Origin of the sequence: Anabaena sp. CCY 9613 (assembly GCF_963920895.1) — a bacterium.
Taxonomy (GTDB): Bacteria; Cyanobacteriota; Cyanobacteriia; order Cyanobacteriales; family Nostocaceae; genus Cyanocohniella.
Genome location: NZ_CAWUDE010000001.1, coordinates 1 through 115,343, shown reverse-complemented (window position 1 = coordinate 115,343; position 115,343 = coordinate 1). Strand labels below are relative to the sequence as shown.

Below are 115,343 nucleotides of genomic sequence, written 5' to 3'. Positions count from 1 at the left end.
TATTATACTTAATTTTTTGAAAATGTACGGTATTTTGTGTAAAATTTATCTTAAAAATAGAACTCATTTTAATTTCGGAAATATACATATGGTGGGCTTTTCACAGAATATCTGGGTTTTGGTGGACAAGGACTAACCTACATTACCGGAATTTTTCACGTATCATGGGAAATTAATATACTTAACCTAAATTAGATATATCCACGGAGTAATAGTTTCTTGAAGTGAATGATCTTACTCAGGACTTAAGACTAGAGAAAGAGCTAGTTGATAGAGTTGACGCCGGGGAACAGAGGTGATTTTTGCTAATTGACGGCTAGCTTGCGATCGCGATATTCCTTGACTCATGAGTTGTAGTAATTCGGCTTTCAGTTGTGCCTCCGAAAGTTGGAGTTGGCTGGCGGGAGTTCCGGCCACAACTAGGGTATATTCGCCTTGGGGTTCACGTTGATTATAATGAGCGATCGCCTCAGCAATGTTTCCCCGCCAAAATTCTTCGTACAATTTAGTTAACTCTCGTGCCATGACTATTTGGCGATCGCTTCCCCAAACTGTGGCTAAGTCTTGTAAAGTATCTCGCAAGCGGTGCGGTGATTCATAGAAAATTAAGGTGCGAGATTCTGTCTCAAGGGATTCTAAGTATTCCCGCCGTTTTTGTCCTTTGGCTGGGAGAAAGCCTTCAAATACAAACTTGTCTGTGGGTAAGCCTGCTGCACTTAAGGCTGTGACTGCGGCACTCGCACCAGGAATAGGAACTACTCTAATTCCTGCGGCAATACAAGCTGTCACCAGTTCATAACCAGGATCAGAAATTCCCGGCATTCCCGCATCACTCACCAAAGCGATAGCCTGGCCGTTCCCCATCTGCTCTAATAATTCTGGGATGCGGCTAGTGCGATTGTGTTCGTGGTAACTTATTTGGGGTGTTTTAATTTGAAAATGTTGCAATAGTTTCCCTGTGTGGCGGGTGTCTTCTGCGGCAATAAGATTTACAGTTTGTAAAATTCGCACCGCCCGAAAGGTCATATCTTCCAGGTTGCCAATGGGTGTACCGACAACGTAAAGTGTTCCTGGTTGAGGATCAGTCTGCATGAGTGAGAAAATCAGCGCTCGTAACGGGTTAATAATGATCATACCTTCGCCAAAACGCCCTCACTTTAGAAGAGTAGGGCTGTACAAACAAAGGCTGACTCCGCAGCTTGAAAGAGGTGGGCTTTGCTTATGTAGCCCCAGACTTTCATGTGGGGCTTTTGAGAAATTGGCTAAGGTATTGTTATGACTAATCTCAAGTCTCCGCGTGGGTTGTTTGTGGGTTTAGTCACCTTAGATTTGATTTACCTCGCTGATTCTGCCCCTAGGAATAATCAGAAGATTGTTGCTGCTGACTATACTTTAGCAGCAGGTGGGCCAGCAACAAATGCGGCTGTAACTTTCAGTTATTTAGGTAATCAAGCGCAAGTTTTAGGTGTACTGGGTTCTCACCCAATGACGCAACTAATTCGGGGAGATTTGGCAAATTACCAAGTTGCCATCGCTGATTTGGCTCCTAATATGAGTACAGCACCGCCTGTTTCTTCGATTATTATCACTCAAGCTACGGGTGAACGGGCTATAGTGTCGATGAATGCTGTCAAAACTCAAGCTAGTAGTACATCCATCCCATCTGATATTTTAGAAAATACCGATATCCTCTTGATTGATGGACATCAAATGGCAGTGAGCCGTAGTCTAGCCGCAACCGCCAAAGCCCAAAATATCCCCATTGTGATTGATGGTGGCAGTTGGAAACCAGGTTTTGCAGAAATTTTGCCGTTTGTCGATTATGCTATTTGTTCAGCTAATTTTTATCCCCCCAATTGCCACACCCACGCAGACGTTTTTGCCTACTTAAGTGCATTTGACATTCCCCACATTGCCATTACCCACGGAGAAAAACCCATTGAATATTTAAGTTCCACGAAAATTGGCAGTGTAAATGTACCGGAGATTACGGCAGTTGATACACTAGGTGCTGGTGATATTTTTCACGGTGCTTTCTGCCATTACATTTTACAGGGAAGTTTTACAGATGCTCTGGCACAAGCAGCCAACATTGCTGCTGAGTCATGTCGATGTTTTGGTACACGTCGCTGGATAGAAGGGTGAATAGATGAAAGACTTACAAGAAATATTGGCGATCGCCCGTGAAGTGGGTTGGGGTGCATCAGATATACTGCGATCGTACTACCACGGCACTGCAAAAGACCCTGATTTAGCTGTGCAATATAAACAGAATGAACCTGTGACTGTTGCAGATATAGCTGTTAGCCAATACATTTTGGAAAAGTTACAAGCCGCTTTAGGGCATGAAGAGTTTGCCTATATCAGTGAAGAAACCTATCAATCACAACTCAGTAGAGAAACTGCCAAGTGGGTGTGGATTATTGACCCTTTAGATGGTACGCGAGATTTTATCGAAAAAACCGGGGAATATGCCATTCACATGGCTTTAGTCAAAGAAACACGTCCAGTTTTAGCCGTAGTCGCAGTCCCAGAGGCAGAAAAATTATACTTTGCCACTATAGGCGGCGGTACATTTGTCGAAACCCATCATGGATGTGTCCCCATACAACTATCTTCAACTAAACGCATTGAAGATTTAATCGTCGTTGCTAGTCGTTCTCACCGCAATGAATCTTTAAATTACTTATTAGAAAACTTACCTTGTGGCAATTACAAATCTGTTGGCAGTATAGGTTGTAAAATTGCCGCTATTGTTGAGCAACAAGCAGATATCTACGTTTCTTTTTCTGGCAAGTCGGCCCCTAAAGACTGGGATCTAGCAGCCCCAGAATTAATTCTCACAGAAGCTGGTGGTAAGTTTACCCACTTTGATGGCAGTTTGTTACAGTACAATACCGGAGATATCAATCAATGGGGTGGGTTACTTGCCAGTAATGGTCAGCATCACCAGATTCTCTGTGAGTCAGCAACAAGGTTATTAGCAAAGTTTGCTGGTGATAAATTGGGCAATTTGTAGTTGATATTTTTGCACAAAATCAATGTGTTAATTAGTACGTAATTTTAGTATTTATATTAAGTAGCGATCGCTTGTTAATACTCATTATATATTCATACATTTGATAGATGGGAAGACATATAAGCTTTGCTATTAAAAGCTGAAAAAACATACGCAAAAGTTTATTTTATAATCTAATTACGTATGAAGAAATATTTAAAGGGTATGTTATATTTGTGGATAGAAAGATTACGTTCGATTGAGTAACTCATTTTGGTTTCTAAAAAGCGTTTCTCCGAATTTAATCTCTACACTTCTCTAAATTCGGAGACATTTTATGTCAATTTATGTCGGTAACTTATCCTATCAGGTCACTGAAGAAGACCTGAAAAAGGCGTTTGCGGAATATGGAACAGTTAATCGTGTTCAGTTACCAACCGACCGGGAGACAGGACGTCCTCGTGGCTTTGCTTTCGTAGAGATGGAAACAGATGTACAAGAAACAGCCGCCATCGAAGCGCTTGATGGTGCTGAGTGGATGGGACGCGACTTAAAAGTGAACAAAGCCAAACCACGTGAGGAAAGAAGTTCGCCTCGTGGTGGTGGTAGCTGGGGCGGTAATGACCGCCGTGGTGGTGGTGGACGTTACTGAAGCCTGGATTAAAATTATTTAATGGACATAAAATTTACAGTGGGGGTAACTAATTGAGACAAACATAATTTATTGTCTTTGCGGAACTAAAAGCAATAAAGATGTATCTTCCTGTATACTCACAAGGTGTTGTGGATACCATTAGTCTCCAATTTCTGGCTCTGGATTATCAGGAAAATGTTACGAGTTTATCATCTTTTTATCGGTGCTATTTTATTAGTTTTCATGCCAGTGGGAGCAAAGTTTGTTCTCCCCCATTTTTCTAATGCGGTTGTAGACAAACCATCATCTGTGACAACGCCAACTCAAAACACTCCGCCTCAAAGCAATTCTGCACTGGGCGCCAACGCGACAACAGGAAATATTTGGCAGAAGGTTTTGGGTAGTACTCCTACTCCAGATGGTTGGGTAGTTGCTCCTTGTGAGGGAACAGCCCCTCTGCTGTGTGTCTCCTCCCAGGGAAAACTTTTGGGTACAGTGGAAATTGGCGTTTATCCAGTTAAAAATCATCCAGATTTCCAGAAAAATTTAATTTCTGCGGGTATTCCACTCGATACAAATGTGAATTACCAAAGTTCTGATTATCAAAAGCAACTATTAACAGCACTTAATATTTGGGTTGCAGACTTCAAGACAGCTTTAGCTAAAGACCGCCAGGTTACCTATAAAAATGACACTGTTTTCTCAGCACACCCACCACAACAGGCATCAGTTGGTAAGCTGACAGGAGTACGCTACGGCTTTGTCGGTATCAAGAAAGATGGTGCAGTAAAAGAGCAAAACATCGGTTATGTTGCCTTTGATGGTACTAATCTTTATGTAATTACTACAGCCTTTGACCCCGGTGCTGTCACAGGTAAGTTTGAGCGATTAGAAAATTTAGCAATTTTTCAACCTTACTTGTCGGCGATCGCAGCTGATTTGCAGTTGGCTGTAAAGTGATTATAGCAGTGGACTAACACGACTCATTTGGTACATAAAAAAGGGTGTCCTCGCCCGCCCAGAACAGGCAAGATGCCTGTTCCACATATTAATTGAGCTAAATTTCCGCTACAGCACGTTCAATTAAGCGACGTGCTAAAGTTTGTGTGCCTGTGTGTTCGTAATAATTTGTGGACATATCCAAGAACGCCGCTAGGTAGTCTAACTTATCATCAGCTAGTTGGACGAAACTTTGTAAATTGCCCACTACTTTTTGGGGAGTTAAGTTGTTGGTAGTGACTAACCCATTCATCCAACCTTTAACGGAGTCAAAGCTTTCGCCAATAAAGTTTAATTTACTACCAGCATTGTTTCCTGGTATGGCATCTTTGATACCTTGAAAAGTTGAATTTTGTTCCAACTCTTGGGGATTCATCTGATTGATTCCAGATAATGCCTTATCGATGAAGTTGGGCCCTAGGGGTATTAAACCGTCAACACAAACTAAAGCCACCATGCGAATCAGTGACTCACCACTATATTCTCTCAAAGACGCCACAAAATCGCCGATACTATCTCCAGGGATGCCGTTAATTTGGCAGAAAGCCACCAATTCTGTGACTAATTTCAAAGATAAATCAATAGTTTGAGCTTTGTCGGCCTTGGGAGTTAAGTTATTTAAAAAACCCAATAAAGGAATTTTTTCACCAACTTTGTTAGCCAATGCTGCTGCACCCAAAGCTTTATCTGTTCTGTCAACAGTTTGATAAAGCCACATAGCTCGTTGGTATCCTTGGGAACGATCATTGTAGAGATAAATCGCTCGTTCGCCAATCTGTTGAATTAAATCTTCGTCAGTTTCACCAGTAACAGTCTTAATAGTGTTGACAAAGCCGACCGTATTTTGCCATTGACCAGGAGCGACAAAATCGAGGGAGTTTAACATGGAAACAGTTAAACCACTGGTTGGCAATTCATCAACCAACTCAAAAATTGGTTTATTCACAGAAATCTCCTAATTGAGTTGTTTTAATTCAATTGAGCCAGACCATCAAGATTAAATTTCTCGATCCAGGCGGCGCGATCGCTTGCAGTAAATGAAGGATCACGAGACAATACCTTAACTTGGTAGCGATTATTTACCAGTACTGCGGTTTGAGTTTTGCCAATTTCCCGCGCTGGATAACCAGCAATTTTTTTGGTGCTATTGGAGTAGCTGGCTGCTGTTGTGGGTGTGCTAGCGGTATCAGAAATAGCTAGCATGGCTAAATCTTGACCATCTCTTTTTAACTTGGCTTCAGCAAAACCTTTTTTCTCTTGGGTAAATACTCGCTCGTAGCCGTCTCCAGTAGTAGGGAAAAATTTATTAAATTCTCCACCTTGAGTAGCAGTGTCAACAACTGCTTGACCTCTTTTTTGTTGAGTACTTTCTTGTTGAACCTGGTCAAAACGTCCAGTTTCTTGAGGAGTACAGGCTGTAGTTAGTAGTAGAACTGACAGCAATAAACTAACTAAAATTCTCCGCCCACGGGGGAAATTCATTTGTGGTTTTTCCTTACTTTTGCTGAAGTTGTGAAGTCATTACTCATTAGACAAGGGGATATGAGTCGGGATTAATTTCTTCCCTTATTTTCGCTGATTTTGATTTCCACTTGCTAGTTCATTTGTTCTAACAATTCTGAGATACTCCCTATTTTTACTCTATGGTAAGGCTTGCTTGAATAACTAACCAATCCTGATCTTGCTTTTTTATTACTTTTTCAGCAAGCCCTAAGTATCACTGAAATACTTATGTAATATAGGTTTTAGTCTCAGCATACAATTTTCCCATTTTGGCACAGTGATACCTTAAACAATTCTTTTAGCAAAAATGAATGGTTCTCACACAATTTTGGTGATGCCTATTAAGGCATGTAGCTTTGACTACATAACTAATAGTTGAGATGTTAAGCCTAACCTTAGTTTATACGGTTATTTGAGACATCCCTAACTTCATTCTTTAAATGACCATCTTCCATATAAATAATCCGATCAGCTATATCTAGAATGCGATTATCATGGGTAATTAATAAGACTGAAGAATTTTGATGTTTGACAAAATCTTTTAAAATTTCTACTACAGAATTGGTACTTTTTTTATCTAAAGAAGCTGTAGGTTCATCAGCAAGAATTAGCTGGGGTTGAGTTACTAAAGCTCTAGCAAATGCTACTCGTTGTTTTTGTCCTTCAGAAAGTTGCTCTGGATAATAATCAAGGCGTTGCTGTAAGCCGACTAACTCCAATATGGCGGCTGAACGAGAACGCATCTCTTTTTTAGAAAGATTCTTACATACTTCTAAGGTCATTTGGACATTTTGAGAAGCAGTTAAGAAGGGTACTAGATTATGCTTTTGGAAAACATAGCCAATTTTCCGACGTAAGTGTAATAAATTTTGATTACTTATCCGATAAAGTTCTTGTTCTAAAACTTTGATACTACCTTCTTGAACAGAGCGCAACCCTGCGATCAGGCTTAATAAAGTTGTTTTACCTGAGCCAGAGGGGCCAGTTAAAATTATAATTTCACCGCAATTAATTGATAAATTAACATCAAATAAAGCCTGTTTACGCAATGAACCTCTACCAAAGTAGTAGTTTAGATGTTGAATAGAAATAACAGAATTTTGATACATAAGTTTTTAGGTAAAATTTTATAATTTATAATTTATAATTTATCCAAATAACTCTGCTGGATCGGCAGAACGCAGTTTATTCATAGCTAATAAACTAGCAAGGGAACACATAATCATGGTCAATAATATGACTATTAATGCTCGATCAAAACTCATGTGCATTGGTAGGCGAGTGGCATTTTCAACAAAATTGTATATATATAAACAAAAACTAAATCCAGGGATATATCCAATTAATGACATGAAAACTGCTTGCTGTAAAACGACTTTGATTAAAAATGTATTTGCATATCCGATTGCTTTAAAAGTTGCGTAGATATATAAACTATCAGAAATTTGTGTATACAAAATTTGATAAACAATAATTCCCCCAAAAACACAACCAATTACTGTACCCATGTTAAAAATAAATCCAATGGGTGTAGACTGCGCTAAAACCTGTTTTTCTAGCTGCATAAATTCTGCTAGAGTCATTATTTTCACATCTGGGGAAAGAGTTTTAGAGACTTCTTTGATAATATTTTTGGCATCCACACCAGGTTGAAGTTTGATAGCTCCCATGTAAACTTTTTCTAACGGTTGATTTAAGAGTCGAGAAAAATTTAAATCACTGGTGATAATCAGACCATCAGCAGACATAACTCCCCCACCCAGAGAAAATAGTCCCCCTACTGTTGTTTGCTTATTTGATAGTTCTATCGGTAAACTTCCAGATTTGATGAAGCTATCAGCAATTAAACCATAATCAGGTCGAGAAAGACTATCGAATAATATTGTATTTTGTTTTTTCAGAATTTCCGTTTGCTGATTTACTTCTGGTAAATTGAATACAGGCTGATCAGGCACAAATGCACAAATAGCAATGGGTCTACTAATGAATGTTTCAGGATTTTTTAAATCACCAATACCAAAATAAAAAGGATTGACTGACGCTATATCATTAATTGCAGAAATATTATATAGATAACGTCTAGGAAATGGTTTCATTTCAAAAAACCGTTCAGTATCAGCATGAATCAAGACTAAATCTGCCTGTAATGTTTTATGGATAGTTACAGAATCTTCAAAAAGTCCATCTCTAAAGCCTAACTGAATAAACATTAATAATACAGCAAAAGTCACGCCAATTATTGTTACTAATAATCGAGTCTTGCGGTGAACTAATTGTAGCCAGGCAATGGGTGTTTTATAACTCATGATTATTTATTCTTGGCGATTTTATCTGAATCAGTTTCAATTCTGACATCCACTTGTAGATTGATGAAATTTGCAGCTTGAGCAATATCTTCATCTGCTAGGCGAATTTTAACTTCTACCACCCTAGAATCTAATGCTAAAACAGGGTCACTGCTGAGAATATTTCTTGAGCCGATTTGGTTACTAATTTGCTCTATTTTTCCTGTTAAAACACTAGCAAGAGCATTGCTAGAAATAGCAGCCTTTTGTCCAATTTTAAGTTTATTAATATCAGTTTCATAAACTTCGGCAATCACGAACATTTCTTGAGTTTGTCCTAGTTGTACTATGCCATTTTCGCTAATAGTTTCCCCAGGGAAAGAGTTGATTTTCAAAACCTTTCCATCTACAGGTGCTTTCACATAAGCTAAATCTAAATTTGCTTTTGCTTCCGCAACAGATACAAGTGCTGTTTCCAATTCGGCTTGAGCAACTTGTACATCCACAGGACGCACTTCTTTTAGCTGTGCTAACTCAGCTTGAGCTGCTTTAATTTGACTAGGAAATGACGATGAAATTTGATTCAGGTTGGCTTTGGCTTCATCAACTTGAGCTTGTAAAGTTTCTACTGCCAAGCGTTTACTATCATTAGTAACAGCAGAAATTGCTCCTTCTTCGTATAGTGATTGAAACCGTGAATATTCGGTTTGGGCATTTTTAAATTCTGCCTCTAAACGAGCAATCTGAGCTTTTTGAGTGTTGACAGATCCTTGAAATTGAGCTTGTAAATCTGCTATACGTGCTTGTTGAGCCGCAATTTCCCCTTGTTTAACAGTTCCGGCTCTGACTTGGTTAAGTTGGGCTTGGGCAACTTTAACATTCTGTTGGGCTTTTTCTACAGCTGTTCGTTGCTGGTTCAGGATATCCAGCACAGCAATCACTTGGCCGCGACTGACTTGTTCTCCTTGTTTAACTTGGAGTTGAGCCACCCTAGCCGTTTGCAGAATAGATGGCCCTGATAGTTGAATAATTTTATCCTTGGTTTGGATGCGTCCCAAAGCCACTACAACTTGATTGACAGGTTGTGTTTGGGGAACTGCGGGGATGGGATCACTCTGCTCGGTAGACTGAAAGCGAAAATTTGATTGAGTGGCTACGAAATAAAATGGTACACCAATAGCTGCTAATCCTAGAGGGATGATAACAGCCATTATCCAGGGAAATCTAGATTTGGTTTGTTTACGAAAAATATCCATTGGTCTAAAAATTTGGCTTGATTGGTGAATTTGTTTGTGTATGTGAGGAGTGGGTAAAATCTGGTGTGTTTTGCTTAAATCTCAGCTACAGCAGTAGTTTCATCTTCAACTGCATCAGGTAATTGATGTTCTACTAATCGCAGAGGACGATATTGATAAGCGATCGCAGTCACTAATACACTCAGTCCTCCCATGATGATGAACATCAACCCAATACCTCGTCCAGTACCGACTCCGATGATTTTACCGATACTGTCTGCTAACAAGCCGCCTTCACTCATTAATGGTTCAAAAACGTGGTCAGCTAATGGTCCAGCCACCACGTAAGCAAAAGGTAAAGATGCGTTTGCGATCGCACTAATTAAAGCAAAGATGCGTCCTTGGACATTCGGTGCAACTTTCTTTTGAAAAATTATTAAAGTGGAACTATTAATAACTGGTTGACCAAAGAAGAATAAGAACGCTATCACCGCCAACAGGGGGACTGATTTATGCAATCCAGCCGCCATAATACACAATCCCCCCAGCAACATAAAACCGAAAATACTGTTAATACGCTGCTGTGGCCCCTTGTAGGTACTCATGACTACACTACTGGTTAACATCCCCACACCACCAATAGTCAGAATTGAACCTAAAGCTGTGGGGGAAGCAAAAGATAGCACCAGGGGTGTGACTAATATCTGTACTACTCCCACCAGGAAGTTAGTAATAGCGAAGAAAACCAGTAACCCTACTAAACCTTGACGGTGCAGAATGTAAGTTAAGCCATAGGTAACTTCTTTCATTAAGGAAGGTTTTTCTGTCGATTGCGGATCAACAATTCCTTTAGGGAAACGGACTTGTAATAAAGTCACTAAAGCAAAAGTGAAAGTCACAAAGTCAATTAAAATAATTCCCTGTAGCTTGATAGTAGCTAATAATACACCAGCTAATAAAGGTGAAACTAATCGGGCTAAGGCATCTCCTAATTGCAACATTCCGTTAGCCCGACCGAGGTCTTGCTTAGGGACTAAAGTAGTAGTAGCTGCTGTATAAGCTGGCCATTGAAAGGCACTAAAACAGGAACTAACCGCAGTTGCAACATAAATATGCCATGTTGCCAGATGACCAAAAGTAAAAAGAAAAGCGATCGCTCCTGTAGAAAGACCAGCACCAACATCACTAATAATCATGATCCAGCGTCGCGGCCAACGGTCAACCAACGCCCCTGCTACAGGGGAAATTAAAATTGTCGGCAAGCTGGTAAACAGGGAAATCAAAGCAAACTGAGTTACAGAACCAGTTTCTTGGTATACCCATACACCTAAAGAGAAATTTGTCAAGCCTGAGCCGATCAAAGACACCATCTGTCCGAACCAGATGAGTGTAAAGACTCGCATTCCTATGTTTTTTTGATGTTGGGTAATCATGACATTGCTCCTCACTTGTTCACTAACCCCCTAAACTTGCTCAAAATAAGTTTTCAATTGTTCTGCTAATACCTGTACGTGAGGATTAACAATCATGGACAAATGATCACCCGGTATCCAATGCACATCAACATCTGTACTGGCAAAATCGCTCCAGCCCCAAGCTGCATCTTGAGGCAGCATATTTTCATCAATTTCGGCACTAGCCGCATCATCAGGATGCAATTCACTAGCTCGAAACAAAGCAATTTTGGTCGGATAAACCTCTGTTGGTAAATAACGGGCTTGTTTGTTGGCTTGGAACACTTGCACCAAACCGCGAACCTGGGTAACTCCGGTTTCCGGTGGTAACAAACCAACGGCTGTTAACTGGTCTTGGAAATAATGTAATTGTGCTTCTGGGTCGAGTGATTGTAATTCTGAGTAAGATACTAATAGTTGTTGACCACACAACCGCGAGATGATTTGAGATAGATAAACTAACCAAGTGGCGCTATCCCAATCAAAACGTTCTGGGAGAATACCGGGAAGAGGTGCAGGAGTATCGAAAATGACAACTACAGCGACTTGCTCACCTACTGCCAATAATTGCTGCGCCATCTCAAAAGCCACCTGACCACCAAAGGAATGTCCGCCCAAATAATAGGGGCCTTCCGGTTGCACAGTTTTGATTGCTTGGATGTAATCTTTAGCGATATCTTCAATCCGGGTATGGGGTTGTGATTCTCCATCCAAACCCAAGGCTTGCAGTCCGTAAAATGGTTGGTCTAAACCTAGATGACGCGCCAAATGGTAGAAATACAGGACATTACCACCAGCCCCAGGCACACAAAAGAAAGGTGGTTTAGTACCCTGGGGTTGAATTGCTACTAGAGGCGACCAAGGAGAAACTGCGGCATCTTGCCTTACAACATCAGCAATTTGGGCAATAGTGGGATGTTGGAACAACGTTGCTAAAGGCAGATTTTTACCCAACTGTTGCTGAATTTGAGCCATGAGGCGCACAGCCATTAAAGAATGTCCACCCAAATTAAAAAAGTTATCTTGCACTCCCACAGGACGGACATTTAAGATATCTTCCCAAATGTTGACTAATTGCAGTTCGATCGCATCACGGGGAGGTAAGTAACTATGGGAAACCTGGCGCAATGTATCTGGTGCGGGTAAAGCATGGCGGTTGAGTTTGCCGTTGGGGGTTAGAGGTAGAGCCTCCAACATGACAAAGGCAGAGGGTACCATGTAATCGGGTAAACTTTCGTGGAGATATTGCTGTAACTCGCTATCGTTGAGGGTGTGTCCTGGCTGGGGAACAATATAGGCAACCAAGCGGGGATTACCGGGTTCATCTTCACGGGCAATGACAGCTGACGATCGCACTTGGGGATATTGACTCAGCAGCGCCTCGATTTCTCCTAATTCAATGCGGAATCCCCGTATTTTTACTTGATGGTCAATTCTTCCCAAGTATTCAATGTTGCCATCTGGCAGAAACCGAGCTAAATCGCCAGTTTTATATAATTTACCGTTGCCAAAAGGATTGGGAATAAATTTTTCTTGGGTTAAGTCGGGACGATGCAGATAACCTTTAGCTAAACCCGCACCACCAATATGTAACTCACCACTTACGCCCAGGGGCACAGGTTGTAAATGCTGGTCGAGGATATACACTTGGGTATTAGCGATCGCTTGACCAATCGGCACAATTTGCTTGGCTGTTCCAGGCTGGCAAGTCCAGAATGTCGCATCAATACAAGTTTCTGTGGGGCCGTAAAGATTGATTAAATCTGCATTGAGATGGTTGAAAAAGCGCTCTTGCAGTTCCACCGATAACGCCTCACCACCACAAAATACTCGTTTTAGGGATGTACAATCCTGGATATTGTCGTTTTCTAACAGCATCCGCAGCAAAGTTGGTACAACCTGCAAAACTGTGATTTTTTGCTCAACAATAGTTTGAACAAGGTAATCACTGTCTTGATGTCCTCCTGGTTGCGCCATTACCAATTGCGCCCCCACTAGCAAAGGTGCATAAAATTCCCACACAGAAGCATCAAAACTAAACGGAGTTTTTTGTAATACCTTATCTGTAGCTGTCAGGGGAAAATCCTGTTGCATCCACAGCATATGATTACAAATTGCCCGGTGTGGCAGCATTACCCCTTTGGGTTTACCTGTGGAACCTGATGTGTAAATTACATAGGCGAGGTGATCAATAGTGACATCACTGACTGGATTTGTGGTATTTTCTTGAGCGATCGCTTCCCAGTCTGTATCTAAGCAAATCGTCTTTCCAGAATGTGGAGGTAGAATGCTAATAAGTTTTTGTTGAGTCAATATTACTGGTGTTTGGGCATCCTCCACCATAAAAGTTACCCGTTCCTGGGGATACATGGGATCAATTGGCAGATATGCGCCGCCAGCCTTCAGCACTCCCAACAAAGCCACAACCATCTCTAGGGAACGCTCCATACAAATTCCCACCAAGACATCAGGCTTAACTCCCAGCTTTTGGAGATGATGCGCTAATTGATTGGCACGATGATTTAATTGGTTGTATGTTAATTGCTCGTTTGCATGGGTAACAGCAATATGATTAGGAGTACGTTCTACTTGGTGATCAAATAGCTGATGTAAACACTGGACTTGCAGGAAGTCTATTTGTGTATTGTTGAAATCAATTAGTAAATGTTGACGTTGTGCAGGTGGTAAAATCGTCAATTCACCAATCGCTGTATGGGGATTTTGAATGACACTTTCTAGTAAAATCTGATACTGAGCCGCTAAATCTGCAATATCTGTTGCCGAGAATAAACCAGCATCATAATGAAACTCAGCTACCAGAAAATCATCGCTGCGGATAAACGAGAGTTTGACATGAAATTGGTCAAAACAAACGTAGGTTTGAGATAAATTAAAGGATACTTCTCCAGTAGTGGATAAATTACGAGATTGTTCAAAAAAATCAAAACAAAAAGGTAGGAAAGGTACATGAGTTGAAAAAGCTAACGCAGAACCTAACCCCCTAGCCCCCTTCCCTATAAGGGAATGGGGAAGATTTAAAGCCTCTCTCCTTGCAGGGGAGAGGTTTGGAGAGGGGTTTTCTAAATCCTCATCAGTTTGAAAAACCTGCTCCCAAGTAAAACAGTCTTGCCAATCTTCAGCTTGATTTTTGACTAAAGCCAATTCTTCTAAAACTTCCCCCAACTTGAAATCATTTTCCAAATGACAATTTAGGGGTAAGTATCTGGCAAATAATCCCAAAGTTTCCTTGAGTTCTTCCTCTGGCCTACCATCACAAGCAGTACCAACTACCATATCTGCAACGCCGGTTAAACGCCAGAGTAAAATTTGCCAGCAGGTTAATAAAAAGGTTGATTCGGAAGTATTAAATTCGTCAGCAATAGCGGAAATTTTAGCTGCTAGTTCTGGGTGAATTGTGCGAGTCAGAACTTGGGGGTAAAATGCAGTTTGAGCAACAGACTGATTTACTGTTGGTAATTGCAAGCCGGAAACGTGGGAGAGGTCTTTTTGTTGCCAGTATGCTCGACCAATTTCTGCCTCTGGTGCTGTTAATAATTCATTCTGCCATTCTGAGAATAAAATATACTGCACTGGCTCATCAGTTAGTTCTAAACCTTGATAGGCAAGACTGATTTCTGTAACTAAATTATGGAGTGAGATGGTGTCAGCAGACAAACTAGGTAAGTTAATTAACAATGTATGCTGAAAAGGAGACAGAGTTAGCAATGATATCTGCAATGAAGGCGATCGCTCAAAATCAAAAATCTGTTTTTTGGCTGATTCAATAAGAGATGCGATCGCTTGTTGTTGTTTGTGAGTTTCTCTGCCACTCAAATCCTGATATTCAATGAATATATTGCTGTTATCAGTGATTACTTGTAATGGCAAATTCATTCCTGGCAAGCAATGAAATTCAGTCCGCAGAATTTGATGCCTTTGGACAACAACTTCTAAAGCTGTTTTTAAAGTTGTTAAATGTAAATTACCTGTAATTTCTATAGCAACCAGAGAGCGATAAGCTTGGTTATTTTGTTGTTGTAATTGCCATAGATGTTTTTGTTGCGGCGCTAGTTGAAAGCCGTAAATTTTTTCATTCTGCATGGGAGTAATTTCGTTAAATGTTAACTATTGGGGGTGCGAGTAAATGGTTCACCCATTGCTGTCAAAATCTTTCTTGGCCCAGCATAAGGATTACGTCCGTGAGCAACCAACATATTGTCCAGAATGATGATGTCGCCTTTGTGCCAAGGAAAAACTATGGTTTCTTGTTGATAGGCTTCTCGGATTTCCGCAATTACAGAATCTTCAATTGGAGAACCATCACCGTAATAGGTGTTATATGGTAAATCTGCTTCGCTAAACTCATTCAAAAATCGCTCACGAAATTGTGGTTCTAAACTGGATAAATGCCAAAACATAATGTGATTAAACCATACCATTTCGCCAGTTTTGGGATGTTGGGCTACTGCGGGGCGCACTTGTCGAGTTCTGAGGCGATTATCATCTTTCCATTCAGTTGTAATATGAGCATTGCGGCAGTATGCTTCCACAGCTTGTTTATCATCAGTACGGAAACTTCTTTGCCAAGGAAGACCAAATCCATCACCAAAATTACGAACTAACATCCACCCTTTTTCCATAAATCGCTCTTTAATTTGGGGATTGATTCTTTGGAAAACTTTCCTCATATCAGCAATTGGTGTTTCTCCTTGCTGAGTAGCGGGTTGGATGCAGCAAAACCATATCTTCATTGGCCAAGTAATTACGTAGGATAATTCGTTGTGCAAGGCAATGGAGTGTTCTGGCGGAAATTCAGTTGATGTGTAAACTTTATCACTAAGTTGTGTACGTGGCGTTGCACCTTCCAAATAGTGCATGAGTTGTGGACATACAGAATTAACAAATTGTTCAAAATCAGATTGAGTATTAACATCAAAACCTCTAAATAAGATTCCTCCATATTTCAACACGTTGGTTTCGATGAATTCCTGATTATTTTGCGCCCAAATGTGCAAATTTAATTCAGAAAGCTGTGGTTGTACCACTAACGGCAAGGATTTTCCTGGCTGTAAATAACTAATATCAACTAATTTTTGCGATGATACACTGATAGCTTTTGGCTGGAAGGTTTGTTTTTTGTTCGCCCACATTTTTTTAAAAGCGGGCTTTTGTACTGGGGTAATGTTTTGTGTTTTCATTGTTCTACCTAAGTTAATATTTTTTTGCACGATTCACTTAAGGGCATAAAACCCAATATTTTTGAGGCTTTTTTGGGTTGCGCTATCGCTTAAACCAACTTACATCTGAATTAATCTTGAAAATACGCAATGATAAAAAGACTTTCCCCATTCCCCACCCCGTCAATTTTTTTGAGACTGGAGTTGGAAACTTTTAAATTTGTTGCGTCTGACTTGTTGAAAATCTTGCTCTTTTGCTGTTGCCAAGATTGCTTTTATCGCCTGTAAATTAATATTGTTTTGGCTAACAACAGTACGCAAAATTGTTTGGTAATCGCTTAACATCCGGGTGATGGTGGCATGATTAAACAAGTCTGTGCTGTACTCTAAATTACCGCTTAAACCTGACTCTGTTTCCCATACTGTTAAGAGCAAATCAAATTTAGCTGTACCGTCGTCAATCTCGACAACATTTAATGTTAAATCGTCCAATTGCAAGGGAGGCATGGGAGCATTTTGCAAGACAAATTTGGATTGGAATAGGGGAGTCCGGCTTAAGTCCCGTTCTGGGTTGAGGGTTGCTACCAATTGATCAAAGGGCATATCTTGGTGGTCATAGGCTGCCAAGGTTGTTTGCCGAACACGTGCTAGTAATTCGCGGAAGCTGGGATTTCCAGATAAGTCTGTACGCAGCACCAGTTGATTAACAAAAAAACCAATTATGCCCTCTGTTTCTACCCGGTTACGATTAGCGACATCTGTACCAACAACAATGTCATTTTGATTGGCATAGCAGTATAAGAGGGTCTTAAATGCAGCCATCAAGGTCATAAAAAGAGTAGTGCCTTCCCGACGACTTAGGGCTTTAATTTCTGTACTCAGGTCTGATGGTAATGTTAAATCTTGCCTGCTACCACGAAATGTCTGCACTGCGGGACGGGGGCGATCGCTTGGTAATTCCAATGTGGTTAAATGAGCTAGTTGTTGTTTCCAGTAAGATAAATGAGTGTCCATCACCTCACCTGTTAAATATTGATGTTGCCAGTAAGCAAAGTCTGCATATTGAATAGGTAATTGAGGTAAGGAAGGAGATTGTCCTTTTATAGAATCACCGTAGAGAGTAGACAATTCGGAAAGAAATACTCCCATTGACCAACCATCGCAAATAATATGGTGCATAATCAGCACGAGTACATGAGATTCTGCGTCTAGACGTAGCAACATACCTCGGAGTAATGGGCCATGTGCCAAGTCAAAGGGTTGGGCGGCTGCTTCTAAAATTAATTGTTGGACTTTGTAGGGTTGTTCTTGTAAATCTACTACTGGTAAACTAATCTTGATATCGTCGGCGATCGCCTGCACAGGATACCCATCAACCATTGGGAAAGTAGTACGCAAAGCTTCATGACGTTGGGCGATCGCTACTAAACTTTGCTCTAAGGCTACTGGGTTTAAAGTCCCTTTCAACTCTAAGGCTGCTGGCACATTATAGGTAGAACTGCCTCCTTCTAGTTGATCTAAAAACCACAATCTTTGTTGGGCAAAGGATAGAGGTAATTTCTCTGTACGGTCAACTGGTGCGATCGCAGGTAATTTTAGGCTGTTATCACCTTGACGGACTTGATCTATACATTCACTGAGTTCAGCGATCGTGGGATATTGAAAGAGGTATTGTAAGGGTAATTCGACAGCAAAGGCTTTCTGCAATCGAGAAATTACCTGTGTTGCTAGGAGAGAATGTCCCCCGGCTTCAAAGAAGTTGACATTAACACCAACTTGTGAGTTTAAAACTTCCAACCAAATTGCCGCTACAACTTCCTCTGTGGGTGTCCGGGGTGGCTGATATTGGTCATCTTGAAGATGATTTGCGTTGGGTGCAGGTAAGGCGCGATGGTCTACTTTACCGTTGGGGTTAAGGGGTAACGCTTCCAGAATGATGAACGCAGAAGGTATCATGTATTCTGGCAATTTTGCCTTGAGAAACTGACGCAGTTCATTTACTGTGGTTGTGGCTGACTCGCGCAAGACAATGTAAGCAACTAACCGTTTTTCTCCTGGCTGGTCTTCCCTAACCAAAACTAACCCATCGCTGACGCTTGGATGTTGTTGCAAGGCGGCGGTAATTTCCCCCAGTTCAATCCGAAAGCCCCGGATTTTCACCAGATTATCAATGCGACTAATAAACTCAATATTGCCATCAGGCAGATATTTCACTAAATCGCCGGTTTTGTAGAGATATTGAGAACCACCGAAGGGATTAGGAATAAATTTGGCTGCATTCAGTTCTGGACGATGTAAATAACCTAGAGCTAGACCGTCACCCCCTAAATATAATTCGCCGGGGACTCCCACTGGTACTGGTTGGAGATGCTTGTCTAGTACATATGTCTGGGTATTAGCGATCGCTCTCCCAATAGGAATTGTCGCAGCTTGGGTTGAGACATCTTGCACCCGATACCACGTTGAGAAGGTAGTATTTTCTGTAGGGCCATAGGCATTGTATAAGTTTTCTGGCGCACCATTTTCTAATACTTTTTTCACCCAACGAGGGTCTGCGGCTTCTCCCCCAAAGAGAACATACCGCATTGATTGGAATGCGAATGGTACTTCTTTAGCTACTTGGTTAAACAGCGCTACGGTTAAAAACATCACCCCTAGTTTTTCCTGTTGAATACAGGTAGCAAACTTTTGGGGTGACAGCACAATATCTTGACTGACTATCACCAAACGTGCGCCGTTGAGTAGCGCCCCCCAAATTTCAAAGGTAGCTGCATCAAAGGAACAATTAGATACCTGAGCAATGACATCAGTTTCAGTGATTTCTACATAGTCAGTATTTAAAACCAAACGATTCACAGCCCGGTGGGGAACCATGACACCCTTCGGTTTACCAGTAGAACCAGATGTATAAATTACATAAGCCAGGTTTTCCGCATTAGTATTGTTGACTGGGTTTTCTTGGCTATGCTCTTTGATATTGTCCCAATCTGCATCCAGACAAACTTGTGTAACTCCTTGGTTGGGTAATCGCTGGCTCAGGTGTTGTTGGGTTAATAGCACCCTCGCTTGAGCATCTTCCAGCATTAAAGATAAGCGTTCTACTGGATAAGTCGGGTCTAAAGGTAAATATGCACCACCAGCTTTTAAAATAGCCAGTAATCCCACCACCATTTCTAAAGAACGTTCAACGCTAATACCAACTAATTCATTGGCTCCCACCCCTAAACTACGCAAGTAATGAGCTAGAGAATTAGCACGATTATTTAACTCTTGATAGGTCAGCTGTTGACCAGCAAAGACTACAGCCACTGCATCAGGGGTTTTTTCCACCTGTTGTGCAAACAACTGATGAATACATTTATCTTGGGGATAGTTGGTTTGGGTGTGATTCCATTCCACCAACAGCTGATGCTGCTCGGCTTTGGTTAATAGTTGCAACTCCTGGAGGTTAGCTTGTAGTTTAATCACCATTTCCTCTAGTAAGGTTTGGAAATTCCTTAATATTTGATTAATAGTGCCAACATCAAAAAGATATGCGTCATATTTGAGTTGCACAGATAATTCCGCCCCTGGGGTAACTACTACGGTTAACGGGTAATTTGTTCGTTCAAAGCCTCGCACATTGCTAATTTCTATACTGCTGTTACCTTTTTGCAAAGCAGCATCTAAAGGATAGTTCTCAAAAACTACCAGACTCTCAAACAAAGACGTTCCTCTCGGTACATCACTCCATCCCTGAATATCAACTAGAGGAGTGTAGGAGTATTGGTCTAATTCTACTAATTGCGCCTGTAACTCCTTGAGCCACAATAACAACTGAGTGTCTGGTGCAACTTTTACTCTGATCGGCAAAGTATTAATAAATAAGCCCACCATCGACTCTACACCCGCTAAAGTAGAGGGACGGCCAGATACAGTAGTACCGAATAAAACATCTGATTCCCCACTATAACGACCAAGCAATAACGCCCAAGCCCCTTGTACTAAGATATTGAGAGTTAGATGCTGTTCTTGTGCTAGAGTTTGTAAATTCTGGGTCAGAGTCTTTGGTAATGATAAATGTTGTTCTGTGTAAGTTTGTCCTTGATTCGCAGGATGGCTTTTAACTTGGCTGGTAATTAAAGGCGTGGGAGTTGTGAAACCTTGGAGTTGTTTTTGCCAAAACGCCTGAGATTGAGAACTATCTTGTTTTTGTAACCAGGAAATATAGTCTTTGTAGGGAGTAGGCGGAGTTAAAGAGAAATTTTCCCCTTGAACGGATGTTTCATAGAACGTTAAGACTTCTTTGAGGATGATAGACAAGCACCAACCATCCATTAACAGATGGTGATGGCTCCAGACGAATTGGTAGGTGTTAGCTTGCACTTGAATCAACGTGCAACGCATCAAAGGAGCTTGGTCTAGTTTAAAACCTTGTTGTCGTTCAGACTCTAAAAAAGCCTCTAATCGTCGTTGTTGTTCATCTGAGGAAAACTCTTGCCAATCTAGCTTCAGCCAAGGTAACTTCACAGACTTACAAACCACCTGGAGAGGCTGTTTACCATGTTCCCACACAAAGAGCGATCGCAAAACCTGATGGCGCTCTACAACCCGCAACCAAGCTTGATGAAAGGCTGCAACATTGAGATTGCCATGCAAAGTACAAATCAACTGCTCAAAGTACATCCCAGAATTAGGAGTGTAAAGAGTATGAAACAACATACCCTGTTGCATAGGAGAAAGAGGATAGATAGATTCAATATTTTTGTTTTGTGTAGTCATAGTTTCGCCGGTTAGTGATTAGATATCTGTCAGGAGCGGGAAAAGCAAAGAAAAATTTGGCTTTCACTCCCCTCTCTGCGTCGCAGAGGGGTCGGGGGAGAGGTCAAAAAACTTATCAAATTTACGTGTAATTCTTTAACTTTTACTCATTTTCCAGCATCAAATTTCTTTTCCGTTGACTTCTGATAAACCGAGGGATAACGTGAGGTGCAAATTGCAAAAATGCTGCTAAAGTTCCCTTTTGCCACAAGAAGTCTTTAATACCAGGAGAATACCAAAAGGTTAAAGAAATATTTTCATCAAGAGCTGTCACATGATGCCACCAAAAAGGCGGAATGTATAATATTTCTCCTGGGTTAAGAATCACTTCTATTTTGTTGTGCAGAGGAAATTTAGGAAATGATGTCAAATCAGGTGCATCAGGATTTACTTTGCTACAAGTTGAGGAATAATTATCATCTTCAATTGGTGGATAAAATGCCAGATAATTAGTGTGAGGAAATAACAAAAACCTTTTTTTCCCCCTGACTTGGACAAAAATATTATGCACGTCATCAAAGTGCAGCTTACTAATTGAAGCGTGATTTTTGTTTTTGAATCCAAAAAATAAATTTACATCTCTTGGTTCTTTTTTGAAAAAGTCTAGAAAAACAATATCTTCCATTAATTGAGGAAAATACTTGTACATATCTATCTGAGCTAGATAATAGAGGCGTTTGTCATTTGTTTTGCCTTCAACAATATCCACATACTCAGCAAAGGACATAGTTGTGCGAATATTTTCTAATTTGGCATAGTTGTATCCTTCAAAGTAATTTTCAGGATAACGTTCTACAGGTACTTGATTTTGTCCACAAACATCGACTAAATAATCATTAGACCAATTTTTACAAGCTTGCCAATTACTAGCTACACCATCAATTATAAAGGGTTTGCCTTGTCGCCAAAGTTGAGAAAATTCTTGTTGACTAGGATTATTAATTCTTGTAATTTCTTCATTGCGTGTAGTTGTAATCATCAAATATTACCTCAATTAATCCGAGTGAGCAAATTTCCAAAAATAAGCTGCGTGTCAATAAAATCTGTTTTAAATATTTAATCAATGACACGTAGCTGCAAGGCTCTGAGAATTACCAATCTTTTAATTCTTCAGCTAATATACTATTCAACTCTTTTTCTAAAGAATATTCAAAATCTTCTAAGAAATTGAGAGAAGTATCTTCTAAAACTGTTAGGTCATTGAGTAAATCATCAAGTTCTGCTTGATTTAAATTGACTTCAGGAAAGTCGGAAGTTGTATAGCCACCAACATCTGATTTCAGGCAGTGAGTAATCAAAGATGCTAATTCTGCAATAAACGTTTCTGCCAAATTTTCAATCGTAGTTTTTTGATAGATATTGGTACTATACTTCCAAGTAAATTGCAGTCGATTATTAACTACAAATCCATCAATTTCTAACAGATGACTACGACTTCCTAAAGGACTTTCTGTTACTCCACTAGATTCTTTTGCTAGTGCCAATCCTGGATAATCTAACTCAACTGCATCAAACTTACCAAGGTAGTTAAAACTAACTTCTGCTTGGGGCATTGCTGCTAGTCGGGACTGGATGTTAATATCCGGGCTGAGATAACGTAACAATCCGTAGCCTATGCCGTGCTGAGGAATCGAGCGTAGTTGCTCTTTAATAGACTTCAAGGCTTCTGAGGGGTTTTCCGCATTTGTTAGCTGTAAAATTACAGGGAACACAGTAGTAAACCAGCCAACGGTACGGGATAAATCCACATTTTCAAATAATTCTTCCCGTCCATGACCTTCTAGGTCAATTAATAGCTGATGATTGCCTGTCCATTGAGCGAAAGTCTCTACTAAAGCTGTTAGTAGTACATCGTTGATTTGAGTATTGTAAACTGCTGGTACTTCCTGTAATAAAGTTTGGGTTTGTGCTTCATCCAGTGTGACTAATACTTGTTTGGTAGTAGCGACAGTGTTGACTGGTTTACTGGCAGGATAATCAGTGGGTAAAGAGTTAATTTCACTTTGAGCAGGTTTGAGCCAATAGTTTAACTCCTGTGATAAAGCTGTCGATTGTGCGTAAGTATGCAGCAAAGATGCCCACTCTTGAAAGGATGTGGTCTTACGTGGTAGCTGAATAAACTTACCTTGTAACAGTTGTTGATAGCCGGTAAACAAATCTTCCAACAAAATCCGCCAAGATACACCATCGACTGCTAGGTGATGGATGATGAATAACAATCGTCCTGGTTGATTATGACCCAAATGAAACAGTACAACTTGTACAATTGGCCCTTGTGTCAGGTTTAAGCTGGCTTGTATTTGTGAGGCTTGAGATTCAATGGCGCTTGGTTGTTGCGAGGAAGGTAGTTCTGATAAATCTACGACGGTGAAAGAAATTATCTCATCCGGTGCAGCGTTAATTTGCTGCCAAGTAGATGTTAATTGTTGATAACGCAGCCGTAGGGCATCATGATGAATTAGCAAGTGTTTTACTGCTTGTTCTAGTAACTTTGGCTCTAGATTTGCTGGCACTTCCAACAGCACCGACTGATTATAGTGATGTGGTTCGGGAAGATTTTCGGCAAAGAACCAATGCTGAATAGGAGTGAGGGGGACATCACCAGTGACTAAACCTTGCTCGGCTTGGATAGTGGGAGCATTACCAACCACCGTGGCTAATTCGGCAATGGTTTGGTGTTGGAAAAGTTGTTTTGGGGTAAATTGCCAACCCAGTTGATTGGCTTTCGCAACCATTTGTAGAGCAATAATCGAATCTCCACCTAATTCAAAGAAGTTGTCATGAATGCCTACTTGCTTGCGTCCGAGAATTTCTGCCCAGATTTGCGTTAGGGTTTGCTCTATATCACTGCGGGGTGCTACTTGCTGTTCTGGCTCTGGGGAAGCTGTTTCCGGTGCGGGTAGAGCATGACGATTGAGTTTACCATTGGGCAGTAAAGGCAGGGATTCTAGAGTCACAAACACAGCAGGAATCATGTACTCAGGTAGTTTTTCCTTTAAAAAGCGGCGCAGTTCACTACTCTGGGGTTGCTCCTGTCCACAGACAATATAGGCGATTAAGCGTTGATTGCCATTTGAATCGGGACTAGCTAAAACTACAGATTCTTGCACCAAGGAATGTTGCATCAAGACGGTTTCAATCTCTCCTAACTCAATGCGAAAGCCGCGAATTTTCACTTGATGGTCAATTCGACCGATAAATTCGATAGTCCCATTTGGGAGATAGCGGGCTAAATCTCCAGTTTTGTAGATTTTAGTGTTTTGGACATTATCAAAGGGGTTGGTAATGAATTTTTGGGCAGTTAATTCTGGTTGATTGAGGTAGCCCCGCGCCAAACCAGCACCACCAATATGTAATTCACCTTTAACACCAATGGGGACTGGTTGCAGATATCTGTCAAGAATGTAAACTTGGGTGTTGGCGATGGGGCGACCAATGGGGAGGAAATTAGTGTTTGCTAGTTCAAGATTATCTTCTGAACCATAAACTGTAGCGGTGATAGTCGCTTCTGTGGGGCCATAAGCATTACGCCAAGCGACATTTTTACCTACATAATTTTGCCAAGCGACAAATTGCTCTCGTTGCACCTTATCGCTACCAACAATTAACAGACGGACATTTTCCGACCAGCTTACCAGGGGCATTTGATTTACCCACTCTTGCCAGTAGTCAACAACACCGATACTTGAGCATCAGATAACATATAACTCAAACGCTCTTGGGGATAAGCTGGGTCTAAGGGCAGATATGCACCACCAGCTTTGAGGACTCCTAAAATACTCACCAACATTTCCAAGGAGCGTTCTACACAAATCCCCACCAAAACCTCTGGCTTTACGCCCAAGCTTTGTAAATAATGTGCCAGTTGGTTGGCACGACTATTCAATTCTTGATAGGTGAGCTGTTGTCCAGCAAATTCCACCGCCACCGCATCAGGATTCTTTTGTACCTGTTGCTCAAATAACTCATGGATGCACTTATCTTGGGGATAATCCATCTGAGTTTGATTCCACTCCACCAGAAGTTGCTGCTTTTGGGTAGATGTCAGCAAAGGTAACTCCCACAAACTTTGTTCCGGGTGATTTACTAACCCAGTTAACAGAGTTTGGAAATGTTCTAAAAAGCGGTCGATAGTAGTAGCTGCAAATAAATCTGTGTTATGGTCGCACTCTACTACTAATTCATCCCCCATTTCCCAGACGTTCATGCTCAGGTCATAATCAGCAAAATTAATGGGTTGAGGCAACAAATTAGCTTGTAAACCATACATTGATGGCACATCTACAGGTCGGTCAAAATTAAAGGTAGTTGTTACCAAAGCAGATGTACTGGCATCACGTTTGATATTGAGTTGGTCAATTAACTTGGCAAAGGGATAATCTTGGTGTTCGTAAGCTGTTAACAAGATACTTCTTTGATTTTTGAGATGCTGAGAAAAACTTACATCTTTGTTAATCAAATTACGAATAGGCAACAGGTGACTACAATAACCAACCATTCCTTCACTACCCGCTAAAGTGCGTCCACTGGCAGGAATCCCCACTAAAATATCTTGCTGTTCAGTCAGGCGATAGAGTAGGGCTGTGTAAGCAGCCAATAAAGTCATAAACAAAGTACAACCATTTTGTTTGCCCAAGCGTTTAATCTCGCCATAGAGATGAGCATCTAAATGTCGAACTTGTCTGCTACCGTTGTAGGTTTTAACTGGTGGACGTGGGTAGTCTGTAGGTAAATCTAAAACAGGAATAGAATCAGCAAACTGTCGTAACCAATAAGCTTCATGTTCAGCCATTGCCGGGGTTTGGCTTTGCTGTTGTTGCCATTGCACGTATTCCTGATACTGCATAGGTAAGGGTAACTGATTGGCAACACCCAAACACTCATCAGAATACAAACTTGTTAACTCTTGCAACATGACACCCATTGACCAACCATCTACAACGATGTGATGAGCAGTTAAGACTAGGGTGTGTCGTTCTGGGGCGCGTTTGAGGATACTAACACGTATTAGAGGGCTATGACTCAAATTAAAAGGTCTTAAACTTTCTTTTTGAAACCATTGAGCAACTGCCTCTGTTTCCATCCCAGAAAAGTCAATTAAAGGCACATCTATTTGCCAAGTTGACAATATCTGTTGTCCATCACCTTGAATAATTGTCCGTAATGCCTGATGACGGTCTACCAGTGTTTGTACGGCTCGACGCATTGCTTCTAGGTGAAATACTCCCTGCAATTCCACACTCACAGCAACGTTGTAAGCTAAGGAGCCTTCATCTGCCATTTGCGCTAATACCCACAGTTGTTTTTGGGCTGCGGTTAAGGGAACAATTTCTGATGGTTTCTCGCCCTGCGATGCAGTTATCGAGGGCGATTCAGGAAAAAAATTGCCAGCGCGCAACTCCTTTACACTATCTTTGATGGCTTGAATGAATTGAGCGATATCTGCGTCGGTGTGAGCTACGGATAAGAAACAGTTACGTCCTTCCCAAATATAAATGCCTTGACAAAGGAGGTGATAAAATAACAAATCAATGTTTTCTGTAAAGGCAAAGCGGAATAGAGAACCAAAATGTACAATCTGGATGGGTAAATCCTCGGTGGTAAAATAAGCGTTTAATGTGGCCGCTAACTTGGCGGTGCGTTGATTTAACTCTGCTTGTAAAGCCGGGCCACGCTGCTTCATTTCTTGCAGAATTGCACGAGCAGCCGCCATCGCCAGGGGATGTTTACAGAATGTACCTGCAAAGAATGTGGTATCTGCTTGGGGATAGGAACCATCGCCATAATTCCACATCCCGCCATCAATACCATCCATATAGGCTGCTTTACCTGCAACTACCCCTATCGGCATTCCTCCACCGACAATTTTGCCGTAGGTAGCAATATCGGCATCAATCCCAAACCAAGCTTGTGCGCCTCTGGGATGGATGCGAAAACCGGTAATCATTTCATCAAGGATGAAGACAATTCCTGTGTCTTGTGTCAACTGTCTGAGTTGGCGTAAAAACTCTTGGGGTTGTAAATCAGGGCGACGGCTTTGTACTGGTTCTACAAGTACGGCTGCTAATTCATGGGCGTGAGCGCGAATGATTTCTAAAGATTGGGGATTGTCATATTCCAACACCAACATATCTGCTACTGTGTTGGGCGTGATTCCCGGAGCAATGGGCTGGGCTTGGGGATGCTCGTTTCCCGCCATTGGCATTCCTAACGTGCTGTCACAACTACCGTGGAAAGAACCGGCAAACATAGCTACTTTATGCCGTCCGGTGGCGGTGCGTGCTAAACGGAGGGCAGTCATGACGGCTTCGGTACCGGAATTACAGAAGCAAGCTCTTTCTAATCCAGTGAGTTCACAAATTAACTGTGCTACCTCTCCAGCTAGGCTGGTTTGGGGGCCTAAAGGCATTCCTTGTTGGAGTTGCTTGGCTATAGCTGTGGTAATAAATTCGGGGCTATGGCCAAATAAATTCACCCCAAATCCCATTGAAATATCTATATACTCGTTGCCGTCTATATCCCACATTCTCGCACCCATCGAGCGATCGCCTACAATGGGATACAACATTTCTTTGGTAGAAAAACGGAAGCCTACAGAAGCTCTGTTATCTGCTAATACTGGTCGATAGCTTTGGGTGAGTTGTTTTGATTTTTGGGTGCGCTGAGTATAACGGGTAATCAAGTCTTCTAAATGGCCTGACTGTTGGGGAGTCAAGCCTCTAGCGCGGATTTCTGCGGGGCGAAAAAATGGTGAAGCTGGTTTATTGGGTTTTGTTTTGGCAGGAGCGATCGCTTGTCTTTTTGGTGTAGATTGAGAATGACCATTTTGATGATTTTCTACCGTTGAACCATAGCCCCGCAAAATTTCTAATTGCTGGGACATCAACTGCATCTGTTGGCTAATAATCTCTTCTAAAAAGTCATCTGATTCAGTTTCCTTAACTTTGCCATTCACTATCGGCAGAAAATCTGACATCTGCATTTCTGATTGTGCAGTTTCTTCAACATCTGGCAATTCTGGGGTCATATTCTGCCCAATATAATCTGCTAAGGCAGTCAGAGTTGTCAGTTCTTCAAATAACTGACGAATGGAAATTTTAATGCCAAAACTATTTTCAATATCGTGGATAGCTTCAACTAACACAATAGAATCTGCTCCCATTTCTAAAAAAGGTGCATCAATATCTATTGCTTCTGGGTCAGATTTTAATAACTTGGCAACAATTATACGTAATTTTGTCAAGACGTTTTCGTATTCATAGTTATCAGATTTTTTCTGGTTATGATAACCATTCATTTCCAGTTGATAAGTACTCATAGTTACATAATTTTGGATTTTGGATTTTGGTGTGATGCCCTACAAGTTGTTAACAACAGACTTAACTAAAAACTCATCAATATATATCTATCGTCAGACTTGCACAATTTATGCAGTTAATTGAGAGTTATTTATTGTGACATTGCTGTAGAATGCCAACAACTTGTAGAAAACACTTTAGTAAACTTCAATTTCACGTAGTAAAATTACTGAAAATTCAGCAAAATTATTTTTTGTTTGTCGGCCAGCCTTTAGCGCCTATAACGGCTAATTGTTGTGACATAAGCTGTAATTGCTCTCTCATAACTTTTTTAACCAAAGCTTTTGAGGTACTATGAGCTATTGGTTCCGCCAGTAATTTTTCTGAAGTTTTCTCCTGTATTGTTGTACTTAAAGTTACTGAATTAACTGAATTTGGTGATTGAATCCAGTAACGTTTTCTTTGGAAGGGATAAGTGGGAAGTGATAATAGATGACGTGGATAATCTCTATCAAATCCATCCCAATCAATATCTGTGCCTTGTAAATACAAGCTAGATAAGCTTTCTAACAACGTTTGCCAATCATCTTGGCGAGCATTTAAAGAAGATAGCCAAACAGCGTTTTTATCTTGCTGACACAGTTTACCCAAGTTGCTGAGAACTGGTTTAGCACCAATTTCTACAAAAATTTCATACCCTGCGGCAAATAAGTTATTTACTCCTGCCATAAATTTCACACTCTCACGGGTATGGTTGCGCCAATACTTGGCATCTGGTATCTGTCCCGGAGTCAGGAAATTCCCTGTAAGATTTGACACCATAGGAATTTGAGGAGCTTGATATTCTATCAAACTTGCCTGTTGCTCAAATTTATCTAACGTGAGTTCGATCAAAGGAGAATGGAAGGCGTGAGATACTTTTAAACGTCGAGCTTCAATTCCTTGTTCTGCAAGTTGAGCCAAAACTGCTGTCATGGCTGCACTGCTACCAGAAATAGTGATATTTTCCGGGGCGTTAATTGCAGAGATGACAATTTCTTGGCTGTAAGGTTGAATTACAGCTGCTACTTGTGACTCACTGGCAAATACGGCAGCCATTTCACCAATTGGGGGTAATTCCTGCATCAAGCGCGCTCGTTGTGCTACCAGCTTCAGACCTGCTTCTAAGGTAAATACGCCAGCAACACAGGCGGCGACATATTCACCCAAACTGTGACCCATGACTACGGTTGGTTCTACACCCCAAGATTTCCACAATTGTACTAAGGCGTATTCCCAGGCAAATAAGGCGGGTTGGGTATAGGCGGTTTCGTTGAGTAGAGAATCGTTTGCCGATTCGGGGTATAAAACCGATAGTAGAGGCTTGTCCAGATAGGGGCGTAAAATTTCATTACATCGGTCTAGACAGGCGCGGAAGGTGGGTTGAGTTTCATAAAGTTGCCTTCCCATGCCCACATATTGAGAACCTTGTCCTGTGAATAAAAAGGCGATTTTGGGACGTTGATTGCTAGGGGTGCGATCGCTCATTAACCCATTTATTTCTTTATGATTAGCGAAGGCTCCTAGTAGAGTTTGTAATTCTAGATTTGACTTGGCAACAGTAACTAGACGATGATTAAAATGCGATCGCCCGGTGTTAGCTGTAAAACAAATATCTGCAATGGGTAGTTCTGGATTGTTATCTAAATAAGTTTCGTAGCGTTGGGCTAATTCCTGTAAAGCAGCTTCATTTTTCGCTGATAGTGTTAGGATATTGAGCGATCGCTCTGGAGTTTGTGAGTCATTTTGAACTGTTAATGGTGCTTCCTCTAGGATGACATGAGCATTAGTACCACCGAAACCAAAGGAAGATACACCAGCTAACCGTTGTTGTTGACCCCTCTGCCAAGGTTGGAGTTGAGTAGCAATAGATAATGGCGTTTCTGCTAAGGCAATATGGGGGTTAATTGCTTGGAAATGCAGGTGTGGGGGAATTTGCTCATGCTGTAAAGAGAGTATCACCTTGATTAAACCAGCAATCCCCGCAGCCGCTTCTAAGTGACCGATATTAGTCTTCACAGAACCAATCATACAGGGTTGTGTAGGCGATCGCTCTGGGGTCAGCACTGCTTTGAGAGCATTCATCTCGATGGGGTCGCCTAAAAATGTGCCAGTACCGTGAGCTTCTACATAGCTAATCTCGGTGGCGGTAACTTTGGCATTTTGTAGAGCTTTTTGAATGACAGCTTGTTGAGCATGGGTATTAGGTGCTGTCAGTCCGTTACTGCGGCCATCTTGATTAACTGCGGAACCTCTGACTACTGCCAACACATTATCTCCATCTCGCAGAGCATCCGTCAGACGCTTCAGAACTACTACACCACAGCCTTCACCCCGGACATAACCATCAGCATCAGCATCAAAGGTCTTACAACGACCATCACTAGCCATCATGCCAGCTTGGGAAAAAGTAATGGTTAATTGGGGAGTCAAAATTAGATTTACACCACCAGCTAAAGCCAGTTCACATTCTCCTTGACGTAAACTCTGACAAGCTTGATGAACAGCTACTAAAGAGGATGAACAAGCAGTATCAATTGCCAAACTAGGGCCATGAAAATCTAATAAATAAGAAAGACGGTTAGCAGTGATACTGAAAGCGTTACCTGTACCTGTATAAGCGTTTAAGCCGTCTGTTTGATGAAACTGTAGCTGAGAATAATCAAAGTTACTAATACCAACAAAAACCCCCGTATTACTTCCTGCTAACTTTTCTGGTGCTTTGCCAGCATTTTCTAAAGCTTCCCAACTTACTTCTAATAACAGCCGTTGTTGGGGGTCGATTGATTCGGCTTCTCGTGGGGAAATGCCGAAAAATTGCGGGTCAAACTGGTCTACTTGTGAGAGAAATCCTCCCCAGCGAGTATTCATCTTACCGGGTTGGTTGGGTTTGGGGTCATAGAAAGCATCTACATTCCAACGAGCAGAAGGAACTTCACTAATAGCATCTACACCATCCCGTAGTAATTGCCAAAAAGCCTCTGGATTATCAGCTTGGGGGAAACGACAACCAATACCAATAATAGCGATCGCATGGTTTTCTTTGGTATTGTTAGATGTCACCTCTAAATCTGTGGAAACAGGCTCTACACCTGCTAAATATGCTGCCAGAGCTTGAATTGTCGGGTAATCATACAACAGAGTCGGCGAAAGCTCTTTTTCTAACCATTCTTGGAGTTCACCAGAAATTCTCACAGCCGCTAATGAACCTAGTCCATATTGTGCTAGAGGTTCATCAATATCTATTTCTTGAGGAGAAATTTGTAATTGTTCCGCAACTTTAGCTACCAACCAAGCAGTAATTTCTTCTTTTTTGGGCGATTCTTGGCTGTGGTCTACAGTATGAGAACTTACTGGACTTTGACTTTCTGTAACTAATGCTGGTAAATCACCTGCTTTCAGCTTTTCCAACAGATAGTCAACTTCCGATTCCAAATGCCGGAATTGGCTTTTATTTTCAGGATTGAGGCTCCAATCTGCCACCACATCCAGAGAAGCGGTGAAAAAAGCGTCTCGACAAGCACTGCGCCGCACTTTACCAGAGGAAGTTTTCGGCAGACTGTTAGTTTTTAGTAGCAAAATCGCATAAGTTTGTAAGTCGTGTTCCTCTGCTACAGCTTTACGGATTGCACCTATAACTTCATTGGCGTTGAGCTTACGTAGGTAACTGCGCTCTACTTCTTGGACTACCACCAACCTTTCTGCATTGTTGATTTCCACGGCAAATGCAGCACCACTACTGGAACGTAGGGCTGGATGGCTATTTTCCACGGTGATTTCAATATCTTGGGGGTAATGATTACGACCCATGATAATGATTAAATCTTTCAGGCGACCTGTAATAAACAACTCGCCATCCAACAAAAATCCTAAATCCCCAGTACGGAGAAAGGGGCCTGTTTGACCATCAGCTAAGTAGCCTTGAAAAGCTTGTTTTGTTTGTTCCTCCCGATGCCAATAACCTTGAGCAACACTGGCTCCTGATACCCAAATTTCTCCTACTTGCCCATCTGGACAACGAGTTAATAATTCCGGCTCTACAACCATCACTTCTTGGTCTGGGCTACTTTGACCACAGCCCACAATAGTCCGCACATTGTTTTTACTTGTAGCATCTACAACCTGATTTTTCTCTAAGGCTGTGGCTTGGACATGACGAATTATTGGAGCTTGAGATTTTGCTCCTCCAGAAACAATCAAAGTTGTTTCCGCCATACCATAGCAAGGATAAAATGCTTCCCGACGGAAACCGCATGGTGCAAAAGTTTCCGCAAACCGTTCTAAGGTTTGAGCGCGGACTGGTTCTGCTCCTGTAAATGCTACTTCCCAACTACTGAGATCCAAACTTGCCAATTGTTCGGGAGTGATTTGGCGACAAGCTAAATCATAGGCAAAATCAGGCCCCCCACTGGTAGTTGCTTGGTAGCGGGAAATTGCTTGTAACCAGCGAAAAGGCTTTTGGAGGAAAGCCACTGGTGGCATGAGTGTAACAGGAAAACCACCATAAAGAGGCTGTATTACCCCACCGATGAGTCCCATATCATGGTACGGTGGCAACCAAATTACACCCTGGCTTGTGGGTGTATGTCCAAAAAATTGATAAATTAGCTGGGAATTATGCAGCAAGTTACCATGAGTGACCATCACACCTTTTGGTGTACCTGTAGAACCTGATGTGTACTGAAGAAAAGCCAGAGTATCACTGTTAACTTTTGGTTCTTGCCAATTGGCGGCTAAATTATTGTCGATGTTATCGGTAGCCAGCCAAGGTAATGCTGCTAGTGTAGGGTTTTCAGTTAATTGAGTTTGAATACTGGCTAACTCGGATGCTGTGGTTAGTGCGACGGCTGCCTCGGCATCTAAAACAATTGCCTGGAGCCTAGACATTTTTTGATTGCGTCGGGGTGGATAGGCAGGAACCGCCACAAATCCCGCATACAAACAACCAAAAAAAGCTGCCACAAATTCCATTCCTGGGGGATATAAAAGTAAGGCTCGTGAACCTGGTATTCCCCCTGTTTGCAAAAGTTGAGCAGCGATCGCTCGTGCTTTTTGATCCAATTCTTGATAAGTTAAATTGACGCTCTCTGTCTCACCGTCTAAAAGAAAAGTATAGGCAGTTGCTTCAGATTGATTCAGCGCTCTATAGCGTAAGAGTGCAATTAAAGTGGAAAATTCAACCATGATTTGTGTTGGTGAAATAATCTAAGTCACAATAATTTTGGGATTTTCCGCATAAAAATACCAAGTAATTTTACGGGAAATTCCTCTTAATTCCGACAAGAATTACTGTTGTATTTGAATACAATGAAATTACTAAATTTTCGGAAATGTGATGAAAAAATCGAGAATAAATTTGTCAGAGTTTCAGCCCCTCTAATTCGCGCATGAGATTAAAATGGTTGTAAAATCAAGCTTTTAACTTGATGTGATCAAACTGAATATCCTCGTTGTCTCATGCGATCGCCTGATGCGATATTCCCATAGTCAAGAGCTTTGTACTTTGGCTATTAATAGATATGGTTGTTGGCGCTAATTTATGCAAATAGTCCAGTTCGTCGGATAAGACTGCAAATAATTCATCGAGTAGTAGGGAAATTTAAGATGCGCGAACCAATGAAGTTTTGTAGTGGGACGTTATCCTTAGATTTGCTCTGGCTCTTTTTTGGAATCTCGGTAAATCACCTTAGCAATATATAAATAGCCTATTTCAAGCAGAGGTACTAGGGCAACGATCAAACATTATTTAACAAGTGTCAACCTTCGATTTCTATCTCCAACAAACTCAGCACTTTTTCCTCTAAGCCCGTCAAATAAACCCGGTTCAAAAAATCTTGGTGACCATCTCAATTCTTGGGGTGTTTTTGAGGGTGCTGATGATTCTATTTGTTGATAAATCACCACGAATTCCATTTCTTTGTCTGTTATGCCCACGGGAATCTCAAGGTGAAAAATGACATCAGCACCAACATTCTTAGTTGAGTTTACAGCTTGCGGTAGGTTCTACATTTAAGAAAGTTCCTGAGCGGGGTGTAATTGAACGCAACTGCTGGATAAAAGCATTAAATCTGGCATCAGTTATGCCGAAACCAGCTTCAGCACAAGCAGATAAACCTCCTTCGATGGGAATAGGAGAACCATTCCTGGGACTATATACAATAAATTTATCGACGGTGCCAGTAGCAACCGCAAACCCGATAACTTGGCGAACTGTTCGCAAAGCGACATTATCTAAGGAACCACCAATACTGCCAATACTGATATTAACCGCACGACTTTCAGCCAATGCTGGCGCACTCATTGACAATACTGCCCCGACAATCATTAAACTGGTGAACTTCTTCATTTTCCTCTTCTCTAAAAAATTGAAAAACTAATACAGAGGTTTCGTGTAGATGAGGTACGTATAAAAGTTTACTATAGAAAATTTTTAAACATTGTACTGTACCTCACTCGACTCAAACTTATGTATTTATAAAAACATAGATTAACTAAATAATCTACGGACATTATCTGAAGATAATCATTTATTCAAGCAGAGTTTAAGAAATAACTTTTTGAAGAAAAATTGCAACAACAAATAAGTAGGTTATCCATAAAATTAGAGACGAGAAATTTCTCGCCTCTACAGTTTCGTTAAAAATTATGTTGTTAAGATTAGTTTTTACAGACTTGTCAAAAGTCCGATGATGCCTTGTCCGGTGAATATTTCTAATGCTATGAGAGAAACAAAGCCAATCATTGCTAAACGACCATTGAGTAATTCTGCGTAGGGTGTAAACCCCGTGCGATCGCCTTGCTCATCTACGTAAATCTTTGGCTCAATGGCGAAGTTGTTCATTAAACCTTGGTCGTCAACAATGGATGAATTTGTACGCATGTAATTTTTCCCGTTTTCTCTTATGTAAACAACTGTAACAAAGATATTAATATTTGTAAAGTATATGAATCTACTGAACGAGATAAGATGGTGAATCGGGTTCATCATCATGTGGAACCAACAGCCGCCAACACCTTATTTTTACGCAGTTTCAGCCAATGCATCGATTCCGAGTAGAGGTTATTGCCAAAACACCAAACCCGCAGCAAGTAATTTACGCTGCGATGCACCAAGACTATACCGATGGCTTCGTGTATGACGAGCGCGATTCATGGCCTATGGAGTCACAATGTGGTGAAATTATTGTGAAGCGACTGTTAGCAGGTGAGAGGGGACATTATGGGCCTCTTGAGCATCCCCAGATTGTTTTTAACTGCGGTTATTTTCCCCACAGTGTGATGCAGCAGGCTCGTACTCATCGCATAAATGTATCATTCGATGTACAATCTTTTAGGTATACGGGGAACCAATTTATTGAAGTAATCGAAGGCAAAAAAGACATTGAGGATGTTTTTTATCTGCGTCCTGTGGGTTACTACTCTGATAGACAGGGTAAAAAATATTACTATTCACCAGAACAAAGAACGGCAGATTTAGAATGGTGTCTCGAAGCAGCGAAGCGATACAAAGCTGATTTTGAGGGGGGGATGTCGGAGGAACACGCCAGAGGTAAAGTACCTTTTGATTATCGCCAACATTTTGTAGTCAGTTTCAATTTAAGGTCTTTCATGCACTTTTGTGACATGAGAAATAAGAAAGATGCTCAACTAGAAATTCAGAAATTGTGTGAAATGATGTGGCCTCATTTTGCCGAGTGGACACCTGCGATCGCCCAATGGTATGAAAAGCAGCGTCTAGGTAAGGCGAGGTTAGCACCTTAAAAACTGAGTACACAGCAGATAACGTGGTGTATAATGATTTACACCATATTAAAAAATAAAAAATGAGTGTTATTCCATTTGTATTGGATGGTAGTAATAAAACAGTAGTACAAACACCGGAAGAATATCAAAAAGCGGGTGGTCTTGAAGGCCAGGTAATTCTTATACGGAATTTAGATGTCAAACAAATTCGTGATACGGAATCTAGCAATGCAAGCTATAACTTCACTGTTGGCAATGAATACAGAGATCATAGAGACTCCGGTAAAACTGATTTATTAGAGAATGGTAAAATATCCCTTCAACCAGGTTCTGCCGTTATTATTGAGACTGCTGAAACAGTTGAATTTCCCAAATCTAGATTTGGTCATGTAGTGCCAAAAGTGTCTCTTTTGCAAAGTGGGTTATCTAATACATCATCAAAAATAGATCCTGGATATAACGGTAAACTTTCCATTACAGTATTCAATTTAGGCAAAAGAGCCGTTGAGCTTCAGAAAGGACAAGAATTTTGTACACTTTATGTCCTTGATGTCAAAGAAGGAGTTATTCCTTATAGAAAAGATGCTAAAAAAATTGCTGGCAATTCTAGAAAAGATTTATTAAGTACACTTAAGGATTTTATTGAAACAAATCAAGCCTATTTTACTATTATTTTAACTATTGCAACAATAGTTTTAACAGTCGTTCAAATTGTGCAGTCTCCTGGACAGAAACAGGAAGTACAAATCTCTCCCAAAGCAATAAAGAGATAAATAAATGATTCTTTCTGACCAAGATATATTGAAAGCTATTCAGGATGGTGATATTAACATTTCACCTTTCAGACTAGAATTTATACAACCAGCATCAATAGACCTTACTTTATCCTCAATCATTAGAATATTTGATCCCCAAAATACAGAATATATTGATATTAAAGAGTGGATAGATACTTCTAAAGAAATACAGTTAGAAGAGAATGGAAATTTTCTGCTAATTCCAGATGATTTTATTCTTGCAGCTACAGTTGAAAATATCACTTTACCTAATTATTTAGCCGCAAGGATAGAAGGAAGAAGTTCTCTTGGTCGCCTGGGATTAATGATTCAAGCATCCGCAAGTCATGTAGCTCCGGGATTTTCCGGGAATATAACTTTAGAAATTAAAAATATCTCTCGAATACCATTGAAAATATATGTAGGAATGCGTATTGCTCAAATTATCTTTGAAGTAACTTCTTCTCCAGCGCTCAATCCATACGGTAATACTAACTCAAATCATAAATATCAATATCAACAAAAGCCAACTCCTAGTAAACTTTGGAAAGATTTTCATAAATCATAAATTAGCTATTTATATTAAAATCTAATTTTAGTTATTACTATTCAACAGTAGTACCAAAGGAACCAAATACCAGTGATGAGCTAGTCAGAGAAGTTGCTGGTGTAATGGTAGTAAGAGGGGACAAGGGGACAAGAACGAAAATAATCCCTCATCTCCCCTACTCCACTAGTTTCTCACCAAAACTTCTTTCCTTTCCATTACTTTAAGACTTTTGTCGTGAGTAACTAATTCACCGTAAACAGCCAGTGTTTCTTCATTTACCCGCGCCACATTGAAGCGTTCTAGGTTTTCTTGGGCGCGATATTTCCATCTATGCAGCTGCATGGGATCTGTTAATAATTGCATTAAAGCAGTTGCCAAAGTTGAACTATCTTGAGGTGGGACTAAAATCCCTGCTTGTCGATTATCCAAAGTTTCGGGGATACCATCTACGTCACTAGCAATAATTGCACAACCTGCTTCTCTGGCCTCTGTTAACACCAAACCAAAGGATTCACAGTGGGAAGCTAAAACGAAGATATCGGTTGCTAGCATATAGCGTTGTGGTTCTGGCTGGAACCCTTCAAAATGAATGCGATCGCTATAAGGTGTATTTTGCACCATCGTCTCAAACATCGGGCGATCGGGCCCGTCTCCTACTAGATATAGATGGGCGTTGGGAAATTTGGGTGCAATTTTGTTAAACGCTGCGATTAAATCAGTAATTCCTTTGCGGGAATACATACCGGCAACGGTAGTAATTGCTGGACGTTGTAGAGGTAGTGGTTGATAATCTTGAATCTTACGATGTCGGGGACTACCTAATGTGCCGTTGGCGACTACGCGTAGTTTTTTCTGGGGGATACCACGCCGCACCATTGAATCAGCTACTGCATGACTAACTGCAATTACCCGATCTGCTAATCCCATGACTACTGCGCTACGCTGAAACTCATTATGTACTGTAGAAACTAAGCTATACTCACAGTTGCTTTTGAACATTCCTGCTAAGACAACACCTGTCATCATATGTGCATGGACAATATCTGGCTGAAACTCTTGTATAATCTGCCGATAACGCCAAGTCGCTTTGAGAATATTCAGGGGTTGCCTGTTCTGATTTAGTTGCCAGTGTTTGATGCCATAAGATGCTAATAATGCCTCATATTCTCCTCCAGCAGAGGCTACGGCAACATGATGACCATCTTTAGCTTGCAAACATGCTAAATCTACTGCCACGTTGACAATTCCATTGCCAATGTTTTGCACATGATTTGTAATGTGTAATATTCGCATATAATTTATCTCCATATATATTGATACAATTCTGTGGGGATTTTACATACAGTACATCTCATCTGAATGAGGTATGTAAGGGCGAACAGGATGCCCACCCCACAATGTCATTACAATGTCATTTTTATTTATTTGCCAGGTGATGTAAGAATGGGTGCATAAAATCCCCAATGAATCATCAATTTTTTAAATTGATTACCTATTTATGACATTTTAAATATTCATTTTCAGTGTCTACTCAGATTCTACTCTAAAAAATATTTCATAAGCACCTAAAAACCGCTGAATAAAGCCATCAGGTAAGCTGGCAATTTGGGATTTATATGAGGCGATCGCTTGATTTTTTTTCTCTTGAACTGAAGCAATTGAAAAACAATAAGCTGCTGCTATATCCGGCAATTTGAGCAGAATAAATAGTGGCGCTCTCCAAAATAACCAGATGGGATACTGGATTAATTCTACTGTAATATTTGTTTGGTTTAGTGCTGCTTTTACTAATTTATATGTAGCTTCATGATCTTGATGACAATCTTTTCTATGAGGTACATAAACTTCCTCAGGCTGATAAGTTTCAAGAAGTGCAGACACTTGTGAAATTGTCTGTTGTTTCTCCTCGTTGACTAAATCTTGTAAACTGCCATCTATTTTGGCTAAAAAGTGAATTTCTGAAGGTTCTACCCCTAAAATTTTTAATGCCTCTATGGCTTCTTGTTGCCGAATTTTAATCATGGCATTTTGGGCATCTGGATCTGTACCTGCTGCACCCTGTCCATTAGTGAGAAACACGACTGTCACCGGTATTCCCTGTTCTCGTTTGTGAGCAATCATCCCACCACAGCCAAATGTTTCATCATCTTGATGTGGAGAAAACACCATTGCCGATTTTTGGCTTAATGTTAATGGTTTACTGCCACCTAATAAAATACATCTACACAGTAAGCTGGAGTGGATACATTGTATTTTCTCTAACCAGGTATTTGGCATGAGTTTTTGTAGTCTTTGTAAATAGACTTTTGTTTTCATATTTATTTCCAATGAATCCAGTAAAATGTTTAGCATTATTACTATATTTATATACAAATAATGCTTTTTTATCTGTTGGCAAAATTATAGCCTAAATATTTTTGAGAAATAAATAAGTTAATTTATTTTCTATGTAAATTAAAAAGTGTAAATATTGATAATGTGCAATTTTGTTATATATAAATTTAGCGTTACTGAATTAGCAACGCCATGAATTGAAGTATTAAGATGCGATGTTTCTTAGGAGTTCGACGGATTCTTAAAACCCCGCTTCCATTCCTCTCTCCTTACAGGGGCTAGAGAGAGGCTTAAAAGCTTAATTTTTTGTTGGTAATGCAAGATATTTAAGCCCCTTTCCGCGTCGGAGAGGGGTTGGGGAGAGGTTCATCAAACTCACGTTTTTTTAACGCCAAGAGGTGAAAAAATTCACGAAAAAGTATGCAGATTACGAATTATTTTCTGGTTGCCAGCGATATACAATTACCTTGGCTTTCCAATCCTCTTCTACAAACACTAAATACTCGCCATTGGCACGACGAAAAGCACGAATACCATAAGGTATATCAATCCAACCGCTTTCATGTGCCACTTCTGGGCCGGGTTTAAAATTGAGAACAAAATCTCCTGTCTTGGCATTATAAACATAAACTTCTGCTGTTTTGACTGTTACAGCAAAAACATAGTCTCCCGCAACACTCATGGATGCAGTTAATACTTCGCGTTTGCCTGTGGTGTCGTGAGGGATGACAACTCGCCAACGGGGATTACTATTTCCTTGACTCCAGTTATCAAACCGGGCAATTTCCGATCCCACAACTTTGGTGTCGTCGCCCACCGGAGGATGATCTACGGTAAAGCCTGACAAATACATGGTGTCTGTTTCTGGGATATATTCAACTCGCCGCAAATCGGTAAAAAAGCTGGGAGTTTTTTGCTTTTGCATGGCACTGTAGGTGTAGATGGGATTGCCATGATCATCTAGTCCCTGCAAAGGATAATGCCGAATGCCAATACCGTCTTGAGTTCGTAAGGTTTTCCAGACATCGCCTTGATTATCTACCCACCAGCCGCCGATGAAGGGATAATCTTCGCTTTGATCGTATTCATTTTTTTCAAATAAACCGTTACCATTGCGATCGCGCCAGATCCATTCTCCTTTTTCTGGTTGATATGGTGGCCAGTCTCCTTTGATTGATTGACCGCCACCGCCTCGAGTCCCGACAAACATTCCCGCTGGAATGGCTATTTTGCCATCTTTTTCGGGGTTAAAACGATAAATTTGCAGAAAACTTTCATACATATCTGTCAGGAAGACAAACGGCTTACCTTGAATCCGCCGTACCCAGGTACCATCTGGGGATGTATGCAAGCGTGGGTCTTGGGGATATTTGAAAGGATTGACGGTGTAGGCTTTGTAAGTCCATTGCTTACCAGGAGGCTTACTATAATCCATCAAGAATTGTTCTTGCTTGGTAAACAAATCTATACCGTCAGTTTTGGGGTCAGCATCAGCATTATCGACAAATAGTAATCCCAGTAATTGCCATACTAGTTTTCCTGATGGCGAAAACTTGCGTAAATCTGTGCCTGATGTATTGAAACCATTACTATTTATATAGATATTACCTGTGGTATCTGTACCAACTCCAGTCAAACCGTAAAGTTTCAAATCTTTAACTTCACCGGGAACCCCTCCATAAACTCCCCCTTGACTACCAAAAGTCGCAACTTGTGTTGGTTGGTCTTGAATGTTGTAAGTCAACATTTGCTGACGAGGGCCATTGTCGGCAATTAACAGTCTGCCTTGATGATCTAGTGCGATCGCACTTGGTTCTACAATGTCTGTAATTTCTTCAGGTAATTGCTTTCCTGTGGGGGCATAATGGACAATCTGGGCTGGACTATTACCAACTTTGCTTTGAATTATCCATAAATTGCCTTTTCTATCAACAGTCATCCCCCCTGGTTTAGCAATATTAAAGCTGCGTATTTCTTTCATCGTGTCGGTACTGTAGACTCGCACACGATTATCTGCCGCATCACTCACATATAATTCTTTGTCAGTAGTGGCTAATCCTGTAACTGCATTTTGGTTACTGACAATTAACATACTTTTATCCCAGCCACGTCCTGTGGTAAAAGGTGCAGGTTCGCCAGACAAGTCATAGCGTCTAACGCAATACCATTTCGTTCCTTCTGAAGGATAATCTTTATCTATTTGGCCCACCGAGCCTTGTTGCATGGCAATGTAAACATATTTACTATTTACCGTTATAGCTTTACCACCGACACGACCCCAACCGTGGGTATCTTTCAAAGCACCAATTACATTACCATCTTCATATATTCCAGCTTCTCTGCCTGCTTCATCCCAAATACTATTGGTATACACTTTGCCATTGGGTGCAACATACATGGCCTCAATATTATTTTGCACCCACTTGTCGCCACCACCAAATGTATTACCAATCCAAGATGTTTTGTATGAGGTTACAGGTGTTTTACTGGTAGCCCAATCAGTTGTAGTACTGATAGCAGCAAAAATAATACCAATACCTATAAGTAAGATAAAATTGATAAATTTTAATTTCCGCAATTTTCCAGTGTGAGATAAATTTCTGGCGTATTGATTCAATTTTTGGTAAATTTTGCCAAACTGCGGTGTGAGTTTATTTCGCATATTATTTTCAGTCATTACTATTCGTGACATTCAGTGACTGGTATAAGATGCACTAAGAAAAAATTGTCTTTCTTTACCCTGGTAACGCTATATACGCAAGCAGCTTTAACTATTTTAATTACTAATTTTTATTTGGCTAGTACACTACATAAATAACAAATATTTGATATTAAAATTTTCCTATTCACCAAAAATTCATCAAAAAAATAAAAACTTTGAAATCTAAAAATTATTTAATGTATTAATATTTACTACCTGCACAATTTTATGGTAAATATTAATACAAAAATCTCGTACTAAGCTGATTACTAATATGTTTAATTACCCCGACAGTAATCAAATAAAATCGTGAAATTAAGGCTATATTTAACTACCATCACAAACTTTATCCCCGATAGTAAGTACCTTGAAGTTACTTAAAATACACTTATTGACAGTTCCAAATAAATAGATTATAAATTGGTGTTTTATTTAAACATCCTCTTGATGCTTGGGCAATTATGGTAGATAGAAAATTTGAGTAAACTCTCTACATAGTAAGACGTGAAAAGTACTGATTCTGTAGATAATGTCAGGATATAAGTACTAGTAGCATCAATTAATTGACTGCTAATGTGCAAAAGCAGTGCTTGAGCTTGATATACAAGTGCAAATATCAATGCTCAATGCTCAATACATCATAGGAGCTAAGTAGGTGGAAAGTAAAAAAGAAAATTTTGATTCAACATCTGCATCTATTCTCACCTTGGGAATAGGCTGGTTTCCCAAAACACCCGGTGGATTAGAAAGGTATATTTATGAACTAACTCATACATTAGCAGCTAATCAAGACCAAGTAGAACTATGTGGAGTAGGTCTACCGGAAACTGAATTAAATTTACCCATCAAGCTGACAAATTTAGCATATCCAGAGAAAGCAATTTGGCAACGATTGATGTCTATTCGTCATAACTTTAAAAAAACCAGAATAGGCAAACCAGATGCGATTAATTTGCATTTTGCATTATACAGTTTTCCCATTTTAGATCTTTTACCCCAAGGAGTACCTATAACTTTTAACTTTCATGGCCCTTGGGCTGCTGAAAGTCAAGAAGAAACAGTGAATAATCAATTGAGTGTTTTGCTCAAGCGACGGCTGATAGAACAACATACTTATAACCGTTGCGATCGCTTTATTGTTCTCAGCAAAGCATTCGGTAATATTTTACATGATCAATATCAAATACCTTGGAGCAAAATTAATATTATCCCCGGTGGAGTCAACATTAATTCGTTTCAGCCTAACTTATCACCCCAAGCCGCCCGACAGCAATTAGGCTGGCCAGATAATCGCCGAATTTTATTTACATCGCGCCGTTTAGTGCAGCGAGTCGGCATTGATAAATTATTACAAGCAATAGCAATAATTAAACCACAAGTGCCTGATGTTTGGCTAGCGATCGCAGGTAAAGGACACATGCAAGCTAAACTACAGCAACAGGCTAGAGAATTGGGATTAACAGACAACGTAGAATTCTTAGGTTTTCTACCTGATGCACAATTACCCATAGCTTACCAAGCCGCCGAACTAAGCATTATGCCTAGCCAATCTTTTGAAGGGTTTGGATTAGTAATCATCGAATCCTTAGCTTGCGGTACACCAGTTTTGTGTACTCCTGTAGGCGGAATGCCAGAAATTTTATCACCTTTTTCACCAGATTTAATTACCACTTCTATTGAAGCTACATCTATTGCTGAAAAATTAGCAGCAATACTTTTAGAAAAATTACCCATCCCTTCTAGACAAGACTGTCGCCAATATGCAGTGAGTAATTTTGACTGGCAGCAAATAGCCCAGCAAGTGCGGCAAATTCTCTTATCTTCATGAGATAAACAATATCTTTAGCTATTAACTGAAAGTGAATTATACCTCCAACAGAAGTCAGTAAAAAATGACTTTCTTCTCTCTGTGTTGTCTGCGTCTCTGTGGTTAGTAAAAAAATATCAATAAATTCCACATTAGAAACCAACTTATATGAAAATTCTATTTTTAGACCAAAGTGGCAAACCAGGCGGTGCAGAACTGTGTTTAATAGACATTGCTAAACCCTATGGCCATCGCGCCTTAGTAGGATTATTCACAGATGGCCCATTTAAAAAGTTATTACAACAGCATCACATACCAGTAGAAGTATTAGCAACCAAGCCAATTAGCGTCCGCAAACAAAGTAACTTACTCCAAGCTGCGACAAGTTTAGGTCAACTAGCTCCGCTACTAAAAAAAGTAGTCCAAACAGCCAAAAAATATGATGTTATCTACGCCAATACCCAAAAAGCATTAGTAATTGGCGCACTAGCAAGTTTCATCGCCCGTCGCCCCTTGGTTTATCATTTACACGATATTCTGTCACCAGAACATTTTAGCCAAACAAACCTCCGCGTAGCTGTAACCTTAGCCAATGGTTTCGCATCATTAGTAATTGCTAATTCCCAAGCCAGTCAAACAGCCTTTGTCTCCGCCGGAGGTCGCCCAGAACTAACAGAAATTGTTTATAACGGCTTTGCACCAGAAAATTATCAACCTGCTGAATCTGAAGTTAAAAAATTACAGCAACAATTAGAACTAGAAGGCAAATTTGTCGTAGGACATTTCAGCCGATTAGCACCTTGGAAGGGTCAACATATTTTAATTGAAGCCCTCACCCAGTGTCCGCCAGAAGTCACAGTAATTTTAGTAGGTGATGCCTTATTTGGTGAACAAGATTATGTCCAAAAATTGCATCAACAAGTAGCCATAATGGGTTTAGAAAACCGCGTCAAATTCTTAGGATTTCGCTCAGATATTCCCCAATTAATGACAGCTTGTGACTTAGTAGCCCATACCTCCACATCCCCAGAACCCTTTGGTAGAGTCATCGTTGAAGCCATGCTATGCGGTACACCAGTAGTTGCAGCCAAAGCAGGCGGTGCAGTGGAATTAGTAGAACATGGAAGCAATGGTTTTCTGGTAACCCCAGGAGAACCCCAAGAACTTGTACAAGTAATTTATACCTGCCTACAAGAGACAGAAATTACTGCAACTATAGCAAAAAACGCCCAGGCGATCGCTCGTCAGCGTTTTGATGTCACAGCCATTAATCAGCAAATTGCCAGTTTGTTAACTCAGAGATGGGGATGAGGGAGAAAACATACTTATCTAGCCTCATTCTAAAGGTGGAATGAATATTATCGGTGGTTTACGCGATCGCTATTGTATTTGTGGAGAATAAGATGAGTTGCCTTTCATATATTATTTTTGTAACAACTCGAAGAATGTTTCTTTATCAATGCCAATATCTTGAATCATTCCCATTAGAGTACCTTGTTTGAGGTCTTTTCCAGAATGAATGGGAACAACAACTCGATTCCCGTGAACATTTTTGTAAATGGCATGACTACCCTTTTGACGATCAAGATAAAAACCTAATTTTTCGATAACTTTAATAAAGTCTTTAGCTTTAACACTAGGAAAATTACTCATATTAAGATACTTAATGGCTTAACAATTAAATCTTCTTTAGGAATAGGTTGATGATCAGCCATTAAACTTTCAAGATATAATTCAATAGCCTCTGTAATATTCTCAATAGCTGCTTCAAAAGTGTCGCCTTGAGAATGACAGCCCTTGAGAACAGGACAAAAGGCGTGATAGCCACCATCTGCTTCTTTTTCTAGAAGTACCGTATAGTTGTAAACTTGCTTACTGTTATTTTCCATATATCTTTACCTTTTTTGAAAGCTAGTAACTTTTAGCTTAGACTGTTTCTATCCAAAAACTTTCACAGTTTCAATTCAAACTTAGTGTGAGCCTCCTGGCGGAAGTAGGTGATTACTAAAGTTTTACGGAGTTGGCAGTAAATCACCATTTTTTTTCTCACCAGAGGCATAAAAAAGCGCTAGCCACTAAAGATAACTTTCAATCATCTGGCGATACTCACTCTTTTGCTTCACACCTTTGACTTCCTTCAATAATTCCTTATCTTTAAAGAATTGAATTGTCGGTGTCCCCGTGACATTGGCATTTTCGGCAATATCTCGGTCTTGGTCGATGTCAATTTCTACAAAGTGAATCTGACCGTCAAACTCGTCTACTACCTTATTTAATATGGGCTTTAGGGTATGACAAGGGCCACAACCAGGGGCGACGTATTTCACCATCACCAGGCGATCGCTTTCATGGAATAATTTTCTTAAGGCGTAACCTCCTTGATGACGGGTAGCCTGCAAGTTAAATCCAGCTTCTTCTTCCGCTTCAGTTTTCTTGGCTGGCCGATGTTCCAATTCATTATCTGGAGTTTCCGGCTGTTGATGAAATTCCTGAATTAAAGCATGAGCCGACAACCAGCGTTCTGCTAACATGGCCGCCATACAGCCAGTACCCGCAGCCGTAATTGCTTGACGAAACTCATGGTCTTGCACGTCGCCAGCCGCAAACACACCTTCTACACTGGTTTCTACAGAATTGTTTTTGGTGACAACATAACCCACATTATTCAGTTCTAGTTGTCCTTTAAATAAGACAGTATTGGGAGTGTGACCAATGGCGTAAAATAAACCTTTGGCATGGAGTTCAGTTTCTGCGCCAGTTTGATTATTGCGAACTTTCACCCCTGTCATGTGACCATCACCGAAGATATCCACAGCTTCAGTGTTCCAATGTACTTGGATTTTAGGATTACTCAAAACCCGGTCTTGCATGGCTTTAGATGCGCGCATCTTATCAGAACGCACCAGCAGATTGACCTTAGAACCGTATTTAGTTAAGTAAATAGACTCTTCCGCCGCCGAGTCGCCAGCACCAATGACAGCCAATTCTGCACCGTGAAAGATTGGTGTAGCACCATCGCAAATTGCACAAGCAGAGATACCCCGACTCCAGAATTGATCTTCGCTAGGTAAACCCAAACGCTTGGCAGTTGCACCAGTAGCTATAACTATACTATGGGTTTTGATTTCCCGTTCTGGCGATCGCACCGTAAAAGGACGCTGACTCAAATCAACAGAGATCACATCCTCAGTATATAACTCAGCCCCCCAGCGTTCAGCTTGCGCCTTCATTTGATCCATCAGTTCCGGCCCTGTAATCCCTTGGGGAAACCCCGGAAAGTTTTCCACTTCCGTCGTTGTCATCAATTGACCACCGGGTAAACCACCCATTTCAAAGCCTTCAAATACCACCGGTTTTAAATTCGCTCTTCCTGCATAGATAGCGGCTGTGTATCCGGCCGGGCCAGAACCAATAATTACTAAGTTTTCTACTGTGGGGTTAGGCATAAACAGTTAAGCAAACTCATAACGACTACGCTTAATATAGCATAGTTAATAAGTTTGTAGTGAGGACTTTAGTCCTCTCCATCTCCTGTAGCAAAGAAAAGTTGAGTTATCCTGTGGAAAGCCGCCATTCGCATCTGTTCCATTGCTCCGCAACACTGACGCGAACAAACCAACCTACATGACACATCCTCTAAGACTGTTGTTGTAGATGTTTTCTAATGATTTCAGTATCTAGTTCCAACAATTCTGCTATTTCCTGAATACTCATACCTTTCTCCGTAAGTTTTGAGACTAATTTTAATTTGGTCTTTTCCAAGATACTTTCGTACAGCCGAGTATTTTTGAACTCATCTAAATCCATCATGGCTTCAATTTCCTCCACAGCAAGATTGGGAAACTTATAAAATCCAATTGCTTGGATAGATGCTAGCACTTTCCTTTGTAGATTTTCATCAGGTAAATTAGCTCTAGCTTGGTTGATTAGCTGTTGAGCCAAAGAAGTAGATTTTGTAGGTGTTTCTACAAATAGTTTGGCGATTCCTATCCCCAAAGAATCCTCAGTCCTAGTAGACAGTTCATTGAGATAAATGCAGCGTAGGTGTTGTTCTGTTAAAATCCGATAGCGCTGATGAGGTGGGCTTTCGTGAATGCGTTTGTCGTAAATTACAATTGCATACCAGTCTGAATTAACTGGTTGATATTGACGAAAATAAACAAAAATTTCCCCAAAAAGTCATTCATAAAATTCTTCATCTTTGTAGGTTTGCAATTCCACAAAGTACAAAGGTTCATTGTCAAATCCCTCGCCAGTTGAAAATACGCCATCTAACCGAAATGACTGTTGTTTGATTTCCGGTGCAGTAAATGTGTAGATATTGGGATTGGTATCAGGTTTATCAATCAGTTCAAAAAATATTTGTGGTAGTTCTTTAATCAATTCATAAAAAATTACATCTGTTTTCATGGAAGCGGCTAATGGCAAATTGTACAGTCATGTCTATGGGGATAAAATACATTGTAGCCTTCGTTGGTTGATCTATTTATGATAGATATAGGATTACTATTTGATTTTTGTTGGCGTAGCCTGCGCTTTGCGCTTACAGAATTAGTATTGTAGGGTGTGTTAGAACGGAGTTCGTAACGCACCATGCCCTATGATGAGGTGTGTTAGCGATAGCGTAACACACCCTACGTATTTTTTCAAAAATCAAACCGGATTCCTATATAGAAGCATTATTTGGTGTAATATGTCCCTGAGCATTGCCGACTTAGAGCAACTACAAACCGAGCATCCAGAATGGCGGATGGAATTGGTTGAAGGGAATATCATAGTTATGGGGCCATCAGATTACGAATCAGAGGAAATTGGCGCTCGTTTAATTACTTTTTTAAATAACTGGGTAATGTCGCGTAAGCTAGGGCGAGTAACTGGTTCTAGCGCTGGGTTTATTTTGCCGAATATAGAAGAGGGCGACTCAGAAAAAAGAAACCTACGTGCGCCAGATGTTTCTTTTGTGCGGGCTAACAGACTCAAAAAGACCAAACGCGACTTTGTAGAATTGCTTCCAGACCTGATGGTTGAGGTGAAATCTAAATCAGACAGAATAAAACCACTGGAAGAAAAAATTCAGTTATTCTTGCAACTTGGGTCTACAGTCGGCATACTTATTGACCCTGACAAATTAACAGTAACAGTTTATCGACTTAACCAAACTCCAGTTTTGTTACAAAATAAAGACACACTCACGTTACCAGACTTGCTACCAGGTTGGGAACTGGCAATATCAGAACTATGGCCACCTGAGTTTGAGTAAATAATCATTCCCTCATCATTCATCCCTCGTTCCCAGACTCCGGTTGAGAATACCTATTAAAAGGTTCAGCCTCCCGTTACAAACAGCAGAATCACTATTTGACTTCCCATATATAGAAAGGAAATCCTAGCCAAAAAAATTTTCGACTGAAGGTGATATGAAAGTGATCGGGTGTGGGTAAGTTATATCTAGAACACGAGACCACTACATAACACCGGGAAAACACTTATGAAAACCGAATTAAAAGCCAAGTTTCTTCAACACATCCTCAACAAAAAGAAAGACGAACAAGGTTTTACACTGATTGAATTGTTGGTTGTTATTATCATCATCGGTATTTTGTCCGCTATTGCATTGCCTTCTTTCTTGAACCAAGCTAACAAAGCCCGCGCCTCAGAAGCAAAAACTTACGCGGGTTCTGTCAATCGCGCTCAACAAGCTTATCTCTTGGAAAACCCAACCTTCGTTACTGCCCAAAGTAATTTTACCTTACTAGGGCTGGGTATCAAGACACAAACAGAGAATTATACTTATACTCTCGGTACCTTCTTGACGAATGGTGCAACTGTTTCAGCTGTGCCAACAACTCCTAGTACTAGCCCTGCGATTCTAAAGGGTTATGGTGGTTTTGTAACTGTTGGAATAACCGCAGCTGGTGGTACTGGGGAAGCAACTACAATAGCTGCATTGTGTGAAACTAATGACCCGATAGTCACGGGTACTGCACTAGATGCTGCTTCAGCAGTAGGTGCTGCTCCTAACATTACTAACCTTAACTGCGCCACAACTCAAAAAGCAGTCAAGTAAAGAATATGAAATCAATCTGCAAGCAATAATCTTGTCAGCAGAGTTGTTTACAGGTGGGTATAATTTATCCACCTGTTTTATGATTTCTTGAGGCTATTAATTAATGTAGATAATTTAAAAAGCCTACAATAAGACTTTAGTTCTGACAATAATTATTTAAATAATTAAATTTTTATTTCAAAATAAAGATTCAAATCATAATACTGTGTGCCTATTTATGAAAATAAAAAAACATCACGACCCTGTTTTTATTCAAGCGCAACAGCACCTAATAGCTAGAGAATATCAGCAGGCTGCAAAATTATATGAGCAAGCAATAGCATCTGAACCCGATGTAATTTTTCACTATTGGTATCTTGGTTTAATACTGCTTTTACAAGAAAAAGAAATAGAAGCACAAATGACTTGGATGATACCATTAGCAGATGTGGAAGAAGAAAATATTCCAACTTATACACAAGAACTAACCGAAGTTTTACAACTAGAAGCAGAAAGACGAGAAAATCTAGAAGAATTTTCTCTCGCTTGGGCAATTCGTCAGCATATAAAAGAAATTAATAATTTTGATATCGATAATCTCTTAAAAATTTTGCAACTTTCTTTCAAGATAAATAATTTTGAAGGCTGTCAACTTGAAAATTTAGGAATTATTGAATTATTAAACTCCCCAAATTTTGCAAATCTCAATTTAAAATTATTACAACAAGTATTACAGCAAATTCTTGAAAATCCACCCTTTAATCAATCATCTATAGACTTCATAAAATCTTGCTTCCCCTACCTGATCAATACACCATATTTCATTGATGTACTTCCTGCTGTGATGAAAATTGGTCACATCTTCAAACTACCAGCAACAGCAGCACATCTTTTAAAATTGTATTTAAACCTAGATTCTAATAACTTAGAAATCTTAAAACATCTAGCTATTTTTTATCAAAATGCTAAAAATTATTCTCAGGGTATAGAAACAGCAAAATTATGTCTTTCTTTATCTACAGAAATAGCGGATAAAATTTTTGCTGTTCATCTAATTTTGTGCAGTTTACTAACTGCTGGGGGATATTGGGAAGATATATGCTCAATAAACCAACAGTTAGAAGCTTTGCAGCAAGAATTTATTATAGCCCAGCCTCTTCCCTTAGACGAAGTAAAAACACTAGGTTTATTAACAGCATCTTTCGCTCTACCTCACCTTAAAGATAGTCCTGAGAACTTCAGAAAAATTCATAATCAATTAGCGCAAATTTGCCAGAAAAATATTCAAGCTATCTACTCTCAAGCATTTGAGCGTTATTCTCAGCAGCATACTAATCATAAACAAACAGCAATTTGTAAGAAAAAATTAAAAATTGGCTATGTATCTTACGCGTTGAAAAGACATTCTGTAGGCTGGTTAGCACGCTGGTTATTTCAACATCACAACCATAATAACTTTGAAATTTATACTTATCTAATTAACTATAATCCTCTAGATCAATTTGCACAGGAATGGTTTGTCAACAAAGCAGATAAAGCTCATAAATTAGGAATCACAGCTTTAGAAGTTGCTGAACAAATCCATGCAGATGAAATCGATATTTTAATAGACTTAGATAGCATAACACTAGATATAAGTTGTACAGTCATGGCACTTAAACCCGCCCCAATTCAAGTTACTTGGCTGGGTTGGGATGCTTCCGGTATACCTGCAATTGATTACTTTATTGCCGACCCTTACGTATTAGCAGATTCAGCACAAGAATATTATACAGAAAAAATTTGGCGATTACCCCAGACATACATAGCCGTTGATGGTTTTGAGGTTGGTATACCCACACTACGCCGAGATGAGTTAAATATTCCTAACGATGCTGTCATATATCTCAGTAGCCAAAGGTCATATAAACGACATCCTGAAACTACAAGATGGCAAATGAAAATTATCAAAGAAGTACCCAATAGCTACTTCTTAATTAAAGGTGATGCGGAAGAAGAAGCAATTAAACAATTTTTCTACCAAATAGCCGAAGAAGAGGGTGTAGATATTTCCCGGCTGCGATTTTTACCCCAAGACCCCACCGAAGCTACGCACCGAGCCAACTTAGCCATTGCTGATGTAGTATTAGACACTTACCCCTACAACGGCGCAACCACAACCTTAGAAACCCTGTGGATGGGTATACCCTTAGTAACCAGAGTTGGAGAACAATTTGCAGCGCGTAACAGCTACACCATGATGATGAATGTAGGCGTTACAGAAGGTATAGCTTGGACAGATGCAGAGTATATAGAATGGGGTGTACGCTTGGGTAAAGATGCAGTTTTAAGACAACAAGTTGCTGGGAAATTGCGACATTCAAGACAAACAGCACCGCTATGGAATGGTAAGCAATTTACCCTGGAGATGGAGAAAGCTTATCAGCAAATGTGGGAAAGATATAAGAAATAAGCTCGTAGTGTTCGCGTAGCGTCTCGTAGAGAGGACTTTAGTCCTCATCTTTTCGGAAGTACTGAAGTGCTTACTACGAACATGATATTTTCAATTACGGTTTGGGTGCAGGACTTGGATGTTTACCTGCATAGTAGACAATGACTTTTAACTGTTCTTCATCAGGAACGTAAAATACTCTGTCCCCTTTGCTTACCTCGTATTCCCATGCACCTTTGTAAGTTTTACCCTTCAACGGAAAAACACGCCCAGGTTTTCTGGTTTTTGGTACAGTAGACAAATCTTCATAACAACGAAGAGTGTTTTCAGGATAGCGCTGCATTAAATCCTCCCAGTCCCGGTTTACTCGACGGTTTTTGGCTACTACTAACCAAGTATTTTCACTCTCCGATAAGACTGGAACTGTCAGTTTAACTTCTGGTGGATTTACATTCTCTACTGTTGAATTTTCTGGAGTACTGTCTGACATAAGAAAGCTTACACAGCACTTTGAATAGACGGTTTGGTTAATGGTACTTCATCCGTTTCAGCACCAAAAGCAGCTTTAAGTTCAGGACTAGCAACAGCTATAGCGCTTTCTCGCCATTCATAAATAAGAGCATCAATCATATCCCATGTTGTATTGGAAGAATCTATTAACTGAAAAGTCTCACTTAGTTCTTGAATAAAGTCTTGCAGTTCATCCGAGTCAAAAACACTTAACCACCCGTAAGGATGTTCAACATTAATTTCTTTTCCTAGCAACAAATCATAAGCAAACTTTAATGCCTCAATAATGACTTTACTCTGTGTTGCTGCCTTTACAAGAAAAGTTACTTCTTCACGCCGCAACAAAGCAAAAGATTGGTCATTGCGAGTAATTGTGATTGGACGTTCTAAAGCTTTATCTAGAACTCTCCCTGGTTGACGATTCAACTCAGTGGCTGTAATTAGCTCATCTGAGTACATATTGCCAAAGTTAGCTATAGACATACGATATAGGTTTTCAGTCAAGGCTAATTATTGTATATACGTATAATTGTACGTATTATTGAGATAGTTTCAATAGAGATTTGGGTTGAAAGCTCGTAGTGTTCGCGTAGCGTCTCGTAGAGAGGACTTTAGTCCTCATCTTTGCGGAAGTACTGAACTAATAAATTCTGGTAAAATAAATAAAATAGTAAGGCATCATAAACATAAACATGGAAGCGCCTACTAAAAAACAAACTTTATTAAAAGAAATAAATGAACGGCTAGAACAAGCTTATGAAGGAACTTTAGAAGAAGTTTTAGAGTTACTAAATGTTAGTGAACTTGAAGACGAAGAAGATATTAAAGATGCAATTATTGAATTAGAAGATGCACAAATAAATGGTACTGTAACTTGGGAACAATACCAGCAACAATTAAAATAGTGATATATCAAATAGAATTTATCCAATTATCAGAGGTAGGTAGTCAAGATGATTGCAGAACAAGAATTATTAAGCAAGTGGCGTTCCCTTTCACCAGACAAACAAGAGGAAGTTTTAGATTTTATTGAATTTCTTCGTATGAAAACTTCTGTAAATAAAACTCCATTGGGAGAACGCTTACGCCAAATTCGTTCTAAAATTATTGATTCTGGTGAACCTTTATTAAGTCGAGATGAAATAGAAAAAGAAATTGCTAGTCGTCGTGGGGGAGTACAAGAAACTGAGGCATGAAGATAGCTTTTATCGATTCGGGAGTGCTAGTAACTGCGGCGCGTGGTGTGGGAGAAGATTCAGAGAAAGCTTTGGAAGTTTTAGCAGATTTAAACCGTGAATTTGCTTCGAGCGAATTTATCAAAATGGAAGTAATGCCTAAAGCAATTTACAATCGAAAAACGGCAGAAGCTGAATTTTATGAATCATTCTTTAGTGCCGTCACTTACTGGGCTAATGATATAGAAGAAGTAATACAAGATGCTTATAACATCGCTTGTCAGCATGGTTTAGCTGCTATGGATGCTCTGCATATTGCGGCTGCTTTGTCAACTGGTGCAGAGGAATTTTTGACGACTGAGAAAAAAACAAAGCCTATGTTTAGGATATCTAGTATTAATGTAATTTCTATTTTTGATTAGTGAAGTATCTTCCTGCCATGCCAAACGAAGCATAGATATTCTGCCCCCAAAAAGTAGTGCAGAGACTATGATATTAGTATCAATTACAACCCGTTGACAAACCATTCTAAACCCTCAACACAGGTTTTCTCATCAAAGATACGGTCTGACTTTGAATGATTCGTTCTGCAATGGGTGATGTATAGGCTGATTTGGAACTATGCCGATCTAATCTCAGGACATTTAAGATTCTAAATCCTCAAATATATCGTGCTGTTCTTGAAAAAGCCTTAGAGTGTGGGATAAACCTAAATCTTCTGCTAATAAATCAATACCGTCAATAATTTTGGGGATCTGAGCTTTATCAACTTGTAGTCCCACAAAGAATTTTTCTCTGTAATTTGGTCTTGACTGAAAGCGTTGTATTGCTATGAACAAAGGACGCATGACCTCATAGGCTTTCTCGGCTTTATTAATTGATATTGGAGGGATTGGAGATTGTAATCTGAGAACTGCTAGATCAATTAAATCTCTCGCTTCAACGCTGTCATCCATGAAGCGGTCGGAATTTGACAGTAGTTTAGAAGTAAAACAGTCATAGAGACTTAAGCAAGGAACAGGCGACCACTTGGGATATCTTGGCGGGTCAGGTTGGAAACGAGTTTCCGCAATAATTTCTGTTTTGATAGGCACATCATCTACAAAAACTATCATCCTGATTCCATATTGGTTAGTAGTACCACGTCCAATTTTGATTTTACTCAAATCACTAAATAATGCTTCATACCCACCATCAAATACTACTTTACGGAGGTATTTGTAGCCTTCTGTACCAACAGAAGCAATAAAATCAATGTCGTTACTCCATCTGTATTCTTCAAAATCAAGAGCAAGAAGAGTCCCACCACCGAAGTAAGCAGAACCCTCAAGAAGTACTTCAGAGTCTAAACATTCAAGAATCGTGAGAATTTTATTATGGTGTTCTATTCTGAATGTCATAAATCAACTTGCAACCAGGATTTATACCTTATAGCAAGCTTTTTGAGGAAAGCAAGTTCCTCACCTTCAAGGTTGTTAAACAGTGTACGATATGTCCAACCACGCTCGTAACGACTTAGCATTTCTTCTAGAGTAAACCGATATACATCTGCTGTTTGCCAACAGATTGATTCCAAAAAGGGTAGTCTTTTTGGGACAATAACATCATTAATTGTTGGTCTTGAGGTTGTCATAACTTTAAATTTTATGTCTGATATAGAAGAATTCACGCAGCAGTAGAGAAAATTATCGTAAACAATAACTGCTTAAAAGCTCGTAGTAGGGAAAGCCAACCAGAAAATATAATAATAGGACTTACGCCATGAATTATGTTAATCTTTAAATTAAGGGCGATTATTAGTATTATGTGATGACAAATACATCATTATAAATGACAACTACTAACAAAGAGGAATGTATATTATGTTAAACATAACACAAAATTACCTACAACAACTGCATGAAATTGACGATTATCTTTGGCTGGAAGAAACTATTAAACTTCTAAAAACCAAAAACTTAGAAAATTTGGACATAGATAATTTGATTGAGGAGTTAGAAAGTTTGGGAAGAAATGATTTAAACAAAGTTAGAAGTCTTTTAAAACAAATTATTATTCATCTTCTATTGTTAGAATATTGGCAGGAAGAATATGAACGCAATTATCGGCATTGGCAAGGTGAAATAATTGCTTTTCGAGATGATTTAAACAATAGCTTAACCACAACATTAAAAAATAAGCTAGTTCAAGGATTAGAGTCTATTTACAATGTTGCTGTTAAAATTGTCAGTACAAAAACAGGATTATCTAAAAATCTATTTACTCCCTGTTGTCCCTATTCTTTAGAACAATTATTAGATGATAACTGGTATCCTAAACAATAACTGCTATTGTATTGGCTGAAAGAGTGAATTATTAACCAATTTTTACATTTTTTTTTATAACAACCTGTTTATAAAACTCCTCTAGACCTTTCACACAAACTTGATCATCAAATAGACGATCCTTATTTTTCCTCATTTTTTCAAAGATATCATTTCTCCACTCTCGATTTAATCCCAAATTAACCGCAATTTCAATATATTCTTGTTCATTACTAGCAATAGTATCTGTGACACCGATCATTTTTAAAAAACTATCAGTGTGGCGACCGCGCATAAATTCCCCTGGACAAGTAACAATGGGAAGATTACAGGCTATGGCTTCTAGGCTAGTATTACCACCAGACCAGGTAAAAGTATCCAGATAAACATCTGAAAGTAAGTTAATCATTAAATAATCTAGCCGTTCTGGAATGCTAAGAAATACACAGTAATTTTTAAAGTCTAAATCAACAGCAGCAAAAGCACGTTTTAGACGTTGTTGCAGCAACCCACCACGCAGGAAGACAAATTTAGCTTGTGGCACACGGCAAGCAATTTCTGCAAAAATAAAATCGTATTGTGGTAAATATTTAAAAGGTGCTTGGCAGCATAAATAAATAACTGCATCATCTGATAACTGATAATCTGCACGACTTTTAACTATTGGCGGAATATAAGGTTTAGGGTAAGAAACACCAATATTAGGTAAAAGAATTAATTTTTCTGAGTAATGTGATTGAGCATTTTCCGCTTCCATTAACTCGCTAGATAAGAAATAATCAATAGTGGGTAAGCCTGTTGTTACCGGATGTCCCCAAGCTGTACATTGCACAGGTGCTAGTCGCAAACCTGCCATTTGCATAGTTTGTGGGTTCATACCAATTTCTGGAAAAACTAGAATATGTAGCTTATCGGCAATTATTTGTTGACAAACAGCGGATAAGTTATGGGGAATGTGGTGAAATACATCACTATATTCTTGAAATTGCTGAGTTACTGGATCTGAATTGTCTCCTGTGTAGTAACAATATATTTCAAATTTTTCATGGTTACAGTAACGCAGCCAGCCAGTTAACCATAAGGTTCCACTATAAGAATCTAGGTAATTGGAAGCGTAGCCAATCCGAATTTTTTGATTTGGCTGAAATTTAGGCATAGATAAAGGAACTACCCATTGGGGAAAGTTAGCCGCCATAATTTCATGCACTAACTGGCCATACTGACGCTGTAATTCAATATCATTTTGTGCTTGAAATGACAAGTAAAAGTTAGTCAGCCTACCTATACCTGCTAAAGCATTATTTTTCTCTTCAGGGGTTTTTAGAGATGTCTGTTGAATTAATTCTTGCAGTCCTTGAGTATAGCGTTGGCGATAGAAGTTGATTTCTTCTGGGTTGTCGTAGATTGATGGAACTGTTAAATACTTAAGAATTTGAAAAGTGTAATCATTAAGTAAAGATTTACAGGCGTTTTCGGCATAAGTGATTGCTTCTTGAATACGCCCACTACGCCGCAAATTAATAATTAACGAGAAATGTAAACTACCATCTGTAGGGTGAACTTGAATCCCTTGCTGGAGAGTTTGAAAATATTCATCCAGCAAGTTTAAATGCCTATAGCATTCACTTAATCGCCCATAAATTTCTGCATCACATGGTTGCAATTTTAGCAGTTCTTGAAAATGAGCGATCGCTTCTTTCCATTTGCCTTGAGAGTAAAGCTTATTGCTTAAGCAAAAAAAAACTGTTCGTCTCTAACTGGAATTAAACTTTCTAATTCATAAGTTGTAATATTTTCTGCTTTCGCTCGAATTATTCCATTTTGGTCTTCATGCTCTAAAATAATTCTGCCGTTGATGCGAGGTAGCAAAGCTTCCCATTGAATATCTGCTAAATCTGGCACAAGAGAGATTGCTAATCCTTCGGTAATATCTAAATCTTCTTGCATCAAAATATTCATTGCTACACTAGATAAAAATAGTTCGGCATCTTCTACAGCAATATTGTTGGTATTAATTAGTAAAGTAGTCTTTTCACTATCAGGATGAGTTGCTACTACCTTAAGAACTTGCTCCAACTCTGAACCGAGTGCATCTTCTGGTTGTGACCAATCAGGGAAAATAATCAAATTAGTTTCTTTAAGATTTAAACTCAGAAGTGTAGCTTCCACTAAGACTGAACTGACAGTTTCCGCCATCTTTGACCAGGAAAAATTTTGTACTTGCACTAAACCAGCAATAATCAATGCTTGACGAAAGCTAGGTTTTTGCACTTCACAGAGGGCGTTTGCTAGTTCATCTACATCGTCATCATTTACATATATTGCTGCTTCTCCTGCAACTTCGGGAATTGAGGCATTGGCACAAGTAATGACAGGACAACCACAAGCCATTGCTTCAATTATCGGCATCCCAAAACCTTCATATTTAGAAGGATAAACCAACGCTACAGCACCAGAATATGCTATTGCTAACTCTTCATCGCTAAGTTGCAGTGTATGAACTGTACTACCTGATGTATAAGCTCTAAATTCAGGTGATAATACACCACCAATTCCGGTCAAGATAATGTCAAATCCAGAACTGCTGGCAAGTTGAGCAAAAGCCTGGAAGAATAACATACTATTTTTATAACCACCACCAGCACCAACTAATAAGAAGTAAGGTTTGGTAATACCATACCTAGTTTTGAAATCATTAATTTCTTCAGGATTGGCAGGTGAAAACTGAGCATGAACACCACAATGGGCTACAGTAACAGTATCTCTTGGTATATCTGGGAAACATCTAGTAAGGTCATGCGCCGTATTTTCTGATATTGCTATGTAACTAGATGCTGCTTGGATAGCTTGATGCTTTTCTCTCCACATGGGATTATTCATATCCCATCCCATAACTTCTGGTATCATGTCATACGCCATGAATACAGAAGGTGTGGTTATAGGGGTAGTGTAGTAAGAAGAGATAAATAAATCTGCGCCTTCTTGATCACACACTTGCTGTAGCATTTCCCTATCAGCATCAGTATTGTTATAGTCGTAAGGGGGAATAGTGAGATAATGAATCCCATTAATTTGAGGTGCAGTATTAGCTCTATCTAAGACTAAGATATGACTAGCAAAATCAGTATTTGCCCATTGTTGTAATAAGCTTTTCCAAACTCTAGCTATTCCTGTAGCATATAATTGAAAAAATATTCCATCAATGATTATTGTTGGTTTCACTCTGACACTAAAAATCAAGTTAAGATAATTCTTTATTAAATCTAAGTCTCTGCTTTTATTAAACTTTAATACACTATCTAAGTCCTTAGTATATTGATAATCAATAAACTTTAAACCATCTGCTGTAAATAGAATATTCCAAGGACGGATATCAGCAACATTATCTATATATTGCAGTCTGTCAAATTCGGTTTCAATTTTCTGAATACAAGTTTCATAACTTGGCATCAAAATTTGTCCAAGTTGAGCAACATCAGAAAGCAGTACACCCGGAATTGTTTGAATATCTTGATTAAGATGTGATTTGTGAATCACTAATCCTTGTATATCCGCTTTAAGGAGATAACTACGAGGTTGTAAAGGATAACCGATATAGGGAAAGATAGATTCTCTTTGGTAATTGGGAGAATCAGCATAATAAAATGAACGTTTTAAATGAGCATCACAATGTGTTTTTGCTTCATAAGGCATTTTGTTAAACACAGGTTTAACTTGACTAATTTTTTCTAAAGTTAATTGTTGTTTTAAAACATCCTTACCACAAACTCTTGATTCATCCGGGTGAGGAAGTTCCATAATAAAAGATTTGGAAATATGATTGAGATTTTTTAAGAAATCTTCCGCATCTTGAATATGGTGTAAAACTGATAACAAAAGAGTAACGTCAAAATAAGTACAAGCTTCAATCGCTTTAAGTAGCCATTCGGTTGTTACTTCAGAATGAATTAGAATTATGTTATTTACACCTTCGAGTTTAATTAATTCTTGTTGTAAACGTGCATAATGGTATTGTTTCTCTATACTTACAAATACATTATCAGGAAATATTTTAGCAATATTAATACTAAAAAAACCTACATTGGAACCAATATCCAAAATAGTTTGATTGGGTTTGATATAACTTTTGATTACTTCTAATCTTTCAAAATCGTTTCCTCTAACTCCTTCTCTGATTAATTCTCCATTCAAATAAATAGATTGATAAACTTCAGGTAAATTATCTATTAGCTTCTCTAAAGTAGCCAAAGTATCTGGATCAATTTTTGAAACTTGATCATTATATTTTTTAAAACCACGAGCATATAATTGTTGATAGTTATCTATAATTAATTCAAATCCATTATCAATCAAAAATTGAGATGAAAATTTTGCTTTACCTCCTTCAGGTAAATCAGCGTCATCAAGTAAAACTATACATTTTTCTTTAAGTTTTGGTAATGCAGCTTTAATTTCGTTTAGTTGTTTTAAAGATGCTTTATTTTCATTTCCAGGTGTTGAATCATAACCATCTAAATACAGTAAGTCTATTTTTTCTGAAAAAGTATTGAGAAATATTTCCGAGTCTTGTATATAATATTTAATCCAAGGTTGATATTCTCCAGTTGCTTTCATTGAGTATTCAATGGCCTCTGGTAATATATCTACAGTGTGAACTGTACCGCCAAATTTAGAGCAATATTCACCAAATTTATATGTGGAATGTCCGCCACCTTTGTTGTTATCTCTTAAAGTTCCAATTTCAACAATATTGATATTGTTTGTTTTGAGAGAATACAATAATTCTAAAGCATTATACATACTTGAAAAGCGCCTTCTAAAAGTAGAATCTAGTTGCTTTTCATACTTGGCAAAATATTTTATTCCCTTTTCTTTATCTAGTTCTTTGTTAATTAATTCTATATCTATTTTATTCCAGTATTCTTGCTGTGGAAGTACTTTATTAAGTTTGCTTTGCATATTTTGCATAAAAGCATAGTAACTATTAGCGTCAGGATACTGATAGTATTGTTGACACATACTCCACATAGCATCTTTTTGAAAAATATGAAAATTTGGATCGTCATGATTATCATACCAACCCAATAGATTATTGTGCATTACAGTAGGAACTGTTTGCTCAAATAAACCATACTCTACAGCTAAACCATAAATATCATGATCAGAAAAGGCTAAATCTTGCTCGTGATTAAACAGTTGATTAATATTTCTATCTAAATCTGTATTTGTCTCTAGTCTTCTCCATAATTCATTCACATTTTTAGTGGAAAACAAAACAACTCCTGAAATATGTCTTTTATAGTGACTGGAATTGGCATACTCCATTATGCCCTTACATTCAGGTAAGAAACTCAATAAATAAGCAGCTCCACGATACATTTTATAATCCCAATCAGACTTTCTTATTGCGGGAATCCAATAAAAACTCCTTGGGTTTCCTGTCTGAGGATCATAAAATTTCTTTTCATCCCAATTTGCAAAAGGAAAAACTTCTGCATCGAGAATAACTACTTGATTGGATGTCATAAATCTATCAATACAATGACGTATAAACATAGATTTATACCATCCAAAAGGTTTATATTTTTGCTGCCATGTTACTTTCGGTAGTCTCCGAGACAAATCTATATCATTTTCATCAATATATGTTGCCCCTAATGCAGTAAGTAATTTAACTTCTGTTGAATTGAGATTACCTACAACTACTATTTCTGAAGTTGTTTTATTTCGTAGGTTAATAATGAGAAATTGGGCCGGCAAAAAATGTTCACGAGAGACTGTAATCAAATAACTTAACTGAGCTTTAATACTATTCATAATAAATTATGTTGATTGAGTTTTTATTGAAAATACTAAGCAGTTCTAAGGGCGATCGCTCTCTGTTTGTCGTTTTTTAATAGTGTCTAACATCACCTTGTAATCTTGCCGATCAGGGTGCAAACTAATCAATTTATCCAATGGTTCCATCGCACCTTTAAAATCTTTCAATTGCACTCTAAGCAAAGATAATTTCTCCAATGCAACTTGATTTTCTGGTTCTTTTTGTAATACCAACTCATAACCCTGGGCTTGTTGTTGCAATGAAGGCTCAACAGATACAGGTTCTGCTTGGGGGCTTTGCATAGCTCGTTGTATCATTGGAACTGCTGCAAACACAGTAGAACCAGCAAATGAAATAATTGATATTATTGCTAAACGCTGCTTTCGTCGCTCGTTTTTCTTCTGATGGGCAATGACATAATCTTCCCCTGAACCAGCCATGTTTTGTTGCTTCCTGTGGAAAATACTTAGATAATGTAAGCCTCTAGTAAAGAGAATACCCACAACATCACAGGAACTATCATTTGGATTACAAATTTTTCACACAATTTAAATGCTGACTAAAAACGAAGGTGATGTGAGGCGACATCAGTACATTTATACTGAAAAACTTCCGTTTAGAGTCAAGAATCTCACCGCCCGCGCGCAGCAATGCCCGTAAGGGCTGTAGGCGCAGAGGAGGCGGAGAAAAAATTTTAGCAATACTTTTTAATTCACCATAAAAATGCGGCGATCATAACTGCCTTTGATAATCAAGCGATCGCTCGTCTTAATTTAAACAATTTAGTTTTCTCTTTAGCTGACTAATTCAACTAAAGCATCTAAGTGAAAGCGGACTACGCATGAAACTGAGCAACCACGGTAATATTCAGTTGTGAATACTGAAAGAGTGATATTGGTCTGGCCAGGATCTACAATCTGCTTGACTTTGCAGATTTGCATTTTGTTCTTGCAGTAGGCAACGATGCGATCACCGGCCTTGATATCCAACGCTTTAATTTTCAATTTCTACTCAACCTCATCAATGTAAGAAAAAACCTACTGCTACGCTTGATTCGCTTACACAGTTGGTAATATGTATTCAGTATAGCATAAAAATGAGAGACAAATTATATCGAAACAAAAATATTATGTCAAGATTATTTATACTCAAAGTAACTGATAATTTTCAGTTTTTGCTAGGCACCGATTGAAAGTACTTATCCTCAAGTTGTGAAAAAGCAATCAACTCTAACCACCGCAAAGATGTAAAATTTTTGTTAAATTCATCAAGCATCTACAGTTTGCCCTCTTTTTATAAGGTATTCAGCATGACCGCAATGACATCAAAGGCATCTTCAGCGCTTCCTCATTTTTGTGAAGGGATTCAATATTTTGGTGAGGCGTTACCCAGTTTTGACACTTATGGTGCAACACCTGCCATAGAGTTGGGCAAAGGAGCGATCGCCGATCCCACAGATCCCGCAGCGGTCTATCAAACTTTGCTTGCTGCCGATGCCCTCCGCTACCTCACCCTCCAAGTCACTGGTAGTAAAGCCTCTGGACACCCTGGTGGTTTTGCCAGTCAAACAGAAGCCTATGCAGCGCTGGTCATGCTGGGTCACAAAAATATTATTACCGAAGTGGGACACCATGCCCCTGGATTCTATAGTGCCATGTTTTTGGATCGTTCTTTAGAAGACATGGGAATTTTTACCGTCCAACAATTGCGCGATCGCTTCCGCGAAAAACATGGTCTTTTAGGACACCTCTCTGGTTATATTCCCGGTATTCTGGCACCAGCTGGCCCCCTCGGACAAGGACAACACTTTGCCATGTCTGCCGCACTGCTGCATCAAGACAAATTATTTCCCTTTACTGTAGGCGATGGTGGATTAGGTGAACCCTACATCATGAGTGCAATGGCACATTTCAACACTGCTTATCCCAGTGTCACCAATTTCTTACCTGTGTTGGTGTGGAACGGTTATAGCCAAGAACACCATAGTATGGTATCTCTGAAAACTAACGCCCAGATGAAAGCATACTGGCAAGGTAACGGTTTTGCAGAGGTGGTATTAGTTGATGCCAAAGACTTTGATGACCAGAACCAACCAGGAGATTACGTTGATAGTACCGCTTTTTCCTTTGAGCAACGCCTAGCCTTTACCAAAGCTGTACTCTTGGGTATGGATAAAGCAGCCCATTCAGCCCTAAACGGTCAGTTAACTGTCTTCATCATTAAACAACTCAAAGGTGCCGGAGTCCACGCGCGGGGTTCCAAATCTCATAACCTGTATCCCAAAGATACATTAGATGCACCTCATATGATCAGTGCATTACAAACCCGTGCTTTACCTGTGGAAGCTTGGCAATTAGTCCGCACCAACGCCGAACGTGCAGGCGGAGGCCCAGCCGCCAAAACAGTAGTCACAGAATTTGAATTACCATTACCAGACTTAGGCGAATTGCCATTAGAAGAATATGCAGTTGGTGGTGATCCCAAAGTTTCCACAACCGCAATGGGTAAATTAGTGGGAATTGTCGGTAACAAAGATAGTAAATTCTTAGTCACCAACGCCGACGGTAACGAAGCCTCAGGAATTGGCAACATCAACCAAGCACTCAAAGTTATTCACCCCACAATTGATGATTTATATAACCAAGCACCAGACGGACAAGTTTACGAACCTTTGAGTGAAGATGCTTGTGCAGGTTTAGCGGCTGGTTTAGCGTTAATGGGTTCTAGAAGCTTGTGGTGTTCTTACGAATCTTTTGCCATCAACGGTTTACCAATTTGGCAAACAGTCACCCAAGCAATGGCAGAATTACGCCGTCCTACACCTTCAACTATTACATTATTTACTGCCGGCGCATTAGAACAAGGGCGTAACGGTTGGACACACCAACGTCCAGAAATAGAAGCTTACTTTGCTTCGTTGATGCGAAATGGCAATGTTTTCCCATTATTTCCCCCCGATGCTAACAGTATCCAAGCTTGTTATGACTGGGCATTAAAAACTAAGAATAAGGGAGTTGTGATTACAGCCAGTAAATCACCGTTACCAATTCGCACAACTTTTGCCCAAACTCATCAAGGTTTACGTGATGGTGCAGTATTGTTGCATGAAGTTCCTGGTGATCAACAAGTTGTGTTTGCAGTTATTGGCGATATGACATTAATGCCAGTATTTGAAGCAGCTGCATTCTTAGAAACAGAAGGTATTGGCGTGAAGATAGTTTCTATTATTAATCCTCGCCGTTTATATCGTCCTGATGATACCGCTTGGGAAACTTGTTCAGAACCCGATGCTGGGTTTATGGATGATGCCAAATTTGCTGAATTATTTGCTGGTAATGCCTTAATTGGTGTAACTGGTGGTGCAGCCGCGATGTTAGAACCAATTATGTTACGCAGTAATTGTAAACGTGATACTTTCGCCTGGAAGCGTGGGGAAACTACAGCGAGTGCAGGTGAGTTGATGGCGTTTAATGGATTGACTGCTGAGGCATTAACAAAGCGGGCGATCGCGTTAGTGCATTAATATTCTATGTAATTGAGATATTATCTCCCTGCCCATTTTCAAAAAGGGTAGGGATTTTTTACGTTTTAAATACTGAGGATATTCTTTAATTTGACTATGATAATTCAGGATTTTACTATTTTTAGGTCTAAAGTGCTACAGTAATTTTCATACTTAAGCCAACGTAATAACTCTTAGACAGTGATGCCTTCAAACTTCGACCTAAGACTTCAACACTTAGAAGACAACATCAGACAAGACCAAGATTTGCTAAAAAAGTATGAAGATTCCTTGCGATATGAAGATGACCCACGTCGCCAGGCTAGGTACAGCAGAGAAATTGAGCAATTGAGGGAATCTGCTAATCGTTATCGCAAGGAATATGATGAGTAGAAACATTTCATAGCCGACTAATAGAAAATCGTAGAGAATTTTTAGGCAGTGAAATTCAGCGTCTTAGAAGGGAAATAGCTTTTAAAGAAAGTTTTATTAGGGAAAAAACTAATGAGCGTGCTGAACTATTGGAAGTGCTAAAGACACATGGAGCTTTAGAAGAGTACACAATGCTACAAGAAATTTATCTTGATAATGTAGCCAACCTCAATGAAATTAATAAACGCATAGCGGAATTAAAACAATTTGAGGAGGAAAAAAGTACCTTAAAAATTGAAAAAGAACGGTTACTTCAACGCGCACGTCGTGATCGTGAAGAACGTAATGAGCAAGCTGAACTTGCTATTAATTTATTCAGCACTAACTCTCGATTTCTTTACGATGTTCCAGGAACACTTGTTATTAATGTTGATGATAATGGCTTTAGTTTCCGAGTAGAAATTAGACGTGATGGTAGTGAAGGGATAGATAAAATGAAGATATTCTGTTATGACCTAATGTTGGCACAACTGTGGTCAGAGCATGATACTTCACCCCGGATACTAATTCATGACAGTACGATTTTTGATGGTGTAGATGAGAGACAGGTAGCCCTGGCTTTACAACTAGCTGATAGAGAGTCAAGGAGACTTGGTTTTCAATATATCTGTACATTAAATTCCGATATGGTTCCTCGCTCAGAGTTCCCTCTAGATTTTGATTTTGATTCTTTTGTCAGACTTAAACTTACTGATGAAAGTGAGGAAGGAGGTTTACTAGGTATAAGTTTTTAACGAAACGGAATAAAAATTTTTACACTAAGGCATAATTACGGGAATAACTTGATTTTTATTTCGCCGATAAACTAGAAAATCACTATCAAAAGTTAACAAAAAACTATTTAAATACAGTTCAGACATACGCACCAAACAAGCATCAGCCAAAGACATCGGTACAGAATGATACGTTTTGATAAGTTCCCCAATAATTGCAGCTTCTTCATGAAATTTAAAAGGTATGTCAATCACTCCAATCTTGACCAAATTGATTATAGCTTCTTGACCACCATAAACATTTCGCAATATAAAACAAGCTTCTGAAATAACAGCTTCACAAGTTAATAAAGGTGGTTCAATATTAGCCCATTGTGCTGTTACCCATGTATGAAAATTATCACGGCGATTAATTGCAGCAACCAATGGCCCCGTATCTAGCAATACACAACCCCTCATCATGAACCGTAACCATCCAAATAATTTTTATTGGTAGACAAATCATTTGCTGCTTCCACACAACCAATGTATTCTTGAGCCATAATCAAAGCCGAAATACCTGAATTTTGGGGTTGATTTGCTAACCCTTCTTTGTGGATTTTCGCTAGTAAAAATTCTACAAAATCCAGCGCCTCTTGTTGCCTATCAGGAGGTAATATCCTTACCTTGTCTATGATGATTTCTTCAATACTCATTTTATTTGTCCTTTGGGAAAAATAAATATAGAGTTTAAATTTTATCATATAACACTAACTTATAGGGCAAAATTGATATATTTATATCATCTCACCCTAAGTACCCGACTCACCTTAATATCAAAATAACGAATAGCAGAAAATTTAAAATTTAACTTGTGCAGAGTGAAAAAAAATGGATGCAGATAAAAAGTCAGTTATATCAACAATAAACGTACAATCACAAGCAGATGCGGAACTAGAACGCAAGTTGCGAGAACTCAAGTTTAAACAAGAACTACGAAAAGATTGGATTTTATTTATTGTGCGGGATGTAGTGATTTTTCCTGCCGCGATCGCCTGGATTTTTGCTATTACTGGCTATTCTCTATTTTTACTCATCAATAAATAAGATTCCCCTCCTCGCTGGCTAGCGAAAAGGGGTTTTATCTTTGCCTAAGCAAGCTAAGTTTATGTGTCGGCGTTAATTAAAAGTTGTAACCAATACCCAACAACAGACCGACATCCGTGCTATCTAGAAAAGCTGCATTTACTCCACCTGTGACTGTAAAGCGATCGCCTAAAGGCACATCTACACCACCTGTTAGCAATAAACCAACATCAGAACCGTCTCCAGTCTCAATAGCTACACCTGCACCCACGTAAGGCGATATAGCAAATTGTTGTCCACCCAAGGCATCGGTAGCACGGGGGGAAAAATCTAAAGTTACGGGAACCAAAAACATTGTATCGTCACCAAATATTACCGATGGCCGCACCGAGATAGTATTTGTCAGTCCAACTTTGCTGATGACGGCAAAATTACTTTCACTGAGTGTCCTATCGCCAGCAATACCAATGTTACCAGCAACCCCAACATAACTAGAACCACCACGGGTAGCTGTCCCTGGCTCTACCCCAGGCGTGGGTTGTGCTGCTGGGGGTTGTTGAGTAACTCCCAGATTAGGTGGAATCAAGACTTCGTTAATTACATGAATTACACCATTGCTGGCTTGGACATTCGGCTGAATCACATTGGCTTCGTTGACGGCAATTTGATTTGTAGCGCTGTCAATTTGAATATTTACAGGTACTTCTTCAAAGGTTTTCAATTCTCCAGCTGAGAGTTGATTAGCAGTTAATTCACCAGGAACCACATGATATCGCAAAATCTTAATCAGTAATTCTCGGTTCTCTGGTTGCTGCAACTCTTCTAAAGTACCAGCAGGCAAAGCGGCAAATGCTTCATCGGTGGGAGCAAAAACTGTATAAGGGCCTGGTTGTTGGAGAATAGTCGTTAAACCTGCTGCCTGCAATAAAGCAGTTAAGCTGGTAAAAGACTCACTCGCTGCTGCTAGAGAAACAATATCTTGAGCAGTTTGAGTATCACCACCACCCCTAACTATATAATTAGCGGCTGGAATATTGGTCGCTAGAGCCTGCATTTGTCCCTGTCTGACTAAAGCTTGATACAAAATTGCCGTTGCTTCGGCGCGAGTCAAAGGTTGTAATGGATTAAGTCGATTGACATTCGGATAGTTGACGACAATATTGGCTTGTGTAGCAGCCGCGACACTATTTACAGCATAATTAGGTATGGCTGAGGCATCTGTAAAGTAAGTGTTAAGAACACCTGAGGGATTTTCCCCAGCTTGCAAACCCAAACCATTTGTTAAAGCAACGATCGCCTCAACCTTGGGAATTTGCTGATTTGGTAAAAACACATTCCCCGGATAACCTGACATAAATCCAGTTTCGTAGGCTTCTTGAATTGCTGAAGCTGCCCAAAAACCCGCAGGAACATCTGTAAACCCACCTGGGCTGAGTTGTCGCACTGATTGTCTGTCGAAAGCCCTTTGAATCATGGCGGCAAATTCAGCCCGACTTACAGGTTGATTTGGTCTGAAAGTCCCATCAGGGAAGCCAGAAACAACGTTTCTTTCAGCTAGTGCTTGAATAAATGGACGTGCCCAATAATCTGAGCCAATATCCGATAAGTTAATAGTTGAAGCGGGTGCGGGAGTCGTAGGAGTGGGAGTTTGAGCTGAGGCTGTCCCAGAAATGATGATGGGATTTACTGCGGCTAAGGTTACTCCTAAAGCTAGCAAAGTTGTGCTTGCTGATGACCAACGTAAGAAACTAATCATGAAAATATCCTCCACAAAAAACTGTAAAACACTGTAAAAAATTTTGGCTCGCCAAGGGTAGATACATTAGTATGCGGTTAATATCTATGCTCCAAATTCCGAAAGTATAAACGGGAAATGTTAACTCTTAAAAATCAAAAATTATGAGAAGACAATCATTGTTCCTTAATCATGGGCAATAAGTAAGAGTAAGGACATTTGATAGCTATCTTGCTGAAATGAACGAAAATAGCTTACATCAGCAAACTTACACAGTAAGAACGCTTAAATAATATTAAAAAAAAGGGATTTTTCCAAATCTTACGACTAATCCTCTCAGATTTGGCTCAATTACACAACTAGCTTAAGGTCAAACTTGTATTTTTTTTATCTTCCCTTAGGTAGTTGACTGAATTATAAAAAATGGTTTTTAAACGAAAATATTTACTTTAAATATTAATAAAATACTAAAAAATTAATATTTTTTTATCTTTGAATAAACAGGATGAAAAATTTTCTCCAAATATTTAAATTACTAAAAAAGTTATTTATTGGATTGCAAGATATTTAAATAATTTTATGTTTCTTTTTTTGCACTCTTAGCGGGGAATTTCTATAATAAGACTTACGCAACTGGCATATTATTTTAAGTTTGTAGTGAGGACTTTAGTCCTCTCTGCGAGACGCTCCGCGGTAAGCGCAGCTATACAATGACGAAAATACGTGTTTGGTTACGTAAGTCCTGATATTAATTCGCTTTTCATTAATCAAAAAAAGTTGCTTTTTTAAGTTTGCAATTTCCAGTATGTAACAAATAAAAAATCAATGATAAATAAATAAAAATATTAACCAAAAAGCCCAAAGTGAATATGTTAATAACTATAGAAAATTCTTGCTTCCATAGTAAAGAAATAACTTGAGACAAAACGCAGTTTCCGGTAAGCTGATGACGAGGCTAAGTTTATACCTACGGTACTGCCCTGCCAGGGGTAGTAGCAAATGCTTCCCAGTCTAGAGAGTAGAATGACTCAGGTACTGAATAATTTAGTCTTAGAGGCGGTAAAATTGCAAACAAAAGAAAATTTAGATCAATTGTGGATTGTACGCTGTTTTGCCGCAGTGCTACTCTTTGGTCAAGTATTGCTACATTTGCTCCAAGGAAAAACTTACTACCGCAAGATTTTGCAACATATGGTGACCACCGGGCCTGGTTCTATCTCGCCAGTTCTTCTTGTCAGTGGGTTTGCAGGTATGATTTTTACCATTCAAACTGCTAGAGAATTAGTCAGATTTGGTGCTGTTGGTGCAGTAGGCGGTGCTTTTGCATTAGCTTTTTGTCGAGAATTAGCTCCTCTTTTAACAGCTAGTATTATTGCTGGACAAGTAGGTTCTGCTTTTGCCGCAGAAATAGGGGCGATGCGGGTGACAGAACAAATTGATGCACTTTATATGCTGAAAACAAATCCCATTGATTATTTAGTACTTCCTAGAGTCATTGCTTGCGTTTTGATGATGCCAATTATGATGATTTTTGCTTTAATTACAGGCATCAGTGGTGGAGTTTTTGCCGCAGCAGAGTTTTACAATATTGATCCAGGGGCTTTTTTGGAGTCAGTGAGGACTTTTTTAGAGCCATCAGATTTATTTATGATTTTACTCAAAGGGTTTATTTTTGGAATTATAGTTGCTGTCATTGGCTGTAGTTGGGGTTTAACTACTAAAGGAGGAGCAAAAGAAGTTGGAGAATCAGCGACAAAGGCAGTGGTTACGACTTGGGTATCAATTTTTATGATGGACTTTTTTCTTTCGTTAGCTATGTTTGGTAAGCCTACGCTTTAAACTATTAAAGTCTGGTAACTAGTGGCATACGATATATCTGTAAAAAAGTCAGATCCAAAAATCATAAACAAGCGCGTAGTAGTACTAGTTATCTCGGTGAAAGAGTAACTTATTGTACACAAAATTTATCTCTGCATTGTAGCAATTAATCTCAATAAAAAAAGTTTTGGATAATATGGTGAATTGACGAGCAATCAAGAAATTTGATTGCTATATTGTACTAAATAACTATTTAGGTGAGGATGGGAAAGCTGTGCGTAATGATTTACATGGCTTAGAGATTAGTCAAAGAGAATTACAAAAGTTGACTAATTTACCTGTGAAAGACGAACTCATTATTATTAGCAATCCTTTAAAAAATCTGATTAAAAAAATTGTAAATAAACTTAAAGGTTCCGAAGGAGCGACTGTAGTTTTTATTAGCTGTTCTATATTTGTTTTTAGCTATTTAGTTTTTGATATTTTTATTAAGTTGTTTGCTACTTGGGTAACTATTCCTTCGTGGATTGTGTTAATCATGTTATGTTTTTGGGGTGGAGGCATAACACAGATTACTTTGTATTATTTATGGTGGAGAAGATTGAAAATTCTTCATGATAATATGACCAACTCTTTAGAAATACTGTTAAATGATGTTGATAGGTATAATGCAGTTATCAAGGCAATACATATCAACGACCAAATAGAAGAAGCTGGTAATCCAGAAGTAACCATCAAAGAAAGGGAAAAAGTCATTGCCGCACTCAAACTCACCAAGAGCGATTTAATTCGGGCTTTAAAGACAGAAAGAATTTTGCGAGAAAATAAGAATTTTATCCTTAGCAATACAGAGCTATTTGTTAACAATTTAGCAACTTTAACAGCGATGCAAGTCACAGAACGGGCCACTGAACATGGTAGGTTACTCAATGAAGCATTGCAGATTGCATTAGATGTACAACTGGAAATGTCAAGGTTGCAAGCCCAGCGTTAGCCTACATTTTTTGATGAATGTCGCATGAGAGTCAAGAATAGACTAGCTGTAATTGTAGCTTTTTCCATCGCCAAGCACCCCAGCGTTGCAATCCAAGGTCTAACATAAAGAGGTGTGAATTTAACGATCGCCTGTTGGTATGGACTGGAAAGAAATTCGAGGTAACTGGGTACTCATTCCCCGCAATCCCATTGGGATAATCCATTTCTTGGGAGGTGCCTTTGTTGCGACTGCGCCCCATTTGACTTACCGTTGGTTATTAGAACAACTAGCCAGTAAGGGATATGTAATTATTGCTACGCCATTTGTCAATACTTTAGACCATATTGCGATCGCTAAAACTGTACTACTTAACTTTGAGCGCACCATAGAACGTCTACAAGATAGTGGGACATTACGCAAACTTTACCTCCCTACCTACGGACTGGGGCATAGTATGGGTTGTAAGCTGCACTTACTTATAGGTAGCCTTTTGCCTGTAGAACGTGCCGGCAATATTTTAATCTCCTTTAATAACTATGCTGCTAAAGAAGCTATCCCCTTAGTAGAACAATTTAACTCTACTTTGATGATAGAGTTCACCCCCTCACCATTGGAAACTAACCAATTGGTGCAAGAACGTTATCAAATCCGTCGCAACTTACTGATCAAATTTACTAACGATACTATCGACCAATCAACAGCTTTAACTAAAATTTTACAAGCCCGTTTTCCGGAGATGGTGACTACACAAACCTTACCGGGAACTCACACCACACCCTTGGGTCAAGATATCAAATGGCAATCAGGAGCATCATTTACGCCCTTGGATGCTTTAGGTCAATGGTTTAGACAAGAAGTTTACCGCGATTTAAATGAGTTAAAACGTGTAATTCTTTTATGGATCAACCCGCTTTCTCCACCATAATGTTTTATTTTTAGTGTTTAATAACTTTTAAATAAAAAATTTTAATTAGACTGTTTGATAAAATTATATGTTTCAAATACTAGTAATTGATGATGATATTTCTATACTAACACTCCTGACAAGAATGCTAGAAAAAGAGGGTTATCAAATAATTGCTGCTTGTAATGGAGATGAAGGCATTGCTCAAGCGATCGCTTACAATCCAGCACTGATTATTTGTGATTGGATTATGCCAGGATTGAATGGCTTAGAAGTCTGTAAACGGATTAAAACCGATCCCAATTTATCTACAACATTCTTTATTTTTTTAACATCTTTGGATTCCATCGCTGATCGTGTCCAAGGACTAGATGCGGGTGCTGATGATTTTATCGCCAAACCCATTGAAAAAAATGAACTGCAAGCTAGAGTCAGAGCAGGATTGCGCTTACATCAATTAAGTCGAGACTTGCAAACCCAAAAACTGCTGTTAGAAACCGAATTAACCGAAGCAGCAGAATATGTGCGATCGCTGCTACCTGAGCCAGTTAGTGAACCTTTCAGCATCAATTCCCGATTCATTCCCTCTCGCCAACTCGGTGGCGACTGTTTCGATTACTACTGGCTAGATTCCGACTACCTGGCAATATACCTACTAGATACTGCTGGACACGGACTCAAAGCTGCTCTCCCCTCGATTTCCGTGCTGAATCTCTTACGTTCTCGGGCCTTAAAAGGACTAAATTACTATCAACCTAGTCATGTCCTCGAAGCTTTAAACGAAACCTTCCAGATGAATTACCAAAATGATAAATACTTTACTATTTGGTATGGTGTTTATAACCGAGTTACAAGACAATTAGTTTATGCCAGTGCTGGACATCCACCAGCAATATTAGTATCTGGCACAACTGCTAAAAATACTAAAATACAATTATTGAGAACTCCTGGTATGCCAGTCGGGATGTTTCCCGAATCCAAATATGTGGATGAGTGTTGCCATATTCAAAAATATAGTAGCCTTTATATTTTTAGTGATGGTGCTTACGAAATTACTAAATTGGATGGCACACTTTGGAGTTTAGATGCTTTTATTCAAATACTTGTAAGCTTACAACATACTATAGATCGACAACTCGATCAAGTATTGAATTATCTCATCGCTTTGAACTCCAAAGAGGCTTTTGATGATGATTTATCAATCCTGCAAATTAACTTTGATTAATTAAGTGTGAGAAACTACAACTTGATTAAACTCATCTTGATTAGGAAATATCTCAAATACTTTATCCATACCGGTTAATTCAAATAATATTCTAATTTGTTCATTAATAGAGCAAAGAACTAGTCTAGTATCTGCCGCCCTTAAAGTTTTAAAAGCTAAAACTAAAGCTCCCAAGGCTGAACTATCCATAAATGTCACATCTTGACAATCAACTAACACAATTTTGGCACCACTATCTAAAAGATGAGTAATATGTTGCCGTAAATCTTGTGAGTTTGTAGTATTGACAATTCCACTGAGTTTAATGACTTTCACTTGTTGGTTCATAATATTTATGCCTGGATTGTGTTAAGAGAATGTAATTATTTTGCTAGCTAGTATTATATCCCAAGAGGTCTTTTTTGCAAAAAACTAGCAAAATGGAATATTAGTTATTAATCTCTAGTGGTACATAATAAATCCTTATTTAAAAATAATAAAGTATCAAAGATTTCATTTAGAAAAATTTTAGCTAGTGTCTGCGACTAAAAAAATCTAGATAGTAACTACGAACACATTTTCCGATTTCCTCTGAAGATGCGAAAAAACATAAACATAACTTTTAAGCTCAATTAAAATTAGTATCAGTTGCATCAAAATTCAATTAATGAAGTCATTGTTTGATAATTAAGGTGGTACATTGACAATAAAATCTTGGCATCAACACAGTACAAATACACATGAGTAAAAAAATGCAACACACGAATATGTAAATTTTGGGTAACTTCACCCAACTCATGTATATATATTTTCAAAGTATAAACCCCATCTTTTTCAGCAGTAACTTTACCAACGGTTTGAGTTGTAAAATAGGGCTACTGTTTTAGTATTCCCCATCTTTGCCATTTCTTAAACATACCCCTAGTAACGCTGCCTTGGAAGACAAAAAGCTGATTTCGTATGGTATCCCTGTTTCCGACGCGTTGTACTAGTTAAACCTTGTCTATTTTGATGTAATCATCAATTTGCAAATACTAAGAGCTTCCGTCTGGTTGTATTTTAGAGAAGACATAGTAATTTTTAATCATTTGCGTAAAATAAAATGACCACAACACTTGAATAATTAAGTTTAGCATCTGTATATTCTCATAATTCAATTTGGATGGCTATAGCTATAGGGATAGATTTTTGTTAATACTTAATAGCTATATCTTCCGGTAGAAGGAAAACTAGATACTAATAAATAAATTACTGATAAGACTTCTGATAAATTAAATCATGAACATTATTGCGTGGATCATTCTTGGTCTGATTGCTGGAGCGATCGCTAAGGCTATTTACCCTGGACATCAAGGTGGTGGCATCATTGCAACTATGGCTTTAGGTATTATCGGTGCTTTAATTGGGGGTAGTATATTTACTCTTTTACAAACAGGAAGATTACAATTAACTACGGCAGCGTTGAGTATTCCCGGTCTAATTGTTGCTATTATTGGTGCAATAATTGCCATTTTCTTATGGGGATTACTAACTGGCCGTAGGAGTTATTAGGTAGTTATAAAGACAAAATTAATGAGGAAATTTGCTAATTTAGGAGAAATAAAAAATACTCCACTTTTTATGAGAGAGTGGAGTATTTAAAATTAACAACCAATCCGGTCATAGATTAAGCAAGAAGCTAATTAATCTATCACTTTTTTAATTTCATCTTTGATATTTTCTGTAGTATGGATAACTTGGGATTCAGCTTGCTTTGATTGTCCTTCTGCTTTATCTGCTGGGTTACCAGTTACTTCACCAACTACCTCTTGCACCTTGCCTTCAATATTTTTAGCAGTAGCTTCTACTCTTTTTTCGATACTCATATTTTTTGGCACCTTTAAATGACTAAATTTATGGAAAACATACTCAATAGACTACCACTATGAGTTGATTTTTCCTGTCTATCGTGAGATAGAATTTATGTTTTCAGGGCACAGCAATACTGTACCCCTATGGTGTGGTGAATTAAGCAAAAAATGTCTAAACGTTCACCTTAGCTTTTGACCAAACTCCATTTTCATCTTCGTCGTACTTCTGATGTACGGATTCCCAAGCAGCCTGTTCAGATGTGAACTCGTCACTTGTTTCATCTAAAACGGCGTTGTAGCGCTCAATAAACGTGCGTTGAGCTTCTGGAGAAAGATGAGCGCGGACTTCAGGAGACAAGTCATCTGGACTATTGCAAGGCCCAGAACAAGGATGACTCAAGGTTTTATTGGTGGTGTGAATTTCTTCTGCACCAGCACTTTCTAGCAGCAATTGAAATTCTCCCACGCGATCGCTTGGTACTTCTGTCATCAATAAAAATTCACCAGCTTGTAAGCGAGTTTGGTAGATAGCAGCTTTCTCTTCTGGCATTCCCCAAGCAGTCAAAGCCGAGACTAAACCAGCACCAGCACTACCTGCGATCGCACCACTAGCAGCACCTAGTAGTAAAGCACTAATGGGGCCAGCCGCCACAATAGGGCCAACAAAAGGAATTAACAATACACCTACACCAGTTAACAAGCTGAGAAAAGAACCAAACAGAGAACCAAAAATTGCCCCGGTTCTCAAACCTCCCAAAATCACATCTTTTTTAGTGATGAAGCCAGAAATTCGCGTTTCTGATTGGAAATTTCTGCCCATGATCGAAATATGATCTCTCGGCACACCCCGGTCGAGCAAACGTCGAATAACTTGATCAACCTGTTTCTGTTCTTTCAATACAGCTGATATGGTACGTTCTGCCTGATATACTTCTGGCATTTGAATACTCCTTAAATTTTGTTTGTTTTTGTGAGGTAAACGCATGAGCTACATGCAAAGAAAAACTTTAATTTTTCCTTCAACTCACACGTTATTGAGGTTAGATATATCTGCTAATAGCTACACACCTATTGGGGACTTAGTTTCGCCCGCTGGTTGTGTACCATTTGGGTGTAAAGCCTGCCCTTCAATAAATGAACGCAGCATCCAAGCCATTTCTTCATGGTCTTCCATAAGTCCAGTCAGAAAGTCAGAAGTTCCTTCATCATGAAACTGCTCACTACACTGATCCACATGATCTCTCAAGTTACGAATCACTTGTTCGTGATCTTCTACTAGACGGGCTACCATCTCTGTAGCTAAGGGAATATGCTCACCATATTCTTTGAGCGTGGCAATCTTCAAAAAGCCTTCCATAGTACCCACTGGGTAACCACCCAAAGCCCGAACTCGCTCTGCTAAAGCATCAATATTTAGAGTCAGCTTTTCGTATTGTTCTTCCCAAATTTGGTGTAAGCTACGGAATTGGGGACCGACAACATCCCAATGGTATTTTTTGGTTTTTACTATCAAAATGTATGAATCTGCTAAATCCCGATTCAAGAGTTCTATTACACCTTGACGCTGTTCTTCTGTTAAACCAATATTGATTGCACGCATAATTTTCCATCCATAAGCGAACCTCTTTATTAAGTTTCTAAAAGATAGACTTTATAAACATCAGCCATAGGAAAGATTATTGCTAATCAATAATTTACAACCTAAGGTGAGTTTTATTTGTATCTATTAATAGATAAAACCAGATTTATATTAATAATTAATTGTTAAAAATATGATATTTTTTGACATTTTTAAACCTAAATCAATAATGGCTATTCATGTTAAATAAATAGAGTTGAATCAAGGGACTATTACCCATAAAATATCTCAATAACAGTAACGAAGATTATCGAAGACCTTACGTGATCAGGGAAAATATCCTCAAAAAAATACTTTTATTCGTTAATTTAACCTTTTCCTAGCTGTTTCTTAATTTATTTGGGGTACGGTTTACGGCATTATATCCGAATTAATACTGACTCAATTAAGTATGTAACCGTTCCTTGGTACATACTCAAATTCATTATGCGCCCCGGCTGTCAAGTACATATTTGCATATGAAACTATTGTAATTTCCAGAAATATTTATGACCCTGATACAAGGCGAGGCGATCGCACCCCCTCAAAATGATTTACATCTAGTAGTAGCTACACCAGAAGTTGTTTTCCTAAGTGAACTTTACTTCCAAGACTTCGATAGCTTAATTAATGCTGGCACCAACCAAACTTGGATAGATATTCAAACGCTCCCCGGTTGGTATACTAACCGCACCACGATTAATGCAGGTACTGGTAGTAATAATGCTGGGAGTCTCTACAGTTTTGGTGCTACAGGAGACACCGATAGAGCTTTAGGTTCAGTGGCATCCAACACCACAGGGGATATTTACTACGGCATTCGTTTCTTAAATGATACTGATGTCGTGATTCCCTCCTTGGCAATTAATTATATAGGTGAACAATGGCGCAATGGCGGCAATACAACCCCACAAAAACTAGACTTTGCTTACCAAATTGGAGCTACTGACTTAACTTCTGGCTCATGGATTGACCTTGATTCTTTGGACTTTTTAGGGCCAATTGCCACAGCTTCAGCCAGTGCTTTAGATGGCAATGCCAACAGCATCAGCCTTTCTGATACCCTTACTGGATTAGCTTTAGCATCCGGTGACGAAATTTGGTTGCGTTGGACAGATATCAACGACCCTGGTAATGATCATGGATTGGCAATTGATAATTTACAGGTTGCTGTACCTGAGATGACAACTTTGCCCCCAGGGGTAATTTCTCTAAGTAGTCCCTATTTACAAAACTTTGATAGCTTAATCAGTGCTGGAAACGCACCTTGGGAGAATACGGTAACCATCCCTGGTTGGTACGCTACCCGTTCTCCCATTGTGACTGGTACTGGTAGTAATAATGCTGGTAACCTTTACAGTTTTGGTGCAATCGGAGACAGCGATAGAGCCTTGGGTTCAGTAGCTTCTGGTGGTACTGGTACTATTCACTACGGAGCGCGCTTTTATAATGATACCGATGCGACTATCACGACTCTTGCAGTTAGTTACATCGGTGAACAATGGCGCAATGGGGGGAATACAACCCAGCATAAACTAGACTTTGCTTACAAAATTGATGCGACTGATTTAACTACCGGCTCATGGATAGACGTTGATGCTCTTGATTTTGTAGGGGCGATCGCTACTAGTGCCGCTGGTGCTTTAAACGGCAATGATAGCGCCAATCGCGTAAGTATTTCTGATGCGATCGCCGGGTTATCTTTAGCGCCTGGGGAAGAAATTTGGTTACGGTGGACAGATGTCGATGATCCTGGTTCTGATCATGGTTTGGCAATTGATAATGTCCAAATTTCCACCACTGCATTACCTGGAATCACCTTGCTTGAGACTGGTGGTAGTACCAATGTGACAGAGGGGGGTGAAACAGATACTTATACTTTAGTTTTGAATACCCAACCCACAAACAACGTCACCGTTAATATTCTGCCTGATGATCAGACGACAACTACGCCATCTACAGTTACCTTTACACCAGACAACTGGAACCTATCACAAACAGTCACAGTAATTGCTACTGATGATGATGTCATAGAAGGCACGCATTTTAGTACTATTAGCCACACAGTCACCAGTGACGATAGTACTTACAATGCCATCAGTCTAGCCTCAATTCAGGCTACCATTACTGACAATGATGTAGTCACAGAAATTACTAAGATTCATGAAATTCAAGGTAGTGGGGCTGTTGCTAATTTCCCCAGTAGTTTCAAAACCATTGAAGGCATCGTAGTTGGAGACTTTCAAGCTGTAGGTAGCACTTCCAACCTGCTGGGCTTTTATGTCCAAGAAGAAGATGAAGATGCTGATAATAATCCTTTAACTTCAGAAGGGATTTTTGTCTTTGATGACAACTTGGGCATAGATGTCAAAGTTGGTGACAAAGTAAGAGTTACAGGACAAGTCAGCGAATTTGCCAGCAGTGGTAGCAGCCTGACTCAACTGAGAAACCTCACTAATATCACTGTAGTCAGTGAAAACAACTCCTTACCCACAGCCACAGTTCTGACATTCCCCTTAGCAAATATTAACGACCTCGAAGCCGTGGAAGGGATGCGGGTGACTATACCCCAAACCATGACGGTAACTGAACATTTCCAATTAGGAAGGTTTGGGCAAATTGTTTTATCTTCTGATGGTGACACTAACCAACCAGGAACTGATAAAAGATTAGAACAATATACCCAATTCAACGCGCCTAGTATTAGTGGTAACGCCGCTTATTTAGAAGAAATTGCCAAACGCCGCATCATTTTAGACGATGGCCAAGGAACTCAAAATCCTGACCCCATTATCCACGGTCGCGGCGGTGAACCTTTGAGTGGGGAAAATACACTCCGGGGTGGTGATACAGTTATTGGACTATCAGGCATTTTAGATGCCCGCTTTGGTGATTATCGTCTCCAACCTGTAGAACCTATAGACTTTTCACCCAGCAATCCACGACCAAAAACAGTGCCAAATGTCGGTGGTACAATCCAAGTTGCCAGTTTCAATGTCCTCAACTACTTTAACGGCAATGGTCTGGGTGGCGGCTTCCCCACACCTAGAGGCGCAGATAACCTATTGGAGTTTAATCGACAACGCGAAAAAATTATTCAAGCCATCCTGGGTATGGATGCAGATATTCTCGGCTTAATTGAGTTAGAGAACGATGGCTATGGACCAAATAGTGCCATTCGGGATTTAGTCAACGGTTTGAATGCTGCGACTGGTGCCGATACTTACGCCATTATTGATCCGGGAACTCCGCAACTGGGTACTGATGCCATCGCCGTGGGTTTTATTTATAAACCTGGTAGTGTTACCCCTGTAGGTGAAGCAGCCACAGTTCCCGATGGCTTTGGCCAAGGTGCATTTGATAATAATAACCGTAAACCTCTAGCGCAGACGTTCCAAGAAAATTCTAGTGGTGAACAATTTACCGCAGTTGTCAATCACTTCAAATCCAAAGGTTCTAGTGCTGGAGGCGAAGGCGATGCAGATATTGGCGATGGTCAAGCTGCTTCTAATGGAACCAGGGTTCGTGCTTCTCAAGATTTATTAGCATGGTTAGCGACTAATCCCACAGGTATTGATGACCCTGATTATTTGATTATGGGTGACATTAATGCCTACGCCAAAGAAGACCCCATTAAAGCTTTAGAAATTGCTGGCTATCAAAACCAAATCACTAACAATAGTTACTCTTTTGTATTTGATGGACAGTGGGGTGCGTTGGATCATGTTTTAGCTAATGGTAGTTTAGCCGGCCAAGTTACTGGTGCTGCTAAGTGGCACATCAACGCTGATGAACCAAACGTTCTGGACTACAACACTAATTTCAAGTCACCAAATCAAGTAGAAAGTTTATACAATCTTGATCCTTTCCGTGCTTCGGATCATGACCCGGTAATTTTGGGATTGAATTTGTTCAGTGTTGATAATGTAATTGCAGCCCGTCCTGGACGTAGAGAGATTACGGGTACTACTGGTAATGATGTGATTATCGGTGGCCCTGGCAGAAAAACCATCGCAGGTGGTGGTGGCAATGATCAGTTTGTTTATCAACGGATCAGTCATGTGGGTCATACCATTGTTGACTTTACACCAGGTAGTGACAAGGTTGTGTTGACCGAGTTACTCAATAGTTTAGTTCCTGGTGGGTATCACGGGAGTGATGCGATCGCAGATGGTTATATTCGGTTGGTGCAGGGTAGCACTCCCACTCCTAACAATACTGTTTTGGAACTTGACCGGGATGGCCCCGATGGTGATGCCGTTTTTCGGACGTTTATTCGGTTCGAGAATGTGACGCCTCATCAAATGAATAGTATTTACAATTTTGTGTTTTAGATAGTGTTGTTTCGCTACTAATAAACGAACTGCCAAGACGCCAAAGAAGAAGAGTAGTATTTTTCCTACCTCCTAATTTATGTTTTTGTATTCAACTCTTCTTCGTGTACTTTGTGGCCTTTGTGGTTCGTTATTCCTACTATTTGTATGCAACGCCAACAAACCAATCAACAATTCCCACTTCCAAGGAATAACAAATGGTAACTACCAGTACAATTCGCCTTTCCCAATTTAATGCTTCCCTCAACCGCAACGCCGAAGGTCAATTAGTAACCGATTTATCCACCACTGACAATCCTCAAGCCAAAACCGTTGCGGAAATTATTCAACGCAATAACCCAGATGTTCTACTCATCAATGAATTTGACTATTTCACCGAAAATCCCACCCAAGCCGTTCAATTATTCCTAGAAAACTACCTAGCTGTGAGTCAAAACGGTGCCACTCCCGTAGAATATCCCTACTTTTATATTGCACCCTCCAACACAGGTATTTCCTCTGGGTTTGACTTAGATAACAACGGTGTCGTAGTTACCACCCCAGGCGCACCCGGATACGGTAACGACTCCTTCGGATTTGGAGATTACCCCGGTCAATTCGGGATGTTATTACTATCCAAATATCCTATTGATACTGATAATGTCCGCACCTTCCAAAACTTTCTCTGGAAGGATATGCCCGATTCTTTATTATCTGCGATCGCCCTTCCTGATTCTGACACTCCTTGGTATTCACCTGAAGAACAAGAAATATTCCGTCTATCTTCAAAAAGTCATTGGGATGTACCCATTCAAGTCAATGGAGAAATCATTCATGTCTTGGCTAGCCATCCCACACCACCTGTATTTGATGGGACAGAAGACCGCAACGGCAAACGTAACCATGACGAAATCCGCTTTTGGGTAGACTACATTACATCAGAACAAGGCGATTATATCTATGATGATCAAGGTCAACTCGGTGGTCTAAACCCTGGTTCCCGCTTTGTCATTATGGGCGACCAGAACGCCGATCCTTTTGATGGTGACAGTTTTGATAATGCCATTCTTCAGCTATTACAGAATCCCGACGTTAATACTAATTTCATCCCCAGCAGTGCTGGTGGTGTGCAACAATCGGCTTTACAAGGAAGTGCTAACCTTCTCCATCAAAGCAACCCGGCTTTTGATACTGCGGATTTTGCTGATAATAACCCTGGTAATTTGCGGGCTGACTATGTGTTACCTGGTGCTGATTTGCAAATTAGCGACTCAGGCGTTTTCTGGCCTGTAAACACTGACCCCAATTTCTCCTTAGTCGGGACTTTTCCCTTCCCTAGTTCTGATCATCGTTTAGTGTGGGTAGATGTGCAGGCTGGCCCAACAGCAGGCGGTAAAACCCTCCGAGAAGTCAAATTTGCAGGACAAACTACCTTGACCACAGGCTTTATTCCCCCTGGTGCAGCAGGAACGGTAAACGGTGTAGCCACACCAATGGGGGGATTGTCTGGTGTAACTTATGATGGGGCGAATAATCTTTACTACTCTATCTCAGACGATCGCTCGCAAAATGGCCCGGCCCGTTTTTATACTTTTACTTTAGATCCTGAAACATCTGGGGTGACTTTTACTAATGTTACTCCTCTACAAAATGCTGACGGTAACTTCTTTGCAGCCCTAACTATTGACCCTGAAGGTATTGCTTTAACTCAAGATGGCACAATTTTTGTTTCCTCGGAAGGTGAAGCCAATATTAATGCAGGTCGTATCAGTGACCCCTCTATTCAAGAATTTTCCTTAATAGGCGAGAAAATTCGCTCTTTACCTGTACCCAGCAAGTTTTTACCAGTCATTGAAGACACCAATGGTAACGGCATGATCGATGCTGGCGATACCCAAATCTCTGGGGTACGGAATAATTTGGCTTTTGAAAGTCTGACTATTACACCAGACCAAAGAACTCTATACACTGCTACCGAAAATGCTCTGATTCAAGATGGCGATCGCGCTGCGGTGACTAGCACTAGCCCTTCTCGGATTTTACAATACAACTTGTTGTCAAGTCAGCCAGAAAAGGAATATCTCTACATCACAGACCCGGTGGCTATACCACCAATACCAGCAACTGGCTTTAGTGACAATGGTTTAGTAGACTTACTCGCCATCGATAACCGAGGCACTTTATTAGCATTAGAACGCTCTTTTGCTGTGGGTGTAGGTAACACAATTAAAATCTACGAAGTTAGTTTGCAAGGTGCAACTGATATTAGCTTCTATGATTCTCTCAACGATTTAAGTGAGGCACAATTAGCCGCCATTCAACCCGCCCAAAAACGGTTGTTGTTGAATCTCGATGATTTAAATCTAGAGACTGGATTAGATAACATCGAAGGTTTAGCTTTTGGCCCCACACTAGAAGATGGTCGTCAATCCATTGTCTTGGTGAGTGATAACAACTTTAATCAGGCACAATTTACCCAAATTCTTACTTTGAGTGCAGACCTCATCCCCACAGTCGCACCCACAGTCCAAACTCGTCCCGACTTATTGGATGACCCCGCATTACCAATAGATCAGCGTCCCGATGCTGATGATCCCGCCATTTACGTTAATCCTGATAACTCTGCCGATAGTTTAATCCTCACAGCCGTGAAACATGGGGGATTGCGAGTTTATGACTTAGGCGGAAATTTATTACAAGAAATCAACCCTGGTGGCATCCGCTACAACAACGTTGACTTACAATATGGCTTTCAATTAGGTGGGGAATCTGTTGATATTGCCGTAGCAAGCGATCGCCAAAACGATACACTGGTATTTTTCATAATTAATCCCCAGCCCACAACACCGGGAAAATACTTAAAAAACATCACTGATGTTAATCTGGGTACTTTGTTTCAATCTGCACCCTTTAGCCCCCCTTACTCAACAGACGAACGTAGTGCTTACGGGCTAGCCATGTACCGCAGCCCCATCACCAATGATTACTATGTCTTCGCCAATCGTGCCGAAACTGGAGAAGTAGCACAGTTCCAATTGATTGATCAAGGTAACGGCAAAATTGGGGTGGAACGAGTCCGGGAGTTCACCGTACCCACCACAACAGGCTTTGACCCGCAAACCGAGGGTATGGTGGTAGACCAAGAAACAGGCTTCCTCTACATCGGCCAGGAAAATGTCGGCATTTGGAAGTTCCCAGCAGAACCCGACGGTGAACCCACAGGCACACTTATAGATCGAGTAAAAGCTTTGGGTGGTAGCAATCTCACTGCTGATGTAGAAGGACTGACCATCTACTACGGTGCCAATGGTACAGGCTACCTCCTAGCATCCAGTCAAGGTGATAACACGTTTGCTGTCTATAACCGCCAAGGTAATAACGAATACTTAGGAAGCTTTGCCGTTGGTAGTAATGGTGCCATTGACAGCGTGCAAGATTCAGACGGTGCAGATGTCATTAACGTCCCCTTGGGTGCTAACTTCCCCTATGGTCTATTTGTTACCCAGGATGGTAGTAACGACCCAGCCAAATTAGTTGAAGATGACGGCGAACTAGAAAACGTCAACACCAACTTTAAATTTGTGCCTTGGGAAAACATTGCTAATGCTTTTCCCAAGGCACTCAACATTGATACCACTAGTTACAATCCCCGAAATCCCATGACACAACCCAAACTATCTATTTACGAATTTGAAAATCTACCTCTATTAGGAACCACTTCCAACGAACAAGATATTTTGTTGGGAGGTTTTTCTGGGTTGTACTTCCAAGGAATTGCAGACAATGGCAATCTGAAGTTCGTCACCCACACAGACCGTGGCCCCAATGGGGAACCTGACGGTTTTAATAGACCATTTTTATTACCCGACTTTCAACCAGAAATCGTCAGCTTTGAACTGAATCAGTCCACAGGCGAAATTAGCATTACTAAGCGCACTGGATTATTTCGCCAAGATGGCACAACTCCATTAACTGGATTGCCTAACTTACAAGCTGGGGCTGGTGGTCTGGCTTACACAGATGAAATTGGTGTGGATTTAGACAATAATCCCTTACCTAATGATCCTTTTGGTGCTGACTTGGAGGGAATTGTCGTTGCACCAAATGGTGATTATTGGATGGTGGATGAATACCGTCCGGCGATTTACCACTTTGACAGTAACGGTAAACTAATTGACCGCTTTATTCCCCAAGGTACGGTTACAGCATCCGACCCAGATCAACCAGTCGGTACGTTTGGTACTGAGGTATTGCCAGAGGTTTACGCCCAACGCCGCAATAACCGGGGTTTTGAAGCCATAGCACTAGAAGGTAGCAAACTTTATGCCTTTATTCAAAGTGCAATTGATAACCCAGATATCAACAATGATGCTACATCTAGAAATTCTCAGAATTTAAGAATTTTGGAATTTGATGTTATCTCCCAAACTGTCACTGGTGAGTATTTATATTTACTTGATGATATTACAGGCAGTGGTAACGCCAGAACAGACAAGATTGGTGATGCTGTCTCATTAGGTAATGGCAAATTTGCGGTAGTTGAACGAGATGATAGGTCTGGTGCAGATGCGAACAAACTGATTTACGAGATTGATTTAGCCGCAGCCACTAATATTTATAACTCGGCTAACTTAACTTTGCCAGCGGATAAGACCATTGAACAACTATCCTCGGCTGAGTTAGCAGCTGCCAACATTACCCCTGTGACCAAGAGTTTAATTGCCAATGCAGCTCAGTTGGGTTACACCGGGGTAGAAAAATTAGAAGGTTTGGCATTAGTAGCACCTAATACTTTAGCTTTATTGAATGATAACGATTTTGGTGTTGCTGGGCCTACTCCTTTGAAACTCGGCATTCTGGAGTTACCCAATAACTTGACACCACCCCAGGTAACACTCGTAGGTTTTGCTTCTCTCCCAGCTGATACCTTTGCTGAAGGCCCACCATCTGGAACTGCTATCACTGGTACTACCAATGGCCGGAATATCCCCTTTGCCAAACAGCCAATTCAAGGATTTAGTGCCGTTCAGGTTGCTGATGACAATTCCTTGTGGTTCTTATCTGACAATGGGTTTGGGAGTAAAGCTAATAGTCCTGATTACTTACTGCGGATTTATCGTGTTGACCCCAACTTCCGCAGTGCTGAGGGTGGTGATGCTACTGTCAATGTGTTGGATTTTGTGCAACTATCTGATCCAGACAAAAAAATTCCCTTTGAGATTATCAACGAAAATACTTCTGAGCGTTTGTTAACTGGTTCAGACTTTGATGTGGAATCGCTGGTAGTGGCAGAAGATGGTACATTCTGGATTGGCGAGGAGTTTGGCCCTTACTTGTTACACTTTGATGCCACTGGTAAGCTCATAGAAGCTCCCATCGATACACCAAATTATGTAACTTTAAATACTCTTGATGGCAAAGCCCCCATTGTCATCGGACACCGGGGAGCAAGTGGAGAACTACCAGAACATACATTAGGAGCGTATAAACTCGCAATTGAACGAGGTGCTGATTTTATCGAGCCTGATTTGGTGGCTACGAAAGATGGTGTATTAATTGCCCGTCATGAACCCAATATCATCAATACCACTGATGTAGCAGACCGTCCAGAATTTAGCGATCGCTTCACCACGAAAATCATTGATGGTGTAGCCGAAGCAGGTTTCTTTGTTTCTGACTTCACCCTAGAGGAAATCAAGACTATCCGGGCAATTATGCCGCAAGACTTCCGGACGCAAATATTTAACGGGGTTTACGAAATTGCCACCTTTGAGGAAATCATTCAATTAGTTCAAGACATCGAGGCCCACACAGGCAAAAAAATCGGCATTTACCCAGAAACCAAACACCCCACTTTTCACGATGAACTTGGTCTTTCACTGGAAGAACCATTACTAGAAACTTTAGAAAAAACTGGATTCACCGACCCATCCCGGATTTATATCCAATCCTTTGAAGTTGCCAACCTCCAGAAACTCAGCGAACTTACAGACATTCCTTTAGTTCAGTTATTGAATGCTGGGGGAATCAATCTCGATGGTTCACTGATTGAAAATCAACCTTATGATTTTGTCGTTAGTGGCGACCCCCGCACCTACGCTGACCTGCGAACACCAGAAGGTTTACAAGAAATTGCCAGCTACGCAGCAGGTATTGGCCCCTGGAAGCGGATGATTGTTTCCGTTGAAGGTGTAGATTTAAATGATGATGGTCAAGCCGATGATGTCAATGGTGACGGCGTTGTCAACGATGCCGATAAAACCCTGACTGCACCCACAAGTTTAGTACAAGATGCCCACGCCTCAGGCTTAGTGGTACATCCTTATACTTTCCGCAACGAAGAACGTTTTCTAGCCGCCGACTACAACGGCAATCCAGTCCCAGAATACATACAATTCATCAATTTAGGTATTGATGGCTACTTTACAGACTTCCCCGGTACAGGGAACCAAGTCCGCGACCAATTAACTGGTGAGTTTGTCATCTCCCCTGACAATCCAGCTTTACTACCACCTGAATTTGCAACTTTAGATGGTTCTGCACCCTTAGTCATTGGGCATCGGGGGGCTAGTGGTTCACGTCCAGAACATACCTTAGAAGCATATAAACTAGCGATCGCCGATGGTGCAGATTTCATTGAACCTGATTTAGTCCCCACCAAAGATGGATATTTAATCGCCCGTCACGAAAATGCCTTGGCAATTCTCAATGCAGATGGTTCGGTAAACAGAACAGACACCAGCACTGATGTTAATGAACGTCCAGAATTTGCTGACCGTTTTACTACCAAAGTCATTGATGGTCGCACTATCAGAGGTTGGTTTAGCGAAGACTTCACCCTAGAAGAAATAAAAACTCTCAACTCTATTGAACGTTTACCAGAATTGCGGGGAACCAACTTCAATAATGATGGGCTGAAAGTTCCCACCCTAGAAGAAATCATTGATTTGGTCAAGCAGGTAGAAGCCGAAACCGGACGCGAAATTGGCATTTATCCCGAAACTAAACATCCCACCTTCTTCGCCAGTGAAGGCACACTTTTAGATGGTTCACCCATCAACATGAATTTAGGTCAGATGATTGTTGATACCTTAGTAGCCAATGACTTCACTGACCCCAGCCGGACATTTATCCAATCCTTCGAGGTGGGTAATCTCCAGGAACTGAAACAGTTCATCATGCCAGAAGCGGGAATTGATATCCCCTTAATTCAGTTACTTGGTGGTGCTAACGGCAGACCTTATGACTTTACAGTTAGTGGTGACCCGCGTACCTATGGCGACCTCACCAAACCCACAGAACTAGCTGCGATCGCCACCTACGCAACAGGTATAGGCCCCAATAAGCGCTTGATTGTCCCGACTGGTGCAGGTGGTGTACTCCAAGAACCCACAACCTTGGTAGAAGACGCCCATGCAGTCGGCTTACTCTTACACCCTTACACCTTCCGTAATGAAGATGTCTTCCTCGCACCAGACTACAACGGCGACCCCAAAGCAGAATATGAACAGTTCCTGGAGTTAGGTGTTGATGGTTTCTTTAGCGATTTTCCTGGTACCAATAGCCTAGTTCTGCAACAATTCATCGGTGACCCAGTGTTCTCCAATTTGGCACGTTCTCGCGGATTTGAAGGCATGGCCATCAGCTTAGACAAGAAAACCATCTATCCCATGCTGGAAGGTACCGTATTAGGTGACCCGCCAAATTCCTTACGTATTTACGAATTTGATGCCGAATCTAAGGAATATCAAGGTTTAGCCGGCTACTATCGCATGGAAGAATCTAATCATGCCATCGGTGCGTTAACGGTAGTCAACGAAAATGAATATCTGGTAATTGAACGTGATGGACGACAAGGCCCCAACGCCCAATTCAAGAAGGTATTCAAAATTGACTTATCGCAAAAAGATGCCGATGGTTTTGTTCCCAAAGAGGAAATCGTTGATTTACTGAATATCAGTGACCCCAATGATTTAAATGGAGACGGTGACACCAAGTTCACCTTTCCCTTCGTCACCATTGAATCTATAGTAGTCATAGATGAGAATACACTGCTACTAGCTAACGATAATAACTATCCTTTCTCCGTGGGACGGCCACCTCAGATAGACAACAACGAAATCATTCTTTTAGGCTTAGATAAGCCACTGAATTTAGGTACTCCGGTAGTTAGTATTGCGGCTAAGGTTCCCGATACAGCAGAAGCAGGCAATGAACCAGGAGTCTTCCGCATTTCCCGCGTAGGTAACACCAGCCAATCCCTGACTGTGAATTACACTATTGAAGGTACAGCGACAAATGGCGTTGATTACAACAGCTTGACTGGTGTTGCTACTATCCTTGCTGGTCAAACCTTCGCAGATATCGAGGTCATCCCAGTAGACGATGATTTGGTAGAAGGTGATGAAACCGTCATTCTCAAACTTGTAGATGAAGCTGACTATGACTTAGGTTTATCTACTATTGCTACTGTCACCATTGCCGACAAAGATGTGCCACTAGTAAGTAACCCTGAAAACAACACCTTTACAATTCGCGGTACAGGTGACACCACGCAACTGCAAGTCAGCCTCACCAGTACCAGACCCAATCAAGTCAATGAACTGGGTGTATTTACAGTAGATGATGCCGCAGGTACTATCAATGGTATTGCCCCAGGAGAAGCTGGATATGCTGAAGCTGCTTTAGAAAGGGCCCAAGCAATTTTCTCGGCGGTTCATAGATTACCTAGTGGCTTTAGCAGAGATAACATCACCCGCTTACTAGAGTTTAACTCTGGTGATAACTTGAGATTTTACGTAGTCCCCAATGGTACAACCGATGAAGTCCGGGCGGGCGTTGTCTCTATTGACGATGTGCTATTTGCCGATGCTGCAACTCAAAAAGTCACCAATTTAGGCAACGATGAATTTTCTTTAGCTTGGCAAGTGCGATCGCAAAGAAATTCTACTTTCCAAGACTTAGAGGTAAAAATTCAAGCAACTGAGCAAACATTACCTGTAGGTACAAATTTACAAGGTGGATCACAATCCGAATTAATCGACTTACGCAATGTCACACAATCAGTGCAAGCCGAGTTTGTCGTTAATCGAGAAGCATCCGCCAACAACTACGTCAGTTTCTATCGAGTCACCGATGAAAATGGCGGCATAGATGTCAACGGCGACGGCAACGCAGATATCCTTCCTGGTGAAAATGGTTATACCCAAGCTGCGGTGAATGGGCGTGTTGCTGGTGTTGATTTAACAACGAATAACCGCCGTACATCCACTTACACCGCTACCTTAGAACCAGGTTCGTTGTTTGCACCATTCATCATTGCCAACGGTACTCCAGCCACAATTAATGATCAGCCTGTTTACTTCCCATTCTTGGGAGCTAATTCTACCCAGGCAGACCACATTACTTTGTTAGGCAATAATGTCTTTGGCTTTGAAGATTTCCAAAATCGAGATAAAGATTACAACGACATGATTGTCCGCGTTAATTTGGCTGTTGCTTAATCTACAGTTGACTTCATAAATAGTAATCAGAGTCAATACCTGCAATGGTGTGGCTCTAATTTTTTTTGTGGATAAACCCTGTGGATATAACTGATTTCAACTGAAAAGTACAGATGGAAAACGTAGCTAATGTTGGAAAATTGTAGACAAGTGGTGATTTTTAGAGATTGTCCACTAATTATATATATTTCTTAGTAAAGAATGCATTGTAAAGTGGGTATTTTAGATAAGGTACTATTTTTGCAAAAATCATAGTGATGAATAACAGCAGTAAAACACAACTTGGCTACTTCATAAATTTTGACCTTTGGAAAGACGCTTTGGATCTTCTTAACTTTCAGATTAAGCAAAAAGAAAACAATAGACATTTTAATACTATGAGCATGTTTTACTATGAAAAACTTGATAAAAAATGCCTGAATCAGGCGGCACAAGAATACTTCAATATCAAAATATCTAGCAGTCTTTTTTATGGGTTAAAGAAAGAATTTTCCGTTTTTTCATATGTGATGCCAAAGCCAGGTCTTGGGCTAAGAGATTACAAATTTTTTACTTACCCGATGAGGATAGTTTACTACGCTGTTGGTCTTTATTTACTTAAGCTAACACAAGAATTTTTGATTGAGACTCATAAGAAAGTTGAAAGTATTGAATCCTTTTATGGAGGAAATCTTAACTATAAGTCCGGAAAACTTCAAATCTCATCTAAAAATATCTACTATCGTAGCTTTCATGAAAAATTCAAATTAAGAATAAAAGAAGAAACTAAAATAGGAATCGAAGACAAGTTAGTTTTAAAACTTGACATTGAAAATTACTTTAATGAATTATCAATTGCGAGACTACTCAATCTTCTAAGTCGTTTTATTAAACCTAGTATTCAGGCGAACTTGGCTTATGATGTTTTTACGAGGGAACAAATTATTTTTTTGTTCCAATTTATTTCAAATGGAAAGTCTGGCATACCTCAATCAGACAATAATATTATTTCTAGTTTTATTGGATATATTTATTTGGTTTTTGGGGATTTATTTATAGATGACATACTCATAAATTATCAAAATATTATTAAATCATATAAAATTATTAGATATACTGATGATATATACATATCTATAATGTTTAACCATAATATTAATCAAAAATCTCAAGGTTTGTTTATTCATTCTATATCTTCTCAAATTGCTGAGGTTTTATATAGTCAACTTGGTCTTAAGCTTAATTTAAAAACCCGGCTCTATCGGTTATCAAAAAAAGAAGAAAAAGAAGAACTTCTCAAAAATATCCGTAAATCATCTCCAAGTGATGAATATTTTAGTGATATTCAAGAGTGTGAAGAAGAAAGACAGGAAAATGACCTAACTGCTGAAACACCACAAGATAAACTAGAAAAAATATTTAAAGAACTAAGAAAAATAAAGAAATCTAGGGTAGAAGATTATTTTATTAGAGGTAGTTCAGCACGAGAAGAAATATTTCAAGAAGTGTTTGATAAGAGTGTTGAACAAATCTTGAATAAACCGGAAAACAAAAGAAAAATCAAACTAATTTTCAAAAAATTTAATTTTGATTTAGTAAAAATTCAACCACTTGAAATATTAATTATTTTGCTAACTGATGAGACCTCGACTAATGAATTTAGAAAATTTTGCTTAGATAAAAATATTATTACTACTGGTGATGCTGATTTGATTATCAAGTTACTATGCCAAACAAATTTCCATGATCAAGAACTTATTCAAAAACTTAAACAAAATTTTCATATGAAAAATATTATCGATATATTCTTGAGTACAAATCTTAATTGTGATAAACCTGGATATTATAATCTCGCTTGTATACAAATTAAAAAATTGTCAGAAATGCCTGATGTTTTAGAACAGACTAGGCTACGAATTTTAAACGAGAGAAGTACATCTTATTCAGTGGCTCTCAATCATTTAGTTAATGAAATTCATGCTGTTTGCATCAAACAAGAGAAGGCGAATAAAAAAAGTTATGATGTCAATGATGTAGTCAATTTTTTGCAGTCAAAAGGCATCCAACACGAAACATGCATAAAAGTAAGAAACTTGTTTGATCGGAGAAACTCTAATCGTGTTTCTCATCCTAGCTCTGATAGAAGCCTTGCTTGGGAAGTTACAAAAGAAGAATATCTAGATTACTATGAGCATGTAGGACGATGTTTATATTTTCTTTTATGAAGGTTTGTTTATGTAACATTAGGCGTTTTTATTTAGTTACCCAATTGGCACTTGAAGAAAGCTAACTATGAGTCGATTAACACTTCGATTACCAGAAACACTACACCAGCAGTTAATTCACTTAGCTGAGAGTGAAGGAGTTTCCTTAAATCAGTACATTGTTTATGCCTTAACTCGTCAAGTTACCCTAGCCTATACAATTCAAACAACACCTGTAGAAGAAATTAATCAACAACAGCAAGTTTTTCAGGCTTTACTAAAAGAGTTGGGACAAGCATCACCGTCTGAGGTAAAGGCAGTCTTGGATAAACGAGAAATGGTTCAGCCAGAAGAAGAACTAAGCCCTGAGATTGTTGCCCGTTTTCAGCAGCGTATCCGTAATGCTTCCAAAGCTTGAGATTGTTAGTGACGAGTGCTAACAAGTCGCTCCACTGGAACGCCGCAATTGCGATCGCAAATCTTGTAGGGGGCGTTAATAAGTTTATGCTAAATCAATATTGAACACCTGATGATTGGTTCGGTGCGTTGTTAAAAGATCAAGCGAACTGACAAGTCAGCGCAAGCGATCGCACTACCAAACACTTCTGGAATTGCAGTCAACCCCCAATTTGTTGGTTTAGTGAGTTACTTCTTTAAAGCATTATGGTCAAGCGATAGATGAACCACTGGTGATTAATGGGTGGAACATATTTGCCCATTCTCTTTTCCTCAACTAGTTTGAAGAACTTTTAACTCAGGTTGAGCATTTGCGTCAGAAGTATCCTCAAGATCCAACACGTAGTGATTACCGTCAAGGCACTACACTTGGAGCCGATTACAAGCACTGGTTTAGAGCTAAATTTTTTCAGCAGTACCGATTGTTTTTTCGATATCACCAAGAAAGCAAAATTATTGTTTTCGCTTGGGTTAACGATGAGAACTCTAAGCGAGCCTATGAAAGTAATATAGACGCTTATCGAGTTTTTCAGAAAATGCTTGAAAGTGATCACCCTCCAGACGATTGGAATGACTTACTTAAAGAGTCAAGACAAGAAACTAATCGTTTAGAGAAAGCAGTTAACACAGAAATTTAAATGATTAAGGACAACGGGGATTTTGACTTATTAGTTATTGGTTGATGGCGATCGCCTGTAAATCGCATCTCAGTATATTAACTGGGGCTATTTAAGGGATTTACACAATAAGCTAGGTGGTACATTCCTCTGCTAAACATCCTGAAATGTCATCATCAACAGGTGTGAGGAAGCCTATACATTCATCCCAAAAATCATGAGCTTATCATTTACGAATGCCAAAAATTTTACCGTCGGGACAAATCCCTCGTTGGTCACAGTAGAAGACTTTGACGGTGATGGCAAGCTGGACTTGGTAGTAGTGAATCCTGAGTCGAACAATGTATCAGTTTTATTGAATGATGGTAATGATGGCTTTGGGACTGCGACTAACTTCACAGTCGGCACATCTCCCTCGTTTGTTACAGTGGCAGACTTCAACGGTGATGGCAAGCTTGATTTAGCTGTGGTCAATTCTGAGTCTAACGACGTATCAGTGCTATTAAACAATGGTAATGGTGGCTTTGGTACTGCTACTAATTTTACCGTTGGCACAAAACCCACTTCTGTGGTTGTGGGTGACTTCAATCGCAACGGCCAACTTGACTTGGCAGTGGTCAATACTGATTCAGTGTCAGTGTTATTGAATGATGGTAATGGTGGCTTTGGTGCTGCTACTGATTTCAGTGTCGAAACGTCTCCTACTTTTATTACAGCAGCAGATTTCGACGGTGATGGCCAACTGGATTTGGTAGTGGCTAACTCTGATTCAAATACAGTCTCAGTATTGTTGAACGATGGTAATGGTGGCTTTGGTGCTGCTACTAGTTTTGCCGTGGGGACAAAACCCACGTCTTTAGTTGTGGGCGACTTCAACAGTAATGGCAAACTTGACTTAGCCGTAGTTAATGCTGAGTCTAATAATGTCTCGGTACTTTTGAATGATGGTCATGGTGACTTTGGTGCTGCTACTAATTTTGCCGTCGGTACAAAACCCACTTCTTTAGTCATGGCCGACCTCAACTATGATGGCAAACTTGACTTAGCTGTAGTCAATGCTGAGTCTAATAATGTCTCGGTACTATTGAATGATGGTCATGGTGACTTTGGTACTGCTACTAATTTTGCCGTGGGGACAAAACCCACTTCCTTGGTTGTGACCGACTTTAACCATGATGGTAAATCTGATTTGGTAGTGGCTAATTCTGATGCTGATACAGTGTCGGTACTTTTAAATAAAGGTGATGGTAGTTTTGACACGGCGACTGATTTCGTTGTAGGCAAAAAACCCACTTCTGTAGTCGTAGCAGACTTCAACCATGATGGTAAATCTGACTTGGTAGTTACTAACTCTGATGCTGATACAGTTTCCTTGCTGCTGCGTAACTCTGCACCTCTAGATGTGGTATTTACTAACACCACAGTAGATGATGATGACACAGTGGTTGGTATTTTTAAAACTTTTGATCTCACCAAAAACGAAAAGCATGTCTACAGCTTAGTGGTGGGTGCTGGCGACACAGATAATGATATTTTCATTATCGAGGAAAATAAATTAAAACTTAAATCTACTGCCACTAAATCGACTTACAATGTCCGCATCCGTACTACAGATAGTAGTGGACTCTTCTTTGATAAGGATTTAACCGTCAACGTCAATAACTTTAACAGTGCCATTGTTCTTGGTCAGGCGACAACCATTGTTCAGCTAGTTAATATTACGGAGAATATCTTTAACGTCAAAAGTAAAATTAAAGGTAATAAAGCCAAAATTTCCATCAAAATTAAAGGTGGCAAACCCAAAGGTGTCAACGAAATTGGTGTATTTGTAGTTGATGATGCCCAAGGTACCATTGATGGTATTGCTCCTGGTGAGGTAGGTTATGCAGAAGTTGCACTCAAGCGCTCTAAAGTAGTTTTATCTGCCATTGCTAAAGCGCCTAAAGGTTTCAATATTGCTGATTTATCTAACTTGCTAGAATTTGATTCCGATGCTCAACTAAGATTTTACATGGTACGCAACAGTACTACTAATGCTGTAATCACTGGTAAAACTTCATTTTCTCAGGTGATATTTTCCTCCGAAACCAACGTTACAGTAGAAAGCCTAGTTGATGAAAGCTTCTCTTTAACTTGGAAAGGGGCTTCTAATGATGGCAGTGATTTGGTATTGAACATTAAGGAAACCAATGAAGATGTGCCTTTGGGTACCGGGCTACAAGGCAAATTTCAAGGCGAAGTCATTGATTTACGCCAGGTGACCACTGAAGTGAAAGCTGAGTTTATCGTCAACCGAGAAGCAGCATTCAATAATTTTATTGGCTTCTGTCAAGTTGCTGATGAAGATGGTGGTATTGATATCGACGGTGATGGAATTGTTGACGTGCGTCCAGGGGATGCTGGTTATGTAAAAGCAGCCATAACCAATCGTGTCCAAGGCATTGATTTAAAGGTGAATAATCAAGGTAAGGCCAATTTTAATGGGGTCTTTAAAGCTGGCTTTATGTTTGCACCATTTATTATTTCTAACACGACCGTGGAGGCAGTTTTAAGCAGTAATGCAGAAAATCTGTCAGTGTTTTTCCCCTACTTAGGCGCTAACCCAGGCGGAGTGAATCATATTCGTCTGTTAGCAAATAATGTCTTTGGCTTTGAGGATCAAGTAGGTGGGGGCGATCTCGACTACAACGATATGATTGTCCAAGTTAATCTAACGATCGCCTGATCTACAGGTCCTTGTATCAACACGCTTAGAGTTATCTTATTTTACAGTAGGTACAAGGAGCGGGCAACAAAAATAACTGTTACCTGCTCCTTTTTCCTGTATAAATTATTACTGCATACATGTAGTGTTGATTAGTATCTCTAATAATGAAGGATTGTTATATTTTGTTGATTTATAGTGAAAACAGGGAGAATTTTAAGTATAATTACAGAGATAAATTGGCAAATAAAAATATAAAATCAATAAAATTTAGTCTGTATTGCGAAAAAATTATCAAGGCTAATCAGTAAAAAAGTTGAAGATATTCACTTATAATTACGTGAATCGAGTATAAAGCTACTATGTAATATTAAATGCAAAGAATGAAATAACATACAAGTCTCTAAATTTAACCAATCCATAATCTTTTCTCAAAAAAATTACCCTATCTTCTTGAGAGAAATAACTGTCGTGGCAATACAAATTAAAAGTAATATGATGCCAGTCCTGCAAGTAGGCGATCGCCAGCTGACTGCTACAGAAGTTTTACCATTGCTGGCAAAATACCAAATGCTGCCGATGTTAATCAAAGAGGTAGTGCTTGACCAAGCGATCGCACCGATTCAATGTACGCCCCAAGAAGAGAAATTTGCTTGTGAACAGTTAGCGCAACAATATCAAATCACCTCTAGTGAGATGCATCAGCGTTGGCTGGAGCAGAATAATTTAAGCGCAGAGGAATTTGACGCGATCGCCATTCGCCAATTTAAAATCGAAAAATTCAAGCAACTCACTTGGGGTGAAGATTTAGATTCTTACTTTTTACAGCGCAAACCCCAACTAGAGCGCGTTGTCTATTCTCTCATTAGAACCACTGACATTGGCATTGCTCAAGAAATCTATTTCCGTCTGCAAGCAGGGGAACAATCCTTTGCTGAATTAGCCAGAGAATATTCTCAAGGGCCAGAAGCACAAACAAATGGTTTAGTCGGCCCGGTGGAATTACAATCCATCCATCCGGTTTTAGGCAGAATATTGGCTAGCAGCCAGCCACAGCAACTGTTACCACCAACTCAATTAGAAAACTGGATAGTCATTGTCCGCCTCGAAAAACTGCTGCTAACACAGTTGGATAATGCCCTACGTCAACGTTTACTCAATGAACGTTTTCATAGTTGGCTACAAGCACAAATTTCCGAGCAGAACTGCCAAATTAAATATCTAGAATATGCAACTGTATAAGCATATTAAATCTGACATTACTCATAAATAAATCTAACTTTATATCTACCAATCAGGGAATGACTTATATTACAAGTTCCTTTCAAGAATTTATTGCCAACCTAGAGGGATTTGAGCATCTACCAAATGCTGAAATAACTAATTTATCTAAACAATTGCAAGCTTGGCGCTACCGTATAGGTCAAAAAATTATTGGCAAAGATAAACTCCCCGAACACATAACCATTCTTTATGAAGGAAAAGTGCGGTTATTGGGATATGACCCCCAAACGCAAATACCCAATACCTTAAAATTGCTACAACCAGGGGAAACTATTGGCGAAATCAGTATATTACGGGATGTTGCCTGTGAAACTGCGATCGCTTCTACCGAAGTAATATGTTTAAGCATAAATCAAACTGAATATCTCCGCCTGTTGGCTGCTTATCCAGAGTTCGCCAATGCACGCCTCAACCATAGTCATTTGATGGAAGTTTTTGATGTTTTGAGTTCTCACATTCAAAAACAAGCTAATACCATCAATAACTTGAAAGAACTGACTGAACAAGCTTTATTAAACGCCAAAATACATTACCTAAATCCAGGTATCACTTCATACAATCAATTGGATAGTCAAAGTATTTGGTTTGTCAGTGGCGGTGGTACAGTCAAAAATTTTGCCCCTGGTTCTCGTTTAATCATGGGTGAATCGTTTGAGGTTAAGGGTACAAAGCCTACTCGTTTGCTTGGTTTATCTCCAGCAGATTTATGCTTTTTAGATACTCAGCCAGAGTCGCCTTCTGTAAATCATCAAGCAACTTTTACAGATGAGTTAGAGATTCCCTACGCATCTGAAGCCGAAGTTTTTCCCTCCGAAATTCCCACACCCAAAAATCAACACAAACATCAAAACTATCCATTTTTTCGCGGTAAAGGAGAAGTAAACTCAACCTTTGCTTGTTTACAAATGGTAACGAAACACTTGCAAATTCCCTTTCGAAAAGAGGTAGTTCGACGTATATTAAATGAGCAAATTAAACGCCAGGGTAGTATATCTTTTCCCGCTTGTGCTTATATAGGAGAGTTAATCGGACTCAAAACTCAGTTAGTAGATTTACCTGCTGCGGCTATTACACGCATTCCTACACCAGCACTCATTCGCTATGGCGATAGTTATGCAGTTTTATATGCAGCCGATGCTCATACTATTGTTGCTGGCGTTCCATCCCAAGGAATTATTCGCTGTAAACCAGGGGAATTTGTTGCTCGATTAGATGTTGATGAAAATAATCTCCCGCCACAAATCAAGGTACTATTACTAAACACTACCAAAGAAACACCACAAGAACGCTTTGGTATCCAATGGTTTGTTCCCTATCTATCCAAGCATCGCCGAGTTTTAATAGAAGTTTTTATCGCTTCGTTTTTTGTACAGTTAGCCCAGCTAGCTAACCCCCTAGTCATTCAGTTAATTATTGATAAAGTTATCGTCCAAAATAGCATTAGCACCCTGAATGTTTTAGGAGTTTTGCTATTAGCAGTAGGTATATTTGAGGCGTTACTTACTACATTACGGACTTATTTGTTCGTTGATACCACCAACCGCATTGATATGGGTTTGGGGTCACAAATTATCGACCACTTACTACGTCTGCCACTACGATATTTTGAACGCCGACCAGTAGGTGAATTGGCTACTCGCATCAATGAATTAGAAAATATCCGTCAGTTTCTGACTGGTACTGCCTTAACAGTGGTCTTAGATGCAGTATTTTCGGTAATCTATATTGTTGTCATGCTGTTTTATAGTTGGCAGCTAACTTTAGTAGGTTTAGGCACAATTCCTATATTTGTCGTTATTACCTTAATTGCTTCTCCAACGATTAGCAAACAATTACGAACCAAAGCAGAACGTAATGCCCACACTCAATCCTATTTAGTTGAAGTGATGTCGGGTATTCAAACAGTAAAAGCGCAAAATATTGAACTGCAATCACGTTTTTCCTGGCAAGAACGTTATTCTCGGTATGTAGCGGCTGGTTTTAAAACCGTAATTACTTCCACCCTGGCTAACTCTACAAGTAACTTTTTGAATAAACTCAGTAGCTTGTTAGTTTTGTGGCTGGGTTCTTATTTAGTACTGCAAGGACAACTAACTTTAGGTGAATTAATTGCCTTTAGAATTATTTCAGGTTACGTTACTAGTCCCATATTACGCTTGGCTCAACTGTGGCAAAGCTTCCAAGAAACAGCTTTATCGTTAGAACGTTTAAGCGATATTGTCGATACACCACAAGAAGCAGAAATTGACCGTCAAAATATTCCTTTACCAGCAATTGACGGCGCAGTTAAGTTTGACAATGTTTCCTTTAGATTTGCTGCTAGTGGTTCCTTACAACTTTCTAATGTCAACCTGGATTTTGCTCCTGGAAAATTTATTGGCATCGTCGGACAAAGTGGATCAGGTAAAAGTACCATGATGAAGTTACTGCTGAGACTTTACGAAGTCGAGTCAGGCAGAATTTTAATTGATGGTTACGATATTGCCAAAGTTGAACTATATTCGCTGCGGCGACAGGTGGGTGTAGTTCCCCAAGAAACCTTATTATTTGACGGTACTGTGCAGGAAAATATTGCCCTGACAAATCCTGAAGCTACCACCGACGAAATTATCGAAGCTGCTCGTATTGCGGCGGCTCACGAGTTTATTATGTCCTTACCCAACGGCTATAACACTAGGGTAGGAGAACGGGGTGCAGCGCTTTCAGGTGGACAAAGACAAAGAATTGCCATCGCCCGTTCTGTTTTACAACGACCAAAGTTATTAGTTTTAGACGAAGCTACCAGCGCCTTAGACTATCCTACAGAACGACAAGTTTGTCTGAATTTAGCTAAAGGTTTTCAAGGTAACACAGTCTTCTTTATTACCCACCGACTCAACACTGTCAGCCATGCAGATATGATTGTTGTCATGGATGGTGGCAGAGTCATAGAACAAGGAAGTCATCAAGAATTAATGGCTGCCAAAGGTCATTATTTTTATCTGTATCAACAACAAGAAGTTAATTTGTAACTGATACGTAATTTTCTATCCCTAACATAAATTATTATGACTCTACTTAATGGCAATAGCCGCAATGGCCATAACGGTAACGGTAACGGAAACGGTAAGCATGATCAAAAAATCACAACAGTAGATGCACAAACACCTGCTGCCAAAACTCCTCCAGCATCTTTAAATCGTACTAACTATACTAATTTTGATCAATCAGTTGTACTCCGCCAATCTCCTGTTTGGTCACGCACAATTATGATGACCTTAGTTGGCTTGGCTTGTTTTGGCATTACGTGGGCTTGTTTTGCGAAAATTGAGCAAGTTGTCCCGGCTACTGGTCAATTAAAGCCCGAAGGAACAATCAAAGAAGTTCAAGCACCAGTTAGTGGAGTTGTGAAAACAATTCACGTTAAAGATGGTCAACAAGTCCAACCCGGAGATTTGTTGCTAACATTTGAAACCGTTGCTAGCAATGCCCAACTAGATTCCTTAAACAAAATTCGCGCCGCATTAACTGAAGAAAACCAGATTTATCGGCGAATCATGGCAGACAATTCTACTACATTATCAGAAGTGGGCTTTTTGGCGAATCAATTACCACCAAATGCTAGCTTTCTTTTAAAAAGTAGAACAGCATTAATTCAAGAGAATGAGTTGTTACGTGCCGAATTAAAAAACTCTAATCAAGCTTTAGATTTAGGAATTGACGAACAGCAACGTCTGCAAATAGCTAAAAATGAATTAGATTCTCGGTCTGCTGCGGCCCAGTTAGAAGTAGAAAAAACCAAAAAACAACTTGCTCAAGCGCAGGTAAAAAGTAATGATACCAAAGCGAGTTTAGCTATTCAGCAGCATATTTTAGATAAACTCACCGTTTTAGCTGAAGAAGGTGGCATTTCTCAACTTCAATATCTTAATCAGCAACAACAGGTACAAAACCTCGCGGCCGAGATAGCACAATTAGATGAAGAACAGCAGCGTCTACAATTAGATATTGAAAAAGGACGGCAGGAATTAAAAAATACAGTGGCTGTTTCCGGTAAAAATATTTTAGAAAGGATATCTGATAATAAAAGACGTATTGCCGAAATTGATAGCCAATTTATGAAAATTGTGCTGAATAACGAGCAAAATTTAGCAGATTTAAATAGTAAGATTTCTCAAGCTCAATTGAATTTACAATATCAAGAAATTCATGCTCCTGTGGCGGGAGTGATATTTGATTTACAAGCTAAAAATACTGGATTTGTGGCTAACTCTAGTCAAAAACTGCTACAAATTGTCCCCCATGATAAATTCATCGCTGAGGTATTTATTACCAATAAAGATATTGGTTTTGTTCGGGAAGGCATGAAGACAGATGTGAGAATTGATTCTTTTCCTTTTAGCCAATTTGGGGATATTAAAGGACAAGTAATCAGCATAGGCTCAGACGCATTACCACCAGATGAAACGCATAAGTTTTATCGCTTCCCCGCTACTATTAGTTTGGATAAACAACACCTAGATATTCAGGGAAGAAATATCTCTTTGCAGTCAGGAATGTCAATTGTTGCCAATATTAAGATACGTGAAGAACGTACAGTTATGAGTTTATTCACTGAGATGTTTACCAAGCAAGTAGACAGTTTGAAAGAGGTACGTTAGCTATGGTGTCAAAGTGCTGTCTCCCCAACGCACTGGACCCTTTTGACTTCCGCGCAGCGTTACTAGTCTCTAGTTTCTAGTCTCTGTTTCCTATAAATTTCAGGTAGTTGCCACCAAGGAATATGAGGGTATTCGTGATGTTCTTTATGGTAGCCAAAATGATAGCAAGTAATAAATGACCACCAAATTGGACGGTTGATAGTTTCCGCATGATGAGGACTGATATATCCATTTATTGGCTCCCGATGGGGGAGAAAAGTTCCAAAATAAAATAATTGTAATGAACTTAAAAGTGCAGGAATTACCCAAAAGTAATTTAAATTAGCCATTGGTATATGTAATATACACCTTGCCATATTATAAATAATTGTGATGCCAACCATTTGGCGCCAACTCCAGTAACGCTTCATGAAATAAAAATACCAAGCAAAAAAACTTTTATGTTTACCATCGTGAAAATCTGGGTCTGTCGTAGTGGCTGGATTGTGATGATGTGACCAATGCTTTTTTAAGAGTTTTGAATAAGATAAGAAACCATAAAGAGTTACACTTAATGAGCCAATAAAATGATTAATTTTGATATTTTGGGGGAAAACTACCCCATGCATAGCATCATGAGCAGTAATAAATAATCCTGTAGATAAAAATGTTTGGCCAAAAATGATAGTTAATAACATCCAAAACTGAAATTTGGCAATGTCAATAGTTAATAAAAAAAACAAGCTCATAGCCCATAAAAACATAATGGCTATAGCTATAAAAAGCCCCCCCAAGGAAATATATCTTTCTACTACTGGAGTAGTTTTTATTTGATGTTTATATGGTTGTTGTAACTGAATCACGCTTTTACTCCGCGTATTATTATAGTCAAGGTAAAATACACTAATCACTAGTCAGAGAATTTTGTAGTGATTAGTGTTTTGTCATAGATAGCACTTATGTTCTTAATAAAAATATATAAATATTAAGATACTTTAACTATTATTACACATGCTATTACCTTTTCAGTTAACATATCAATTAATGTAACTAAAAATACAGCTAAATATTGTATTTATAGCTAGTAGTCTCATTTAAGAATTTATACTTGCCATTATTTCCCTCAATAGCATAGTTCTCAGTCCACTGAAGTAGACTTCCGGTATTAGCGAATGGCACTTATTTGTTGTCACTATGTGGGGATGTAAGGACTGATATGACACTATATATAGTATTTTCCTGGACATTTAATGCTATCTATCTCTAGTGCATAGGTAAGCAAGTCTAAAGGATGAAATCTTCGAGTGAAAATCATATTTGACTTGCAAACACCCGCTGAGACAGTATTTATCGTGACTCACACTCGCGTTTAGTCACATGGTGACGGTAGCGAAACATCGCTTCTAATTGTGCCTTAACTAACCAACCACTGATAAATTCAACTGTGTCTCCACCTGGCATTGAGAAAGTAACAGCATCAGTGAGCCTGGTTTTACCATTTTCCGGGGCAAATTCGTGTCGATGTACCCAAGAGTCAAAAGGGCCAGATATCTGTTCGTCAATAAACAGGCGATTTGGTTCACATTCAGTGTGACGTGCTAACCAAGTTAAAGGTAAAGGCCCTAAAAATAGGCGAAATTCGGTAATAGCGCTCACTTCCAGTCCTCCTTCACGGCGGACTACTTGAACTGGTTGCCAAGGTGGGTTCAGTAGTTGCAAAATATCCGGTCTTTCGTGAAATTTCCAAACTACTTCGGGTGGCGCATTAATCACTGAAGAATGTTGAAAGTGCAGCATGGAAAGTAAAACGTAAAAATTTAACCTTCAGACTCAGTATCAATCTCGATATCTAGGGTATCTTCATCAACCCGCACATATAAAATATTTGGATTACAGCACACTTGACAATCTTCTACATAAGATTGCTGACAACCAGCACTCAAATCGATAAAGGTTAAGTTCGGTTCGCCGCAATAAGCACAGTAATACTCAGCAGTGGTTTGCATTGAGGTAATTCGTAGTTCGTAGTTCGTAATTTTAATTGGTTAATGGTTGTAGTTGTTTGGTTGATGGCAAGCTATCAGCCAAGTGCTTCAGTAGTGTAGACTGTGGCAGAGGCCCTTGCAAGTGATTCCAAGGTAAGATTTGCTCGGTTGACCAATTGGCGTGGACGTAAAATTCTAAGTCGGGGATTTGTCCTTTGAGTTGTTTGAAAGCACGTTTGTAGCTACCCAAGGAATCACCAAATTCACGGGTTAATTCTAGTAGTTGGGAAAGTCGGCGATCGCCTCTGGATATCAAAGCCTGTATAATCGACCAATTATAGCTTTCTGGGCGAAACTCGATGCCCTGAGGTTTGAGTCTTTTCTGTAAAAATTGCAACCTCTTTTCGGCTTGGCGATTGACTCCGAACCATTGAAATGGTGTGTGGGCTTTGGGTACAAAGGTGCTGCATCCCAGTGTTAACCGTAGTCCTGGTGCGGCTTTTTTGATACTCAGCATCATGTCTACGGTTTGTTGTAAATCTTCTGGTTCCTCACCGGGGATTCCAGCCATACCATAGAGTTTGAGACTTTTTAAGCCGCCAGCTTTGGCATTTATCGCTGCTTGGATGATTTCATCGTTATGCAGCTTTTTGTTGATGATTTGGCGGAGTTTTTCGGAACCACTTTCTACAGCAATGGTAAGCGATCGCGTGTCTCTTTTTGCCAAAGTTTCGGCAAGCTGCACAGTTACAGTATTGGTTCGCACTGAGGCAATACTCAGACGGACATCATCGTATTTTGGCTGACTAATATAATTTAGTAACGCCTCAAACTCTGGATGCTGCGTCACAGAAGCCCCCAATAACCCCAGTCGCTTGGTTACTTCTAAGCCTTTTTCAATGGCGGGAATCAAAGAACCTTCTAGACTGGCTGTTCTAAAAGGTAACGTGAGATAACTCGCCATACAGAAGCGGCACATTTCTGGACAACTCCGCACCACTTCCACCATGTAAATATTTTCCCAGGCAGCTTTTTCTGTGACTACAGTTGATGTTGATAGGGTATTTCCCCGATAGGTTTGTTTTTGCACAACTGCGGGTATTTCTGGAAAAATCGGTTTAATTGACTTTAATTCCCCATCTTTGGTGTGATATTCCACTTCATACAAACTAGGAACATAAATTCCGGGGACTTGCGCCAGTGCTTTGAGTTGAGTTTGTCGAGAAGCGTTTCTGACTTCCTTGTACGCCTCAATAAAGTTCGGCAGTAGATTTTCCCCATCACCTAGTAAAATGACATCAAAAAAGTCGGCAAAAGGTTCAGGGTTAGCAGTCAGCACCGGGCCGCCACCAAATACTAGGGGATGATTTTCAGTACGTAAGTTAGCCCAAATGGGAATTTCTAGAGATTCCAGTAAATTTAAAATATTTACATAATCGAGTTCCCAAGAAATAGAAAATCCCACAATTTCCGGATTTCTGGGAAGTTGTTCTTGAATATCGGTAAATAAGCGACTTACCTGCACATCATCACGCATGGCTAAAGTTGCCCACACCACCTGATAGCCAAGGCTAGTAATCCCTACAGTGTACTCATTGGGAAAGGCAAAAATTAGCGGGATAGCATCGTTGTTGGGGGTTGTGGGGGTGAATAAGAGGCGTTCAGAGGCAAATAGAGATGATGTCACAGGTATTTATTAGGAGCAAGTTTATCTATATTTAATTTTAAGCCATAGAATTATCAGGTTAAAAAACAAAGTCACACCATTAGCAAGAATAATCGGCAAAGATTTAAGATATATTCCATAAATTAACCATAAAAAAAGACCACTCATAAATGTAATCAACATGACATAAGAGACATCTTTTGCTGATTTTGTTTGCCATGTTTTAAACATTTGGGGCAAAAAGGCACTAGTTGTTAAAGTGGCGGCACATAATCCTAATAGCGTGATAAAATCCATATTTAAGGATTTATATTGAGTTGTAATATTTAATATATAGCAATTATTTCTCAACTTTAAAATTACTTTTTCAATAAACCGCCAAACCAAAAAAGAAAAATAATATAATTTTTAGTGGTATTGAGCTATGCAATAAACTGTCTCATTATTAGCTTATTCCTCATGAAATTTTGTAAATTGTTATATTTGAATAAATTGAGCTGCTTTTTCATTCAGGTAAGGCATCCAACTGTACTATTTTAGCTTGCAATATATTCAAAATCTTTTCATTTAATTCTGCTCTTCTTGGATCTTTTACATATAAATTTTCTACCAAAGTGGCTAATTGTGGATGTTTTACTTTTAAACTTTCTGCTAAATAATTATAAAGTTCTAAAAGTTTTTGATTATTTTCTGGCTGATTCAGTAGCTCATTACAAGCTATCAAAGTATCAAAAGCAAATTGATAATTTTGCTGTTCACAATGATGATAAAAAGCATCAACATAATCTGTTAAATCGTCTTCCCAATCCAAATTTTCTAACCAGTCCCCTTCTATATCCTCAACATAAAGATGAATATAGTCTGAACCATAAGTTTGTTTATCAATCTGCAATTGTTGGGATGCTTGTAAATAGTTGCCATCTACTTCAGAGGTTGACTGATTATAAATGTTGATATTCTGATTCATAATTTTATCCAGGAAATTCCCTAACAGCAATAAAACTAGCGGGGCGATCTCTGCTTTCTTCTAGAATAGCATCTGCTAACCTCAACAGATTGTCTTGAGTATTCACTTGAGTATCATGAGCAACCAGTAAAGCTCGTTTAATACTCCAACATGATAGAGTATTGTTCCATCTTTGCTGCTTATTCAGAAAATCAGGATTACGTTGTCCATCTCGTAAGTTAGGAATACCTGTAAGCTGAACAAAAACAGGCTCGTATGTGCTAGGAACATGACTCACTAGTAAATCTGTTGCCATTGAGAAATCTAGAATATAACGATGTGAAGCGCTTCCGTTAGACCTAGCATTAATTTGTTGAGTTAGAGCAAGAATTAGATTTTCATCAGTACCACTATAATTTTGTTGTAATAATTGTTCTATCCAGTAAGAAAATTTGGGGTCTTCCTGACTCAACCAATTAGGCAAAATTACTCTGTACCAATAATACTCGGTAAAGGATAGATTTTTTTGCTGACAAAATTTTTCAACTTCTGTTTGAGATAAATTTAAAATGGGTTTTATCTCATATATATAAGTTTGAATATCGTAATAAAATTCATTGAGAAATTCTATTAAAAATAGTTTCTTATCCAGAAGTTCATTCTTATATCTTAATAGTGTAGTTACAATTTCATTGATTTTAGATGCCAGCTTAGGTTCTATGAATAAAGCTTTCTTTTTCAGAAGTTGCAACCTGGGCTTAATCTCGCTTGCCTGTAGTTTAATCCTGTGTGTGGCCAAGTAAAATCTCCACTAAGGGTTACTTGGCTAATTCTATACCATTATCAAAAAAGGAATATTGAAAAATATAATTCCCATCTAAATTTTGACATAGTTTAAACTAAGAAATTGGGGTCAAGAATTTGCTCAATTGTAAACGGACATTCAGCAGGAAATATCTCTATTGATTTTTGAGTTTCTTTAGCTGCGTCTCGACAAGCACGACGGTAGTATTTTTGTCTCCACATTGGATTGTGAAGATAACGCTGCAAACTGGGAGTATCTTCTAAGCAATCTTGAATTTTGTCTCTACAGTTGTTAAGGGTATGATCCCAGCTTTTGGTTCGGCGTTCTGGCTGATACTGGCATTTGAGTAAGTGCATTAACAGTACTTGTAAATAGCTACCAAGTTCTTTTTGTTCACTGCGCCCCAACGCCTCTAGTTCCTCTACCAAGTGTTCAATGTCTAACTCAGCCCAATGTCCCTTTTTCAACAACTCGGCTTGTTGTTGCGTCCATAACAGAAAGTCTTGTTCATAACCCGTTTCTTGAGTCATCCTAAAATTACGAATTACAACACTCGACACTGGCCATGATGACGCAATAAATGGTCACACAATATTAAAGCTACCATAGCTTCAACCATTGGGACTGCACGAGGTAATACACAAGGATCATGCCGTCCTTTGGCAGCTAATAAGGTTTCTTCACCTTCATTAGTAACTGTTTTTTGCTCTTTTCTAATTGTGGCTGTGGGCTTAAAGGCAACTCTTAAAATTATATTTTCTCCGTTGGAAATTCCCCCTTGAATACCGCCAGAACGATTAGTTACGGTGCGAATTTCTCCGTTTTCATCAATATAAAATTCGTCGTTATGTTCAATTCCTGTTAATAGTGTGCCGGCAAAACCTGAACCAATTTCAAAGCCTTTGCTAGCTGGGAGAGACATGACTCCTTTGGCAATATCAGCTTCTAATTTATCAAAGACTGGTTCACCTAAACCTTTGGGGACATTCCGCGCTACGCATTCCACTACACCACCGATGGAGTCACCTTGTCTGCCAGTTTGCTCAATTAATTCAATCATGCGATCGCTACATTCGGCATCGGGACAGCGGACAATATTACTTTCGACTTGTTCTAAGGTGACGGTGTTGGGATCTATTACGCCTTCTAAGTCTTTGATGCGCTTGACGTAACCGATAATTTCCACGTTGGCAATTTGACGGAGAATTTTTTTAGCGATCGCACCTGCGGCGACTCTACCTATTGTCTCACGTGCTGACGATCTACCGCCACCTTGCCAATTACGAATGCCATATTTAGCATCATAGGTTGCATCTGCGTGGGATGGGCGATACTTTTGGGCCATCTCGTCGTAGTCTTGGGGACGGGTGTCTTTGTTTCGCACCATAATAGCTATGGGTGTTCCCAAGGTTTTACCTTCAAATACCCCAGACAGTATTTCGCAAGTATCGGCTTCTTTGCGTGGTGTGGTGATTTTGCTTTGTCCTGGCCTTCTTCTGTCTAACTCTACTTGAATTTCTGCTGCGGAGATTTCCAGTTGGGGAGGACAGCCATCAATTATCACCCCCACACCGCCGCCGTGGGACTCGCCAAATGTAGTGATGCGAAATAAATATCCGAAAGTATTGCCCATGATCTTGCAAAAAATGAGTGAGGCTTATGTATTGTACCGAAAGTTATCACTTAAGAAAATGACAAGTTTTTCGGTTATCTTGATTTTGAGAACTAACCGCCAAGACGCCAAGGACGCCAAGGAAGAAAGGAGTTTTAGGAATTTCTGAGGCTGGGTAAATCTGTAGTAATTACATCTTCTAGGTTGTTGACTAATTTATGGCAAATTTCATCTACTGGTAAATCGTTGGGTTCAATTCCGAAGGGGTTTTCTATTTGATTACCAATTTCTTCTACGCCTAGCAAAATGAAACTAATTATGGCGACGATGGGGGCTGTCCACCAATTCAAGTTGGCTACAAGTTGTAATGGTAGGATTAGACAGTATATTAATAAAACTCGTTTGAGATATATTGTATAAGCTGGTGGTATCGGTGTTGTTAAGATGCGATCGCACCCGATAAACCCTTCTACCATGTTATCTAATTTGGCGTTCATTTCTACTAATTCAAATGTAGTGAGGCGATTTTGTATTTGCTGTTGTTTGAGATAATTGCCAATCCATAAGGCAATTTTTAAGGAGGGATTTTTTGCATCTTTAAGTTCTAAATATTGTGATGGTGTCAGTAAGGTTTCTAGTTCTTTGTTGACTGGCATCCGGCGCAGGTGTAATTTAGTAGCAATGGAAAATGCACTTAATAATTTAATGGCTGCTGCTTTACTTTCTTGAACAAAAGGTTCATTTTCGGCAACTAATAGCCTAATCTTTCTGCCTAAATTCAGACTATTAATAATTATATTTCCCAAAATTTGTCTTCCTTCCCAATATCTACTATAAGCAGTATTGGTGCGAAATACCATTAATAAACCTAAGACCAAGTTATAAGCAACATTACTAATTACACTTCCAAAAATCTGCTGTGGTAAATCATAGCCGTAGTGATGAATGATTGATACAATCAATCCTAGTCCAGTACATAAACTTAGCCGGGGAAAGATAGCTGGAACTACGGAACCTTTGATTTGTAAAGCCACTTGCAACCAACTTGGTTTTTCAACAGTCATCCAAAATTCTCATACTAGTTTGCGTCCAAAAAAGGAAATGGAGGAGATGAGAAAAATTGGTCATAAGTTTCATGTCCTCAACCCCACTCCCTACTCCCATCACACTAAATCTTGATGAGTAAATGATTTAGCATTTCCCCCGGTGTATGTAGCGACAATATGACCATCACCAGTCATTTGATATTTGTAGGTTACCAATCCTTCTAAACCCACTGGACCACGGGGAGGCATTTGTTGAGTACTAATTCCTACTTCTGCACCGAAACCATAACGGAAACCATCAGCGAAGCGGGTAGAACAATTATGAAATACTCCGGCAGCATTGACAAGTCCAAAGAAGGTTTCTACAGCCGCTAAATCTTCGGTGATAATGCCATCGGTATGCCGTGAACCATATTCATTAATATGAGCGATCGCCTCTTCTATTGATTCTACAATTTTCATGGATAAAATCAAATCGCTGTATTCTGTTTCCCAGTCTGTTACTGTGGCAGGGGCGATATGAGGTAAAATTTCTAAGGTGCGTTGATCACCTTTTAATGCTACATCCACAGCTTGCAAAGCTTCAGCAACTTTTGGTAAAAATTCTGCGGCTATGGATTGGTGAATTAATAAAGTTTCAATGGCGTTACAAGCTGCGGCATATTGAATTTTCGCATCAACGGTAACTTTAATAGCCTTAGCAATATCAGCAGCTTTATCTATATATAAGTGACAAATTCCGTCGGCGTGTCCTAATACGGGAATACGAGTATTATCCTGGACAAATTGCACAAATGAGTTGGAACCTCTAGGAATAATTAAGTCTACATATTTATCTAAATTTAAAAGTTCTCTAGTTTCTTCTCTAGTTGTTAGCAACTGCACCACATCAGGGCTAACTTCAGTGTGAGACAATCCTTGCTTAATCGCTTTCACTATGGCTTCACAAGAACGAATGGCTTCCTTACCACCTTTGAGGATAACACCATTACCTGATTTAATAGCCAGAGAAACAATTTGAATTGCTGCTTCTGGACGGGCTTCAAAAATAATCCCCAACACACCTAAAGGACAAGTAATGCGCTTGAGAGTTAAACCTGTATCGATTTCGCGGTGAATTTGCACCTGACCTACAGGATCAGCTAGTTTACCAACATCTCGCACTCCTGCGATCGCATCTCTTAATTTATGTTCATCCAACTGCAAGCGTTTATACAGTGGTTTGGCAATACCTTCAGCCGCCGCCCCTTGACAATCAGCGATATTTGCCTGCAAAATCTCATTTTGGGATGATTCTAAAGCTTGAGCGATCGCTTCGATAGCTTGATTTTTCGCATCAGTGGAGAGAATTGCCAACTTACTAGCAGCTTGACGTGTTTTTTGGGCGATGGCAATCAGAGAAGAAGTATCTTGAAGAACAGTCATGTGACAAAATCGGCTTTTTCCCCATCCTACCAATCTTAGTTAATCATTAGTCATTCTCCCCATCTCCCAAGTCTTCCTTTAGTAGTCAATACAAAAGCTTTTTCTCAAGCCCTAAAATTAATTTATACTTGTAAAGTTTCCGTAATTGCGATGACAAGCGGTGGATCTATTGAGTATTGATGGATCAAATACTACTCCTTTACACAGGAGATACTATGTCATTGCAATCTGGATTAGAAGCCTTTCAACAAGGATGTTATCAAGAAGCGGTGGAAATCCTCGAACGATTCAGCCGCAATTGTGTTGATCACGATTCCTCTGATTATCTTTCAGCGCAGATGTGGTTGATGAAAGCTTATCAAGCCACAGAGCAAACCGAAAAAGCGACGCTGCTATGTCAAAAGTTAATGGCGAGTGAAAACCCCAAGGTTCGCCAATGGGCAGAAACAGCCAGTCAATCTTTATCTCAGTCAGTCAACCAGCCTAGCACCATGCAAAAAGCTGGACGTGCTGCTACTGCTGGAGTCAAAGTAGCGATGGGGGGTGTGGGTGGTAGTTTGGCGTTAGCCTCTGGTGTCACCATGACCTTGCTGTTTGGCATGGTGTTGGTATTAGGTTTGAGCTTAGTATTAATTGTGGGTAGTAACAATCCACTCCAAGGGTTAGCGATCGCTATTGTTTTTACCTTAGTTTTTAATACGGCTGCCTTTTTCCTGTCTCCCTTTCTCATGGACTTAACCCAAGGCTGGCTTTACAAAACTCGCTGGGTAGAGTTAGCAGAAGTGGAAAGTCTCAGCCCAGAGACAGCCAAAGTTATTCGTCAAGTCTGCCAAGAAAAAAATCTCAAGGCTCCGCGTCTGGGAATCATTAACGACCAAAACCCCACTGCTTTTACGTATGGTTCTTTACCAAATAGTGCGCGGTTAGTGGTCAGCCAGGGACTTTTCACTTATCTAGATGATAATGAAATTGCTACCGTCTACGCTCATGAATTAGGACACATAGTTCATTGGGACTTTGCCGTGATGACAGTAGCTTCTACATTAGTACAAATTTGCTACCTGATTTACATTACAGCCAGAAGATTGGGACGTGGTGGCGGCGATAACAAAATCAAAGATGCTATGCAAACAGCTGGTTTTGTTGCCTACGTGTTTTATGTTCTCGGCACTTATTTATTACTGTATCTTTCACGTACCAGGGAATACTTTGCTGACCACTTTGCCGCAGAAACCACAGGTAATCCCAATGGATTATCTCGCGCTTTGGTGAAGATTGCCTACGGTATTTTAGAAGAAGGAGCGCGATCGCCTGAACCTAGTCGGTTAATTGAAGGTACTCGCGCCTTAGGTATTTATGACCATAAAGCCGCATCTTCCACCGGAACAGCCTATCGAGTTGCATCTGATACCCAAAAAATTGGTCGCGTCTTTTTGTGGGATATGTTCAACCCTTGGGGCTGGTGGATGGAGTTAAATTCTACTCATCCCTTGACTGGTAAACGCGTCCGTGCGCTTAGTACCTATGCCGAACAGTTAGGTTTACCCACCGAGTTCGATATGGGAAAAGTCATAGGAGAAGGCAAAACACTGAATAAGCATAAGCTTTACGGCAATTTCTTGTTAGACATAGTGTTATACGGTGCGGAAACCATTGGTGTTGTAGGAGGCTTTGTCATTGGTTTCATTTTATAAAAAATAGCGGGAAGCTGAAAACCACCATCCTTGTAGGTGGTGGATGAAA

The 115,343-nt window shown here is 39.6% G+C and carries 82 protein-coding genes and 1 pseudogene; 35 read left to right on the top strand and 48 right to left on the bottom strand.

Features of this window, described 5'->3' with window-relative positions; all coding sequences use genetic code 11:
• Positions 1–234: 234 nt before the first annotated feature.
• Positions 235–1,092 carry a 16S rRNA (cytidine(1402)-2'-O)-methyltransferase gene (rsmI, locus tag ACM0OT_RS00415; protein WP_414562226.1) on the bottom strand — a complete coding sequence of 286 codons (858 nt, stop codon included), beginning with the start codon at positions 1,090–1,092 and terminating at the stop codon, positions 235–237.
• 183 nt (positions 1,093–1,275) lie between these two features.
• On the opposite strand from rsmI, the gene ACM0OT_RS00410 reads away from it, so the two are divergent.
• The 4 genes from ACM0OT_RS00410 (at position 1,276) to ACM0OT_RS00395 (ending at position 4,592) form a co-directional block, all read left to right on the top strand.
• On the top strand, positions 1,276–2,145 hold the full coding sequence (locus ACM0OT_RS00410; protein ID WP_414561774.1) for a sugar kinase: 870 nt from the start codon (positions 1,276–1,278) through the stop codon (positions 2,143–2,145).
• 4 nt (positions 2,146–2,149) lie between these two features.
• Positions 2,150–3,019, top strand: a complete 870-nt coding sequence (locus ACM0OT_RS00405) for a 3'(2'),5'-bisphosphate nucleotidase CysQ family protein (RefSeq protein ID WP_414561772.1) — start codon at positions 2,150–2,152, stop codon at positions 3,017–3,019.
• Between the two features lie 316 nt (positions 3,020–3,335).
• On the top strand, positions 3,336–3,650 hold the full coding sequence (locus ACM0OT_RS00400; RefSeq protein ID WP_414561770.1) for an RNA recognition motif domain-containing protein: 315 nt from the start codon (positions 3,336–3,338) through the stop codon (positions 3,648–3,650).
• Positions 3,651–3,827: 177 nt separating this feature from the next.
• Entirely contained in the window at positions 3,828–4,592 is a 765-nt protein-coding gene (locus ACM0OT_RS00395) for a hypothetical protein (RefSeq protein ID WP_414561769.1), read from the top strand.
• A gap of 97 nt (positions 4,593–4,689) precedes the next feature.
• On the opposite strand, the gene ACM0OT_RS00390 is transcribed toward ACM0OT_RS00395, so the two are convergent.
• The 15 genes from ACM0OT_RS00390 to ACM0OT_RS00320 form a co-directional block, all read right to left on the bottom strand.
• Positions 4,690–5,577 (bottom strand): hypothetical protein, encoded by an 888-nt coding sequence (locus tag ACM0OT_RS00390; RefSeq protein ID WP_414561768.1) that lies wholly within the window; start codon positions 5,575–5,577, stop codon positions 4,690–4,692.
• A gap of 23 nt (positions 5,578–5,600) precedes the next feature.
• Positions 5,601–6,113, bottom strand: coding sequence for a hypothetical protein (locus ACM0OT_RS00385; RefSeq protein WP_414561766.1), 513 nt, complete (start codon positions 6,111–6,113; stop codon positions 5,601–5,603).
• A 416-nt stretch (positions 6,114–6,529) separates the two neighbouring features.
• Complete coding sequence (locus ACM0OT_RS00380) at positions 6,530–7,243, bottom strand: DevA family ABC transporter ATP-binding protein (protein WP_414561764.1); 714 nt, start codon at positions 7,241–7,243, stop codon at positions 6,530–6,532.
• A 39-nt stretch (positions 7,244–7,282) separates the two neighbouring features.
• Complete coding sequence (gene devC, locus ACM0OT_RS00375) at positions 7,283–8,440, bottom strand: ABC transporter permease DevC (protein ID WP_414561763.1); 1,158 nt, start codon at positions 8,438–8,440, stop codon at positions 7,283–7,285.
• A gap of 2 nt (positions 8,441–8,442) precedes the next feature.
• Complete coding sequence (locus tag ACM0OT_RS00370; protein ID WP_414561761.1) at positions 8,443–9,630, bottom strand: HlyD family efflux transporter periplasmic adaptor subunit; 1,188 nt, start codon at positions 9,628–9,630, stop codon at positions 8,443–8,445.
• Between the two features lie 119 nt (positions 9,631–9,749).
• Complete coding sequence (locus ACM0OT_RS00365) at positions 9,750–11,087, bottom strand: MFS transporter (protein ID WP_414561759.1); 1,338 nt, start codon at positions 11,085–11,087, stop codon at positions 9,750–9,752.
• 30 nt (positions 11,088–11,117) lie between these two features.
• A complete protein-coding gene (locus tag ACM0OT_RS00360) occupies positions 11,118–15,209 on the bottom strand; it encodes a non-ribosomal peptide synthetase (RefSeq protein WP_414561757.1) in 4,092 nt (1,363 codons plus the stop codon).
• 20 nt (positions 15,210–15,229) lie between these two features.
• Positions 15,230–16,306 carry a TauD/TfdA family dioxygenase gene (locus ACM0OT_RS00355; protein ID WP_414561755.1) on the bottom strand — a complete coding sequence of 359 codons (1,077 nt, stop codon included), beginning with the start codon at positions 16,304–16,306 and terminating at the stop codon, positions 15,230–15,232.
• 162 nt (positions 16,307–16,468) lie between these two features.
• Positions 16,469–21,046, bottom strand: coding sequence for an amino acid adenylation domain-containing protein (locus ACM0OT_RS00350; protein WP_414561754.1), 4,578 nt, complete (start codon positions 21,044–21,046; stop codon positions 16,469–16,471).
• Positions 21,047–21,188: 142 nt separating this feature from the next.
• Complete coding sequence (locus tag ACM0OT_RS00345) at positions 21,189–22,064, bottom strand: cupin-like domain-containing protein (RefSeq protein ID WP_414561753.1); 876 nt, start codon at positions 22,062–22,064, stop codon at positions 21,189–21,191.
• Between the two features lie 112 nt (positions 22,065–22,176).
• Entirely contained in the window at positions 22,177–24,729 is a 2,553-nt protein-coding gene (locus ACM0OT_RS00340; protein WP_414561752.1) for a condensation domain-containing protein, read from the bottom strand.
• A gap of 5 nt (positions 24,730–24,734) precedes the next feature.
• A complete protein-coding gene (locus ACM0OT_RS00335; protein WP_414561750.1) occupies positions 24,735–28,403 on the bottom strand; it encodes an aminotransferase class III-fold pyridoxal phosphate-dependent enzyme in 3,669 nt (1,222 codons plus the stop codon).
• Positions 28,404–28,629: 226 nt separating this feature from the next.
• Positions 28,630–33,606, bottom strand: coding sequence for a beta-ketoacyl synthase N-terminal-like domain-containing protein (locus tag ACM0OT_RS00330; protein ID WP_414561748.1), 4,977 nt, complete (start codon positions 33,604–33,606; stop codon positions 28,630–28,632).
• Between the two features lie 790 nt (positions 33,607–34,396).
• Positions 34,397–34,768 carry a hypothetical protein gene (locus tag ACM0OT_RS00325; RefSeq protein WP_414561746.1) on the bottom strand — a complete coding sequence of 124 codons (372 nt, stop codon included), beginning with the start codon at positions 34,766–34,768 and terminating at the stop codon, positions 34,397–34,399.
• A gap of 318 nt (positions 34,769–35,086) precedes the next feature.
• Complete coding sequence (locus ACM0OT_RS00320; RefSeq protein WP_414561744.1) at positions 35,087–35,302, bottom strand: chlorophyll a/b-binding protein; 216 nt, start codon at positions 35,300–35,302, stop codon at positions 35,087–35,089.
• A gap of 158 nt (positions 35,303–35,460) precedes the next feature.
• Here ACM0OT_RS00320 and thyX point away from each other — a divergent pair, with 158 nt between their 5' ends.
• From thyX to dcd, 3 genes are all read left to right on the top strand, one after another.
• Positions 35,461–36,183 (top strand): FAD-dependent thymidylate synthase, encoded by a 723-nt coding sequence (gene thyX, locus ACM0OT_RS00315; RefSeq protein ID WP_414561743.1) that lies wholly within the window; start codon positions 35,461–35,463, stop codon positions 36,181–36,183.
• 62 nt (positions 36,184–36,245) lie between these two features.
• Complete coding sequence (locus ACM0OT_RS00310; RefSeq protein WP_414561742.1) at positions 36,246–36,938, top strand: dCTP deaminase domain-containing protein; 693 nt, start codon at positions 36,246–36,248, stop codon at positions 36,936–36,938.
• 4 nt (positions 36,939–36,942) lie between these two features.
• Positions 36,943–37,509: a dCTP deaminase gene (gene dcd, locus ACM0OT_RS00305; RefSeq protein WP_414561740.1), complete on the top strand. Its 567-nt coding sequence runs from the start codon at positions 36,943–36,945 to the stop codon at positions 37,507–37,509.
• Positions 37,510–37,674: 165 nt separating this feature from the next.
• Here the strand turns inward: dcd and ACM0OT_RS00300 are convergent, their stop codons facing one another.
• The 3 genes from ACM0OT_RS00300 to ACM0OT_RS00290 all read right to left on the bottom strand — a co-directional run bounded on the left by ACM0OT_RS00300 (position 37,675) and on the right by ACM0OT_RS00290 (position 42,487).
• On the bottom strand, positions 37,675–38,784 hold the full coding sequence (locus tag ACM0OT_RS00300) for a glycosyltransferase family 4 protein (protein WP_414561738.1): 1,110 nt from the start codon (positions 38,782–38,784) through the stop codon (positions 37,675–37,677).
• A 234-nt stretch (positions 38,785–39,018) separates the two neighbouring features.
• A complete protein-coding gene (locus ACM0OT_RS00295; protein WP_414561736.1) occupies positions 39,019–39,807 on the bottom strand; it encodes a PIG-L deacetylase family protein in 789 nt (262 codons plus the stop codon).
• Positions 39,808–40,252: 445 nt separating this feature from the next.
• Complete coding sequence (locus ACM0OT_RS00290) at positions 40,253–42,487, bottom strand: hypothetical protein (protein WP_414562224.1); 2,235 nt, start codon at positions 42,485–42,487, stop codon at positions 40,253–40,255.
• A gap of 694 nt (positions 42,488–43,181) precedes the next feature.
• On the opposite strand from ACM0OT_RS00290, the gene ACM0OT_RS00285 reads away from it, so the two are divergent.
• Both ACM0OT_RS00285 and ACM0OT_RS00280 read left to right on the top strand, forming a co-directional pair.
• Positions 43,182–44,354: a glycosyltransferase family 4 protein gene (locus ACM0OT_RS00285; RefSeq protein WP_414561735.1), complete on the top strand. Its 1,173-nt coding sequence runs from the start codon at positions 43,182–43,184 to the stop codon at positions 44,352–44,354.
• A 147-nt stretch (positions 44,355–44,501) separates the two neighbouring features.
• On the top strand, positions 44,502–45,644 hold the full coding sequence (locus ACM0OT_RS00280) for a glycosyltransferase family 4 protein (protein ID WP_414561733.1): 1,143 nt from the start codon (positions 44,502–44,504) through the stop codon (positions 45,642–45,644).
• A 111-nt stretch (positions 45,645–45,755) separates the two neighbouring features.
• Here ACM0OT_RS00280 and ACM0OT_RS00275 read toward each other — a convergent pair whose 3' ends face one another.
• From ACM0OT_RS00275 to ACM0OT_RS00260, 4 genes and pseudogenes are all read right to left on the bottom strand, one after another.
• Complete coding sequence (locus tag ACM0OT_RS00275) at positions 45,756–45,986, bottom strand: type II toxin-antitoxin system HicA family toxin (RefSeq protein ID WP_414561731.1); 231 nt, start codon at positions 45,984–45,986, stop codon at positions 45,756–45,758.
• Positions 45,983–46,222 carry a type II toxin-antitoxin system HicB family antitoxin gene (locus tag ACM0OT_RS00270; RefSeq protein ID WP_414561729.1) on the bottom strand — a complete coding sequence of 80 codons (240 nt, stop codon included), beginning with the start codon at positions 46,220–46,222 and terminating at the stop codon, positions 45,983–45,985. Before ACM0OT_RS00270 ends, ACM0OT_RS00275 begins: the two co-directional genes overlap by 4 nt.
• A gap of 186 nt (positions 46,223–46,408) precedes the next feature.
• A complete protein-coding gene (trxB, locus tag ACM0OT_RS00265; protein ID WP_414561727.1) occupies positions 46,409–47,779 on the bottom strand; it encodes a thioredoxin-disulfide reductase in 1,371 nt (456 codons plus the stop codon).
• 190 nt (positions 47,780–47,969) lie between these two features.
• Positions 47,970–48,743 (bottom strand): annotated as a pseudogene (locus ACM0OT_RS00260) (Rpn family recombination-promoting nuclease/putative transposase).
• A gap of 283 nt (positions 48,744–49,026) precedes the next feature.
• Between ACM0OT_RS00260 and ACM0OT_RS00255 the strand changes: the two are divergent.
• The 3 genes from ACM0OT_RS00255 to ACM0OT_RS00245 all read left to right on the top strand — a co-directional run bounded on the left by ACM0OT_RS00255 (position 49,027) and on the right by ACM0OT_RS00245 (position 52,831).
• Positions 49,027–49,593, top strand: coding sequence for a Uma2 family endonuclease (locus ACM0OT_RS00255; protein WP_414561725.1), 567 nt, complete (start codon positions 49,027–49,029; stop codon positions 49,591–49,593).
• Positions 49,594–49,821: 228 nt separating this feature from the next.
• Positions 49,822–50,400: a type IV pilin-like G/H family protein gene (locus ACM0OT_RS00250; RefSeq protein WP_414561723.1), complete on the top strand. Its 579-nt coding sequence runs from the start codon at positions 49,822–49,824 to the stop codon at positions 50,398–50,400.
• 217 nt (positions 50,401–50,617) lie between these two features.
• Positions 50,618–52,831 (top strand): O-linked N-acetylglucosamine transferase, SPINDLY family protein, encoded by a 2,214-nt coding sequence (locus tag ACM0OT_RS00245; protein WP_414561721.1) that lies wholly within the window; start codon positions 50,618–50,620, stop codon positions 52,829–52,831.
• A 94-nt stretch (positions 52,832–52,925) separates the two neighbouring features.
• On the opposite strand, the gene ACM0OT_RS00240 is transcribed toward ACM0OT_RS00245, so the two are convergent.
• Both ACM0OT_RS00240 and ACM0OT_RS00235 read right to left on the bottom strand, forming a co-directional pair.
• Positions 52,926–53,300: a hypothetical protein gene (locus tag ACM0OT_RS00240; RefSeq protein WP_414561719.1), complete on the bottom strand. Its 375-nt coding sequence runs from the start codon at positions 53,298–53,300 to the stop codon at positions 52,926–52,928.
• An 8-nt stretch (positions 53,301–53,308) separates the two neighbouring features.
• A complete protein-coding gene (locus ACM0OT_RS00235) occupies positions 53,309–53,803 on the bottom strand; it encodes a hypothetical protein (protein ID WP_414561717.1) in 495 nt (164 codons plus the stop codon).
• A 209-nt stretch (positions 53,804–54,012) separates the two neighbouring features.
• Between ACM0OT_RS00235 and ACM0OT_RS00230 the strand changes: the two genes are divergently transcribed.
• The 3 genes from ACM0OT_RS00230 to ACM0OT_RS00220 are packed head-to-tail and all read left to right on the top strand — an operon-like array spanning position 54,013 to position 54,917.
• Positions 54,013–54,225 (top strand): hypothetical protein, encoded by a 213-nt coding sequence (locus ACM0OT_RS00230; RefSeq protein ID WP_414561715.1) that lies wholly within the window; start codon positions 54,013–54,015, stop codon positions 54,223–54,225.
• A gap of 48 nt (positions 54,226–54,273) precedes the next feature.
• On the top strand, positions 54,274–54,516 hold the full coding sequence (locus ACM0OT_RS00225) for a DUF2281 domain-containing protein (RefSeq protein WP_414561714.1): 243 nt from the start codon (positions 54,274–54,276) through the stop codon (positions 54,514–54,516).
• Entirely contained in the window at positions 54,513–54,917 is a 405-nt protein-coding gene (locus tag ACM0OT_RS00220; RefSeq protein WP_414561712.1) for a type II toxin-antitoxin system VapC family toxin, read from the top strand. Before ACM0OT_RS00225 ends, ACM0OT_RS00220 begins: the two co-directional genes overlap by 4 nt.
• 222 nt (positions 54,918–55,139) lie before the next feature.
• Here ACM0OT_RS00220 and ACM0OT_RS00215 read toward each other — a convergent pair whose 3' ends face one another.
• On the bottom strand, positions 55,140–55,895 hold the full coding sequence (locus ACM0OT_RS00215; RefSeq protein WP_414561711.1) for a nucleotidyl transferase AbiEii/AbiGii toxin family protein: 756 nt from the start codon (positions 55,893–55,895) through the stop codon (positions 55,140–55,142).
• Entirely contained in the window at positions 55,892–56,128 is a 237-nt protein-coding gene (locus ACM0OT_RS00210; protein ID WP_414543376.1) for a hypothetical protein, read from the bottom strand. Before ACM0OT_RS00210 ends, ACM0OT_RS00215 begins: the two co-directional genes overlap by 4 nt.
• Before the next feature lie 229 nt (positions 56,129–56,357).
• On the opposite strand from ACM0OT_RS00210, the gene ACM0OT_RS00205 reads away from it, so the two are divergent.
• On the top strand, positions 56,358–56,819 hold the full coding sequence (locus ACM0OT_RS00205) for a DUF29 domain-containing protein (RefSeq protein WP_414561708.1): 462 nt from the start codon (positions 56,358–56,360) through the stop codon (positions 56,817–56,819).
• Between the two features lie 31 nt (positions 56,820–56,850).
• On the opposite strand, the gene ACM0OT_RS00200 is transcribed toward ACM0OT_RS00205, so the two are convergent.
• From ACM0OT_RS00200 to ACM0OT_RS00190, 3 genes are all read right to left on the bottom strand, one after another.
• Positions 56,851–58,005, bottom strand: coding sequence for a hypothetical protein (locus tag ACM0OT_RS00200; RefSeq protein WP_414562223.1), 1,155 nt, complete (start codon positions 58,003–58,005; stop codon positions 56,851–56,853).
• A 521-nt stretch (positions 58,006–58,526) separates the two neighbouring features.
• On the bottom strand, positions 58,527–62,615 hold the full coding sequence (locus ACM0OT_RS00195; RefSeq protein WP_414561706.1) for a glycosyltransferase: 4,089 nt from the start codon (positions 62,613–62,615) through the stop codon (positions 58,527–58,529).
• Between the two features lie 45 nt (positions 62,616–62,660).
• Positions 62,661–63,059 (bottom strand): tetratricopeptide repeat protein, encoded by a 399-nt coding sequence (locus tag ACM0OT_RS00190; protein ID WP_414561704.1) that lies wholly within the window; start codon positions 63,057–63,059, stop codon positions 62,661–62,663.
• A gap of 869 nt (positions 63,060–63,928) precedes the next feature.
• Between ACM0OT_RS00190 and ACM0OT_RS00185 the strand changes: the two genes are divergently transcribed.
• From ACM0OT_RS00185 to ACM0OT_RS00175, 3 genes are all read left to right on the top strand, one after another.
• Positions 63,929–66,142, top strand: a complete 2,214-nt coding sequence (locus tag ACM0OT_RS00185; protein WP_414561703.1) for a phosphoketolase — start codon at positions 63,929–63,931, stop codon at positions 66,140–66,142.
• A 183-nt stretch (positions 66,143–66,325) separates the two neighbouring features.
• Entirely contained in the window at positions 66,326–66,514 is a 189-nt protein-coding gene (locus ACM0OT_RS00180) for a hypothetical protein (RefSeq protein ID WP_414561701.1), read from the top strand.
• Positions 66,515–66,648: 134 nt separating this feature from the next.
• Positions 66,649–67,287: a DUF2326 domain-containing protein gene (locus ACM0OT_RS00175; protein ID WP_414561699.1), complete on the top strand. Its 639-nt coding sequence runs from the start codon at positions 66,649–66,651 to the stop codon at positions 67,285–67,287.
• 24 nt (positions 67,288–67,311) lie between these two features.
• Here ACM0OT_RS00175 and ACM0OT_RS00170 read toward each other — a convergent pair whose 3' ends face one another.
• Both ACM0OT_RS00170 and ACM0OT_RS00165 read right to left on the bottom strand, forming a co-directional pair.
• The gene (locus ACM0OT_RS00170) at positions 67,312–67,728 is read right to left on the bottom strand and encodes a type II toxin-antitoxin system VapC family toxin (protein WP_414561697.1); all 417 of its coding nucleotides are present in this window, start codon (positions 67,726–67,728) and stop codon (positions 67,312–67,314) included.
• Positions 67,725–67,961, bottom strand: a complete 237-nt coding sequence (locus ACM0OT_RS00165; protein ID WP_414561695.1) for a DUF2281 domain-containing protein — start codon at positions 67,959–67,961, stop codon at positions 67,725–67,727. Before ACM0OT_RS00165 ends, ACM0OT_RS00170 begins: the two co-directional genes overlap by 4 nt.
• Before the next feature lie 175 nt (positions 67,962–68,136).
• On the opposite strand from ACM0OT_RS00165, the gene ACM0OT_RS00160 reads away from it, so the two are divergent.
• Positions 68,137–68,352 carry a hypothetical protein gene (locus ACM0OT_RS00160; protein ID WP_414561694.1) on the top strand — a complete coding sequence of 72 codons (216 nt, stop codon included), beginning with the start codon at positions 68,137–68,139 and terminating at the stop codon, positions 68,350–68,352.
• Between the two features lie 76 nt (positions 68,353–68,428).
• Here the strand turns inward: ACM0OT_RS00160 and ACM0OT_RS00155 are convergent, their stop codons facing one another.
• Positions 68,429–70,087 (bottom strand): fasciclin domain-containing protein, encoded by a 1,659-nt coding sequence (locus tag ACM0OT_RS00155; RefSeq protein WP_414561692.1) that lies wholly within the window; start codon positions 70,085–70,087, stop codon positions 68,429–68,431.
• Between the two features lie 1,002 nt (positions 70,088–71,089).
• On the opposite strand from ACM0OT_RS00155, the gene ACM0OT_RS00150 reads away from it, so the two are divergent.
• The 4 genes from ACM0OT_RS00150 (at position 71,090) to ACM0OT_RS00135 (ending at position 74,989) form a co-directional block, all read left to right on the top strand.
• On the top strand, positions 71,090–71,905 hold the full coding sequence (locus tag ACM0OT_RS00150) for an MlaE family ABC transporter permease (protein ID WP_414561690.1): 816 nt from the start codon (positions 71,090–71,092) through the stop codon (positions 71,903–71,905).
• A gap of 253 nt (positions 71,906–72,158) precedes the next feature.
• Entirely contained in the window at positions 72,159–72,878 is a 720-nt protein-coding gene (locus ACM0OT_RS00145; RefSeq protein WP_414561688.1) for a hypothetical protein, read from the top strand.
• 139 nt (positions 72,879–73,017) lie between these two features.
• Positions 73,018–73,785: a DUF1350 family protein gene (locus ACM0OT_RS00140; RefSeq protein ID WP_414543362.1), complete on the top strand. Its 768-nt coding sequence runs from the start codon at positions 73,018–73,020 to the stop codon at positions 73,783–73,785.
• Between the two features lie 67 nt (positions 73,786–73,852).
• Positions 73,853–74,989: a PP2C family protein-serine/threonine phosphatase gene (locus tag ACM0OT_RS00135; protein ID WP_414561686.1), complete on the top strand. Its 1,137-nt coding sequence runs from the start codon at positions 73,853–73,855 to the stop codon at positions 74,987–74,989.
• Here the strand turns inward: ACM0OT_RS00135 and ACM0OT_RS00130 are convergent, their stop codons facing one another.
• Complete coding sequence (locus ACM0OT_RS00130; protein WP_414561684.1) at positions 74,990–75,316, bottom strand: STAS domain-containing protein; 327 nt, start codon at positions 75,314–75,316, stop codon at positions 74,990–74,992. It abuts the gene before it with no gap.
• A gap of 930 nt (positions 75,317–76,246) precedes the next feature.
• On the opposite strand from ACM0OT_RS00130, the gene ACM0OT_RS00125 reads away from it, so the two are divergent.
• A complete protein-coding gene (locus ACM0OT_RS00125) occupies positions 76,247–76,519 on the top strand; it encodes a GlsB/YeaQ/YmgE family stress response membrane protein (protein WP_414561682.1) in 273 nt (90 codons plus the stop codon).
• 131 nt (positions 76,520–76,650) lie between these two features.
• Here the strand turns inward: ACM0OT_RS00125 and ACM0OT_RS00120 are convergent, their stop codons facing one another.
• The 3 genes from ACM0OT_RS00120 to ACM0OT_RS00110 all read right to left on the bottom strand — a co-directional run bounded on the left by ACM0OT_RS00120 (position 76,651) and on the right by ACM0OT_RS00110 (position 78,418).
• Positions 76,651–76,833, bottom strand: a complete 183-nt coding sequence (locus tag ACM0OT_RS00120; RefSeq protein WP_414543358.1) for a CsbD family protein — start codon at positions 76,831–76,833, stop codon at positions 76,651–76,653.
• A 157-nt stretch (positions 76,834–76,990) separates the two neighbouring features.
• Complete coding sequence (locus ACM0OT_RS00115; RefSeq protein ID WP_414561680.1) at positions 76,991–77,758, bottom strand: ChaB family protein; 768 nt, start codon at positions 77,756–77,758, stop codon at positions 76,991–76,993.
• 120 nt (positions 77,759–77,878) lie between these two features.
• Positions 77,879–78,418 (bottom strand): Dps family protein, encoded by a 540-nt coding sequence (locus ACM0OT_RS00110; RefSeq protein ID WP_414561678.1) that lies wholly within the window; start codon positions 78,416–78,418, stop codon positions 77,879–77,881.
• Positions 78,419–78,945: 527 nt separating this feature from the next.
• Between ACM0OT_RS00110 and ACM0OT_RS00105 the strand changes: the two genes are divergently transcribed.
• The 9 genes from ACM0OT_RS00105 to ACM0OT_RS00065 all read left to right on the top strand — a co-directional run bounded on the left by ACM0OT_RS00105 (position 78,946) and on the right by ACM0OT_RS00065 (position 104,136).
• Positions 78,946–82,770, top strand: a complete 3,825-nt coding sequence (locus tag ACM0OT_RS00105) for an ExeM/NucH family extracellular endonuclease (RefSeq protein WP_414561676.1) — start codon at positions 78,946–78,948, stop codon at positions 82,768–82,770.
• Between the two features lie 197 nt (positions 82,771–82,967).
• On the top strand, positions 82,968–92,252 hold the full coding sequence (locus ACM0OT_RS00100) for a phytase (protein ID WP_414561674.1): 9,285 nt from the start codon (positions 82,968–82,970) through the stop codon (positions 92,250–92,252).
• Positions 92,253–92,509: 257 nt separating this feature from the next.
• A complete protein-coding gene (locus ACM0OT_RS00095) occupies positions 92,510–94,456 on the top strand; it encodes an AbiA family abortive infection protein (protein WP_414562221.1) in 1,947 nt (648 codons plus the stop codon).
• 67 nt (positions 94,457–94,523) lie between these two features.
• Positions 94,524–94,853 carry a YlcI/YnfO family protein gene (locus ACM0OT_RS00090; protein WP_414561672.1) on the top strand — a complete coding sequence of 110 codons (330 nt, stop codon included), beginning with the start codon at positions 94,524–94,526 and terminating at the stop codon, positions 94,851–94,853.
• Between the two features lie 349 nt (positions 94,854–95,202).
• Positions 95,203–95,529, top strand: a complete 327-nt coding sequence (locus ACM0OT_RS00085) for a type II toxin-antitoxin system YhaV family toxin (protein ID WP_414561670.1) — start codon at positions 95,203–95,205, stop codon at positions 95,527–95,529.
• Positions 95,530–95,725: 196 nt separating this feature from the next.
• Positions 95,726–98,233, top strand: a complete 2,508-nt coding sequence (locus tag ACM0OT_RS00080; protein ID WP_414561668.1) for an FG-GAP-like repeat-containing protein — start codon at positions 95,726–95,728, stop codon at positions 98,231–98,233.
• A 474-nt stretch (positions 98,234–98,707) separates the two neighbouring features.
• Positions 98,708–99,454 (top strand): peptidylprolyl isomerase, encoded by a 747-nt coding sequence (locus ACM0OT_RS00075; protein ID WP_414562220.1) that lies wholly within the window; start codon positions 98,708–98,710, stop codon positions 99,452–99,454.
• 59 nt (positions 99,455–99,513) lie between these two features.
• Positions 99,514–102,507: a peptidase domain-containing ABC transporter gene (locus ACM0OT_RS00070; RefSeq protein ID WP_414561666.1), complete on the top strand. Its 2,994-nt coding sequence runs from the start codon at positions 99,514–99,516 to the stop codon at positions 102,505–102,507.
• Between the two features lie 36 nt (positions 102,508–102,543).
• The gene (locus ACM0OT_RS00065) at positions 102,544–104,136 is read left to right on the top strand and encodes an HlyD family efflux transporter periplasmic adaptor subunit (protein WP_414561664.1); all 1,593 of its coding nucleotides are present in this window, start codon (positions 102,544–102,546) and stop codon (positions 104,134–104,136) included.
• A 62-nt stretch (positions 104,137–104,198) separates the two neighbouring features.
• Here the strand turns inward: ACM0OT_RS00065 and crtW are convergent, their stop codons facing one another.
• From crtW to ACM0OT_RS00010, 11 genes are all read right to left on the bottom strand, one after another.
• On the bottom strand, positions 104,199–104,978 hold the full coding sequence (crtW, locus tag ACM0OT_RS00060; RefSeq protein ID WP_414561662.1) for a beta-carotene ketolase CrtW: 780 nt from the start codon (positions 104,976–104,978) through the stop codon (positions 104,199–104,201).
• 484 nt (positions 104,979–105,462) lie between these two features.
• Positions 105,463–105,912: an SRPBCC family protein gene (locus tag ACM0OT_RS00055; protein ID WP_414561660.1), complete on the bottom strand. Its 450-nt coding sequence runs from the start codon at positions 105,910–105,912 to the stop codon at positions 105,463–105,465.
• 20 nt (positions 105,913–105,932) lie between these two features.
• Entirely contained in the window at positions 105,933–106,121 is a 189-nt protein-coding gene (locus ACM0OT_RS00050) for a CPXCG motif-containing cysteine-rich protein (RefSeq protein WP_414542763.1), read from the bottom strand.
• A gap of 31 nt (positions 106,122–106,152) precedes the next feature.
• Positions 106,153–107,787, bottom strand: a complete 1,635-nt coding sequence (locus ACM0OT_RS00045; protein WP_414561658.1) for a B12-binding domain-containing radical SAM protein — start codon at positions 107,785–107,787, stop codon at positions 106,153–106,155.
• A 21-nt stretch (positions 107,788–107,808) separates the two neighbouring features.
• Positions 107,809–108,063, bottom strand: a complete 255-nt coding sequence (locus tag ACM0OT_RS00040) for a SemiSWEET transporter (RefSeq protein ID WP_414561656.1) — start codon at positions 108,061–108,063, stop codon at positions 107,809–107,811.
• A 208-nt stretch (positions 108,064–108,271) separates the two neighbouring features.
• Complete coding sequence (locus ACM0OT_RS00035; protein WP_414561655.1) at positions 108,272–108,733, bottom strand: hypothetical protein; 462 nt, start codon at positions 108,731–108,733, stop codon at positions 108,272–108,274.
• A 4-nt stretch (positions 108,734–108,737) separates the two neighbouring features.
• Entirely contained in the window at positions 108,738–109,463 is a 726-nt protein-coding gene (locus ACM0OT_RS00030; RefSeq protein ID WP_414561653.1) for a hypothetical protein, read from the bottom strand.
• A gap of 143 nt (positions 109,464–109,606) precedes the next feature.
• Positions 109,607–110,047, bottom strand: coding sequence for a DUF29 domain-containing protein (locus ACM0OT_RS00025; RefSeq protein WP_414561651.1), 441 nt, complete (start codon positions 110,045–110,047; stop codon positions 109,607–109,609).
• Between the two features lie 14 nt (positions 110,048–110,061).
• Positions 110,062–111,150 carry a chorismate synthase gene (aroC, locus tag ACM0OT_RS00020; RefSeq protein WP_414561649.1) on the bottom strand — a complete coding sequence of 363 codons (1,089 nt, stop codon included), beginning with the start codon at positions 111,148–111,150 and terminating at the stop codon, positions 110,062–110,064.
• A 134-nt stretch (positions 111,151–111,284) separates the two neighbouring features.
• Complete coding sequence (locus ACM0OT_RS00015) at positions 111,285–112,193, bottom strand: bestrophin family protein (protein WP_414561647.1); 909 nt, start codon at positions 112,191–112,193, stop codon at positions 111,285–111,287.
• Positions 112,194–112,292: 99 nt separating this feature from the next.
• The gene (locus ACM0OT_RS00010) at positions 112,293–113,600 is read right to left on the bottom strand and encodes a glutamate-5-semialdehyde dehydrogenase (RefSeq protein ID WP_414561645.1); all 1,308 of its coding nucleotides are present in this window, start codon (positions 113,598–113,600) and stop codon (positions 112,293–112,295) included.
• 215 nt (positions 113,601–113,815) lie between these two features.
• Between ACM0OT_RS00010 and ACM0OT_RS00005 the strand changes: the two genes are divergently transcribed.
• Entirely contained in the window at positions 113,816–115,294 is a 1,479-nt protein-coding gene (locus ACM0OT_RS00005) for a M48 family metalloprotease (RefSeq protein WP_414561643.1), read from the top strand.
• The last annotated feature ends 49 nt before the right edge of the window (positions 115,295–115,343 follow it).

Coding starts and splice junctions, on each gene's coding strand:
- ACM0OT_RS00135 (WP_414561686.1), top strand. CDS start 73,853: ATGTTTCAAATACTAGTAATTGATGATGATATTTCTATACTAACACTC.
- rsmI (WP_414562226.1), bottom strand. CDS start 1,092: ATGCAGACTGATCCTCAACCAGGAACACTTTACGTTGTCGGTACACCC.
- ACM0OT_RS00065 (WP_414561664.1), top strand. CDS start 102,544: ATGACTCTACTTAATGGCAATAGCCGCAATGGCCATAACGGTAACGGT.
- ACM0OT_RS00105 (WP_414561676.1), top strand. CDS start 78,946: ATGACCCTGATACAAGGCGAGGCGATCGCACCCCCTCAAAATGATTTA.
- ACM0OT_RS00385 (WP_414561766.1), bottom strand. CDS start 6,113: ATGAATTTCCCCCGTGGGCGGAGAATTTTAGTTAGTTTATTGCTGTCA.
- ACM0OT_RS00325 (WP_414561746.1), bottom strand. CDS start 34,768: ATGAAGAAGTTCACCAGTTTAATGATTGTCGGGGCAGTATTGTCAATG.
- ACM0OT_RS00255 (WP_414561725.1), top strand. CDS start 49,027: ATGTCCCTGAGCATTGCCGACTTAGAGCAACTACAAACCGAGCATCCA.
- ACM0OT_RS00075 (WP_414562220.1), top strand. CDS start 98,708: ATGATGCCAGTCCTGCAAGTAGGCGATCGCCAGCTGACTGCTACAGAA.
- ACM0OT_RS00210 (WP_414543376.1), bottom strand. CDS start 56,128: ATGACAACCTCAAGACCAACAATTAATGATGTTATTGTCCCAAAAAGA.
- ACM0OT_RS00170 (WP_414561697.1), bottom strand. CDS start 67,728: ATGATGAGGGGTTGTGTATTGCTAGATACGGGGCCATTGGTTGCTGCA.
- ACM0OT_RS00280 (WP_414561733.1), top strand. CDS start 44,502: ATGAAAATTCTATTTTTAGACCAAAGTGGCAAACCAGGCGGTGCAGAA.
- trxB (WP_414561727.1), bottom strand. CDS start 47,779: ATGCCTAACCCCACAGTAGAAAACTTAGTAATTATTGGTTCTGGCCCG.
- ACM0OT_RS00055 (WP_414561660.1), bottom strand. CDS start 105,912: ATGCTGCACTTTCAACATTCTTCAGTGATTAATGCGCCACCCGAAGTA.
- ACM0OT_RS00160 (WP_414561694.1), top strand. CDS start 68,137: ATGGATGCAGATAAAAAGTCAGTTATATCAACAATAAACGTACAATCA.
- ACM0OT_RS00165 (WP_414561695.1), bottom strand. CDS start 67,961: ATGAGTATTGAAGAAATCATCATAGACAAGGTAAGGATATTACCTCCT.
- ACM0OT_RS00225 (WP_414561714.1), top strand. CDS start 54,274: ATGATTGCAGAACAAGAATTATTAAGCAAGTGGCGTTCCCTTTCACCA.
- ACM0OT_RS00220 (WP_414561712.1), top strand. CDS start 54,513: ATGAAGATAGCTTTTATCGATTCGGGAGTGCTAGTAACTGCGGCGCGT.
- ACM0OT_RS00215 (WP_414561711.1), bottom strand. CDS start 55,895: ATGACATTCAGAATAGAACACCATAATAAAATTCTCACGATTCTTGAA.
- ACM0OT_RS00300 (WP_414561738.1), bottom strand. CDS start 38,784: ATGCGAATATTACACATTACAAATCATGTGCAAAACATTGGCAATGGA.
- ACM0OT_RS00050 (WP_414542763.1), bottom strand. CDS start 106,121: ATGCAAACCACTGCTGAGTATTACTGTGCTTATTGCGGCGAACCGAAC.
- thyX (WP_414561743.1), top strand. CDS start 35,461: ATGCATCGATTCCGAGTAGAGGTTATTGCCAAAACACCAAACCCGCAG.
- ACM0OT_RS00310 (WP_414561742.1), top strand. CDS start 36,246: ATGAGTGTTATTCCATTTGTATTGGATGGTAGTAATAAAACAGTAGTA.
- ACM0OT_RS00245 (WP_414561721.1), top strand. CDS start 50,618: ATGAAAATAAAAAAACATCACGACCCTGTTTTTATTCAAGCGCAACAG.
- aroC (WP_414561649.1), bottom strand. CDS start 111,150: ATGGGCAATACTTTCGGATATTTATTTCGCATCACTACATTTGGCGAG.
- ACM0OT_RS00040 (WP_414561656.1), bottom strand. CDS start 108,063: ATGGATTTTATCACGCTATTAGGATTATGTGCCGCCACTTTAACAACT.
- ACM0OT_RS00115 (WP_414561680.1), bottom strand. CDS start 77,758: ATGCCAGAAGTATATCAGGCAGAACGTACCATATCAGCTGTATTGAAA.
- ACM0OT_RS00240 (WP_414561719.1), bottom strand. CDS start 53,300: ATGTCAGACAGTACTCCAGAAAATTCAACAGTAGAGAATGTAAATCCA.
- ACM0OT_RS00235 (WP_414561717.1), bottom strand. CDS start 53,803: ATGTCTATAGCTAACTTTGGCAATATGTACTCAGATGAGCTAATTACA.
- ACM0OT_RS00090 (WP_414561672.1), top strand. CDS start 94,524: ATGAGTCGATTAACACTTCGATTACCAGAAACACTACACCAGCAGTTA.
- ACM0OT_RS00350 (WP_414561754.1), bottom strand. CDS start 21,046: ATGACTACACAAAACAAAAATATTGAATCTATCTATCCTCTTTCTCCT.
- ACM0OT_RS00270 (WP_414561729.1), bottom strand. CDS start 46,222: ATGGAAAATAACAGTAAGCAAGTTTACAACTATACGGTACTTCTAGAA.
- ACM0OT_RS00010 (WP_414561645.1), bottom strand. CDS start 113,600: ATGACTGTTCTTCAAGATACTTCTTCTCTGATTGCCATCGCCCAAAAA.
- ACM0OT_RS00185 (WP_414561703.1), top strand. CDS start 63,929: ATGACCGCAATGACATCAAAGGCATCTTCAGCGCTTCCTCATTTTTGT.
- ACM0OT_RS00100 (WP_414561674.1), top strand. CDS start 82,968: ATGGTAACTACCAGTACAATTCGCCTTTCCCAATTTAATGCTTCCCTC.
- ACM0OT_RS00320 (WP_414561744.1), bottom strand. CDS start 35,302: ATGCGTACAAATTCATCCATTGTTGACGACCAAGGTTTAATGAACAAC.
- ACM0OT_RS00150 (WP_414561690.1), top strand. CDS start 71,090: ATGACTCAGGTACTGAATAATTTAGTCTTAGAGGCGGTAAAATTGCAA.
- ACM0OT_RS00095 (WP_414562221.1), top strand. CDS start 92,510: ATGAATAACAGCAGTAAAACACAACTTGGCTACTTCATAAATTTTGAC.
- ACM0OT_RS00080 (WP_414561668.1), top strand. CDS start 95,726: ATGAGCTTATCATTTACGAATGCCAAAAATTTTACCGTCGGGACAAAT.
- ACM0OT_RS00190 (WP_414561704.1), bottom strand. CDS start 63,059: ATGGCTGGTTCAGGGGAAGATTATGTCATTGCCCATCAGAAGAAAAAC.
- ACM0OT_RS00355 (WP_414561755.1), bottom strand. CDS start 16,306: ATGAAAACACAAAACATTACCCCAGTACAAAAGCCCGCTTTTAAAAAA.
- ACM0OT_RS00005 (WP_414561643.1), top strand. CDS start 113,816: ATGTCATTGCAATCTGGATTAGAAGCCTTTCAACAAGGATGTTATCAA.
- ACM0OT_RS00250 (WP_414561723.1), top strand. CDS start 49,822: ATGAAAACCGAATTAAAAGCCAAGTTTCTTCAACACATCCTCAACAAA.
- ACM0OT_RS00110 (WP_414561678.1), bottom strand. CDS start 78,418: ATGCGTGCAATCAATATTGGTTTAACAGAAGAACAGCGTCAAGGTGTA.
- ACM0OT_RS00340 (WP_414561752.1), bottom strand. CDS start 24,729: ATGCCCCTGGTAAGCTGGTCGGAAAATGTCCGTCTGTTAATTGTTGGT.
- ACM0OT_RS00290 (WP_414562224.1), bottom strand. CDS start 42,487: ATGCGAAATAAACTCACACCGCAGTTTGGCAAAATTTACCAAAAATTG.
- ACM0OT_RS00395 (WP_414561769.1), top strand. CDS start 3,828: ATGTTACGAGTTTATCATCTTTTTATCGGTGCTATTTTATTAGTTTTC.
- ACM0OT_RS00335 (WP_414561750.1), bottom strand. CDS start 28,403: ATGAGTACTTATCAACTGGAAATGAATGGTTATCATAACCAGAAAAAA.
- ACM0OT_RS00230 (WP_414561715.1), top strand. CDS start 54,013: ATGGAAGCGCCTACTAAAAAACAAACTTTATTAAAAGAAATAAATGAA.
- ACM0OT_RS00140 (WP_414543362.1), top strand. CDS start 73,018: ATGGACTGGAAAGAAATTCGAGGTAACTGGGTACTCATTCCCCGCAAT.
- ACM0OT_RS00360 (WP_414561757.1), bottom strand. CDS start 15,209: ATGCAGAATGAAAAAATTTACGGCTTTCAACTAGCGCCGCAACAAAAA.
- ACM0OT_RS00405 (WP_414561772.1), top strand. CDS start 2,150: ATGAAAGACTTACAAGAAATATTGGCGATCGCCCGTGAAGTGGGTTGG.
- devC (WP_414561763.1), bottom strand. CDS start 8,440: ATGAGTTATAAAACACCCATTGCCTGGCTACAATTAGTTCACCGCAAG.
- ACM0OT_RS00025 (WP_414561651.1), bottom strand. CDS start 110,047: ATGACTCAAGAAACGGGTTATGAACAAGACTTTCTGTTATGGACGCAA.
- ACM0OT_RS00345 (WP_414561753.1), bottom strand. CDS start 22,064: ATGATTACAACTACACGCAATGAAGAAATTACAAGAATTAATAATCCT.
- ACM0OT_RS00330 (WP_414561748.1), bottom strand. CDS start 33,606: ATGGTTGAATTTTCCACTTTAATTGCACTCTTACGCTATAGAGCGCTG.
- ACM0OT_RS00400 (WP_414561770.1), top strand. CDS start 3,336: ATGTCAATTTATGTCGGTAACTTATCCTATCAGGTCACTGAAGAAGAC.
- ACM0OT_RS00180 (WP_414561701.1), top strand. CDS start 66,326: ATGCCTTCAAACTTCGACCTAAGACTTCAACACTTAGAAGACAACATC.
- ACM0OT_RS00410 (WP_414561774.1), top strand. CDS start 1,276: ATGACTAATCTCAAGTCTCCGCGTGGGTTGTTTGTGGGTTTAGTCACC.
- ACM0OT_RS00070 (WP_414561666.1), top strand. CDS start 99,514: ATGACTTATATTACAAGTTCCTTTCAAGAATTTATTGCCAACCTAGAG.
- ACM0OT_RS00015 (WP_414561647.1), bottom strand. CDS start 112,193: ATGACTGTTGAAAAACCAAGTTGGTTGCAAGTGGCTTTACAAATCAAA.
- ACM0OT_RS00035 (WP_414561655.1), bottom strand. CDS start 108,733: ATGAATCAGAATATCAACATTTATAATCAGTCAACCTCTGAAGTAGAT.
- ACM0OT_RS00380 (WP_414561764.1), bottom strand. CDS start 7,243: ATGTATCAAAATTCTGTTATTTCTATTCAACATCTAAACTACTACTTT.
- ACM0OT_RS00195 (WP_414561706.1), bottom strand. CDS start 62,615: ATGAATAGTATTAAAGCTCAGTTAAGTTATTTGATTACAGTCTCTCGT.
- ACM0OT_RS00275 (WP_414561731.1), bottom strand. CDS start 45,986: ATGAGTAATTTTCCTAGTGTTAAAGCTAAAGACTTTATTAAAGTTATC.
- ACM0OT_RS00120 (WP_414543358.1), bottom strand. CDS start 76,833: ATGAGTATCGAAAAAAGAGTAGAAGCTACTGCTAAAAATATTGAAGGC.
- dcd (WP_414561740.1), top strand. CDS start 36,943: ATGATTCTTTCTGACCAAGATATATTGAAAGCTATTCAGGATGGTGAT.
- ACM0OT_RS00155 (WP_414561692.1), bottom strand. CDS start 70,087: ATGATTAGTTTCTTACGTTGGTCATCAGCAAGCACAACTTTGCTAGCT.
- ACM0OT_RS00130 (WP_414561684.1), bottom strand. CDS start 75,316: ATGAACCAACAAGTGAAAGTCATTAAACTCAGTGGAATTGTCAATACT.
- ACM0OT_RS00295 (WP_414561736.1), bottom strand. CDS start 39,807: ATGAAAACAAAAGTCTATTTACAAAGACTACAAAAACTCATGCCAAAT.
- ACM0OT_RS00125 (WP_414561682.1), top strand. CDS start 76,247: ATGAACATTATTGCGTGGATCATTCTTGGTCTGATTGCTGGAGCGATC.
- ACM0OT_RS00370 (WP_414561761.1), bottom strand. CDS start 9,630: ATGGCTGTTATCATCCCTCTAGGATTAGCAGCTATTGGTGTACCATTT.
- ACM0OT_RS00205 (WP_414561708.1), top strand. CDS start 56,358: ATGTTAAACATAACACAAAATTACCTACAACAACTGCATGAAATTGAC.
- ACM0OT_RS00365 (WP_414561759.1), bottom strand. CDS start 11,087: ATGATTACCCAACATCAAAAAAACATAGGAATGCGAGTCTTTACACTC.